General features: G+C 68.2%; 99 protein-coding genes, 2 tRNA genes and 1 other RNA gene (1 of these 102 running past the window's edge). 55 read left to right on the forward strand and 47 right to left on the reverse strand.

From position 1 onward, the window contains the following. Window positions 1-614: 614 nt before the first annotated feature. Both ACWESM_RS23680 and ACWESM_RS23685 read left to right on the forward strand, forming a co-directional pair. Window positions 615-1,610, forward strand: coding sequence for an ArsA-related P-loop ATPase (locus ACWESM_RS23680; protein WP_397280859.1), 996 nt, complete (start codon window positions 615-617; stop codon window positions 1,608-1,610). Next, a complete protein-coding gene (locus ACWESM_RS23685; RefSeq protein WP_355078679.1) occupies window positions 1,607-2,746 on the forward strand; it encodes an ArsA family ATPase in 1,140 nt (379 codons plus the stop codon). Before ACWESM_RS23680 ends, ACWESM_RS23685 begins: the two co-directional genes overlap by 4 nt. A gap of 95 nt (window positions 2,747-2,841) precedes the next feature. Here the strand turns inward: ACWESM_RS23685 and ACWESM_RS23690 are convergent, their stop codons facing one another. Then, window positions 2,842-3,165 (reverse strand): WhiB family transcriptional regulator, encoded by a 324-nt coding sequence (locus ACWESM_RS23690; RefSeq protein ID WP_014981178.1) that lies wholly within the window; start codon window positions 3,163-3,165, stop codon window positions 2,842-2,844. Between the two features lie 367 nt (window positions 3,166-3,532). On the opposite strand from ACWESM_RS23690, the gene ACWESM_RS23695 reads away from it, so the two are divergent. Next, complete coding sequence (locus tag ACWESM_RS23695; protein ID WP_452493707.1) at window positions 3,533-5,899, forward strand: penicillin-binding protein; 2,367 nt, start codon at window positions 3,533-3,535, stop codon at window positions 5,897-5,899. A gap of 55 nt (window positions 5,900-5,954) precedes the next feature. On the opposite strand, the gene ACWESM_RS23700 is transcribed toward ACWESM_RS23695, so the two are convergent. Further along, window positions 5,955-6,419 (reverse strand): GatB/YqeY domain-containing protein, encoded by a 465-nt coding sequence (locus ACWESM_RS23700; RefSeq protein ID WP_355078681.1) that lies wholly within the window; start codon window positions 6,417-6,419, stop codon window positions 5,955-5,957. A 133-nt stretch (window positions 6,420-6,552) separates the two neighbouring features. Between ACWESM_RS23700 and ACWESM_RS23705 the strand changes: the two genes are divergently transcribed. The 4 genes from ACWESM_RS23705 to ACWESM_RS23720 all read left to right on the forward strand — a co-directional run bounded on the left by ACWESM_RS23705 (window position 6,553) and on the right by ACWESM_RS23720 (window position 10,121). Continuing rightward, window positions 6,553-7,515: a metallophosphoesterase gene (locus tag ACWESM_RS23705; protein WP_452493710.1), complete on the forward strand. Its 963-nt coding sequence runs from the start codon at window positions 6,553-6,555 to the stop codon at window positions 7,513-7,515. Window positions 7,516-8,447: 932 nt separating this feature from the next. Further along, on the forward strand, window positions 8,448-9,119 hold the full coding sequence (locus ACWESM_RS23710) for a hypothetical protein (protein ID WP_452493711.1): 672 nt from the start codon (window positions 8,448-8,450) through the stop codon (window positions 9,117-9,119). 60 nt (window positions 9,120-9,179) lie between these two features. Next, window positions 9,180-9,253, forward strand: a tRNA-Pro gene (locus tag ACWESM_RS23715). 145 nt (window positions 9,254-9,398) lie between these two features. Further along, window positions 9,399-10,121 carry an SDR family NAD(P)-dependent oxidoreductase gene (locus ACWESM_RS23720; protein ID WP_397280854.1) on the forward strand — a complete coding sequence of 241 codons (723 nt, stop codon included), beginning with the start codon at window positions 9,399-9,401 and terminating at the stop codon, window positions 10,119-10,121. Between the two features lie 54 nt (window positions 10,122-10,175). On the opposite strand, the gene ACWESM_RS23725 is transcribed toward ACWESM_RS23720, so the two are convergent. Then, entirely contained in the window at window positions 10,176-10,634 is a 459-nt protein-coding gene (locus ACWESM_RS23725; protein WP_452493713.1) for a hypothetical protein, read from the reverse strand. 192 nt (window positions 10,635-10,826) lie between these two features. Here ACWESM_RS23725 and ACWESM_RS23730 point away from each other — a divergent pair, with 192 nt between their 5' ends. From ACWESM_RS23730 to ACWESM_RS23745, 4 genes are all read left to right on the forward strand, one after another. After that, window positions 10,827-11,534 (forward strand): GntR family transcriptional regulator, encoded by a 708-nt coding sequence (locus ACWESM_RS23730; RefSeq protein WP_355078686.1) that lies wholly within the window; start codon window positions 10,827-10,829, stop codon window positions 11,532-11,534. Window positions 11,535-11,606: 72 nt separating this feature from the next. Continuing rightward, the gene (gene uca / locus ACWESM_RS23735; protein WP_412807664.1) at window positions 11,607-15,158 is read left to right on the forward strand and encodes an urea carboxylase; all 3,552 of its coding nucleotides are present in this window, start codon (window positions 11,607-11,609) and stop codon (window positions 15,156-15,158) included. Next, window positions 15,159-16,880: an allophanate hydrolase gene (gene atzF / locus ACWESM_RS23740; RefSeq protein WP_397280848.1), complete on the forward strand. Its 1,722-nt coding sequence runs from the start codon at window positions 15,159-15,161 to the stop codon at window positions 16,878-16,880. Window positions 16,881-17,043: 163 nt separating this feature from the next. Continuing rightward, a complete protein-coding gene (locus ACWESM_RS23745; protein WP_397280846.1) occupies window positions 17,044-18,276 on the forward strand; it encodes an FAD-dependent monooxygenase in 1,233 nt (410 codons plus the stop codon). A 55-nt stretch (window positions 18,277-18,331) separates the two neighbouring features. On the opposite strand, the gene ACWESM_RS23750 is transcribed toward ACWESM_RS23745, so the two are convergent. The 5 genes from ACWESM_RS23750 to ACWESM_RS23770 all read right to left on the reverse strand — a co-directional run bounded on the left by ACWESM_RS23750 (window position 18,332) and on the right by ACWESM_RS23770 (window position 23,880). Continuing rightward, complete coding sequence (locus ACWESM_RS23750; protein ID WP_356963451.1) at window positions 18,332-18,922, reverse strand: helix-turn-helix domain-containing protein; 591 nt, start codon at window positions 18,920-18,922, stop codon at window positions 18,332-18,334. 37 nt (window positions 18,923-18,959) lie between these two features. Then, entirely contained in the window at window positions 18,960-20,186 is a 1,227-nt protein-coding gene (locus tag ACWESM_RS23755) for a cytochrome P450 (RefSeq protein WP_397280844.1), read from the reverse strand. 725 nt (window positions 20,187-20,911) lie between these two features. Beyond that, window positions 20,912-21,820, reverse strand: a complete 909-nt coding sequence (bla, locus tag ACWESM_RS23760) for a class A beta-lactamase (protein ID WP_356963449.1) — start codon at window positions 21,818-21,820, stop codon at window positions 20,912-20,914. A 101-nt stretch (window positions 21,821-21,921) separates the two neighbouring features. Further along, a complete protein-coding gene (locus ACWESM_RS23765; protein WP_364435861.1) occupies window positions 21,922-23,391 on the reverse strand; it encodes a catalase in 1,470 nt (489 codons plus the stop codon). 63 nt (window positions 23,392-23,454) lie between these two features. Beyond that, window positions 23,455-23,880, reverse strand: a complete 426-nt coding sequence (locus ACWESM_RS23770) for a Fur family transcriptional regulator (protein WP_452493717.1) — start codon at window positions 23,878-23,880, stop codon at window positions 23,455-23,457. Between the two features lie 533 nt (window positions 23,881-24,413). On the opposite strand from ACWESM_RS23770, the gene ACWESM_RS23775 reads away from it, so the two are divergent. Both ACWESM_RS23775 and ACWESM_RS23780 read left to right on the forward strand, forming a co-directional pair. After that, on the forward strand, window positions 24,414-25,652 hold the full coding sequence (locus ACWESM_RS23775; RefSeq protein WP_364435867.1) for an APC family permease: 1,239 nt from the start codon (window positions 24,414-24,416) through the stop codon (window positions 25,650-25,652). A gap of 376 nt (window positions 25,653-26,028) precedes the next feature. Continuing rightward, entirely contained in the window at window positions 26,029-27,378 is a 1,350-nt protein-coding gene (locus ACWESM_RS23780) for a serine hydrolase domain-containing protein (protein WP_452493719.1), read from the forward strand. An 8-nt stretch (window positions 27,379-27,386) separates the two neighbouring features. Here ACWESM_RS23780 and ACWESM_RS23785 read toward each other — a convergent pair whose 3' ends face one another. Further along, entirely contained in the window at window positions 27,387-28,310 is a 924-nt protein-coding gene (locus ACWESM_RS23785) for an aminotransferase class IV (RefSeq protein WP_355078697.1), read from the reverse strand. 44 nt (window positions 28,311-28,354) lie between these two features. Next, window positions 28,355-28,777, reverse strand: a complete 423-nt coding sequence (locus ACWESM_RS23790) for a nuclear transport factor 2 family protein (protein ID WP_356963443.1) — start codon at window positions 28,775-28,777, stop codon at window positions 28,355-28,357. Between the two features lie 84 nt (window positions 28,778-28,861). Between ACWESM_RS23790 and ACWESM_RS23795 the strand changes: the two genes are divergently transcribed. Further along, window positions 28,862-29,425, forward strand: coding sequence for a TetR/AcrR family transcriptional regulator (locus ACWESM_RS23795; protein ID WP_364435876.1), 564 nt, complete (start codon window positions 28,862-28,864; stop codon window positions 29,423-29,425). A 183-nt stretch (window positions 29,426-29,608) separates the two neighbouring features. Here ACWESM_RS23795 and ACWESM_RS23800 read toward each other — a convergent pair whose 3' ends face one another. Together ACWESM_RS23800 and ACWESM_RS23805 are read right to left on the reverse strand one after the other, a co-directional pair. Beyond that, the gene (locus ACWESM_RS23800; RefSeq protein WP_355078701.1) at window positions 29,609-30,643 is read right to left on the reverse strand and encodes an aspartate-semialdehyde dehydrogenase; all 1,035 of its coding nucleotides are present in this window, start codon (window positions 30,641-30,643) and stop codon (window positions 29,609-29,611) included. A 3-nt stretch (window positions 30,644-30,646) separates the two neighbouring features. Continuing rightward, window positions 30,647-31,912, reverse strand: coding sequence for an aspartate kinase (locus tag ACWESM_RS23805; RefSeq protein ID WP_356963440.1), 1,266 nt, complete (start codon window positions 31,910-31,912; stop codon window positions 30,647-30,649). A 163-nt stretch (window positions 31,913-32,075) separates the two neighbouring features. Here ACWESM_RS23805 and ACWESM_RS23810 point away from each other — a divergent pair, with 163 nt between their 5' ends. Beyond that, window positions 32,076-32,489: a secondary thiamine-phosphate synthase enzyme YjbQ gene (locus tag ACWESM_RS23810; RefSeq protein ID WP_452493722.1), complete on the forward strand. Its 414-nt coding sequence runs from the start codon at window positions 32,076-32,078 to the stop codon at window positions 32,487-32,489. A 430-nt stretch (window positions 32,490-32,919) separates the two neighbouring features. After that, the gene (locus tag ACWESM_RS23815; protein ID WP_039794508.1) at window positions 32,920-33,111 is read left to right on the forward strand and encodes a DUF1918 domain-containing protein; all 192 of its coding nucleotides are present in this window, start codon (window positions 32,920-32,922) and stop codon (window positions 33,109-33,111) included. Between the two features lie 81 nt (window positions 33,112-33,192). Here ACWESM_RS23815 and ACWESM_RS23820 read toward each other — a convergent pair whose 3' ends face one another. After that, the gene (locus ACWESM_RS23820; RefSeq protein WP_355078704.1) at window positions 33,193-33,540 is read right to left on the reverse strand and encodes a sporulation protein; all 348 of its coding nucleotides are present in this window, start codon (window positions 33,538-33,540) and stop codon (window positions 33,193-33,195) included. Between the two features lie 254 nt (window positions 33,541-33,794). Between ACWESM_RS23820 and ACWESM_RS23825 the strand changes: the two genes are divergently transcribed. Together ACWESM_RS23825 and ACWESM_RS23830 are read left to right on the forward strand one after the other, a co-directional pair. Beyond that, entirely contained in the window at window positions 33,795-34,253 is a 459-nt protein-coding gene (locus ACWESM_RS23825; protein WP_355078705.1) for an SRPBCC family protein, read from the forward strand. A gap of 86 nt (window positions 34,254-34,339) precedes the next feature. After that, on the forward strand, window positions 34,340-35,551 hold the full coding sequence (locus ACWESM_RS23830; RefSeq protein WP_356963438.1) for a low temperature requirement protein A: 1,212 nt from the start codon (window positions 34,340-34,342) through the stop codon (window positions 35,549-35,551). Here ACWESM_RS23830 and ACWESM_RS23835 read toward each other — a convergent pair. The 4 genes from ACWESM_RS23835 to ACWESM_RS23850 all read right to left on the reverse strand — a co-directional run bounded on the left by ACWESM_RS23835 (window position 35,529) and on the right by ACWESM_RS23850 (window position 40,641). Further along, on the reverse strand, window positions 35,529-36,398 hold the full coding sequence (locus tag ACWESM_RS23835) for an ion transporter (RefSeq protein ID WP_355078707.1): 870 nt from the start codon (window positions 36,396-36,398) through the stop codon (window positions 35,529-35,531). The genes ACWESM_RS23830 and ACWESM_RS23835 overlap by 23 nt on opposite strands. Window positions 36,399-36,520: 122 nt before the next feature. After that, window positions 36,521-38,140 carry a GMC oxidoreductase gene (locus ACWESM_RS23840; protein WP_355078708.1) on the reverse strand — a complete coding sequence of 540 codons (1,620 nt, stop codon included), beginning with the start codon at window positions 38,138-38,140 and terminating at the stop codon, window positions 36,521-36,523. Window positions 38,141-38,216: 76 nt separating this feature from the next. Then, complete coding sequence (locus ACWESM_RS23845) at window positions 38,217-39,821, reverse strand: alpha/beta hydrolase (protein ID WP_452493726.1); 1,605 nt, start codon at window positions 39,819-39,821, stop codon at window positions 38,217-38,219. Window positions 39,822-39,873: 52 nt separating this feature from the next. Then, complete coding sequence (locus ACWESM_RS23850) at window positions 39,874-40,641, reverse strand: sulfite exporter TauE/SafE family protein (RefSeq protein ID WP_364435893.1); 768 nt, start codon at window positions 40,639-40,641, stop codon at window positions 39,874-39,876. Between the two features lie 270 nt (window positions 40,642-40,911). On the opposite strand from ACWESM_RS23850, the gene leuA reads away from it, so the two are divergent. Both leuA and ACWESM_RS23860 read left to right on the forward strand, forming a co-directional pair. Further along, window positions 40,912-42,705 (forward strand): 2-isopropylmalate synthase, encoded by a 1,794-nt coding sequence (gene leuA / locus ACWESM_RS23855; protein WP_397280827.1) that lies wholly within the window; start codon window positions 40,912-40,914, stop codon window positions 42,703-42,705. A gap of 265 nt (window positions 42,706-42,970) precedes the next feature. Next, a complete protein-coding gene (locus ACWESM_RS23860) occupies window positions 42,971-44,602 on the forward strand; it encodes a MinD/ParA family ATP-binding protein (RefSeq protein ID WP_355078712.1) in 1,632 nt (543 codons plus the stop codon). A 13-nt stretch (window positions 44,603-44,615) separates the two neighbouring features. Here the strand turns inward: ACWESM_RS23860 and ACWESM_RS23865 are convergent, their stop codons facing one another. Beyond that, entirely contained in the window at window positions 44,616-45,545 is a 930-nt protein-coding gene (locus ACWESM_RS23865) for a LysR family transcriptional regulator (protein ID WP_355078738.1), read from the reverse strand. A 110-nt stretch (window positions 45,546-45,655) separates the two neighbouring features. On the opposite strand from ACWESM_RS23865, the gene ACWESM_RS23870 reads away from it, so the two are divergent. The 6 genes from ACWESM_RS23870 (at window position 45,656) to ACWESM_RS23895 (ending at window position 52,899) form a co-directional block, all read left to right on the forward strand. Further along, window positions 45,656-46,606: an EamA family transporter gene (locus tag ACWESM_RS23870; RefSeq protein ID WP_355078713.1), complete on the forward strand. Its 951-nt coding sequence runs from the start codon at window positions 45,656-45,658 to the stop codon at window positions 46,604-46,606. Between the two features lie 151 nt (window positions 46,607-46,757). Next, window positions 46,758-48,533 carry a hydroxysqualene dehydroxylase gene (locus tag ACWESM_RS23875; RefSeq protein WP_356963431.1) on the forward strand — a complete coding sequence of 592 codons (1,776 nt, stop codon included), beginning with the start codon at window positions 46,758-46,760 and terminating at the stop codon, window positions 48,531-48,533. A 1,031-nt stretch (window positions 48,534-49,564) separates the two neighbouring features. Then, window positions 49,565-50,206, forward strand: a complete 642-nt coding sequence (locus ACWESM_RS23880) for a pyridoxamine 5'-phosphate oxidase family protein (RefSeq protein ID WP_355078716.1) — start codon at window positions 49,565-49,567, stop codon at window positions 50,204-50,206. Window positions 50,207-50,271: 65 nt separating this feature from the next. Further along, complete coding sequence (locus ACWESM_RS23885; protein WP_355078717.1) at window positions 50,272-51,510, forward strand: Mur ligase family protein; 1,239 nt, start codon at window positions 50,272-50,274, stop codon at window positions 51,508-51,510. After that, window positions 51,507-52,217, forward strand: a complete 711-nt coding sequence (locus ACWESM_RS23890) for a type 1 glutamine amidotransferase (RefSeq protein ID WP_356963429.1) — start codon at window positions 51,507-51,509, stop codon at window positions 52,215-52,217. The genes ACWESM_RS23885 and ACWESM_RS23890 overlap by 4 nt, the downstream gene beginning before the upstream one ends. A gap of 124 nt (window positions 52,218-52,341) precedes the next feature. Next, window positions 52,342-52,899, forward strand: coding sequence for a dihydrofolate reductase family protein (locus tag ACWESM_RS23895; RefSeq protein ID WP_452493729.1), 558 nt, complete (start codon window positions 52,342-52,344; stop codon window positions 52,897-52,899). Window positions 52,900-53,062: 163 nt separating this feature from the next. Here the strand turns inward: ACWESM_RS23895 and ACWESM_RS23900 are convergent, their stop codons facing one another. Then, a complete protein-coding gene (locus ACWESM_RS23900; RefSeq protein WP_364435906.1) occupies window positions 53,063-54,007 on the reverse strand; it encodes a transglutaminase family protein in 945 nt (314 codons plus the stop codon). Continuing rightward, the gene (locus ACWESM_RS23905; protein WP_452493731.1) at window positions 54,004-57,093 is read right to left on the reverse strand and encodes a circularly permuted type 2 ATP-grasp protein; all 3,090 of its coding nucleotides are present in this window, start codon (window positions 57,091-57,093) and stop codon (window positions 54,004-54,006) included. The genes ACWESM_RS23900 and ACWESM_RS23905 overlap by 4 nt, the downstream gene beginning before the upstream one ends. A 250-nt stretch (window positions 57,094-57,343) precedes the next feature. On the opposite strand from ACWESM_RS23905, the gene ACWESM_RS23910 reads away from it, so the two are divergent. Together ACWESM_RS23910 and ACWESM_RS23915 are read left to right on the forward strand one after the other, a co-directional pair. Then, window positions 57,344-57,550 carry a hypothetical protein gene (locus ACWESM_RS23910; RefSeq protein ID WP_364435912.1) on the forward strand — a complete coding sequence of 69 codons (207 nt, stop codon included), beginning with the start codon at window positions 57,344-57,346 and terminating at the stop codon, window positions 57,548-57,550. A 21-nt stretch (window positions 57,551-57,571) separates the two neighbouring features. Next, the gene (locus ACWESM_RS23915) at window positions 57,572-58,216 is read left to right on the forward strand and encodes a hypothetical protein (RefSeq protein WP_452493733.1); all 645 of its coding nucleotides are present in this window, start codon (window positions 57,572-57,574) and stop codon (window positions 58,214-58,216) included. 6 nt (window positions 58,217-58,222) lie between these two features. Here the strand turns inward: ACWESM_RS23915 and ACWESM_RS23920 are convergent, their stop codons facing one another. From ACWESM_RS23920 to ACWESM_RS23930, 3 genes are all read right to left on the reverse strand, one after another. After that, window positions 58,223-58,840 (reverse strand): LysE family translocator, encoded by a 618-nt coding sequence (locus ACWESM_RS23920; RefSeq protein ID WP_356963424.1) that lies wholly within the window; start codon window positions 58,838-58,840, stop codon window positions 58,223-58,225. A gap of 63 nt (window positions 58,841-58,903) precedes the next feature. Beyond that, the gene (gene recR, locus ACWESM_RS23925) at window positions 58,904-59,512 is read right to left on the reverse strand and encodes a recombination mediator RecR (RefSeq protein ID WP_063018922.1); all 609 of its coding nucleotides are present in this window, start codon (window positions 59,510-59,512) and stop codon (window positions 58,904-58,906) included. Window positions 59,513-59,525: 13 nt separating this feature from the next. Beyond that, on the reverse strand, window positions 59,526-59,861 hold the full coding sequence (locus ACWESM_RS23930; protein WP_355078724.1) for a YbaB/EbfC family nucleoid-associated protein: 336 nt from the start codon (window positions 59,859-59,861) through the stop codon (window positions 59,526-59,528). Window positions 59,862-60,069: 208 nt separating this feature from the next. Between ACWESM_RS23930 and ACWESM_RS23935 the strand changes: the two genes are divergently transcribed. From ACWESM_RS23935 to ACWESM_RS23945, 3 genes are read left to right on the forward strand one after another with little or no spacing between them, the layout of a single operon-like run. Next, window positions 60,070-60,696: a hypothetical protein gene (locus tag ACWESM_RS23935; RefSeq protein WP_452493736.1), complete on the forward strand. Its 627-nt coding sequence runs from the start codon at window positions 60,070-60,072 to the stop codon at window positions 60,694-60,696. A 51-nt stretch (window positions 60,697-60,747) separates the two neighbouring features. Next, window positions 60,748-61,560, forward strand: coding sequence for a MerR family transcriptional regulator (locus tag ACWESM_RS23940; RefSeq protein WP_364435920.1), 813 nt, complete (start codon window positions 60,748-60,750; stop codon window positions 61,558-61,560). Between the two features lie 12 nt (window positions 61,561-61,572). After that, the gene (locus ACWESM_RS23945; protein ID WP_452493737.1) at window positions 61,573-61,920 is read left to right on the forward strand and encodes a VOC family protein; all 348 of its coding nucleotides are present in this window, start codon (window positions 61,573-61,575) and stop codon (window positions 61,918-61,920) included. Between the two features lie 48 nt (window positions 61,921-61,968). Here the strand turns inward: ACWESM_RS23945 and ACWESM_RS23950 are convergent, their stop codons facing one another. Beyond that, the gene (locus tag ACWESM_RS23950) at window positions 61,969-62,403 is read right to left on the reverse strand and encodes an SRPBCC family protein (protein ID WP_355078728.1); all 435 of its coding nucleotides are present in this window, start codon (window positions 62,401-62,403) and stop codon (window positions 61,969-61,971) included. Window positions 62,404-62,609: 206 nt separating this feature from the next. On the opposite strand from ACWESM_RS23950, the gene ACWESM_RS23955 reads away from it, so the two are divergent. After that, a complete protein-coding gene (locus ACWESM_RS23955; protein ID WP_452493795.1) occupies window positions 62,610-64,052 on the forward strand; it encodes an FAD-binding oxidoreductase in 1,443 nt (480 codons plus the stop codon). Beyond that, window positions 64,049-65,365 (forward strand): class I SAM-dependent methyltransferase, encoded by a 1,317-nt coding sequence (locus tag ACWESM_RS23960; protein ID WP_355078729.1) that lies wholly within the window; start codon window positions 64,049-64,051, stop codon window positions 65,363-65,365. Before ACWESM_RS23955 ends, ACWESM_RS23960 begins: the two co-directional genes overlap by 4 nt. A 10-nt stretch (window positions 65,366-65,375) precedes the next feature. Here the strand turns inward: ACWESM_RS23960 and ACWESM_RS23965 are convergent, their stop codons facing one another. After that, a complete protein-coding gene (locus ACWESM_RS23965; protein ID WP_355078730.1) occupies window positions 65,376-68,957 on the reverse strand; it encodes a protein kinase domain-containing protein in 3,582 nt (1,193 codons plus the stop codon). 390 nt (window positions 68,958-69,347) lie between these two features. Here ACWESM_RS23965 and ACWESM_RS23970 point away from each other — a divergent pair, with 390 nt between their 5' ends. After that, complete coding sequence (locus ACWESM_RS23970) at window positions 69,348-69,830, forward strand: MarR family winged helix-turn-helix transcriptional regulator (protein ID WP_356963420.1); 483 nt, start codon at window positions 69,348-69,350, stop codon at window positions 69,828-69,830. Here ACWESM_RS23970 and ACWESM_RS23975 read toward each other — a convergent pair. The 4 genes from ACWESM_RS23975 to ACWESM_RS23990 all read right to left on the reverse strand — a co-directional run bounded on the left by ACWESM_RS23975 (window position 69,827) and on the right by ACWESM_RS23990 (window position 77,865). Next, entirely contained in the window at window positions 69,827-70,924 is a 1,098-nt protein-coding gene (locus ACWESM_RS23975; RefSeq protein WP_412807401.1) for an esterase-like activity of phytase family protein, read from the reverse strand. The two genes, ACWESM_RS23970 and ACWESM_RS23975, sit on opposite strands and share 4 nt — an antisense overlap. A gap of 113 nt (window positions 70,925-71,037) precedes the next feature. Continuing rightward, a complete protein-coding gene (locus ACWESM_RS23980) occupies window positions 71,038-73,188 on the reverse strand; it encodes a 3-hydroxyacyl-CoA dehydrogenase NAD-binding domain-containing protein (RefSeq protein WP_364435931.1) in 2,151 nt (716 codons plus the stop codon). Window positions 73,189-73,303: 115 nt separating this feature from the next. Further along, window positions 73,304-74,518 (reverse strand): acetyl-CoA C-acetyltransferase, encoded by a 1,215-nt coding sequence (locus tag ACWESM_RS23985; RefSeq protein WP_355078734.1) that lies wholly within the window; start codon window positions 74,516-74,518, stop codon window positions 73,304-73,306. A 365-nt stretch (window positions 74,519-74,883) separates the two neighbouring features. Beyond that, window positions 74,884-77,865 carry a DNA polymerase III subunit gamma and tau gene (locus ACWESM_RS23990; protein WP_452493741.1) on the reverse strand — a complete coding sequence of 994 codons (2,982 nt, stop codon included), beginning with the start codon at window positions 77,863-77,865 and terminating at the stop codon, window positions 74,884-74,886. A 450-nt stretch (window positions 77,866-78,315) separates the two neighbouring features. On the opposite strand from ACWESM_RS23990, the gene ACWESM_RS23995 reads away from it, so the two are divergent. The 4 genes from ACWESM_RS23995 to ACWESM_RS24010 all read left to right on the forward strand — a co-directional run bounded on the left by ACWESM_RS23995 (window position 78,316) and on the right by ACWESM_RS24010 (window position 83,555). Then, window positions 78,316-79,134: a hypothetical protein gene (locus ACWESM_RS23995; RefSeq protein ID WP_356963416.1), complete on the forward strand. Its 819-nt coding sequence runs from the start codon at window positions 78,316-78,318 to the stop codon at window positions 79,132-79,134. A gap of 80 nt (window positions 79,135-79,214) precedes the next feature. Continuing rightward, window positions 79,215-81,461, forward strand: coding sequence for an MMPL family transporter (locus ACWESM_RS24000; RefSeq protein WP_452493743.1), 2,247 nt, complete (start codon window positions 79,215-79,217; stop codon window positions 81,459-81,461). A 44-nt stretch (window positions 81,462-81,505) separates the two neighbouring features. Next, window positions 81,506-82,147 carry a TetR/AcrR family transcriptional regulator gene (locus tag ACWESM_RS24005; protein ID WP_356963414.1) on the forward strand — a complete coding sequence of 214 codons (642 nt, stop codon included), beginning with the start codon at window positions 81,506-81,508 and terminating at the stop codon, window positions 82,145-82,147. A gap of 91 nt (window positions 82,148-82,238) precedes the next feature. After that, entirely contained in the window at window positions 82,239-83,555 is a 1,317-nt protein-coding gene (locus tag ACWESM_RS24010; protein WP_452493745.1) for an ammonium transporter, read from the forward strand. A gap of 136 nt (window positions 83,556-83,691) precedes the next feature. Here the strand turns inward: ACWESM_RS24010 and ACWESM_RS24015 are convergent, their stop codons facing one another. Next, the gene (locus tag ACWESM_RS24015; RefSeq protein WP_397280803.1) at window positions 83,692-84,546 is read right to left on the reverse strand and encodes a neutral zinc metallopeptidase; all 855 of its coding nucleotides are present in this window, start codon (window positions 84,544-84,546) and stop codon (window positions 83,692-83,694) included. Window positions 84,547-84,898: 352 nt separating this feature from the next. Between ACWESM_RS24015 and ACWESM_RS24020 the strand changes: the two genes are divergently transcribed. After that, window positions 84,899-86,530: a DUF2207 family protein gene (locus tag ACWESM_RS24020; RefSeq protein ID WP_397280801.1), complete on the forward strand. Its 1,632-nt coding sequence runs from the start codon at window positions 84,899-84,901 to the stop codon at window positions 86,528-86,530. A gap of 62 nt (window positions 86,531-86,592) precedes the next feature. On the opposite strand, the gene ACWESM_RS24025 is transcribed toward ACWESM_RS24020, so the two are convergent. From ACWESM_RS24025 to ACWESM_RS24035, 3 genes are all read right to left on the reverse strand, one after another. Further along, window positions 86,593-87,867, reverse strand: a complete 1,275-nt coding sequence (locus ACWESM_RS24025) for an ROK family transcriptional regulator (RefSeq protein WP_356963410.1) — start codon at window positions 87,865-87,867, stop codon at window positions 86,593-86,595. A 343-nt stretch (window positions 87,868-88,210) separates the two neighbouring features. Then, on the reverse strand, window positions 88,211-88,921 hold the full coding sequence (locus tag ACWESM_RS24030) for a hypothetical protein (protein WP_397280797.1): 711 nt from the start codon (window positions 88,919-88,921) through the stop codon (window positions 88,211-88,213). 125 nt (window positions 88,922-89,046) lie between these two features. Beyond that, window positions 89,047-89,622 (reverse strand): HhH-GPD-type base excision DNA repair protein, encoded by a 576-nt coding sequence (locus ACWESM_RS24035; RefSeq protein ID WP_356963408.1) that lies wholly within the window; start codon window positions 89,620-89,622, stop codon window positions 89,047-89,049. A 173-nt stretch (window positions 89,623-89,795) separates the two neighbouring features. On the opposite strand from ACWESM_RS24035, the gene ACWESM_RS24040 reads away from it, so the two are divergent. Together ACWESM_RS24040 and ACWESM_RS24045 are read left to right on the forward strand one after the other, a co-directional pair. Further along, on the forward strand, window positions 89,796-90,602 hold the full coding sequence (locus ACWESM_RS24040; protein ID WP_397280865.1) for a methyltransferase domain-containing protein: 807 nt from the start codon (window positions 89,796-89,798) through the stop codon (window positions 90,600-90,602). Between the two features lie 8 nt (window positions 90,603-90,610). After that, window positions 90,611-91,051 (forward strand): SRPBCC family protein, encoded by a 441-nt coding sequence (locus ACWESM_RS24045; protein ID WP_364435954.1) that lies wholly within the window; start codon window positions 90,611-90,613, stop codon window positions 91,049-91,051. A 228-nt stretch (window positions 91,052-91,279) separates the two neighbouring features. On the opposite strand, the gene ACWESM_RS24050 is transcribed toward ACWESM_RS24045, so the two are convergent. Then, on the reverse strand, window positions 91,280-92,569 hold the full coding sequence (locus ACWESM_RS24050) for an aminotransferase class I/II-fold pyridoxal phosphate-dependent enzyme (protein WP_397280795.1): 1,290 nt from the start codon (window positions 92,567-92,569) through the stop codon (window positions 91,280-91,282). A 214-nt stretch (window positions 92,570-92,783) separates the two neighbouring features. Beyond that, window positions 92,784-92,878, reverse strand: an RNA gene (gene ffs / locus ACWESM_RS24055) — signal recognition particle sRNA small type. Between the two features lie 128 nt (window positions 92,879-93,006). On the opposite strand from ffs, the gene ACWESM_RS24060 reads away from it, so the two are divergent. Continuing rightward, window positions 93,007-93,091 (forward strand) — tRNA-Ser (locus tag ACWESM_RS24060). 230 nt (window positions 93,092-93,321) lie between these two features. Here ACWESM_RS24060 and ACWESM_RS24065 read toward each other — a convergent pair. After that, window positions 93,322-93,606, reverse strand: a complete 285-nt coding sequence (locus tag ACWESM_RS24065) for a hypothetical protein (protein WP_452493747.1) — start codon at window positions 93,604-93,606, stop codon at window positions 93,322-93,324. A gap of 66 nt (window positions 93,607-93,672) precedes the next feature. Between ACWESM_RS24065 and ACWESM_RS24070 the strand changes: the two genes are divergently transcribed. Beyond that, a complete protein-coding gene (locus tag ACWESM_RS24070) occupies window positions 93,673-93,831 on the forward strand; it encodes a hypothetical protein (protein ID WP_364435963.1) in 159 nt (52 codons plus the stop codon). Window positions 93,832-93,861: 30 nt separating this feature from the next. Continuing rightward, window positions 93,862-94,569: a hypothetical protein gene (locus tag ACWESM_RS24075; RefSeq protein ID WP_397280790.1), complete on the forward strand. Its 708-nt coding sequence runs from the start codon at window positions 93,862-93,864 to the stop codon at window positions 94,567-94,569. Window positions 94,570-94,581: 12 nt separating this feature from the next. Here ACWESM_RS24075 and ACWESM_RS24080 read toward each other — a convergent pair whose 3' ends face one another. Next, a complete protein-coding gene (locus tag ACWESM_RS24080) occupies window positions 94,582-96,072 on the reverse strand; it encodes a wax ester/triacylglycerol synthase domain-containing protein (protein WP_452493797.1) in 1,491 nt (496 codons plus the stop codon). Window positions 96,073-96,246: 174 nt separating this feature from the next. On the opposite strand from ACWESM_RS24080, the gene qcrB reads away from it, so the two are divergent. Beyond that, entirely contained in the window at window positions 96,247-97,887 is a 1,641-nt protein-coding gene (qcrB, locus tag ACWESM_RS24085) for a cytochrome bc1 complex cytochrome b subunit (RefSeq protein ID WP_356963396.1), read from the forward strand. A gap of 96 nt (window positions 97,888-97,983) precedes the next feature. Here qcrB and ACWESM_RS24090 read toward each other — a convergent pair whose 3' ends face one another. Then, window positions 97,984-98,193, reverse strand: a complete 210-nt coding sequence (locus tag ACWESM_RS24090; protein ID WP_356963395.1) for a DUF397 domain-containing protein — start codon at window positions 98,191-98,193, stop codon at window positions 97,984-97,986. 423 nt (window positions 98,194-98,616) lie between these two features. Between ACWESM_RS24090 and ACWESM_RS24095 the strand changes: the two genes are divergently transcribed. Genes ACWESM_RS24095 through ACWESM_RS24105 form a run of 3 tightly spaced genes read left to right on the forward strand, consistent with a single transcriptional unit; the run spans window position 98,617 to window position 100,818 of the window. Then, window positions 98,617-99,099 carry a DUF309 domain-containing protein gene (locus ACWESM_RS24095; RefSeq protein WP_452493749.1) on the forward strand — a complete coding sequence of 161 codons (483 nt, stop codon included), beginning with the start codon at window positions 98,617-98,619 and terminating at the stop codon, window positions 99,097-99,099. Between the two features lie 56 nt (window positions 99,100-99,155). After that, window positions 99,156-100,073 (forward strand): tRNA glutamyl-Q(34) synthetase GluQRS, encoded by a 918-nt coding sequence (gene gluQRS, locus ACWESM_RS24100; RefSeq protein ID WP_452493751.1) that lies wholly within the window; start codon window positions 99,156-99,158, stop codon window positions 100,071-100,073. Between the two features lie 46 nt (window positions 100,074-100,119). Then, on the forward strand, window positions 100,120-100,818 hold the full coding sequence (locus ACWESM_RS24105) for an RDD family protein (protein WP_452493752.1): 699 nt from the start codon (window positions 100,120-100,122) through the stop codon (window positions 100,816-100,818). A 75-nt stretch (window positions 100,819-100,893) separates the two neighbouring features. Here ACWESM_RS24105 and ACWESM_RS24110 read toward each other — a convergent pair whose 3' ends face one another. After that, window positions 100,894-101,412, reverse strand: a complete 519-nt coding sequence (locus tag ACWESM_RS24110; protein ID WP_356963390.1) for a DUF4190 domain-containing protein — start codon at window positions 101,410-101,412, stop codon at window positions 100,894-100,896. Window positions 101,413-101,441: 29 nt separating this feature from the next. Here ACWESM_RS24110 and ACWESM_RS24115 point away from each other — a divergent pair, with 29 nt between their 5' ends. Then, complete coding sequence (locus ACWESM_RS24115; RefSeq protein ID WP_356963389.1) at window positions 101,442-102,221, forward strand: queuosine precursor transporter; 780 nt, start codon at window positions 101,442-101,444, stop codon at window positions 102,219-102,221. 62 nt (window positions 102,222-102,283) lie between these two features. On the opposite strand, the gene tgt is transcribed toward ACWESM_RS24115, so the two are convergent. Continuing rightward, a complete protein-coding gene (gene tgt, locus ACWESM_RS24120; RefSeq protein WP_452493754.1) occupies window positions 102,284-103,543 on the reverse strand; it encodes a tRNA guanosine(34) transglycosylase Tgt in 1,260 nt (419 codons plus the stop codon). A 70-nt stretch (window positions 103,544-103,613) separates the two neighbouring features. Continuing rightward, window positions 103,614-104,081 carry a MarR family winged helix-turn-helix transcriptional regulator gene (locus ACWESM_RS24125; protein ID WP_356963387.1) on the reverse strand — a complete coding sequence of 156 codons (468 nt, stop codon included), beginning with the start codon at window positions 104,079-104,081 and terminating at the stop codon, window positions 103,614-103,616. 62 nt (window positions 104,082-104,143) lie between these two features. On the opposite strand from ACWESM_RS24125, the gene ACWESM_RS24130 reads away from it, so the two are divergent. Further along, window positions 104,144-104,650, forward strand: coding sequence for an SgcJ/EcaC family oxidoreductase (locus ACWESM_RS24130; protein ID WP_452493756.1), 507 nt, complete (start codon window positions 104,144-104,146; stop codon window positions 104,648-104,650). A gap of 326 nt (window positions 104,651-104,976) precedes the next feature. Here ACWESM_RS24130 and ACWESM_RS24135 read toward each other — a convergent pair whose 3' ends face one another. From ACWESM_RS24135 to ACWESM_RS24150, 4 genes are all read right to left on the reverse strand, one after another. After that, window positions 104,977-106,881 (reverse strand): ABC transporter ATP-binding protein, encoded by a 1,905-nt coding sequence (locus ACWESM_RS24135; RefSeq protein WP_355073006.1) that lies wholly within the window; start codon window positions 106,879-106,881, stop codon window positions 104,977-104,979. After that, complete coding sequence (locus ACWESM_RS24140; RefSeq protein ID WP_356963385.1) at window positions 106,878-108,611, reverse strand: ABC transporter ATP-binding protein; 1,734 nt, start codon at window positions 108,609-108,611, stop codon at window positions 106,878-106,880. The genes ACWESM_RS24135 and ACWESM_RS24140 overlap by 4 nt, the downstream gene beginning before the upstream one ends. Window positions 108,612-108,698: 87 nt before the next feature. Then, entirely contained in the window at window positions 108,699-109,202 is a 504-nt protein-coding gene (locus ACWESM_RS24145) for an RrF2 family transcriptional regulator (protein WP_364437504.1), read from the reverse strand. 36 nt (window positions 109,203-109,238) lie between these two features. Further along, the gene (locus ACWESM_RS24150; protein ID WP_355073012.1) at window positions 109,239-109,832 is read right to left on the reverse strand and encodes a TetR/AcrR family transcriptional regulator; all 594 of its coding nucleotides are present in this window, start codon (window positions 109,830-109,832) and stop codon (window positions 109,239-109,241) included. Window positions 109,833-110,035: 203 nt separating this feature from the next. Between ACWESM_RS24150 and ACWESM_RS24155 the strand changes: the two genes are divergently transcribed. Then, a complete protein-coding gene (locus ACWESM_RS24155) occupies window positions 110,036-112,330 on the forward strand; it encodes an MMPL family transporter (RefSeq protein ID WP_355073014.1) in 2,295 nt (764 codons plus the stop codon). A 57-nt stretch (window positions 112,331-112,387) separates the two neighbouring features. Here the strand turns inward: ACWESM_RS24155 and ACWESM_RS24160 are convergent, their stop codons facing one another. Continuing rightward, window positions 112,388-112,585 carry a hypothetical protein gene (locus ACWESM_RS24160; RefSeq protein WP_452428788.1) on the reverse strand — a complete coding sequence of 66 codons (198 nt, stop codon included), beginning with the start codon at window positions 112,583-112,585 and terminating at the stop codon, window positions 112,388-112,390. Window positions 112,586-112,849: 264 nt separating this feature from the next. Then, a complete protein-coding gene (locus ACWESM_RS24165) occupies window positions 112,850-113,050 on the reverse strand; it encodes a hypothetical protein (protein WP_039794406.1) in 201 nt (66 codons plus the stop codon). Between the two features lie 171 nt (window positions 113,051-113,221). Between ACWESM_RS24165 and ACWESM_RS24170 the strand changes: the two genes are divergently transcribed. From ACWESM_RS24170 to ACWESM_RS24185, 4 genes are all read left to right on the forward strand, one after another. Continuing rightward, the gene (locus ACWESM_RS24170) at window positions 113,222-113,509 is read left to right on the forward strand and encodes a DUF6191 domain-containing protein (RefSeq protein ID WP_355073018.1); all 288 of its coding nucleotides are present in this window, start codon (window positions 113,222-113,224) and stop codon (window positions 113,507-113,509) included. A gap of 68 nt (window positions 113,510-113,577) precedes the next feature. After that, window positions 113,578-113,889 carry a hypothetical protein gene (locus ACWESM_RS24175; protein ID WP_364437497.1) on the forward strand — a complete coding sequence of 104 codons (312 nt, stop codon included), beginning with the start codon at window positions 113,578-113,580 and terminating at the stop codon, window positions 113,887-113,889. A 1-nt stretch (window position 113,890) separates the two neighbouring features. Next, window positions 113,891-114,508, forward strand: coding sequence for a carboxymuconolactone decarboxylase family protein (locus ACWESM_RS24180; protein ID WP_356963382.1), 618 nt, complete (start codon window positions 113,891-113,893; stop codon window positions 114,506-114,508). A gap of 52 nt (window positions 114,509-114,560) precedes the next feature. Continuing rightward, window positions 114,561-115,343, forward strand: the 5' portion of a protein-coding gene (locus ACWESM_RS24185; RefSeq protein WP_452493759.1) for an amidohydrolase family protein. 624 nt of this gene lie beyond the right edge of the window; the window shows 783 of its 1,407 coding nt (coding positions 1-783); the start codon lies at window positions 114,561-114,563; the stop codon falls past the right edge of the window.

The following is a 115,343-nucleotide window of genomic DNA, read 5'->3' on the forward strand; positions in this document are numbered from 1 at the left end:
ATCTCGGCGGCTTCGAACGGCTTCTCCTGCAGGAATTGGGTGGCATCCACGTTTGCGCGACCGCCGCTGGCGACTTCGTCGCGGACGCGGCGGCCGCGCAAACGCGAGCCGGGCCGCGAACGGAACAGGCTCGGTCTCGCTTCGCTCGAAAGACGTGGTTGCGGTGCGCTGGGCGCGTGGGGAGTGGAGCCGCACTACCTCGGTTCGCGGTTGCGATCACCCCGGATTCGGGGTTGCGGTCTCCCGGGGTTTCGCAGTGGTTTTATGGACTGGCGGGGCATTACTCGACCTCGCCATGGGCGCGGCGGCCGGGCGGTCCGAGGCGCACCGCGAATGAGTGGTCTGTCTCACCCGGCTCGGATGGGGTCGGCACGGTCGCCCGCAACCGGCGCCTGTGTCGGTTACGGGAGATCTGCTGGTTCGGCTACTGATTTCGTGTGGTTATCGGCGGCTCGCGGAGTGAGCCCGCAACTGGTTGCGGTGGCGGGGGCAGGGCTGGGAACCGCTTTTGGGTCAGCCCGTCTGGTACGGCCCGTGCCCCGCGGCGGCGAACCAGTTATAGGCTCGCGATCGTGGGAGTACCAACAGCAGTGCCGCTTTCGGAGGAGCCGGAAGTGGGCGCAAGGTGGCCGAAGCGCGCTGAACAGGCCCGCTTGCACTACGTCTCCGGCAAGGGAGGCACGGGCAAGTCGACGGTTGCCGGGGCGCTGGCCTTGGCGCTCGCCGCGGGCGGGCGCCGGGTGCTGTTGGTGGAGGTGGAGAGCAGACAATCGATCGCGCAGCTGTTCGATCTGCCGCCGCTGCCGCCGACCGAGACACGCATCGCCACCGCGGACGGCGGCGGCGAGGTGGTCGCGCTGGCGCTGGACATCGAGCACGCCTTCCTCGAATACCTGGACATGTTCTACAACCTCGGCTTCGCGGGCCGCGCGATGCGCAGGATGGGCGCCATCGAGTTCGTCACCACGATCGCGCCCGGTCTGCGGGACGTCATCCTGACCGGCAAGATCAAGGAGTGCGCGGTTCGCGTGGACAAGTCCGGCAAGCGGGTCTACGACGAGATCGTGGTCGACGCACCGCCCACCGGCCGGATCGCAGGCTTCCTCGACGTCACCAAGGCGATGGCCGAGGTGGCCAAGGGCGGGCCGATCGCCTCGCAGGCCGAGGGCGTCTCGCAGTTGCTGCATTCCGACCAGACCATGATCCATCTGGTCACGCTGCTGGAGGCGCTGCCGGTACAGGAAACCGCCGACGCCGTCGCCGAGCTCACCGCCGCGGACCTGCGCATCGGCACCGTCATCGTGAACCGGGCGACCGAGGGCCAGCTCCCGCCCGAGCTGCGCGCCCGCGCCGCGCAGGGCCACCTGGACGCCGACGCCGTCCGCGCGGGCCTCGACTCCGCGGGGATAAACCTCCCCGACAGCGACTTCCAGGGGCTGCTCACCGAAACGATCGAGCACTCCGCGACTCTGCAAGCACAGGACGACAGCGCCGAAGAACTGGCGAAGGTCGACATCTCCCGGCTCTACCTGCCCGCCCTGCCCGACGGAATGGACCTGGGCGGCCTGTACGAACTAGCCGAACACCTCACCGCACAGGGAGTCCGATGAGCATGCCGACCCATCCCCCGGCTGCCCCGCTGAATATTTCGCGGATCATCGCCGACCCGTCCGCGCGCGTGGTGGTCTGCTGCGGTTCCGGCGGCGTCGGCAAGACGACCACCGCCGCCGCTATCGCCCTGCGCGCCGCCGAAGAGGGGCGCAAGGTCGTGGTGCTCACCATCGACCCCGCGCGCAGGCTTGCGCAGTCACTGGGCGTCGCCGACCTCGGCAACAACCCGCAGCGGGTGGCCCTGGGGCCGGAGGCCAAGGGCGAGCTGCACGCGATGATGCTCAACATGCGTCGCACGTTCGACGACATGGTGCTCGAGCACACCAGCGGAGAGAAAGCGGAGCAGATCTTCGCCAACCCCTTCTATCAGACGGTCGCCTCCTCCTTCGGCGGCACGCAGGAATACATGGCGATGGAGAAGCTGGGTCAACTGGCCCATCGCGGCGAGTGGGACCTGATCGTGGTCGACACCCCACCGTCGCGCAACGCCCTCGACTTCCTGGACGCCCCCAAGCGACTGGGCAACTTCCTCAACGGCCGGATGATCCGGGTGATCATGGCTCCCGGCCGTGGCGTGACCCGGCTCGTGACCGGCGCGATGAGCCTGGCGGTGCGCGGCGTGTCGACCGTCGTCGGAGGACAGATGCTCAAGGACGCGTCGAACTTCCTGCAATCCTTGGAGTCGTTGTTCGGCGGCTTCCAGGAGCGGGCCGAGCGCACCTTCGCGATGCTGTCGAAGCCGGGCACGCATTTCCTCGTGGTGGCGGCGCCGGAACCGGACGCGCTGCGAGAGGCCTCGTTCTTCGTCGACCGCCTCTCCACCGAGCGCATGCCGCTGGCGGGTCTGGTGCTCAACCGCACCCATCCCGTGCTGAGCTCGCTGTCGGCCGATCACGCGCTCACCGCCGCCGACCAGGTGGCGGACTCCGATCCGCTCACCGCGGCGGTGTTGCGGGTGCACGCCCGCCGGGTCGCCACCGACAAACGGGAACAGCATTTGCTGCACCGCTTCACCGGCGCGCATCCGCGGGTGCCGATCGTGTCGGTCACCGCGCTTCCGTTCGAGGTGTCCGATCTCGACGCGCTGCGCGTCGTCGGCGATCAGCTCACCGGCACGGCCCGCGCGACCGCCTGATACTTAGGCGTATCCGCTATTGCTCCGAACGGAAATAACAGTCCTGAAACGAAACTGAGCCCGCTTCCGCGGGCTCTGTTTCGATTTCGCCGGGGCTACATCGCCACTTGATGCTGGCGCTGGGCCTGGAAGAAATCGGCCCACGAGGTCACTTCCGGATGCTGCTTCAACAGGGCGCGACGCTGCCGTTCCGTCATGCCGCCCCACACACCGAACTCGACGCGATTGTCCAGCGCGTCGGCACCACACTGCATGAGCACTGGACAGTGCCTGCAGATCGTCGCCGCTTTGCGCTGCGCCGCGCCGCGGACGAACAACTGATCGGGGTCCACTTCCTTGCATCGGGCCTGGGCTACCCAGGCGATCCTTGCTTCGGCCTGCTCCACGTCCAATCGAGCGATGGGGGTTGTCATGTGCATTTGGTGTGCCCCTTTGCAGTCCGAACACCGGGTCAACGGCGCTCCAGAATCGCGTTGTCACCGCGCAGCACCCAAACCCCGCTGCGAAGTGCACCACATTCCACTTTGAGTGTTAGCTCTATCACACTGGGTTCTCAATCTAGGTAAAGGTATGGCGCTTGCGCAAGACCACCTCGAGATTTTTTGGTACGTCCGTCCCTGCAAAGCCCTGCGCGCACTGGACGGGCAGGCAGATTGCGTTCGCGCCCTCCCGCGACACGCCGCGCACGATCACGCGACACGCCCATTCCGGTTCGTGAACAACCAGTTCCGCGCTCCGGACAAATGCCGCCAAGAACGCCGGAATGGCAACCCGTAGTCTTGATTCGTGCCGATCACACATACGCTCGCGCGGCTGGCCGGTAGCTGCGTGCTGGCCTCCGTGCTCGTCGCCGGGTTGTTGTTCCCGCTCGCCGGCGGCTTCGGGTTCGTCTCCAACCGTGCCGCCGACGCTGTCGACAACGTCTCCTCGGAGCTGGTCGAGGGAACGGTGCCCGCGGTCTCGACCATGGTCGACGCGGCGGGCAATCCGATCGCCTGGCTGTATGAGCAGCGCCGCTTCGAGGTGCCCAGCGACCGGATCTCCAACGACATGAAACTGGCGATCGTGTCCATCGAGGACCGCCGCTTCGCCGAGCACGAGGGCGTCGACTGGCAGGGCACGCTACGCGCGTTCCTCACCAACTCCGCCAGTGGCGAGGTCCAGCAGGGCGCCTCGACGCTGGACCAGCAGTATGTGAAGAACTTCCAGCTGCTGGTGGTCGCCAAGACCGACGCCGAGCGCCGCGCCGCCATCGAGACCACTCCGGCCCGCAAGATCCGGGAGATCCGGATGGCGCTGACGCTGGACCGTCAGCTGACCAAGGACGAGATCCTCACCAGGTACCTCAACCTCGTCCCGTTCGGGAACTCGTCCTACGGCATCCAGGACGCGGCGAAGACCTACTTCGGCGTGGACGCGGCCGAACTGAACGTATCCCAGGCCGCGATGCTCGCCGGCATGGTGCAGAGTTCGTCCAAACTGAACCCCTACACCAACCCGGACGGCGTGCTGGCCAGGCGCAACACGGTGCTGGACACCATGATCCAGAACATTCCCAGCCGCGCCGAGGAGTTCCGCGAGGCGAAGACCAAGCCGCTGGGCGTGCTGCCCGAACCCAAGGGCCTGCCGCGCGGCTGCATCGCGGCCAACGACCGCGGCTTCTTCTGCGACTACGCGCTGGAGTACCTGGCCAACGCCGGGATCAGCCGCGAACAGATCGAGAAGGGCGGCTACCTGATCAAGACCACCCTCGATCCGGCCGTGCAGGACTCGGTGAAACGAGCGGTGACCGACGCGGCGAACCCGAACCTGGACAACATCGCGGAAGTCATGTCGGTGGTCGGCCCCGGGCACGACACGCACCCCGTGATCGCGATGGCCAGCAGCCGCACCTACGGCCTGAACCGAGACGCGAACGAGACCGTGCAGCCGCAGCCGTACTCGATGGTCGGCGACGGCGCGGGCTCGATCTTCAAGATCTTCACCACCGCCGCGGCCATGGAGAAGGGTCTCGGCATCGACGCCCAGCTCGACGTGCCAGGGCGGTTCGAGGCCAAGGGGATGGGTAACGGCGGCGCGCGCGGGTGCCCGGCCGCCACCTACTGCGTCGAGAACGCGGGCAAGTACAAGTCGCCCATGTCGGTGACCGAAGCGCTGGCGACGTCGCCGAACACCGCGTTCGTCAAGCTGATCCAGGCCGTGGGCGTCACCCCGACCGTCGACATGGCGGTCCGGCTCGGCATGCGCTCGTTCACCGAAGCGGGCACCTCCGGCCACGGCAACCAGAGCCTGGCCGACATGATCAAGGAACAGAACCTCGGCTCGTTCACCCTGGGACCGGTCGCGATCAATCCGCTGGAGCTGTCCAACGTCGCCGCGACGCTGGGGTCCGGCGGCCGCTGGTGCCCGCCGAACCCGATCAAGGAGGTCGTCGACCGTCAGGGCAAGCAGGTACCGCTGACCCAGCAGGCCTGTGAGCAGGTCGTCGAGCCGGGCCTGGCCAACACCTTGGCCAACGCCATGAGCAAGGACGACATCTCCGGCACGGCGGCGGGCGCGGCCCAGTCGGTGGGCTGGAACTTCCCGATGGCGGGCAAGACCGGTACCACCGAAAGCCACCGTTCCTCGGCCTTCCTCGGCTTCACGAACGCTCTGGCCGCCGCGGTCTACGCCTACGGTGACAGCCCGACCCCGGGTGAGATCTGCTCGTTCCCGCTGCGCAACTGCGGCGACGGCAACCTGTTCGGCGGTAACGAACCCGCGCGCACCTGGTTCAACGCCATCAAGCCGGTGATACCGCTGTTCCCGCCGCCCGGGTTGCCCCCGTTGGACAACAAGTACGTGCGTGGCGCGAACAACGCGCAGGTACCCGATGTCGTCGGCATGACCCAGGGCGAGGCCACCTCGGCGCTGGTCGCCGCGGGCTTCCAGGTGTCGCCGGTGACCGGGGCGGGCGATCGGCCCAAGGGCACCGTCATGGGCACCGCGCCCAACGGGTCGGCGATCCCCGGCTCGGTGATCACGCTGTACATCAGCGACGGCACCGTCCGGGCGGCGCCGCCGCCGGGGCCGCCCGCACCGCCGCCGGGCATCCCCGGGCTGCCCGTGCCGCGGCTGCCACCGATCCCCATCCCGATCCCGATCCCGCGCTGAGCAAGCGAAAGGGGCCGCGAACCTCACGGTTCGCGGCCCCTTTCGCGTCGCCGTCCTACAGCCGCGCTTTCACCGCGGCCGAGATGCGCGAGCCGTCGGCCTTGCCCGCGGCGAGCCCGGTGGCGATCTTCATGACCTGCCCCATCTGCCGCATGCCGGGACGCTCCCCGATCTCCTCGGCGACCTGCGCGATGGCGGTGTCGGCGAGATCGGCGACCTCGGCCTCGGTCAACTGGGTCGGCAGGTACTCCTCGATGATCTGCGCCTCGGCGCGCTCGTTCGCCGCCAGTTCGCCGCGCCCGGCCTGCGTGTAGACCTCGGCGGATTCGTTGCGCTTCTTCGACTCCTTCTGCAGCACGGAGACGACCTCGGCGTCGGTGAGTTCACGGGCCGCCGAGCCGGCGACCTCGGCGTTCTGAATCGCCGACAGCAGCATCCGCAACGTGGAAAGGCGCAGCGTGTCCTTGGCTTTCATCGCGGCGGTGAGATCCGTCCGCAGCTGCGATTTGAGTTCCGACATGCCGCTCACGGTAGCCGCTGGGACGCGGCGGTCCCACTACATTTGCCGCGCGGCCCGATTTCCCGCCGGAAAAACGGGCGCCTGTGCGGAAACACACTCGGCGCTCCTGAGCGAGGTCACCTATGCTGGGCAAATGCCCGTGATCTCGACCTCTGCTGTACGCACGACCGCGCTGGGAGCCGCCGGGGCCGCGGTGGCCGGAATCGGCTACGCCTCGCTGGTCGAACGCAACGCCTTCGTCCTACGGGAGGCGACCATGCCCGTGCTGGCGCCGGGGTCGTCGTCGCTGCGGGTGCTCCACCTCAGTGACCTGCACATGATGCCGGGACAGAAGCTCAAGCAGCAGTGGCTACGGGAGCTGGATCGGCTGGAGCCCGACCTGGTGATCAACACCGGCGACAACCTCTCGCATCAGAAGTCGGTGCCCGCGGTAGTTCAGGCCCTCGGCGGATTGCTTTCCCGCCCGGGCCTTTTCGTTTTCGGCAGCAACGACTACTTCGCGCCGGTGGCGAAGAACCCGCTGAAGTACTTCAAGAAGGACCACCGCCGCACCTACGGCGCTCCGTTGCCGTGGAAAGACCTGCGTGCGGCTTTCACCGAGCGCGGTTGGCTCGATCTGACGCACGTGCGCCGCGATCTCGAAGTGGCAGGCATCCGCATCGCCACCGCCGGTGTGGACGACCCGCACTTGCAGCGCGACCGGTACGACACTGTCGCGGGGGCCCCGAATCCCTTGGCCGACCTGCGGCTCGGCCTCACCCACTCCCCTGAGCCCCGAGTGCTGGACCGTTTCGCCGAGGACGGGTACGACCTGGTGCTCGCCGGGCACACCCATGGCGGCCAGTTGTGCCTGCCCGGCTACGGCGCCCTGGTCACCAACTGCGGGATCGACCGGTCCCGGGTGAAGGGTCCGTCGAAGTGGGGGGAGCACACCCAGTTGCACGTCTCCGCGGGTGTCGGCACCTCACCGTGGGCGCCGTACCGGTTCTGCTGCCGCCCGGAGGCGACCCTGTTGTCGCTGGTGGCCGCGCCGCCGAAGCGGCCGGGCGCCGACACGGGCCAGGGAGTGTCGGCATCGGAGGCCGTCGCCCGCTAATGTCCCCTGCCGAGACGTGTGGCAGGTAGGGGACAACTGTGAGTGGATTCGACGACCGGCGCGACCCGACGACTCCGGGACGGCCCGCCGGGCCGCCGACTCCTCGGCAACAGCCCTACCCCCCATTACGTTCCGTTCCCGCCTCGGCGGACGGTAGCGACGCTCGACCGCCGCACAGCGGAGCACATCCCGGCGGAACCGACGACTCTGGACGCCCCGCCGGCACGCCTTGGCAGCGCGGCGCTCGGTCGTCCGGCCTGATCCCGGGGCAGCCGCATTCGGGCCCAGCCGAGAACGGCGCGACGCCTCAGTGGTGGCAGCCCGACCCGGCCGCGCAGTGGCAGCCGTACCAAGAGCCCGCACCCACACTCCAGTGGCAGCCGGGCGGGCAGAGCGATCCCGCACCGGCTCGGCCGCAGGGCACGCAGGACGACCCGACCTTGCTCGCTCCGTCGTCGGGTGGTCCCGCGCAACCCGGACCGTCGGGCCACAACGATCCCACCATGCAGGCCCCGTCCCTCGGGCAGACGCCCTCCGGGCAGTGGCCGCCACAGGGCGGTCCCGGCCCCGGTACAGGCGGGCGCAACGATCCGACCATGCTCGGCCAACCGCTCGGCGCGCTCGACCCCTTCGGCCGCGGGGGGCCGGGTCCCGCGCCGGGCTCCGGCGATTCGGCACCGACCTTGCTCGGCTATCCGAGCGCCGATCGATTCGGCCAACCGGCACCGGCCCCACAGTGGCAACCGGGCGGCGGGCCCGGGCAATACGGCACGGCACCGGATGGCCGATATCACCCGGGCTATGGTCCACAGGCCGGAGGGCCGCCACCGAACCGTCCGAGCGGGAGCGGCCGAGGGAAGGTCCTTCTGTCGGTTGGCCTGGCGGTGCTGCTGGTAGCCGGTCTCGTTGCCGGGGCAGTGGCCCTCACCCGCATGAAGACGAACGATCCCGCCGAGGGCGCCGCGCCATCGATGGTGAACGCGCTCAACACCACCACAGCGAGCGCGCCCGCCCGGACCACGACCAGATCGGCCCCGACGACGACCGCGCGAGGTTCCGGCGACAAGACTCCGCTCGTCCCCGGCTATCAGGTGGTCCGAGCACCCGACAGCGGCGCCGCCTACGACGTGCCCGCCGACTGGACGGTGGCGCCGCAGGGCACCATCGGCGGCTTCGGCGAGCCACCGAATGCCGTCGCGGGGAAGGGCTTGGCCAGCGAGGGCAAGGGCTACTGCCCGGGCTCGACCCGGACCGTAGCTTTCCTGACCGGCTCGAACACCTCAGACCCCGGGAAGGCGGCCACCGAACTCGGCACCAGGACCGCCACGCTCGCCTACACCGGGACCCAGGGCGGCACACCCGGCCTGCCCATGCCGCTGGCGTCGCTGGACGGATCACAGCACGGCATGTTCGTGGAGACCAAGGGCACCGTCTCCGACGCCAAGCCCGGCTGCGCGAAGGCGTACTCCGTCTACACCGCCGCGTTCCCCAACGATCAGGGCAACTTCGTCATGGTGATCGCCGCCGACACGGGCGTCCCGCACGCGCTCGACGCCGAGACCGCCAAGAAGATCTTCACCAGCATCCGCCCCCTCGCAGGGTGACTGACCTGCCGGTTTAACGTCTCGGGCACCCCTGTTGTAAGCTACTCCAGGTTCGCTTCACGGGGTGTGGCGCAGCTTGGTAGCGCGCTTCGTTCGGGACGAAGAGGTCGCAGGTTCAAATCCTGTCACCCCGACTCGTGGTTGAGACGACGGGAAGGCCCCTGACCGGTTCACGGTCGGGGGCCTTCTCCGTTGTGCGGCCCTTTGTAGGTTGGTCCGCTCGCATGCGGGAATATCATCGCTGAAACCGAATTCCCGCAATCGACGAAAGGTCGGCAGATGAGCAAGCCCGTCGACAGCGTGCCCGCGGACAGACCGCTGTCCGGGAAGACCGCCCTGGTCACGGCGGCCTACACCGGAATCGGCAGGTCGATCGCGAAAACTCTTGCCGCGCAAGGCGCTCAGGTCGTGGTGCAGCATCCGCACTTCCCCGAGCCCGCCGCGGACGTCGTCAAGGAGATCACCGAGGCGGGCGGCGCGGCGCTGGCACTCGCGGCGGATATCGCCGATCGCGACGAATACGAGGAGCTGGTGCAGGCGCTGCTCGAGGATTGCGGCGGGTGGCACGTGCTGGTCAACACCGCGGCGGTGCCGGAGTCCGAGCCGTTCCCGAAGCTCAGCTCGGAGGTGTTCGACAGCAATTTCGCGGCCACGGTGAAGGGCGTCTTCCACGGCCTGCAACTGGCGTTGCAGCACTTGGCCGACGAAGGCCGGGTCATCACCGTCTGCGATCCCGCCGACCCGGGCGGCGCGGTGCACGAAGCGGTGCGCGGCGCGGTCGAGCAGCTCGGCCAGGCGGTGGCCCCGGACTTCGGGTCCCGGCGGATCACCGTCAATACGGTCAGCTACGGCGCCGGGACGACCGACAACGCGGAACTCGAGACCGCCCTCGCCGCGATGCGGCCGACCGAGCCGGGCGCGGTGGTCGCCTATCTGGCCGGTAACGCGGCGAGCACGGTGAACGCACAGATCATCCGGCTCGACGGCACGGGCGGCCGGTAGCAGGCGCGGTTGCGGCCGACGCGCCTGCGGTCAGCGAGCGCGCCGGCCGGACGCTCAGGCGGTGACCGTACCGCCGTAGGAACTGAATCCCCGGCCCAGTGCCTGGCAGGTGAAGCTGCCGTGGAAGCCGACCTGGCACGACGCTCCGGCGTGCTCGATGATCGGACCCCACTGGCCCGAGCCGGTTTTCACGTCGTTGATGCTGGGGTTGCCACCCGGCAGCGTGTACGGCGCGGCCGGGTCGAAGGTGGGATGCGCGGGCAGCCAGGCCTGGTCGATCACGATCTCGTTCACCGTCACCGGTACCGGGATGTAGGTGCCGCCGACGTAGTAGCTCATGTGCTGGGGATAGCCGAAATCACATCCGACGGAGCCGTCCGCGAAGATCGCGCAGTTCGTGCTGCCCGCCGAGAAGTAGACCGTGCCCGGATCGGCTTGGGCGTTGCCGGCCGCCACAAGGGTCGCCATCGCCGCGGCGGCGAGGGCTCCGGCGATCTTCGTGCTGCGCTTCATACCTTCTCCTTGATGCTTCGCTGTTGGACAACCGACTCGATGAGACTGTCGGGGCTGCCCGGGATTTCGTTTCGCTCCGAGTACCCCGGACGGCGGCCGAACATTGCTCCGACCGGCGCGGTGAGCAGACGCTAACGCGGCGATAACTTACGGTCACTCCATCGAAACGCGAGGTCAATAGCGTATACAGCCATGTCGACACGGATAGCGACACTGGCCGACGCGGCGGGCAAACCCCTGCGCGACGTGGTGTACGAGAAGCTGCGCAGCGAACTCATGAACGGGGACATCAAGTTCGGCGAACGTCTCACCGAGCCGAAACTCTCCACCCGCTTCGGCATCTCGCGCACGCCGATCCGCGAAGCGCTGACCGTCCTGTGCTCGGACGGACTACTCCAACGCGAAGAATACGGATTCAGTCCGGTCCGGCCGAGCATCCCGCTGATCCGCGACCTGTACGAGCTGCGAATCACGCTGGAGCTGGGCGGTCTCCAGCGCGCGATGACCAATCCCGCGGTCACGCACGATCGGGCGCTGCTGGAGGCCGAGCGCGCCGCCTGGCTGGAACTGCGCGCCGACCCTCCGGCCCAGGAGCCCGGCTTCGTGGTGCGTGACGAGGAATTCCACGTCACGCTGCTGACCGCCGCGGGCAACACCGAGATGGTGCGCGCGCTCAAAGCGGTGAATTCCCGCATCCGGCACGTACGCATGTACGACTTCATGGTCAACAACCGGATCGAGACCACCATCGCCGAGCACCTCGGAATCCTGGATGCCGTTCTGGCGGAGGACCTTTCGCTCGCGTATCGGCTGCTGCACACGCACATCGGTGAATCGCTGGACGTCGTGCTCGAGCGGGTCACCCGCGCGATCGCGGCGATGTCGCTGGCTACGGAATAGCAGGGAGCGGTAGTGAGTCTGGAATTCGATACGGTACTCGTCGCCAATCGCGGCGAGATCGCATGCCGCATCATGCGCACAGCCCGGGAACTCGGGCTGAAGACGGTGGCCGTGTACTCCGATGCCGATGTCGGCGCCGCGCACGTCGAAATGGCCGATGTCGCCGTGCACCTGGGTCCGGGACCGGCCGCGCAGTCCTACCTGCGTGCCGATTCGGTGGTCGAGGCGGCACTGGCGACCGGAGCGGGGGCCATTCATCCCGGCTACGGATTTCTCTCGGAAAATGCCGATTTCGCCGCCGAGGTGGAGAAAGCGGGCATCGCGTTCGTCGGACCGACCCCACAGCAACTGCGCGTCTTCGGTGACAAGCACACCGCACGCACCGCCGCACGCGCGGTGGGCGTGCCGCTCATCCCGGGCAGCGACCTGCTCGAATCGGCCGAACACGCGGTGGCGGAAGCGGAGCGGATCGGTTTCCCCGTGATGCTGAAGGCGGTCGGCGGCGGTGGCGGCATCGGTATGCAGGCTTGCTTCGGCCCGGACAAGGTGCGCGCGGCCTACGAGCGGGTGCAGCGCATCGCCGCGGCGAACTTCGGTTCGGCGGGCGTCTTCCTGGAGCGTTTCGTCGCGCGCGCCAGGCACGTCGAGGTGCAGCTGTTCGGCGACGGCAGCGGCCGCGTTGTCAGCCTCGGCACCAGGGACTGCTCGCTACAACGCCGCAACCAGAAGGTGATCGAGGAGGCGCCCGCGCCGGGACTCACCGCGGAATTGTCCGAGCACCTGCTCGCCGCGTCGCGGGAACTGGCCCGCTCGGTCGGGTACCGCTCGGCCGGGACGGTGGAGTTCGTCTACGACACCGACAGCGGCGCCGCGTCGTTCCTGGAGATGAACACTCGCCTTCAGGTCGAACACCCGGTCACCGAGGCGGTCACCGGCGTCGACTTGGTCGAGTGGATGCTGCGCCTGGCCGGCGGCGACACCGCGATGGTGGACGAGCAGCCCGAGAGCGGACCGGCGATCACCGGCCATGCGGTGGAGGCGCGGGTCTACGCGGAAGATCCCGGCCACGATTACCGTCCGAGCGCGGGCCTGGTCACGGCCGCGCACTTCCCGGACGACGTCCGGGTCGACACGTGGGTCGGCACCGGTTCGGAGGTCAGTTCGTATTACGACCCGCTGCTGGCCAAGGTGATCAGCGCGGGCGAGAGCCGAGCCGACGCCTTCGCCGCGCTGCGCACCGCGCTCGGCGCGACCCGCGTCTACGGTGTGCAGACGAATCTGCCGCAACTGCGCCAGGCCGCGGCCGACGGCCGGGTCCTGCGCACCGAGCACACCACGACCACGCTGGCCGAGATCCGCCCGGTCGGCCGCCGCATCGACGTGCTGCGCGGCGGAACGATGACCACGGTGCAGGACCATCCGGGCCGGATCGGCTTGTGGGAGGTCGGCATTCCGCCGTCCGGTCCGATGGACGACCTCTCCTTCACCCTCGCCAACACAGCGGTCGGCAACCCGGTCGGCGTCCCCGCGCTCGAATGCACCTTGCAGGGACCGCAATTGCGCTTCTCCGACACCACGGTCGTGTGCGTGACCGGTGCGCAGGCTCCGGTGACGGTGGACGGCCGCCCGGTGGCCATGTGGGAGCCGGTCACCGTGGCCGCGGGCGCGGTGCTGGACATCGGCGCACCGGCCGACACCGGCCTGCGCACCTATCTGGCGGTACGCGGCGGCATCGACGCGCCGCTCTATCACGGCAGCGCGTCCACCTTCACCCTCGGCGGATTCGGAGGTGTGACCGGTAAGGCGGTGGCCACCGGCGACGTGCTCGGAATCGCCCCGGCGCCCGCCGACACGCTCGGCGCGCCGGCCGCGGTACCGCCGGGTGACCGGCCCGAGTTCACCCACGAGTGGCAGCTCGCGGTCGGTGTCGGTCCGCAGACATCGCCCGCGTACTTCACCGACGCCGACATGACCCAGTTCTGCACGCACCCATGGCGGGTCGGCAGCCACGCCAACCGCACCGGCATCCGGCTGGAGGGCCCGAAACCGGCCTGGTCGCGCACCGACGGCGGTGAGGCCGGGCTGCACCCGTCCAATCTGCACGACAACCCCTACAGCGTGGGCGCGTTGAACGTCTCCGGCGACACGCCCATCCTGCTCGGTCCCGACGGCCCGAGCCTCGGCGGCTTCGCCTGTCCGCTCACCGTGGTGTCCGCGCATCGCTGGCGGATGGGCCAGTTGCGTCCCGGCGACTCGGTGCGGTTCGTGCCGGTCGACGACGACAAGGCGGCCGCGTTGCGCGCGTCCAACGGCAGCCGCGTGCCGGATCTGGTCACCGATACCCGCGCCGCCCTGCGTGATCGCGGCGTACTCGGCAGTGTCGAGGCGTCGCAGGACCGCCCGCGCGTGCGCTATCTGCGCGGCGGGGACGACAACGTGTTGGTCGAATACGGGGAGATGGTCCTCGATCTGGGGCTGCGCATGCGGGTGCACGCACTGGCCGAAGCTCTCGCGGCCGTGCGGCTGCCCGGCATTCTCGACGTGACTCCGGGCGTCCGGTCGCTGCACGTCCACTTCGACCCGGAGGTGCTGCCGCAGCATCGGTTGCTCGGGACGTTGGCCGAACTCGAACTCGACCTGCCCGCCACGACCGACCTGGTGGTGCCGAGCCGCACCATCCGGCTGCCGCTGTCGTTCGACGATCCCTCCATCGCCGAAGCGATCGACCGCTACCGCAGCGGCGTGCGCGACGCCGCGCCCTGGCTGCCGTCGAACATCGAGTTCATCCGCCGCATCAACGGGCTCGACAGCGTGGACGATGTGCGCGCCACCGTCTTCGACGCCGAGTATCTGGTGCTCGGCCTCGGAGACGTGTATCTCGGTGCGCCGCTGGCGGTTCCGCTCGATCCGCGGCACCGCCTGGTCACCACCAAGTACAACCCGGCGCGCACCTGGACTCCCTCCGACGCGGTCGGCATCGGCGGCAAGTACCTGTGCGTCTACGGCATGGCATCACCGGGCGGTTACCAGCTGATCGGCCGCACCGTGCCGATCTGGTCCAGCTACCGGCAGTCCGCGCCGTTCGAACCGGGCACGCCCTGGCTGTTCCGGTTCTTCGATCGCATCGTCTGGGAACCCGTCGGCGCGGAGCAGTTGCTCGAACACCGTGCCGCGGCCGAGGCGGGCAGATTCGACGCCGAGGTCAGTGAGGGCAGTTTCGCGCTCGCCGACCATCTGCGGCTGCTGCGCACGGAGGCCGATTCGATCGCCGAGTTCGAGACCAGGCAGGCCGCCGCGTTCGAGGCGGAGAAGGAAGCCTGGCGGGCGGCGGGTGAGTTCGAACGCGGCACCGTCGCGCCCGTCGCCGCGCCGATCGAAGACCCGTTGGCCGGGCTGCCCGCCGACGCGACGGTGGTGTCCGCGCCGATGATCGGCAATGTGTGGCGCGTGGAAGTCCAGCCGGGGCAGCGCGTCACGGCCGATGCGCCGGTTGCCGTCCTGGAGGCGATGAAGCTCGAACTACCTGTGCACAGCCCGAGCGCGGGCACCGTGCTGAAGGTATTGACCGCGCCCGGCGCCAAGGTGGAGCCGGGCACGCCCCTAGTAGTGATCGGAGTCGACTGAATGCCCGTTCCAGGCAACACGGCAGCCGACCCCGTCGAACGCGTCGCGGCCGCCTATCGGCGGATCGTCGAGGTCGATCGGCCGGAGGTGTGGATCACCCTGCGACCGGAGCGCGAGGTCGCCGCCGAAGCGGCCGCCCTTGCGCGACGGCTCGCCGCCGGAGAGATCTTGCCGCTGGCGGGAGTCCTGGTGGCGGTGAAGGACAACATCGATGTGGCGGGGCTGCCGACCACCGCGGCCTGCCCCGAGTTCGCCTACCAGCCGGAGGTGACCGCGGCGGCGATCGAGCGGTTGCTCGCGGCCGGGGCGCTGGTGCTGGGCAAGACGAATCTGGACCAGTTCGCCACCGGGCTGGTCGGGACGCGCAGCCCGTACGGCGCGGTGCGCAACGCTTTCGATCCGGAGTTGGTGTCGGGCGGGTCGAGTTCCGGTTCCGCGGTGGCGGTCGCGCTCGGCATCGCGGATATCGGAATCGGCACCGACACCGCCGGATCCGGCCGCGTGCCCGCCGCACTGCACGGGATCGTCGGCATCAAAGCCACGCTGGGCGTGATCCCGGCGCACGGGACCGTGCCTGCCTGCGCGGACTACGACGCCGTGACGGTCTTCGCCGCCGATCTCGCCTCGGCGGTGGCCGCGGCGGCGGTGATGGCGGGCCCGGAGCCGCGTGACTCGCGCAGCCGAAGCTGGCCCGCCGACGTCCGGTTGGCCGCCCCGCTCGCGCCGCGCATCGCCGTGCCGCGCCCCGAGGACCTGGCCGCGCTCAGCGAGCCATATCGGGAAGCGTTCGCGCGCACCGTCGCCGCTGTCGGCGAAACCGGTGCGAAGACCGAGGAGATCGACATCTCCGCCCTGCTCGACGCCGCGCTGTTGCTCTACGACGGCGCGCTCGTCGCCGAACGCTATGCCGCGGTGGGCGCGTTCCTGGACACCGCCCCCGCGGGCGCCGATCCCACGGTCGCCGCCATCATCGGGGCGGCACGGCACAAGACCGGTTCCGCGTTCGCCGCCGACCTCGACACCCTCGCCCGCGCCAAGGCGGCGGCCGCCGAACTCCTGCACGGCTTCGACGCACTGCTGTTGCCGACGACCACCGAGCACCCGAGCATCGCGGCGGTGCGGGCCGATCCGATCGGCATCAATCGGCGAATGGGCACGTACACCAACTTCTGCAACCTGCTGGACATGGCCGCCGTCGCCGTCCCCGGCGCCCCTACCGCCGAGGGCGCGCCGTTCGGCGTCATGCTGGTCACTCCCGCCTTCGCCGATCAGGTGGCCGTCGATCTCGCCGCCCGTCTGGTCGGTCTCGACAGCGCGCCGCTGTTCGTCGATCGCGGTGTCGACCTGGCCGTCTTCGGCGCGCACCTGCGCGGGCAGCCGCTGCACTGGCAGCTCGAGCAACTGGGCGCCCGCTTCCTCGGCGACATCCGGACCACCGACGCCTACCGCCTGACCGCACTGGACACCACGCCGCCCAAGCCGGGCTTGGTGCGACACGGAACGGGCCGCGGCGCTCCGATCGAAGGGGAATTGTTCCGCGTCTCCCCGGCGGGGCTGGGTGGCTTCCTCGCCGATTTGCCGGCTCCCATGGCGCTGACCAGCATCGAACTCGCCGATGGCCGCGACGTCGTCGGGTTCGCCTGTACCTACGACGCCGCGAGCGCCGCAACCGACATCACCCACCACGCGAGCTGGCGCGAATACCTCCGACACCGCGCCTAGCTCCTGCGATCCACCAGTGGCCCATGGCCGCGAGAACTCCTCGCCGCCATGGGCCTTTCTCATTCGGGGCCGTTTAGACATTTGTACTAGACATTCGTGCAAGTGCTGTGTTAGACATATGTCTAAGACATTTGGACAAACCCCATGGGAGTCGAGGAAAGTCATGAGCGCCAAGTCCGTAAGCAGCCAGCTCCGCGTGCTCGTCGCCGGCGGCGGCATCGGCGGCAATGCCGTCGCGCTGCAACTGCTCCGGTCCGGCATCCGGGCCACCGTGGTGGAGCGCGCCGCGGCGCCGCGACCGGGCGGGCAGGCCGTCGACCTGCGCGGACCCAGCCGCGAGGTGGCCGAGCGGATGGGCATGATGCCCGGCATCCGCGATTATCAGCTCGACGAGCGCGGCATGAAGTACGTCGACGACGCGGGCCGCGAAATCCTCCGCATGCCCGCCGAACTCTTCGACGGCAAGGGCGCCGTCGCCGAAATCGAGATCACCCGCGGGGACCTCAACCAGGTGCTGCTCGACCTGCTCGACGCCGAAGGCGGCGTCGACTACCGCTACGGCGAGTGGATCACCGACATCCGGCAGGACGACGCGGGCGTCGACGTGACCTTCGCTTCCGGCGCGGCCGGGCGATTCGACATCGTGATCGGCGCGGATGGGCTGCACTCCGCTACCCGCGGAATGGTGTTCGGCCCCGAGGAGCAGTTCGCGACGTACCTGGGCGGATACATGTCGTTCTTCACGCTGCCGCGACCGGAAGACCTGGAACCGCACTGGTTCACGATGCATTCGATGGTCGGAGCCACCGGCTTGGGCATGCGCCCCGACGCCGACCCGGCCACCTGCAAAGCGCTCGTCGTGATCCGCGCGGCGGCGGATCCCGCGCTGCGCCGGGACGTCCCGGCACAGCAGCAGTTCATCCGCGAGCGCCTGGCCGGCGGCGGCTGGGAGTCCGCTCGCATCGCGGCGGCGATGACCGATGCGCCGGACTTCTACTTCGACGAGCTGGCCCGCATCGACATGCCGAGCTGGGTCCAGGGCCGGGTGGTCCTGCTCGGCGACGCCGGGTACTGCGGTTCCCCGCTCACCGGGCAGGGCACCGCGATGGCACTGGTGGGCGCGTACGTGCTCGCCGGTGAACTCGCCGCGCACGCCGACAACCCCGGACAGGGCCTGGCCCGCTACGAGGAGGTCCTGCGCCCCTTCGTGAAGACGGCCCAGCAGTTGCAGCCGGGCGGCTTGAACGCGATGACGCCCAAGTCGCGCTTCGGTATCCGCGCGGGCCACACCCTCAGCAAACTGATGCTGTCGAAGGCGATGCGACCGGTCATGATGCGGATGCTGAGCAAGACCGAGACCTACGACCTGCCCGACTACTCGGCAGCGACCGTCTGAACCCGTGTCCCGCGCTTCGACCGGAGTCCCGTAGGGCTCCGGTCGACGACCGGCGTCAGTCGATCACGGTCCGGTCGTCGAGCAGGAACGGCAGCACGAAGGTGCGCAACATCGCCCGTTCCTCGTCTTCTCCCGCGCCGGGCAGCGTCAGCAACGACACCATCGCGCGCACCACCCACCGGCCGACGCGCTCGGCCGCGAGCGGGGGCAACCCAGGACGGAATCCGGCGACGAAATCCGTGGCGAGCGCGTCGACCACACCCGGCGAATTGGCCAGCTGGGCCACGATTCCCGCGTTGGACGGTTCGAACCAGACCGCCAGATGCGGCGTCTTGCGCACCTCGGCCAACAGTGCGGTCAACGTGTCGAGCAGTTGCTCCCCCGGCTCCGCGCTCGCCGACTCCGCCCGGTCCCGCCAGACCCGCTCGACCAGCTGCCGCGCCTCCCGGCCCGCGAACGCCACGTAGAGCGCCTGCCGATTCTCGAAATAGCGATACAGCGTCGCCCGGGAACAGCCCGCGGCGTCGGCGACTTCGGCCATGCCGACCCCGCTGACGCCCTTGTCGATGAACAGCGCGCGCACCGCGTCGAGAATGCGCTCACCGGCCAGTTCGGCGCGACCGTCGGCCAGCCAATCGCCACTCATGCCGTGTCCCTTCCGGCGCGAACGAGGTCTTCCGTGGTCACCCCCCGCACCGGAACGGCACAGTAGTCGGCCTGCGGACGTACGGACCGCTCGCGTACTCGACCGCGTCGACGTCGACGGCGTACTCCGGGAAGCGATCGAGCAACTCTTCGAGCGCGACACGGGCTTGCATCCGCGCGGCCGCCGCGCCGAGACAGTGATGCGGCCCGTGCCCGAAGGTGAGGATGCGCTGCGGATTCCGGTCGATATCCAGCTCGGCGGCGTCGGCGCCGAACGCCCGCTCGTCCCGGTTGGCCGACCCGAACACCAGTAACACCTTCCGCCCCGCGGGCACCGTCTTCCCGGCCAGTTCCACATCGCGCGTCGCGGTCCGCGCCAACCCTTGCACCGGTGCGGTGAGCCGGGCGAACTCCTCCACCGCGACGCGAATGCGATCGGGTTCCGCGGCGAGCGCCGCGCGCTGGTTCGGGTGCTGTTGCAGTAGTTGCACGGCGCCGCCGAGCAGGCCCGTGGTGGTGTCGTTGCCGCCCGCGACCATGGTCCAGGTGTAGGCGAGGATCTGGATCAACCCGCGCACGTCCGTGTCGTCGGCCGCCATTCCCGCCTGGACCAGCAGGGACACGGTGTCGTCGCCGGGGTCGGTGCGCCTGCGTTCGATCAGCTCGGCGAAGTAGCCCATCATCTCCGCCGACGCCGCCTGCGCCTTGGTGTTCGTCCGGTCGATGCTGCCCGCGACGACGGCATCGGTCCAGCCGTCGAACCTCGCCCGGTCCTGTTCCGGCACCCCGAGGTAATACGCCACCACCATGCTCGGCAGCGGCTTGAACAATTGCTCGACGATGTCCCCGCCGCCCTGGGCCGCGATGGCGTCGAGCCGGTCGCGCACGAAGCGGCGGACCACCGGCTCCACCTCCTCGACCTGGCGTGGGGTGAATCCGCGAGCGACCAGTTTGCGGAAGTCGGTGTGCTGCGGCGGGTCCTGCATCACCAGCGGAGGGTTGTCGGTCAGGCCGAGTTCGTCGAGTTCGCCGTATTCCACCGTCAGCCCGTCGCGGGAGGAGAACGTGTCGCTGTCCCGCGCCGCCGCGTAGACGTGCTCGTGCCGGGTGAGCACCCAGTAGTCGTTCTCCGGTCGCGCGGCCGGTACGACGTGCTGCACCGGATCGTGCTCACGCAGTGCCGCGTACATCTCCCACGGCGAGGCCCAAGTAGGACCGGAACGAAGTTCGAAAACCGGAGCCGTCCGATACGCAACATCCGCCATGTATCGACCGTAAGACAAATTAAGCAACCTGTCTAGAACTGGTTTCAGGTCGGCCGGCCGGTCACCATTCACGACCAGCCCAGCCGCGTCTGCCTCGCGTCGGGCCCGGCGCCGCACACTCGTGGGTTACCTTCGGCAGCGGCAACACCGTCTCGTTGCCGGTCAGCTCCAGGAAGAGCCAGCGCGAGCGACCGCTCCGCGTCCCGCGTCCGCCGGGCCGGCCACCCCTCGTAGACCGGCCCGGCGGACACCACCCCCGAGTCCCGACCTGTCACCCCTCGAGACAGGTCGTTCCTCGGTTCGCACCTGCGGTGCTGGGTATGTCCCTCCCGCGAGACAAAGAATGCAGGGGCGGGCTTGGCGCGCACTTAAGAACACCTTGCAAGATCGAAATCGCAGATGAGCGGGTTGACCGAGCGGTGACCCCGCTAGCGCCTATCGCCCGGCCCCGGATCGCGGGATGATGGTCATAAGTGCGCCAAGAAGATTGGGAGCGACGATGGAAACCGTGGTGGTCTGGATTCTGGCGACCCTGCTCTACTGGTGGGGCCTGCTGTAGCTGACCGGAGCCTGGCCGCCCGATCCGGCCAGGTCTACTACAAGTCGTCGTAATCTTCGTCCTCCGGACGCCACCGAGTTCGTCCTCGACGAGCCGAGGTGCCGCCACGGTCCCCGTCCCCGGCCTCGCTATCGGCGTCCGCTTCGGCCGACACACCCGGCGAGTGTCACCGGAGCCGGTCTACGGCCACCTTCGTCACTTCCGCCAGCAGGTCGTTGTTCACCTCGGCGTCCTCGGCCGGTTTGCGGCTCATGATCGCGATCACGATCGGCGCCCGCCCGCCTTCGGGCCAGACGATCGCGACGTCGTTGGCGGAACCGTAGGAGCCGGTGCCCGTCTTGTCGCCGGTGACCCACTCGGCGGGCAACCCCGCCCGGATGCGCTTGCCACCCGTCGTGTTCGCCTTCAGCCAGACGGCCAACTGGTCGCGTTCCCGGGCGCCGAGCGCGTCGCCCAACGCCAAGACGCGGTAGTCCGCGGCCAGTGCGGCCGGAGTGGTGGTGTCGCGCTCGTCACCGGGGATCGCGGTGTTGAGTTCGGTCTCCCAGCGGTCGAGCCTGCTGGTCGGATCACCGAGCGTGCGAAGAAACGCCGTGAGCCCCGCCGGGCCGCCGATCTCACGCAGCAACAGGTTGCCCGCGGTGTTGTCGCTGCGGGTGATCGCGGCCTCGGCCACGCGCGCCAGCGTCATCCCGTCGGCCAGTTCGGCGCTGGTCACCGGCGAGTTGTCGACCAGATCAGCCTCGTGGAAGCGGATCACTTGATCGAAGTATCCCGTGTCGAGCGGATGCGCTCGCAGCACCGCGGCCGCCGCGAGCGTCTTGAAGGTGGACAGGAACGGGAAACGCTCGTCGGCGCGGTGGGTCACCGTCCTGCCGGTGCCGGTGTCTACCGCGAACAGCCCGATCTGCGCCCCGTACCGAGCCTCCAGATCCGCCACGCGCGCGTTCGCGGCGGGACCGGCCTCGACGCTCGTCGTGATCGGCTGCGTCGCATCGGTTTCGGCACCGCAACCGGCCAGCAGCGCCAATGCGGCGGCCAGCGCCACCCGGTAGTCGCGTGTCAGCCGAGACATGTCTTCACTCTGACATCCGAGCACCCACCGGGCAAACAGGATCGGCCGGACACGCGAAGGCAGGTGCGCGACGCCACACACCTGCCTTCGATGCGGATTTCTCAGCTCTGCGAGCCGTCGAGCCCCGCGCGCACGCCCTCTTCGACACGCTTGCCCAGATCGGCGTCCACGTTCTTCCAGTACTGGAAGACCCGGCTCAGCACCGGCTCCCGGACACCGCCGAGTACGTGGCCGACGATGTTGTCCACCAACCGCTTCCGCTGCGCGTCATCGAGTACCTCGCGCACGAGAATGCCCGCCTGGGTGAAATCGCCGTCCTCGGCATGCTGGAGGTAACCGGCTCGCACGATGGCCGGATCGAAGTCCCAGATGCCGTCGTCCTGAGACCTTTCCGGGTCGGCGTGCGGTCCACCGAACGAATTCGGTGCGTACACCGGCACATTCGGTTCGTTGTAGTAGTACCGCATGGCGCCCTCCTTGGAATAGGAGTTCACCTCCGCCGCCCTTGCCTGGTTCGGCGGCAGCTGCGCGTAGTTCGTGCCGATGCGGTAGCGGTGCGCGTCCGCGTAGGCGAAGACGCGGCCGAGCAGCATCTTGTCCGGCGAGAAGCCGATGCCGGGAACGACATTCGAGGGCTCGAACGCGGCCTGCTCGATGTCGACGAAGTAGTTGCGCGGGTTGCGGTTCAGCGTCCACTTGCCGACCTCGATCAGGGGGTAGTCCTTGTGCGACCACACCTTGGTCAGGTCGAACGGGTTGAACCGGTAGCCCGCGGCCTCCGCGACCGGCATGACCTGCACGTAGACCGTCCAGCTCGGGTAGTCGCCGCGCTCGATCGCCTCCCACAGGTCCTTGCGGTGGTAATCGGCGTCCTCCCCCGCGATCCGGTCGGCGTCGGCCTGGGTCAGGAACTCGATGCCTTGGTCGGTCTTGAAGTGGTATTTGACCCAGAAACGCTCGCCCGCGGCGTTGATCCACTGGTAGGTGTGCGAACCGTAGCCGTTCATGTGCCGATAGCTCTTCGGGATGCCGCGATCGCCCATCAACCAGGTCACCTGGTGCGCGGTCTCCGGACGCAGGGTCCAGAAATCCCACTGCATATTGTGGTCGCGAAGCCCGTTACCGGGCAGGCGCTTCTGCGAGCGGATGAAGTCGGGGAACTTGATCGGGTCCTTGATGAAGAAGATCGGCGTGTTATTGCCGACGAGGTCGTAGTTGCCGTCCTCGGTGTAGAACTTCACCGCGAATCCGCGCGGATCACGCCAGGTGTCCGGGCTGCCCTGCTCACCGGCCACAGTGGAGAACCGCGCGAGCGACTCGGTGCGCGCACCGGGCTGGAACAGCTTCGCCTTGGTGTATCGGCTGACGTCGTTGGTCACGACCAGCTCACCGTATGCGCCCGAGCCCTTCGCGTGCACGATGCGTTCCGGCACCCGTTCGCGGTTGAACTGGGCCAGCTTCTCGATGAGGTAGTGGTCGTGCAGCAGGATCGGGCCCTGCGCGCCCGCGGTGAGCGATTCGTCGTCGCTTTGGACCGGGATGCCGGTGTTCGTGGTTGTCGGTTCGGTCACAGGAGACTCCTCGGCTGGTGAACATCGTTTCCCGGGATGGGACCGACCCGGGTGTATGGACCGCTACTCGGAACGGCAGGACGGGCACCGTCCCCAGAAGACGACCTCGGCTTCATCGACCACGAATCCGTGCGCGTCCGAAGGGGCCAGGCATGGGGCTCGGCCCACGGCGCAGTCGACATCCACGACCGCACCGCAGCTGCGGCACACCAGATGGTGGTGGTTGTCGCCGATGCGGGTCTCGTACAGCGCGGACGAACCCGCGGGCTCGATCCGCCGCAGGATTCCGGCGCGCACGCAAGCGTGCAACACGTCGTAGACAGCCTGAGTGGATACCGAGCCGAGCTTTTGCCGGACGGTGGCGGCTACCGCCTCGGCATCCGAATGCGGGCGTGCCGCGACCGCGTCCAGTACCGCGAGCCGCGGGGCGGTGACCCGCAAACCCGCTGCTCGCAACCACTCGCGGGGAGCAGTGCCGTTGGTGTGCATACTTCGATTCTGGCCGCTTTCTGGAATCAATCAAGAAAATCGATTGGAATCACTCCAGGAAATTCCTCCACAACGGGTCGCACCGCGCGGCACACCACATCGACGCATCGAGTGGCGAGCGTCACAAAATTCTCCCGGAATAGCTTCCGCGAGTGCGTGGTTGAACCCCCTGTCGGCGTCCGGACAGCCCCGGGCCGCACCCTTTGTCGCTTCGAGCGACCACCCGCCGAGAGGCGCTTGTGGGGCGTCGACACCCACCGTCGGCGTCCGGACAGCCCCGGGCCGCACCCTTTGTCGCTACGAGCGACCACCCGCCGAGAGGCGCTTGTGGGGCGTCGACGGTTACAGACACCAGCACGGTGTCCCAGCCCACAGCGCCGCCAGGTCATTCCGCCCTGGCGGCGCTGTCGCTTCCAGCGGTCTCCACCCCACGAGTGGGACCTGGTTGTGCGGGCTTCTCGCGTTCTGCCGCGACCATGTGCCACTCGCGGCGTCGCGCTGCGAGGGCGGGGGTGGTGGGGGAGGATGCGGTGATGGCGTCGCGAGATGGGGTTTTGCGTCGACGGCTCGGGCTCGCCGATTCGGTGGTCATCGGGCTGGGGGCGATGGTGGGTGCGGGGATATTCGCGGCGCTCGCGCCTGCGGCCGCGTCGGCTGGGAGTTGGTTGCTGGTGGCGCTCGCGGTGGCGGCGGTGCTGGCGTATTGCAACGCGACGTCGTCCGCGCGGCTGGCGGCGCGATACCCCGTTTCCGGCGGCACCTATGTGTATGGGCGGGAGCGGCTCGGACCGTTCTGGGGATATCTCGCGGGGTGGGGGTTCGTCGTAGGGAAGACGGCCTCTTGTGCGGCGATGGCGCTGACGGTCGGTAGCTATGCCTGGCCCGAGCGGGCGCACGCCGTGGCGGTGGGCGCGGTGGTGGCGATCACCGCGATCAATTACACGGGCGTGCAGAAGTCGGCGTTCGCGACTCGGGTGCTCGTCGCGGTAGTGCTCGCGGTGCTCGCCGTGGTGGTCGTGATCGGGCTGTTCGGAACGCATTCGGCGGCAACCGCCTTGCCCGGCCGGGTCGGTCCGCGCGACGTGCTCACGGCGGCGGGACTGCTGTTCTTCGCGTTCGCTGGGTACGCACGCATCGCCACGCTCGGTGAGGAGGTGCGCGAACCGCAACGCACCATCCCCCGCGCCATCATGATCGCGCTCGCACTCGCGCTCGCGGTCTACACGCTGGTCGCGGTCGCGACGCTGAGCGTGCTCGGCTCCGCCGGACTAGCCGAGGCGGCCGACCCGCTGGCGCGAATGGTCAGCGCGGCGGGCGTTCCCGCTGCCGCGCCGGTGGTGCGAATCGGCGCGGTGCTCGCGGCGGCCGGATCGCTGCTCGCCCTGATCCTCGGCGTATCCCGCACGATGCTGGCCATGGCGCGGGACCGCTATCTGCCGGGGGCGCTCGCCGCCGTGCATCCGCGGTTCGGGGTGCCGCACCGCGCCGAACTGGTAGTCGGCGCGATCGTCGCCGTGGTCGCCGCGCTCTTCGATGTACGCGCGGCCATCGGGTTCTCCTCGTTCACGGTGCTCTTCTACTACTTGATCGCCAACCTCTCCGCCGCCACACTGACCGTCGAGGAGAATCGGCCGCCCCGGTGGATTCCCGTGGTCGGCGCGGTGGGGTGCGTCGTCGTCGGATTCGCGCTGCCCCTCGGCTCCGTTCTCTCCGGGCTCGGCGCGCTCCTCGTCGGCGCGGCGCTGTATGTGTCGGGCAAGCGCTACCGCTGAAGATCGGGCCGTCCACCGAGCCGCTCGACTGGCCCACCGACCTCCCTGGCCTTGCGCTGTAGACATCGGGTGAGCACCACCGCCGAAACGGCCGCACAGCGGGCCGTCGTCGCCCAACCATGGCGAATGGCGCGATATGCCAGTCCCCTACCGATAGCTTGCCGACCGGAGAGACGCGACGCAGTCGACCGAGCCATCCGACCGACAACGGCTCCTCGCGCCCGGCTCGGCAGGCTCCGCTTGTGCCGCGCCCCATCTGTCCGGCACCGACCCGGCAAACGCCCCTGTCCCGTCAGCGTCTCGTTGCGAAGATCAGATGTCCAGTTCCCCGCCTGTTTACCGCGTGAACAGGCCAAAGGGCGCTAGCCTTTTGCACATGGGGCGTTTCGGTGGATTCCTGGCGGGAATCGCGGCGGTTTCGCTGGTGGCGGGCAACGTCTTCGCCGGAGGCGCGGCCGCCGCGACCGGCGACGAGGTGCGGTGCGCGGTCACCTCGGGGCGCGATCTGGAGCGGGCGGCACCCGAACAAGTCGGTTTGGATTCCGCGAAACTGCGGGATGCGCTGACCTTCGCGAACGGCCGAAACCGCTTCAATGTGCAGGTGTTCCGGCACAACTGCCTCATCGGCGAGGGACCGACGAACGACCAGACCGGCAACGTGGCGTGGAATATCTGGAGTGCGACCAAGAGCGTCGTCTCGCTGCTCGCCGGAATCGGGTGGGACCAAGGAAAACTCGATCTCCACGCGCCCATCGACCGCTATCTGCCCGCCGGGCTCGGTGATGCGGAGCACCGGTCGATCACCGTCGAGAATCTGCTCACCGAGACCTCGGGCATGCGGGTCGGCGTGCTGACCGAGGGCGTCACCGGCGTGATCCCGGTCGACCCGGACAGCGCGGTGCAGGCGCTGGGCGTGCCGCTGGACAACCCGCCGGGCACCGTCTTCACCTACAGCCAGCGCAATGTCGATCTCTTGGCCTACGTGCTGGAGCTGGCCGTCGGCGAACCCCTGCAAGATTTCGCGCAGCGCGAACTGTTCGATCCGCTCGGAATTCCTCGCGGGGACTATTACTGGGCTCAGGACCGATCCGGGCACACCTACGGCTACGCGCACTTGATGATCCCGCCGAACGATTTCGCGAAGCTCGGACTCCTGGTGAGCAACGACGGGCACTGGGGAGCGCAGCAGATCGTCTCCCGCGACTACCTGCGCAAGGCGCGCACGCCCTCACCCACGAACGCGTGCTACGGCTACCTGTTCTGGCTCGGTGGCGGTTGCGCCGAAATCGCCGACTTCCTGCCCCACGACGTGTACGCGATGGCCGGCCTCGGCATGCAGAACGTCTTCGTCATACCCAGCCTCGACCTCACCGTGGTGTGGACCGGCGTCTTCGGGAACGTCAGCAGCCAGGGCGTGTCCGGAATCGTGCAGAACACCCAGGAATTGCCCTACGAGTTCTTCCGCAAAGTGTTCGACGCGTTCTACGACCGGCCGGTACCCGACCCGGGACCGTACGTCGAGCCGCCGCTGCGGCTGGACCCACGCCGTTTCGTCGACACGGACATCCTGATCGCGGTATTCGGCCTCGGTCCCGCCGCCTATCCGGGCTGCAACGTCTTCGCTTGCCTGAGCCACCCGCTGGATCCGCCGTTCGCGGACGTCCCGCCGGGCTGCGCCATCCTGGTCTGCCTGGGACCCGACCCGCGCACCCCGGCCATCCGCTGAACGAGCCGCTACCTGGTCGCGGACAGATCCGTGACCCAGCCGTGCACGTCGTCGGTGCGCAATGCCGCATGGTGGCGTTTGCGCAGCGCCTGGGAGATCGGGCCGGGGACGCCCTCGGCGACCAGGCGGCCGTCCACCTCGACGACCGGCGCGGCACCGGATGATGTGCCGGTGACGAACACTTCGTCGGCGATGTACAACTCGGTGAGATCCACGGTGCGTTCCACCACCGGGATGCCGTCCTCCGCCGCCAAGGTGAGAACGGTCCTGCGGTTGATGCCGTCGAGGATGTCGCAGGAGACGTCGGGCGTGATCAACGTGCCGTTGCGGACGAGGAAGATGTTCGCCGCGCTGAGTTCGCAGACGTGCCCGTTGCCGTCGAGGAAGACACAGTCGTCGTAGCCGCTGTCGATCGCGTCCTGCTTGGCCAGCACCGAGTTCACGTACGCGCCGTTGACTTTCGCGCGGGAGGGAATCGCGTTGTCCGGAATGCGCCGCCACGGACTGGATTTCAGGCGCATACCGTCCTGCGGCACGATGGGCACCGCGTCGTAGACGAAGATGCTGACCCGAATGGCGCAGCCCCGCACCCGCGTGCCCGGAATGGACTCGACCACGTGCACCGTCGCACGCACGAAAACGTCCTCACGCGGAGCATTCGCGGCGATCAACTCCACGACGGCCGCACGGAAACGCGCGTAATCCCACTCCTGCGCGAATCGATCGATCCCGATGATCTTGCAGGACTCCTCGAGCCGACGGAAATGGTCGTCCAAACGAAACGCCGTACGCGCTGCCCCATCGACGTGCACCGGGAACACGGTGTAGACGCTGAGTCCGTACAACACCGCCGACGATGCGACGCCCACCGTGGCCGCTTCGGCCGCGACGATCCGGTCGCCGAGATACACGTGAGGATGAGGATTCGCCATCGGCGCAGGCTAACAGCCCCGCCCCGGGCCGGGCGAGGCCATTTTCAGTCCGCGGCCAGGCGGGCGAAGCGGGCGGTGTCCATGTAGTCGCGGAAGAGCACCACTTGGCCGTCGCGGACCCGGACGACGTTGACGGAGGTGCGCCTTCGGGCGCGGCCGGATCCAGGGATGGTCATGTCGACCTCGTTCTCCACGAGCAGCACTTCGGGATCGGTGGTCTCGTAGACCTGCGGGTGGATCGCGTGCACTTCGATTCCGGACAGGCCCGACCATCGTTGCGCCAGGTGCTCGCGGATCGCTTCGCGGCCCTCCAAGTGGGTCGGGTGGCCGGGGATCGCGAACGGGATTTCGAACACCGCGTCGGGCGCGAGCAGCGCGACGAACGCATCGGGGTCACGGGCCGGTAGCTCACCGAACAACCGCTCGACCAATTCGCGCGGGCTTCGCACGGACGAATCAGCAGCCATCACAAACCTCCAGATAAGCGGAACGCAGGACCCGCTTATTTTTCGGAACGAGCGCCCCGTTTGTCAACAGTAGACTCGGTCCTCGTGACCGAACCCGAGCGCCGACCGCTGCGCGCCGACGCTCGCCGTAACCGCGAGCGGGTCCTGGCAGCCGCGCAGGAAGCGTTCGCGGCGGAAGGACTCTCGGTGCCGCTGGACGAGATCGCGCGGCGGGCCGGCGTAGGCGCGGGCACCGTCTACCGACACTTCCCCACCAAGGAAGCGCTGTTCGAGGCGGCGATCGTGGATCGGGTCGACCGGATCATCGCGCTGGCAAGGGAATCGGCCGACGCCGCGGAACCGGTGACCGCGTTCTTCGACTTCTTGGCCCAGCTCGTGGCGGAGGGCAGCGTCAAGCGTGATCTCGCCGATGCCGTAGGCGGGCAGGACGCCCCGGAATATCTCCGGCCGGTGCACGAACTGAATTCGGCCATCGGCACGCTGCTCACCCGCGCGCAGGAGGCGGGCGGCGTGCGCACCGACATCGAGGTCGAGGACCTGATGCGCCTCATCAAGGGCGCCTTCCTCGCCACCCACGGCACCGCCGCTACTCCAGCGCAGCGCGAACGCACCTTCGCCGTCGTCTTCGACGGACTGCGGGCCCGCTGATCCATCGCCGAAGCGCCTCCCGGCGGCAGGCCGCCCGATCGGCGACCAGGACAGCGCGGATACCAGCGACATGAAGCCGCCAACAGCACCGGCGGCATCATCCACGCTGGGCGCGCTCGCGCGAATGCGGGAAACGACGAACGGGCCGCGGAAAGTCCACGGCCCGTTCGATCGAGAAACGTCTCAGCGGTCGCTGAGGAGTACCTCGGCAATCTGAATGGTGTTGAGCGCAGCGCCCTTTCGCAGGTTGTCGCCGGAGATGAACAGCGCGAGCCCGCGACCGTCCGGCACGCCCGGGTCCTGGCGGATGCGGCCGACGAGCGAATCGTCGACGCCCGCCGCGGCGAGTGGGGTAGGCACGTCGACCAGCTTCACGCCGGGAGCCTTGGCAAGGATCTCCTTGGCGTGCTCGACCGAGAGCGGCTCGGCGAATTCGGCGTTCACCGAGAGCGAGTGGCCGGTGAAGACCGGCACGCGCACGCAGGTGCCGCTCACCGCGAGATCCGGGATGCCGAGGATCTTGCGGCTCTCGTTGCGCAGCTTCTGGTCCTCGTCGGTCTCGCCAGAGCCGTCGTCGACCAGCGAACCGGCCAGCGGAAGCACGTTGAACGCGATCGGCGCGACGTACTTGTTCGGCGCGGGAAAGTCGACGGCGCGGCCGTCGTGGGTCAGCTTCTCGGCGTCATCGATCACCGCGCGGGCCTGGCTCGCCAACTCTTCGACACCGGCCAGCCCGCTGCCGGAGACCGCCTGGTAGCTGGAGACGATCAAGCGGCGCAGACCGGCGATGTCGTGCAACGGCTTGAGCACCGGCATGGCGGCCATCGTGGTGCAGTTCGGGTTGGCGATGATGCCCTTGACCAGGTTGCGCGCCTGCTCCGGGTTGACCTCGCTGACCACCAGCGGGACCTCGGGATCCTTGCGCCACGCCGAGGAGTTGTCGATCACCGTGACTCCCGCGGCGGCGAAGCGCGGCGCCTGCACGCGGGACATGGTGGCGCCCGCGGAGAACAAGGCGATGTCCAAGCCGGACGGATCGGCGGTCTCGGTGTCCTCGACGACGATCTCGCGGCCGCGCCAGGGCAGCGTCTTGCCCGCCGAACGAGCCGAGGCGAAGAACCGCACCTCGTCGGCCGGGAAGTTGCGCTCCTCCAGCAGTTTCCGCATCACGGCGCCGACCTGCCCGGTCGCGCCGACGACTCCTACGCGAATACCCATGACCTATCGCCCCGTTCCCGCGTGGACCACCGCGACCTCGTCGCCGCCCAGGTCGAACGCCCTGTGCAGCACCTTGACCGCCTCGTCCAGCTCGGTGTCCTTGACCAGCACGGAGATCCGGATCTCGGAGGTGGAGATGAGATCGATGTTGACGCCCGCCTTGGCCAGCGCCTCACAGAACGTGGCGGTGACGCCGGGATGGCTCTTCATGCCCGCGCCGACCAGCGAGACCTTGCCGATGTGGTCGTCGTAGAGCACCTGGGAGAAACCGATCTCGGACTGGCGCTTGGTCAGCATCTCGACCGCGCGGGCGCCCTCGGTCTTCGGCAGCGTGAAAGTGATGTCGGTCTTGCCCGTCTCGACCTTCGAGATGTTCTGCAGGACCATGTCGATGTTGATCTCCGCGTCGGCCACGGCGCGGAACACCTTGGCGGCGTAGCCCGGTTCGTCCGGCAGGCCGACCACGGTCACCTTGGCCTCGCTGCGGTCGTGCGCGACGCCAGTGAGGATTGCTTGCTCCAAGGGGATGTCCTCCATCGATCCGTAAACGTAGGTGCCCTGCTTGTCGGTGTAGGACGAGCGCACATGCACGGGCACGTTGTAGCGGCGGGCGTATTCGACGCAGCGCAGCATCAGCACCTTGGCCCCGCAGGCCGCCAGTTCCAGCATCTCCTCGTAGGAGACCTGCTCGAGCCGCTGCGCGTCGGGCACGATCCGCGGGTCGGCGGTGAAGACGCCGTCCACGTCGGTGTAGATCTCGCAGACGTCCGCGTCCAGCGCGGCGGCCAGCGCGACCGCTGTGGTGTCAGAGCCACCGCGGCCCAGCGTGGTGACGTCCCTGCTGTCCTGGCTCACGCCCTGGAAGCCTGCGACCAGCACCACGAGGCCCTCGTCCAGTGCGTCGCGGACGCGGCCGGGGGTCACGTCGATGATCTTCGCGTTGCCGTGCGCGCCCGTCGTGATCACGCCCGCCTGCGAGCCGGTGAACGAGCGGGCCTCCGCGCCGAGGGAGTGGATGGCCATGGCCACCAGCGCGTTGGAGATGCGCTCACCCGAGGTGAGCAGCATGTCCATCTCGCGGGCAGGCGGCGACGGCGCCACCTGCTGAGCGAGATCGAGCAGCTCGTCGGTGGTGTCACCCATGGCGGAGCAGACCACCACCACGTCGTGGCCTTGCTTCTTGGTCTCCACGATCCGTTCAGCGACGCGCCGGATCCGCTCGGCGGTCGCTACCGAGGATCCTCCGTACTTCTGAACCACGAGAGCCACGACAGGGTCCTCCAAGATCGACAACAAACTGGTAACAGTCATCCAGGGTACCGGCCGGGGCCAGCGGTTTTGCCGCTACCTACCCGGCTTGTGGAAAAGCACACAGCCGCATCCGATCCCGATCGCGCCGCGCGGGCCGCCGCGGATGGGGGACGATGGGCGCATGAAGAGCACGCTGCTCGAGGTGAGAACGGGCCACAGTGAAGTGGTACAGGACATCACGCCGCAGTGCGCGACATTCGCGCGAGAAGCGGGCGGTGACGGGCTGCTGCACGTCTTCGTGCCGCATGCCACGGCCGGAATCGCGATCATGGAACTCGGCGCGCGCAGCGACGACGATCTGCTGGCCGCGCTGCGTGATCTCCTGCCCGCCGACGACCGGTGGCGGCACGCGCACGGCTCGCGCGGACACGGGCGTTCGCACGTGATGCCCGCCCTCATCCCGCCCTACGCGACCATTCCGGTACTCGGCGGAAAGCTCGCCCTGGGTACTTGGCAGTCGATCGCGCTGGTCGATCTCAATGTCGACAACCCGGACCGGCAGGTGCGGCTGTCGTTCCTCACCGACGCGAGCTGACCGGGCCCCTCCGGCCGAGGCGACGAATGTCCGGGGCAGACCGCGGCCCGGACAAGCCCAACCCCGGCGTGATGACCCGGCCCGACTCCGCCGGGCCGACGTGTGGCCGCGCGGGCGTGGGCAGCGTCCCGGGGGACTCGGATGGAAATTCGGGCCCGCGTGAGCCGGGCGACCTGCGCGCCGTTGCCGAACTCTTCGCGCCGCACCGGGAAAAAACAAGCGCTGTGCTCCCGCCGCAGCGCTTGACACGTAGTACTACAAGCGGAGTTCTTTCAACTGCCGAGCGGTCCGCCGTGGTCACCACGGAGCGGAGCCGGGCACTGATCGAAGCCGCGGTCGACCGTGTGATGAGCGCGGATGACCGTGATCGGATCCCGTGCGCCTTCGCTGAGTGGTTGTGACGCGCAGCACTCCGTTCGATAATGGGGCGATGATCGCACATGTAGGAGATCGACTCTGCGTGCACGGACACGTGGTGGGAGAAGTGGATCACCTGGCCGAGATCATCGAGGTCCGCGGGCCGGACGGGACGCCGCCCTACGTGGTGCGCTTCTCCGACGGTCACGAGTCACTGGTGTATCCAGGGCCCGACGCGATCGTCGAGCCCGCCACGTCGGAATGACCGCCGCGCCGGACCGAGCGCTGGGCGGCCTCGCCCGCGCCCGGCCCGGCGCTCACCGACGGGGAACTGCGCCCGCCTCGCTCAGGCGCTTCGTTTGGCGCGCCGGGCCAGCGCGAAAGCCAGGATGGCCGCGATCAGCACCTTGCCCGCCGTCTCGATGATCGCGTTGACGTCCACGGCCGGATGCCAGGTCAGCCGTCCATCGCGCAGCACGTAAGCGCCGACCGGCTTGGCGCCTACACCGAACGCCACGCCTTCGCCGGAGCCGTCCCCGTCGGCGCTGTTCCCGGTACCGCCGCCGCCACCACCGCCACCCCCGACCGAGGCGGCGGGAATGACTATCGCGCCGCCGGATTCGTAGGGGTCGCCGTAAACCCGGCGCACCGTGATCGCGTCGCGCGCCTGCGCCAGCAGTTCGGCGTATTTCATGACATCCTCCCGCCCGTACCGAAGGCGCCGGATACCGGCGCCCATTCGGATCCGATCGTAGGCGCGCGAACCTCGGCCGAGCCCGTCCTTCCGGACGGAAGTTGTTCCGGCGGTTGCCCGATCGCCGATCTCGAGCAGATAACGGCACGTTATCCCGGTAACCGAGATGTGGTCTGGCACAGTCAGGTTGACGAACCGGACAAATCACGGAGACAATCGGCCGGACTTGTCCATCCGGGTGTCGGAGGTATGCCATGCGCACCAAAACGGATATCCGATTCTTCGTCGACACCGATCCCGGACAGGTCATGGACGCCCTGACCGACGTCGAAGCGCTTCCGGAATGGTCGTCGTCCTACAGCGACGTCCGGGTCGCGACCCGCGACGCACGACGCAGACCCCGGCGGGTCTTCCTCAAGGCGGAGCTGCTCGGCAGCTCGGATTTGCAAGTGCTGGAATATGATTGGACCGACGACCGGTCCTCCTGGATCGTCGCCGACAGCACCAGGGGCGTGCGGGGCGGCGGTTTTTTCGAGGTGACCGACAGCGTCGACGGCACGCACGTCTGGTACCACGTCGAGCTCTATCTGCCCCTCCCGGTTCCCGGATTTCTGCTCAAACGCACTTTCCGCAAGGCCAACGAGGTGGTCGTGGAGTGCTTCATAGATTTCGCCGAGCGGTTCCCCGAAACGGAGACCTATCAACCCGTATAGCGCGGACGGCTGCGCTCTGCGCGAAATCGGCCGCCGGGCGAAGCAGCGGACCGGCGCGGAATCGGCCGGGGTGCGACGATGAGCGCATGATCGGTTCCAAACGGGTGCGGTTCCAGCCGATGGCCGAAGGCGCGTCGGTGACCCAGCTCGAGTTGTTCTTCGACCTGGTGCTCGTCTTCGCGTTCACCATGGTCACCGGCTTGGTCGCGGAGGAGACCAGCGCGAAGAACATGCTGCGCGGGCTGCTGGTGCTCGCGGTGATGTGGTGGCTGTGGATCGCCTATTCCTGGCTCGGCAACGTCGTCCGCGCCGACGAGGGCATCGCGCGGGTCGCGATGTTCGCCGCGATGGGCGGCGCCTTCCTCGCCGCGCTCACCATCCCGGAGGCGTTCCGAGATCTGGCCGGAGGATGGTTCGGTCCGCTGGTCTTCGCCGTCGCGTACCTGATCGTGCGGTTGGTGCATTTCGGGATGTTCTGGCTGGCCAGTTCCGAGGATGCGCAATTGCGCGGCCAGCTGCTGCGCTGGGCGCTCGGGTCGATCACCCTCGGCACCACATTGCTCGTCGTCGCCGCCATGACCACCGGTCGCGTGCAGATCGCGCTGTGGATAGCCGCGATCGCGGGCGACTACCTCTGGACACTGTTCGCGGGCACCGATTGGCGGTTGAATTCGGCCACCCATTTCGTCGAGCGATACGGGCTGATCATCATCGTCGCGCTCGGTGAATCGATCGTCTCGATCGGTATCGGGGTGGCCGGCCTGCCGATCTCCTGGCCGATCGCGCTCGGCTCGCTGCTCGGCCTCGCCATTTCCGGTCTGCTGTGGTGGGCGTATTTCGACGTCGCGGCCCTGGCGGTGGAGCACGAACTGGTCCACGCCGAGGGCAAGCGGCAGATCAAGATCGCGCAGGCGTCCTACACCTTCTGGCATTTCCCGATGATCGTCGGGATCATCGCGCTGTCGCTGGGGCTGAAGAAGGTCCTGTACTACGTCGGGGATTCCGCACACCACACTTTGAAGGACGCGCTGTACGGAATTCCGCTCTACGCCCTCTACGGCGGCGTCGTGCTGTATCTGATCGCGCTGGTGGGTTTCAAGCACTACGCCACGCGCACCGTCACGGCGCCGCGCGTGGTCGCCATCGTGGTGCTGCTGGCGCTCATCCCGTTGGCCTGCGCCTTGCCCGCGCTGGCTTCGCTGGCCCTGCTGTGCGGCGTCATGGTCGCGCTGATCGCTTGGGAGACTGTGCGTTTGGCACAGCCGCGGGACGCGATCAGGCACGCGGTACCTGATTGAGCCGATGCCGCACGCAGTCCTCGTCGGGCGTGGGCCCGTACGCGGACGGCGGCACCCGCACACCGTCGCGAACCGCGTCGCGGATCTGATCGATGTTCTCCCGCAGCACGTCCGCGACGAGTTCGTCGGTGCGCGGATCCTCCAGCACCTGGAACACGATGCGGAACGTGGTGTCGGCGATCAGCCGGATGATCTCGTCGTGGAACGGGATGTAGCGCACCCGTCCCGCCTGCGGGTCCTTCTTGATCAACTCCACGATCATCTCGTCCAGCTCGGCGCGGTTCTCCTCCAGGGCGGCCGCGATGTTGCGGGTGTAGTGGCCGGTGCGCAGCACCTCGGCCACCTCGTCCATCACCGCGATCGTCATCGGACGGCGGATGGTGTCGACGATGGTCGCCACGAACCGGTTCACCACCGCGGCGGTCACTCGGTCGCCGAACACCCGGTCGGCCACCCGGGCCAGCCGGACGCCGATCACCACGACCCGCAACAATCGGAAGCCGCGGAAGAACGGGCTGGTCACCGGGATCATGCCGACGACCTCGTACCAATAGATGAACGGGAAGGTCCACGGCCAGCCCGCGCGGCGCCAGCGCCACAGGAACTCGATCGCGAACACCCCGCACAACGTCCAGTCGACGACCACGACCACGTGGTAGGTGTGCCCGGAGACCGGGAAGAAGGTGATCCAGGCGACCAGCGCCACGGACACGATGGCCAGCGCCAGCATCAGGAAATCGGTCCAGAGCATGGGCGGCTTGCGCGGATAGTCCTGCGGCTCCGGCGCGTCCCGCAGACCGTATCGCTCGACGGAGGAGCTCTCGATACCCGAGCTGGGAGCGGACACTGCGGTTCCCTTCGACGCCGAACGGTGCCGCCGACATTAGTACGCGGAAAGCACGCTCGGCACGGTTGGCGATACCCCCGGGAAAGACGCCGGGCGAACGCTTCGCCCGGCGCAGGCGGATTTCAGCGACCGGTGCGAACGATCGCCTCGATATTGCGTTCGGCCAGCGCGGCGATGGTCAGCGACGGGTTGACCGTTCCGGTGCTGCCGGGTATCGCGGCGCCGTCCATCACGTAGAGGCCGGGGTGACCGTGCACCCGGCCGTAGCCGTCGGTGGCGCGCCCGAGCACCGCCCCACCGAGTGGATGCGCGGTGAACAGCGCGTTCGCGTCGTAGCCGAGGGCGCTGTACTCGACGAGGGCGTCCGCGCGTTCGGCGATCCGGTGGTCGACCGCGCGGGCCAGCGCGACCGTCTCGTCCCGGTTCTTGACCGACCAGCTCAGCCCGACTCGGTTCGTGGCCCGGTCGTAGCCGAACCGGGTGCGGGTCGAGTCGAGCACCATGCCGAGCGAGGCGAGCGCGCCGGTCTCGAACGGGATGCCGGGGATGTACCAGCTCTCCAGGGTCAGCGGCACGGCGGACTCGTCGAAGATCCGGCTCGCGCTCGGCACGCCTTGACCCTGACCGGCCAGCGCGCTGGCCCCGCGAGCCAGGACCACGTCACCGTTGGTGCCCCACCCGTCGCCGACGTGTTCGTTCAGGTTCGGTAGCGCGCCGGTGGCCTGCGCACGGACCAGCAGTTCGGAGGTACCGATCGACCCGGCGCCGAGGAAGAGCCGATCACAGGTGAGGGTGCGGGTGGACAACACGTCACCGGTCGGCGACAGCTTCGCCACGGTGACCGCGTAGCGGCCGCCGGATTCCTGCGCGATGGCGTCGACTCGGTGGCCGGGGAAGACTCCGCACCGGCCGGTGCCCTGTGCGTATGCCAGGTAGTTCTGATTCAGGTCGAACTTGGCGCCGTTGGAGTTGCCCAGATTGCTCCTGGCCGCCGTCGCGGAAGCCCTTGACGCTCCGGCCAATTCGGCGCGCAGGATGTCCCAGTTGAAAATCGAGTCGTTGGCCTGGGGTTGATAGCCTGCCTTGCGCACCTGGTCGTCCCAGGCGCGGGAGTGCGCGAACGGCGAGGAGTTGTAGATGTCCGCGGGCATCGGGCTCAGCCGCAACATCTGGCGCACGCGCGGGTAGTAGACGCGCTCCATCTCGCCGTAGTCGACGCCGCCACCGAAGACGTGGTCGAAGAAGCGGCGCTCCGGGGCGATCATGGCGCCGCTGAAGATCACCGAACCGCCGCCGACGGCAGCCGCGCGCCAGACGTCGATGCCCGGATACTCGGTGCAGTCCAGCACGCCGCCGAAACTGGCGAAATGCATCGGCACCTTGGTGACGCCGGTGAAGTTGGTGCGGTGCCAGAAGCCGCGACCGTCGGGGAGGTCGTCGCCGGTGAAGATCTCCCGCCACGGGTCGTTCGGCCAGCGCGAACCGCGCTCCAGCACGGTGGTGGCCACCCCGGCCTCGGCCAGGCGCAACGCGGACACCGCGGCGCCGAAGCCCGAGCCGACGACGATCGCGGGCGAGTGCTCCGGCGGGTCGGGAATCGGGGCGAAGATCTCCGGAACCCAAGCGTGGAACAGGGCCTCCCACATCGGATCCGCGGACGCCGCACCGGTCCCCGTCATCGATCCCACAGCACCGAGCAGGGCGGCCGTGCCAGCCGCCTTGAACAAGGCACGTCTACGCACCGGTCACCTTCCATCATCAGGCTTAGCGTGCGCAGATTACCGGTATTCCCGATTTGTGAACAGATATCCGTTTTCGCTATCGCTCGAACGGCAGCTCGTCCGCGCGACAGGTCGCTCCCGGGGCGGGCAGTTGCAAGTCGACGAGATAGCGCTCGCGCAGTTTGCGTGTGCATTCGCCGAGCACAGCGTGCCCGTAGCCGCCTTCGACGACGACCAACCGTGCGTTCACCAGTTCCCGCTGCGCGCGCCGCGCGGCGCTGAGCGGGGTGACCGGGTCGAATCGGTTGTTCACCAGCACGGCTGGGGTGTCCGATCGCAGGATCCACGGCCCGGCGTATCGCTGGGCATACCCCTCGGGCGGCGACGGCCAAGAGGCGCAGGCCTGGTGCAGCCACAGCCAGAGCGGGCCGTAAGTAGAGCTGACACGCGCCAGATCCTTTGCAAGCGAAGGCCATTGGGCCGAGTCACGGGGAAAGTTGTTGTCCGCACAGGAGATCGCCGTGAACGAGTCGAGGAAGTCATACGGTTGCGTTGTGGCCGAGAGGATCCGGCCGACCGTGTCGGGATCGCCCGAGGGGCCGCGCTCCAGTTCGGCGAGCAGTTGAGCCAGGGCGGGCCAACCCTCGTCCGGGTCGTACAGCAACAGCGCATGCGACGACAGCGCCTCGGCGTAGGTGACCGTGCGCGCTCGCTCCCCGGCCCCCACCACCAGCGGCGCGTCGCGAAGACGTTGCAGCACAGCGTCATTGCGAGCGCGAAGGTCAGTGGAGCGCCCGGTATCACCCGCGCGGCCGTCCGGCGCCGCGAAGGCACAGCGCTCCCGGCCCGCGTCCGCGCACAACCGCAGGAATTCATCGAGCACTTCCTCGGTCCCGGCCGCGGTGGTCTCGATGGCGCTGCGCGTGTCGTTGGTGTAGGCGTCCGGGTCGATCATCGACGCCAGGTGCAGGGCGCGCACCCGATCGCCGAACAGCGCGCCGTACATCTGGCCCAGGTAGCTCGCGTAGGAACCGCCTTCATAGGTCAGCTGGGGGTCGCCGACGGCCCGGCGCAGCAGGTCCAGGTCGCGCGCCGCGTCGACGGTGGTCAGGTGCCCGAGCAACGCGCCGCCGTGCGCCGCGCAACCGGCGGCCAGTTCGCGGCTCGCCGCGTCGGCCGCGCGCTCCTGCTCCGGACGCACGGGCGGCAGCGGGGCGCCGGACCAGAACCGCCGCTGCTGCTCGGCGTCCGCGAAACACCGCACCTGCCCGCTGCGGCCGACGCCGCGCTGGTCGAAGGTGACCACGTCGAAGCGGCGCGCGAGTTCGCCGCCTAACAGTTCTCCCTTCGCCGCCCAGCGCAGCCCCGAGCCTCCGGGACCGCCGACGGCGGAGAACAGCGTGCCGATCCGCCGCTGCGGGTCGGCGGCCTGCTGACGCACCACCGCCAGCCCGAGGGTCGGGCCGTCGGGGTGCGCGTAGTCCACCGGAACTTGCGCGGTCGCGCACTGGAACCGGCTCAGCTCCGGCTCCGCGCACCCCGCCCACTCCAGCCGGGGCGTCGGCGCGGCGTCGGCCTGGGCGACCAGGTCCGCGACCGCCGACTCGTGTCGGCTCGGCGGGCCGCCGCAGCCGCTCACCACGGGCAGCAGCGCGGCGAGCGCGGCGACGATGACGATTCTCCAGCTAGGCACGGCATTCATCCTGGGCTCCGTGCCCGGCGGCCGTCGTCACCCTGAGGATTGACATCCGGCTCTAGGACGTCACCAAACGGATCACCGCGATCAGTCCGACCACGACGATGACCGCCCGCAGCAAGGTCGGCGGCATCCGCCTGCCCAACCGCGCGCCGAGTTGCCCGCCGATGATCGAGCCGAGCGCGATCAGCACCACCGCGCGCCAGTCCACGTCCGCAACGACGATGAAGATCAGCGCGGAGACCGCGTTCACGATCAGGGCGAGCACGTTCTTCGCCCCGTTGAGGCGCTGGATGTCGTCGTGCACGAAAACGCCGAGCAACCCGATCAGCAGCACGCCTTGCGCGGCCCCGAAGTACCCGCCGTAGACACCGGCGGCGTAAACCGCCGCGAGCAGGATGGGCCCCCCGTGCTCCGGCACCGGGGCGCCGTCGTTCTCCCGGCGGCGCTTGACCCAGCTCGCCAGCCGTGGCTGCACGACGACCAGCACCAATGCCACCATGATGAGAATGGGCACGATCGCCTTGAACGCTTGGGCGGGCAGCACCAGCAGCAGCACCGCACCGGTGATGCCGCCGAGCAGCGAGGCGGTGCCCAAGCGCAGCAGCCGCTCGCGCTGCCCCGCCAGTTCGCGGCGGTATCCGTGCACGCCACTGATCGAGCCGGGGACCAGACCGATGGTGTTGGACACATTCGCGGTCACCGGCGGCAGGCCGAACGCGAGCAGAACGGGAAAGGTGATCAGCGTGCCGGAGCCGACGATCGTATTGATGCCGCCCGCCGCGATGCCCGCACCGAAGACGGCCAGTTGCTCCAGCCAGGTCATTGCCAATCCTTCGACGTCCCGTCGGACCCTGGGCCCGTACAAGCGTGGTTCACTGCCGGACCGAACGGTAGCGGGGTCGTCGGATCACCCGACGACGGGACCACCCTTCCCGGCAGTATCTCCGCACGGTAAACTCGCGGACATCATGCAGCGGGCACTTCTTCTCGACCGCCGCGACGGGGTCTGATCGGACCGGCTCCCGTCGCGGGGTTTTGCCGCGCCGGTCGACCAGCCCCATTGGGAAAAACGACATCCTCGGGAGAACCGCCCATGTCCCCTGCTGACGCATTTGTGTCCGGCGCGCGCACCATCACCGCGCCTAGCAGACCAGCCCCCGCCGACCAGCCCGGCTGGAACAAACAGAAGAACTCCTCGATGCCGACGTTCCGTTACCGGCCCTTCGCCGAGGAGGTCGAGCCGATCACGCTGCCCGACCGCACCTGGCCGGACAAGGTCATCGACCGGGCGCCCGGCTGGTGCGCGGTCGACCTGCGCGACGGCAACCAAGCGTTGATCGACCCGATGAGCCCGGCCCGCAAGCGCCGCATGTTCGACCTGCTGGTGCGGATGGGTTACAAGGAGATCGAGGTCGGCTTCCCCTCGGCCAGCCAGACCGATTTCGACTTCGTCCGCGAGATCATCGAGGACGGCGCGATCCCCGACGACGTCACCATTCAGGTGCTCACCCAGTGCCGCCCGGAGCTGATCGAGCGCACGTTCGAAGCCTGCGCGGGCGCGCAGAACGTCATCGTGCACTTCTACAACTCCACCTCGATCCTGCAGCGCAAGGTGGTCTTCCGCGCCGACCGCGACGCGGTCAAGAAGATCGCCACCGACGCCGCCGCGTTGTGCCTGGAGATCGAGCAGCGCTACCCGGACACCAATTGGCGTTACGAGTACAGCCCGGAGTCCTACACCGGCACGGAGCTGGAGTACGCCAAGGACGTCTGCGACGCGGTCTCGGCGATCATCGCCCCGACGCCGGAGAAGCCGCTGATCATCAACCTGCCCGCCACCGTGGAGATGGCGACTCCGAACGTCTACGCCGACTCGATCGAGTGGATGAGCCGCAACTTGGCCCGCCGCGAGGCGATCGTGCTGTCGCTGCACCCGCACAACGACCGCGGCACCGCCGTGGCCGCCGCCGAGCTGGGCTACCAGGCCGGCGCCGACCGGATCGAGGGCTGCCTGTTCGGCAACGGCGAGCGCACCGGCAACGTGTGCCTGGTCACGCTGGGGATGAACCTGTTCTCCCGCGGCGTCGATCCGCAGATCAACTTCTCCGACATCGATGAGGTCCGCCGCACCGTCGAGTACTGCAACCAGTTGCCGGTGCACGAGCGGCACCCGTACGGCGGCGACCTGGTCTACACCGCGTTCTCCGGCAGCCACCAGGACGCCATCAACAAGGGTCTGGACGCGATGAAGACCGCGGCCGACGCCGCCGAGGCGGACGTCGACGACATCGTCTGGGAGGTGCCCTACCTGCCGATCGACCCGAAGGACGTGGGTCGCACCTACGAGGCGGTCATCCGGGTCAACTCGCAGTCCGGCAAGGGCGGCGTCGCCTACATCATGAAGACCGACCACGGGCTGGCGTTGCCGAGGCGGCTGCAGATCGAGTTCTCCCAGGCGATCCAGAAGATCACCGACGGCGAGGGCGGCGAGGTGACGCCCAAGGAGATGTGGGACGTCTTCCACGAGGAGTACCTGAGCCCGATCCGGCCGCTGGAGCGGATACGCCAGAAGGTCACCGCGTCGGAGACCGACGGCGGGGTCGACTCGATCGTGGCCGTGGTGAAGGTCGACGGCGTCGAGCAGGAGATCACCGGCAAGGGCAACGGACCGCTCGCGGCGTTCGTCGACGCGATCGCCGCCGTCGGTTTCGACGTCGAGGTGCTGGACTACTCCGAGCACGCCATGTCCGCGGGTGACGACGCGCAGGCCGCCGCCTACGTGGAGTGCGCGATCGGCGACAAGGTGGTGTGGGGCGTCGGCATCGCCACCTCGATCACGACCGCGTCGCTGCGCGCGGTGGTGTCGGCGGTGAACCGGGCGCACTGACAGCGCATCTCGGCAAGTACGCGGACGGGCGCCGCGCGGGTTCCACCGCGCGGCGCCCGATCTCGCTGGGACAGACCATTTGTCGCGGGCATTCGGCTCCCCAAGCCCGGCATGCCTACCGCGACACGGGGTAGCGAACCCCGTGCTAGCGTTGGATTCGCACTCCAAGCGCCGAGCTCTCTGCTCGAACTCCCGAGCAGATGGGGGAACCGTGACAGCAAACGACCACAATCCGACCTCTCCACCCTGGCTGCAGAGTCATTCCGTGGATACGGCCGAAGTCAGCGACGTGGAGTCATCGGCCAAGGACCCGTCGGCCGAGCCGGCCGGCGGCACGGAAGCGAAGGAAACCGACGTGTCGGCCGGGTCGGCCCAGCCGGACGCCCAACCCGAACAGCCCGAGCCGCACGGCTCGACGGAGCAGACCACGGCCTACCCGCAAGCCGCCCCGGTGGCGCAGGCATGGGCTCCCCCGCAGGCCGGACCGGCCGAGCCCTACGGCTCGTACGCCCCGCCGAACGCGGGCGCGTATCCCCCTCCGTCGCCCTTTCCAGGAGAGCCGTTCACTACCGGCACCTTTCAGCCACCGTCGGGCCATAGCGGTAGCCACCCGATAGCCCCGCCTCCGGACGGACCTCATCCCGGTTACGGGGAGTACCGCCAGGAGATCGGCGGCGACGGCCTGACCCGGCATGTGCCCATGGATTCCGCGCAGCCCGAATCTCCTGCGCCGCAACTCGATCAGCCCAGCGGCCCGATCTACAGCTGGGCGCCGCCGCCTCCGCCGGTGACGCACCAGCCTCCGCCGCCCGCCTATCAACCGCCGCCTCCGCCGCCGCTCGGGCAACCGCAGGGGCCGGGCTGGCAAGGCGGGCCGGGTCCGCACCAGTCGGTACCGCCGTTCCAACCGCAGCATGTGCCGCAGCCCGGCCAGCCGGGACATTCGGTGAACGACCTGAATCTGCTCCGGCGCGCCCGCAGGGCGCCGCGCAGCGGCTGGCGTCGTGCGGTGCACAAGGTGTCCGGCGGCATGATCAATCCGGGCGAGTCGGCGGCCGACATCGTCTACCAGGACCTCGCCGACCGGGTGAACCAGCCGGTGCGCGGTGACTACCGGATCGCGATCCTTTCGCTCAAGGGCGGTGTCGGGAAGACCACCACCACGGTCGGTCTCGGCTCCACCTTCGCTTCGCAGCGTGGCGACCGGGTCATCGCGATCGACGCCAACCCCGACCTGGGCACGCTCGCGCACCGGGTGCCGCGCCAGACCCGCTCCACCGTGCGCAACCTGCTCGAGGATCAGCACATCACCAGGTACTCCGACGTGCGGGCGCACACCTCGCAGGCGCCGAGCCGCTTGGAAGTGCTCGCCAGTGAACAGGATCCGGCGGTCTCCGAGGCGTTCAGCGAAGCGGACTACCGCAAGGCGATCAGCATTCTGCAGTCGTTCTACAACATCATCCTGACCGACTGCGGCACCGGCTTGATGCACTCGGCGATGGCGGGCGTGCTGGACATGGCGAGCTCGCTGGTGCTGGTCACCTCGCCCGCCATCGACGGCGCGCGCAGCGCGTCGGCCACGCTGGACTGGCTCGACCACCACGGCTACGGCAAGCTGGTGGAACGAACCGTCGTGGTGGTGAACGCTTCCCGGCGCGGCGCGTCCACCGTCGACCTCGACCAGCTGCGCAAGCTGTTCCTCGATCGCACCCGCGCGGTGCAGGTCGTGCCGTTCGACGATCACCTCGCCGAGGGCGCGGAAATCGATCTGGAACTGGTGAGCAAGCCGACCCGGCGGGCGCTGCTGGAGCTGGCGGCGATGGTCGCCGACGACTTCGGCTACGTCAGCTCGCAGGCCCAGCATCCCTACCGGCACCAGCCACCGCACGGATTCTGATCGTCGCGCGGAATCATGCTCCTGCGGCGGAACCCTTTCCGTGCGCGGAGTCGGCCGTCGCGAGTGCGGCGGCCGACTCGAACGCCGCGAGCACGGCCGCGATCGCCGGACGGGCCTCGGCCCGGGGCCGGGTGGCCAGTTCGTATATCCGAGCGGCGCGCACGCCGGACAGCCGTAGCACCGCCAGATCAGGGTGGCCGACCGCGTAGCGAGGCATGAGCGCGACACCGTAGCCGGTGGCGACCAGCGTCTCGATGACGCGGAAATCGTTGAGGCGCTGCGCTATACGCGGCTGTACGCCGGTCACGGTGGCGATCGAGCGCAGTACGTCGTCGACGGGAAAACCGCCCCGCACGCTGAGCCAGGTCTCGTCGGCCAGTTCCTCCGGCGCGACGGCCGAACGGCCAGCGAGCCGATGCGTCGGCGCCGCGACCACATCGATCGGCTCGCGCATGAGCACCCGGGTCGCGACGCGTGGGTCGGCGATAGGTGCGGCGCGCTCGTCGCGATGGGTCAGCACCACGTCGTAATCGGCGAGCAGTCGCGCCACTTCCGAGGGCGGCACGTCTTCGTCGCGCGCGATCACCTCGACTCCGCTGTCCACCATGCCGGGCAGCACATGCGGCAGCAGCAACGCACCGCCCGAGGGAAACACCGCGACGCGGACCCGTCCGCGCGGCGAGCCGCGATAGTGCGCCATCTCGGCGACCGCGCGATCCATTGCGGCGAGCACTTCGTCGGCGCGCACCACCAGTGCACGACCCGCGTCGGTGAGCCGCACGCGTCTGCCGTCCGGTTCGAGCAGGGCCACGCCCGCCTCCCGCGCGAGCACCTTGAGCTGCTGGGAAACGGCGGAGGGCGTCATGGACAGTGCTGCCGCCACGGCGGCCACCGTGCCGCGATCGGCCAGCTCACGCAGCACACGCAACCTCTCCAGCGCCATGGGCGGGCCGGCCACGACCGGTGCGGAACCGAAATTCATTAAGTGAAGCTACATCATTGATCCATAATTATTCGATTGTTCTGATCTTTAGCAGACCGCACGATGAAGGCGTGACCAACCGCGACCGCCTGCTCGGCCTGACCGTCGTCCTGCTCTGGGGATTGAATTTCCTCGCCATCCGGGTCGGGCTCGACCACTTCCCCCCGTTCTTCTTCGCGGCGCTGCGCTTCGCCGTGCTCGCGGTGCCCGCGCTGCTTTTCATCCCGCGCCCTCCGGTGCGGATGCGGTGGATCCTTCTGTACGGCACCGGTTTCGGCATCCTGCAGTTCGCGTTCCTGTTCACCGCGATGCGGGTGGGCATGCCGACCGGCCTGGCCTCGCTGGTACTGCAATCCTCGGCGCCGTTCACCGTGCTGCTCGGCACGCTGCTGCTGGGCGAGCGGATCCGCCCGGTGCAGATCGCGGGCATCGCCGTCGCGGTGGCGGGCATGGCGGTGATCGGCTGGGACCGGCTCGCCCACGCCACCCTGCTTCCGGTTCTGCTGACCTTGGCGGGTGGGTTGGGCTGGGCGTTCGGCAATATCGGCGCACGACTGGCCGGTACCGAGACCCCCGGCGTCAACCCGCTGCACCTGATGCTGTGGACCACCGCCATCCCGCCGGTGCCGCTGTTCGCGCTGTCGGCGTTCGCCGAGGGGCCGACCACGGGAGCGCGGGCTTTGGCCGAAGCGTTCACACCGGCGGGCCTGCCCGCTCTGCTGGCGCTCGCCTATATCGCCGTCCTCGCCACTGTGGTCGGCACGGGGTTGTGGACCTATCTGCTCGGTCGCTATCCGGCCGGCCTGGTCGCGCCGTTCTCCCTGCTCGTTCCCATCGTCGGCATCGCCGCGGCGTGGACTTTCCTGGGCGAGACTCCGACCACGTTGTCGCTGATCGGCGGGGTGGTGGTGCTGGCGGGAGCGTTCGCCGCCACGTCGAGCAGGCCACGCGCGACTACGGTGAACGCCCGCATCGAGCCATCGGGAACACCCGCGATGGCAGGTACCGGTCGCCCGGCCTAGCGGGCCGTACCCACGTTCGGTGTGCATTCCGTCACGAAATTCGCATTCCGCACCGGCCGCTGTACGGGGTCGGTGCGAATCGATCGGCTTGCCGCTTTACAGTAGTGCCCGGCGTGGAAGTTGGTCCCTAGGCTAGGCAGCAGAGCGGCGCATGGCAGACAATCAGTGGACCGTATCGCGAAGAGCACTGCTTCGTAACACGGTCGCGGCGGGGGTGGCTACGGCGGGGGCACTGACGGCGGGTGCGCTGAAACCCACGCCTGCCGCAGCGAATCCCGGCGGCAAAAGGGTCGCGGTACTCGGCGGCGGTGTCGCGGGCCTGACCGCGGCACACGAGCTGGCGGAACGCGGTTTCCAGGTCACCATCTACGAGAAACGGGCGTGGGGCGGCAAAGCCCGCAGCGTCGGCGTGCCCGGCACCGGAACGGGTGGACGGCCGGATCTGCCCGGCGAACACGGCTTCCGTTTCTTCCCCGGCTTCTATCAGCACGTGCCGGACACGATGCGCCGAATCCCGTTCCCCGGCAACGCGAACGGCGTGTGGGACAACCTGGTCGCGGTGCCGGAAGCACGATTCGCCCGGCACGGCGGCGACGACTTCCGCGTCCCGCTCGGTCCGCGCGCCCGTGCCGAGTTCTCCCCGGACAGTTTCCGCGAAACGCTCGGCGCGGCGCTGTCGACCGCACTCAAGATGCCTTCCAACGAGGGCGTCTACTTCGCCGAACGCCTGCTGGTCTTCAACACCAGCTGCGACGCCCGCCGCCTCGGCCAATGGGAGCGCACCTCCTGGCACGATTTCGTCGGCGGCCACGCGCGCTCGCACGAGTTCCGCGCGCTGCTGTCGCGCACGCTGACCAGCATCATGGTCGCCGCGAAAGAGAACATCGCGAGCGTGCGCACCATCGGCACGATGGGCGAGCAGTTCCTCGGCAATCCCTTGGGGATCGGCAACGACGGCAGCCTGGACCGGGTACTGAACGGTCCGACCAACGCGGTCTGGATCGAGCCGTGGACTCGGCGGATCCGCGAACTCGGAGCGGATTTCGTGCTCGGCGCCGAGGTGCGCGAGCTGGAGGTGCGCGACCGCAGGATCGTCGCGGCCCGGGTCGTGGACGAGACCGGCGCGCAACGCACGGTCGAGGCCGACTACTTCGTCGTGGCGTTGCCCGCCGAACGCGCGCGAACGCTGTGGTCGCCGCAAGTACTCGAGGTCAGGCCCGATTTGGCCGGGATGGACAACCTGTTCACCGACTGGATGAACGGCATCCAGTTCTATCTGCGCCGACCGGCCGACATCTCGCGCGGTCACACCGCCTACATCGACGCGCCGTGGTCGCTCACCTCGATCAGCCAGAACCAGCTGTGGCGCCGCAAGCTGACCGAGTTCGGCGACGGCGGCGTGCAGGACTGCCTTTCGGTGGACATCTCCGACTGGAACACCCCAGGCATCGTGTTCGGCAAACCCGCCAAGGAGTGCACCCACGAGGAGATCGCTCGGGAGGCGTGGGCCCAGATCAAGGCCCATTTGGACGATCGCGGCGAGGTGCTGCGCGACGCCGACCTGCACTCCTGGTTCCTCGATCCCGGCATCACCTGGCAGGAGGGCGAGCGGCGCAACGCCAACGCCGACCCGCTGCTCATCAACACCGCCGGGTCGTGGGAGTACCGTCCGCAACCGCACGGCGCACTGGAAAACCTCTTCCTGGCAGGCGATTACGTGCGCACCAACGTCGACCTGGCCACCATGGAGGGCGCCAACGAGTCCGCGCGCGCCGCGGTGAACGCCCTGCTGGACGTGGCCGGTTCGAACGCGGAGCGCTGCCGGATGTACACCCTCTACCGCGCCACCGAACTGGAACCGCTGCGCCGCATCGACGCCGACCGCTACGCGGCCGGCCAGCCGAACATGTTCGACGTCCCCGCGTGAATCGCGATCGATCCGCGCGGCAGGGTGATAGGTCTGGCGTCAGGGGCGAATTCTGTTCTCCGAGTCATTGTGCTGACCGAATCGAAAGGATAGTCTCTGACCATGCACGGGGAAGAGGGGGAACTCAAAACGCGGGGAAAAATTTGGCGCTGGAACAGCAAGCGCGCGACTGGGATCGTTGAGTCGCTCACCGGAGATCACATCTGGTTCGGATTGGACTCGTTACGTGGGAGGAATTTCGATGACATCTCGATAGGAGACGTCGTCGAGGTCGAGTACGAATTCGCCCAACAAGACTCCCACACCCTGCGCGCAGTAAGAATTGACTGGTTGTAGATCACGCTTTCAACTGGGGGGATAATGAAGTTTTCTTTTGCGGCGGCCCTCGCCACTGCCACGGTTCTATGCATGCCGTGCTTCGCTGCCGCTGAACCGATCCGGCAGACCTCGAATTCACGGCGAATTCCGCATATCGAGAGTTTCAGAACAATATCGCAAAGTTCACCGGACAGGTGAACTACAGTTCGAACAATTTGCATGGTCGCTGAAGCTACTGCCCGCGACTCAAAGCGTCGTGTACGGCAGCATGAGTTGCCATACAACTATAGGTGGGATTTCCGGGTACTCCGACGATCATCAAGAAATTCCGCGCGACTACCTCCTCCATTCGAGCGTGAAAATTGATCGAGGAAGATGGTACAAGCTGCGTAGTCGATGCGATTTCAAGGTGCTGACCGACACTGGAATGCAGCCGGGAAATGTGGAAACGGCTGTCGACTTCATCGCCAGGTGATCGACTCCTGACCTCGTGAGGAATCTCCGAGCCGGACCGGCGCAAGAGTGCGTGCATACGAACGCACCCACAGCTGAAGGCCACGCTGTGGAATCCGCGCGCCGGATTCGACGCCGACCGCTACGCGGCCGGCCACCGAACATGTTCGACGTCCCCGTCTGAGCGGATGTGAGCGATCTCCCTTCGCCGGAGCCGAATTCGATCGCCATCCCCCAGGCCGCGGTGCTTGAATCGAACTATGCGTGAGAGCACCGCCTCCGACGAGATCACCGACCCGGCAGACCTGCGGGCATTGCTCGGCGAGGTGGCGCCGCGCGCGGCCACCAAGGAGCGCCCTGTCCTGCATGCCAGGGACCGGGAGTGGATCGCGCTCTCCCCGTTCCTGGTGATGAGTACGAGCGACGCGGACGGCAACTGCGACGCCTCGCCGAAAGGCGATCCGGCGGGGTTCGTGCGGGTGCTCGACGACACCACCCTCGCCATCCCGGAGCGCCCCGGTAACCGCCGCGCCGACGGCTACCTCAACATCCTGGCCAACCCGCACGTCGGCCTACTGTTCGTGATCCCGGGACGCCGCGAGACGCTGCGGATCAACGGCCGCGCCCGGCTGGTGCGCGACGCGCCGTATTTCGACGACATGGTGGTGCGCGGGCACCGCCCGATCCTCGCTGTCGAGGTGGAGATCGACCAGATCTTCTTCCACTGCGCCAAGGCATTCATGCGCAGCCATCTCTGGGAGCCGGAGCAGTGGCCGGAGGACACCCTGCCGAGTCCCGCCTGCCTGGTCAAAGAGGTGCAGACGAACGTCGCGGAGACGGTGGAGGAGCTGGAGCGCTACTACTCACCGGAGAACTACGCGGCCAAGCTCTACCGCGACTGACCCGCGTGGCCCACGCCACCCGACCGCGGCGCGCCCGGATCGCCCGTCGAACATAGACTCGCGACGTGGCAGAACTATCGGTGCGCGGACGGCTCGCGCTTGCGGCGGCGGCCGCGGCGTCCTGGGCCTCGCAGAAGGCGGGTCGTGGTAAAGGGTCGATGATCGGCGGACTGATCGCGTTGAAGATCGATCCGACCGTCATGGACCAGCTCGGGCAGCGGCGGCGCACCGTGCTGGTCACCGGCACGAACGGCAAGTCGACCACCACGCGGATGACCACCGCCGCGCTCAGCACCCTCGGCGCGGTCGCGACCCAGGCCGACGGCGCGAACATGGACGCGGGCATCGTCGCCGCGCTGAACGCGCACCGGCGCGCGCCGCTGGCCGCCATCGAGGTCGACGAACTGCACCTGCCGCACGTCACCGATTCGCTGAACCCCTCGGCGGTGGTGCTGCTGAACCTCAGCCGCGACCAGCTCGACCGGGTCGGCGAGATCAACATGATCGAGCGCAAGCTGCGCGCGGGCCTGGCGAAGCACCCGGCCACCGTGGTGGTCGCCAACTGCGACGACGTGCTGGTCACCTCCATCGCCTACGACCATCCCAACGTGGTGTGGGTCGCTGCGGGCAGCGGCTGGGCGATGGACGCGACCAGCTGCCCGCGCAGCGGCGAGCCGATCGTCTGGGAGGGCGCGCACTGGCGCAGTACCGGAGCGGATTTCCAGCGTCCCGAACCGGACTGGTGGCTCGACGGGGACGATCTGGTCGGGCGGGAGGGCAAGCGTTTCCCGCTGCGGCTCGCACTGCCGGGCCGGGCCAACCGCGGCAACGCCGCACAGGCGGTGGCCGCCGCGGTCGCGCTGGGCGCCGACCCGGAGCAGGCCGTCGCGGCCGCGGGCACGGTCCGCGAGATCGCGGGCCGCTACCGCACCGTGCAGGTCGGCGAGCACGACGCGCGTCTGCTGCTGGCCAAGAACCCGGCCGGCTGGCAGGAGGCGCTGTCGATGATCGAGCCGACCTCGGCGGGCCTGGTGATCGCGGTGAACGGACAGGTACCCGACGGCGAGGACCTGTCCTGGCTGTGGGACGTGCGCTTCGAGCACTTCGAAGGCGTGCAGGTGGTGGCGGCGGGCGAACGCGCCACCGACCTGGCGGTGCGACTGACCTACGCGGGCGTGGAGCACACCCTGGTGCCCGATCCGGTCCGCGCCATCGCGTCGTGCCCCGCGGGCCATGTGGAAGTGCTGGCCAACTACACCGCCTTCCGTGATCTCAACCGTGACCTCGAGGAGCGGGCTTCATGACCGAGTCGACCTTCCGCATCGGCCTGGTGCTGCCGGACGTGATGGGCACCTACGGCGACGGCGGCAACGCGCTCGTGCTGCGGCAACGACTGCGCATGCGCGGCTACGACGCCGAGATCGTCGAGATCACGCTGTCGGAGCCGGTGCCCGATTCCCTGGACGTCTACACCCTGGGCGGCGCGGAGGATTCCGCCCAGCGTCTGGCCACCCGGCACCTGCAGCGCTACCCCGGCTTGCAGCGCGCCGCCGGGCGAGGCGCTCCGGTGCTGTCGATCTGCGCGGCCATCCAAGTCCTCGGCCAGTGGTACGAGACCTCGGCGGGCGAGCGAGTCGACGGCGTCGGCCTGCTCGACGTCACCACCTCGCCGCAGCACAAACGCGCCATCGGCGAGGTGACCACCACTCCACTGCTCGACGGGCTCACCGCACCACTCACCGGCTTCGAGAATCACCGGGGCGGAACGAAACTCGGCGGCGACGCGCAGGGTCTGGCCCGTGTCACCCGCGGCGTCGGCAACGGCGTCGGCGACGGGCTGGAGGGCGTCGTCCAGGGTTCGGTGATCGGCACCTACATGCACGGCCCGGCGCTGGCCCGTAACCCCGAACTCGCCGACCTGCTGCTGATGCGCGCCCTCGGCGTCACCGAACTGGCGCCCCTCGACCTGCCCGAGGTCGACCAGCTCCGCCGGGAGCGCCTGCGCGCCTGAGCCTGTTCCCGCCGGTCAGGTCGCCGGAGTAGCTGAATTCGCGGCAATCCGGATCGAAGCGATGAGTTCGGGCGTGTTCGCCGGTACATACCGGTGCAGCCACACCATCGAAAGGAATCCGGTCATGAGCGTCATCGTCTGCGAGTTCGTCACCCTCGACGGCAGAGTGTCCGATCCCGACGGCCGCGGCGGCACCGCGACCGGCGGGTGGGCCTTCCGCTACGGTCCCGAGAGCGTCGGCGGTGACAAGTTCCGCCTGGCGCGTGCCCTCGATGAGGGCGTGCTGCTGCTGGGCCGCCGCACCTGGGAGTTGTTCGCCACCATCTGGCCCGGACGCGACGATCCCTTCGCCACGCGCATGAACAAGGCCGCGAAACTGGTTGTCTCGCACACGCTGGCGGACACGTCGAGCTGGACGAATTCCACGCTTGTCGAAGGCGACCTCCATACGGCGGTGGAGAACGCACCCGGCGACGTCATCGTCACCGGCAGCCTGACCATCGTTCGCGCATTGCGGGAAAAGGATCTTGTCGACGAGTACCGACTGCTGATCTTCCCCACGGTCCTCGGTAGCGGTGACCGTTTGTTCGCCGATGGCGAGCCGCCCGCGGACCTCGAGTTGCTGTCGGTCGACACGGTCGGCGCAGCCGTGCTGACCCGCTACGTCCGAGCCGGGCGCTGACGACCGACGTCCGGCCGGATCGCGGACGGCGTCAACCGGACGGTCCGACCATCCGTCACCCCGCGCCACGGGCCCGAGCCGATTTGCCTGGGTTGTTCGCCTCGCCGCCGTGCCAGTCGGCGCGGTGGGCGCTCGACCTCGTCGGCGATCCGGGACCATGCCTTCACCGGCCGTATTCGCGAGCCGCGGGTAGATGGCCTGGTACACCCACCTCGGTGACGTCGACGGAGACGGTGATCGTGCTGTCCTTCGCGTCGGTGTAGATGATGCCGCGCAGCGGAGGGACGTCGGCGTAGTCGCGGCCCCAGGCGGCGGTGATGTAGCGCTCGTCGCCGAGTTGGTCGTTGGTGGGGTCGAGGTCGATCCACCGGCCCGAGCGGTCGGGTCCGTCGGCGCCGGGCACCCATACCGCCGCCCAGGCGTGCGTGGCGTCGGCGCCGACCATGCGCTCCTTCCCTGGTGGTGGATCGGTGGCCAGGTAGCCGGACACGTACCGGGCGGCGAGGCCGTGCGACCGCAAGCAGGCGACCGCGAGGCGCGCGAAGTCCTGGCAGACGCCCGCGCGGGCCGCGAACACGTCGGCCACCCGGGTGGACACCGTCGTGGCGCCGGACCGGTAGGCGAAGTCGGTGTAGATCCTGGTGTTCAACTCGACCACCGCATCCAGCAGCGGCCTGCCCGGCCGGAGGGATTCGGCCGCGTACGCGACGATCTCCGACGTGATCTCCTGCGGGTGCAGGTCGAGAGCGAACTCCACGGCGAACGGCCCGTTGGCCCCCGTCGGGCGCGCGCGTTCCCACGGCTCGGCGGCCGAGCCCGCGTCGTCGCGGGCGGGCGCGTCGACTTCGACCAGCGATTCGCCGACGACCGTCAGAGCACGATGCTCGGTGGTGACGTGGAAGTAGGACGTGATGTTGCCCCACACATCCGCGCCGACCGACCGGTCCGAGGGGGCGGGGTCGATCCGGATCTCGTGTGCGAGCAGACGCTGACCGGGGAGATCGCGCGGCGTCAAGTACGCGCGCCCATAGGAGTTGATGACTTCGCCGGAGTACGAGTACTTGGTGCGATGCTCGATCCGGTAGCGCCGGACCGCACGGCCGGTCATCCGACGACCTGCGCGCTGCCCCACAGCGGCTGGATGTCGACCGGGAGCGACAGCGTCGTGGTCTCGAAGGACTCGGATACCTTGCGCAGGCGCACGTGCACTCCCTCCAGCAACTCCGCCAGTTCGGTGCGCCGTTCGTTCGCGTCGGTGACCTCGAGATCGTCGGGATCGAGGCGGCGTAGCATGCGCCGCGCGTCCGCGAGCAGCCGCTGCGGACGCGACGAGCCGGACGCACCGGGCAGCGCCTGGAAATCAGCGTGCAGGCGGCCCAGCTGATAGGCCAGCGATCGCGGATTGGCGGTGTCGAACAGCAGGAGCTCGGCGACGTTCGCGATCCGCACCGAATCCTGGTGGCGCCGACGGTAACTCACCGAAGACTCGGTGGCGCGCAGCACCCATTCGGTGACCTCGCGTTCGATCTCCTCCGGATACCGTTGGGTCAGCGCGGCCGACAGCAACGCGGTCAGGGCGAGACCGCGCTCGATCCGCTTACCGATGTCCCTGACGTGCCACCCGGTGTCGCGGATCAGCGACTCGCCGTCGATCCCGGACAGCGCGAGCAGCCCGGCCAGGGTTCGCGAATGCACATCCGACAACTCCGCCTCTTGGTCGTCCACCGCGGCGGGGTAGCACGCCAGCGCGCGCTCGACCGAGCCGAGGATCATCCACGTGTCCACCGACAACTGGTCGCGCACGGCGCGCGCGGCGCTGCCGTACCGGTCGATCGCGAAGGCCAGCGACCCGGGCAGCTCGCGGTCTATCGTCAGTGCGACGAGGTAGTCGTGGCCCGCGCGGGACGCGCCCGGCACCCGGTGTACCGCCGGAGCGCTGTCCTGCGCCGCACCGGTGGCCACGCCGTCGTCCGCCCCTTCGGCGACGGCCTCCACACCATCCGTAACCTGTTGTCGCGCTCCGGCTCCGGCCATCGCTTCGTTCCGGGCCACGGCATCGTGGTGCTCAATGTGCTTCGAACCAGTTTCTCCCCCAGCGTCTTCCGGCATTCCCGATCCGGATGGCGCGGCAGCCGAGAATTTTTCGTCTGTCTCGTGGCCGGAAGATCGTGACCGGACCGGCACCGAAGTCCCCTGCGCGCACTCGCCCGCACCGGGCGATGCCGGAGCATCACCAGAATCCGGAAACGATCCGGCCGCAGCGTGCGACCGCTCGTCGCCGTACTGCGCCACACCTTCGTCGACGCCGGCACCCGACGGAGCTAGCAGGCCGCGATCGACCGAACTCTGCTGCGGCGCAAAGGCTCGCACCTCGGGACCGAACAGCCCGTCGGTCGGAGCCGCGGTGGCGGTGGTCCGTCCGAGGGCGGCCAAGAGGATCGGTAACGCGCCCGCGCCTTCCAGCCAGGGGCGATACCGGAACTCTTGGTAACGCTCGTGGGTGGCGATCAAGAGACGGGCGGTGTCCTCCGCGCGCTCGCCGTAGCGGCCGATCCAGAACAGGTCGTTGAGCACGCGGGGGGAGCTGATCCCCGCCACGACCGGAGCGGTGCGCCGCGGCTCGCGCGACGGCTCGGTGCTGATCGCGGCGGCGGCCGTCGGCGCGGCCCGCACCCAGATGTCCTTGGCGGCGACTTTCCGCGCGGCGCGATCGGTCGTGCGCTGACGTAGCTGGCCGAGACCGCCGGACATCACGGTGTAGCCGCGCCGATGGGCGAGCGAGAACAATCGCATGCCGACCGGAGCCGCGGCGAGTCCGTCGTGCTCGCGGATGGCGGGCGCGACGGAGAACTGCGCCGGTTCCTGGCCAACCCATTGCCATCCGTGCGCATCGATCCGCGCCTTCATCTCGTCGCGCTGCCGCCGACTCAGTTCAGGGCCGAACAGCGTGGCGCCGTCGACCGCCGAGCGAACGATCAGCTTGTCCAGATTCGCGATCAGATGTCCGCGCTCCCGTTCATGACCACCCCAGTACGACGGCGCGTTCTCCAGCAACAGGTCCGCACCGAGCAGTGCGCGCGACAGGGCGGGCAGGAATCCGGCCAGCGCGGGATTCTCCAGCAGCCCGCTGCCGAGCGTGTTCACCACCGTCACCGCGCCGCGGCGCAGCACCTCGACCAGTCCCACCACGCCCAGCCGCGAATCCGGCCGCAGGTCCAGCGGATCGGAGAATTCGGCGCCCACCCGGCGCAGCACCACGTCCACCCGCTTCAGCGTGCCGAGCGACCGCATCCACAGCGCGCCGTCGCGCACCACCAGATCGGCGCTCTCAACCAGCGGAAAGCCGAGTGTGGAGGCGAGATAGGCCTGATCGAACGCGGTCTCGGAATGCACGCCTGGACTGAGCACGACGACCACCGGTTCGTCGTCGTCGGTCTGCGCGGATTCGATCAGCATCAATCGCATAGCCCTGGCGAAGGGTGTCAGCGGACGCGGATTCGCGTGCTCGAATGCCTCCGGGATCGCGGTCGACACGACCCTGCGGTCGGCCAGCGCGTATCCGGCGCCGGACGGCGCCTGCGCCCAGTCGGCGAGCACCCGGAACCGGCCGTCGCCCCAGCGACTGAGATCGCAGGCGTGCAGGAAGAGTTGGTGCCGCCCCGGCACGGTGATGCCGTGCGCGGCTCGTACGTAGCCGCGATTACCGAACACGACTTCCGGTGGGAGCAGTCCCGAGGCGAGCGTCCTGCGTGGACCGTAGATGTCGGTGAGCACCTCGTCGAACACGCGGGAGCGCTGTTCCAGCCCGGCCTCCAGCCGGGTCCAATCGTCCGCGGCGACCGGCAAGGGAATCGGATCGAGGCGCCACGGCGCAGGCGTGTTCTCGGCCGACGCGCCGGCCTCGAGGTAGGTGATGCCGTCGTCGTCGATCAGCCTGCGCACCCGGCTGTCCAGCTTGCCCAAACCGTCCCCGCCGAGTTCGGCGAAGTCGGCGGACAGTTGCGACCACACCCGGCGCACCTTGCCGTCGGCGTCGACCAATTCGTCGTAGTAGCCCGCGACCGGCGCGCCGCACTCGTCGTAGGCGGCGGTGGCAGAAGCATCTTCGCGGTAGCGCGCGACCTGTTCCCGCACGGTGGTCGCGGTATCTCGCCGCTCATCGCGCAACGTCACCGCCGACCTCACTTCCGCCATCCATGCCCAACGGTCGCCGAATGCTTCCGGTGCGGTCCGGAAACCTTGTGCCGGACACCCGCATTAGTGGTCTTTGCGGCCATTTTCGCATGTAGCAGGGGTCATAACGGGTAAAACGCTGTGCGGCGACAACTGTTTGCTAAATATTTGCTCAGCATCGGGCGTGGCGACACACGGTCCCGGGTCCCACCGTGGCGCCCGCACCGGTGGTATCACCGAACGACGACAACGATCTCGTCAGGAGGTCATTATGCGTAGATCAGACTGTTCGTCTTGCGAATCCGCGTTCGACCACTGCCACGGAACCCTGATCGTGCACGTGAGCCGGATCGCCGAATGCACCGACGAACACTGCCTGGAGCTCAGCCACGCCAGGCACGCCTTCGTCCTCGATTGCCGAAACCTCGCGGGCGGCTGCCGGTGTGGCGACGGCGAGACGGCCCGGCGCCGCGCCTGAGCGGTTCCGTACCCTGGCCCGGTGAGCTATGACCACGTGTTGCTGCCGTCCGGTGTCGCATCGTCGATCGCGGAGGTCGACGCCTACCTGAGCACCCAGCAGGGCGTCCCCGAGTCGGGGGCGGTCGCGCAGATCGCGGCCGAACTGAACAGACGCAACGCGGAACTGCCCGAGGAGGACAACTTCCTCAGCACCGTGCCGGTCGGCGGCGCGGCCACCGGTGCGGCACTGCATGTGCCGTGCCCCTACGACGCGGTCGGCTTCGTCCGCCACTTGCTGTTCGAACTCGCCACACCGCTGAACTATACCGTCTACGACCCGCAACTGGCCTGGCTGATCGATCCCGCCGAGCACGTCGAGGCCATCGTCACGCACGGCGGCGCGGGCGAGTTCCCGTACCTGACCGAAGCGCTGGTCCAGCAGTGGATTCCGGAGCTGGCCCCGCCCAACCCGTACCTCGTCGTCGAACGCGGCGAGCAGTTCTACATCCAGACCTACCGGGAGAACTCCGGCGCCTACACCGTGGAATACCGGGACGGCTCCCCCGACAAGCATTTCGGCACAACCATCTCCGATCCCGCCACCGTAGCCGCCCTCATCTGGGGCTGGGCCAACGACGACCGCAGCCGGTTCCCCGGCCTGCCCTGGTCGCGCGTCGACCTCTGAACCCGGTCACTGGTTCTGGGTGGCCAACCGGCCCGCCAGCGCGAGGAACGACGCGCCGAAGACCCGGCGCATCCAGGTGACCACGACGGGACGGGAAATGACCTGGTCGCGGACGGCGGCGGCACACGCGCCGTACACCGCGAACACCACCAGGGTGGCGAGCATGAAGATGCCGCTCAGTTCGAGCATGCGCGCCAGTGCGTTCGGCGCGCCGCCGGGCACGAACTGCGGCAGGAACGCGAAGAAGAAGATGGTCAGCTTGGGGTTGAGAAGGTTCAGCAGCACCGCCGAGGTGATCACCTTCCGCGCCGAGGGTGCGGTGCGCCCGGTCTGTTCCGGCACGGCGAGCGCGCCCTTGTCCCGGAACGTGGTCCAGGCCATGTACACCAGATAGCCGACGCCGAGGTACTTCAGCGTCTGGAACGCGACCGCGCTGGCGTTGAGCAGCGCGGCCAGACCCGTGATCGCCGCGATCATGTGCGGAACGATGCCGAGCGTGCAGCCGAAGGCCGCGATCACCGCGGCTCGCACACCGCGAGACAGCCCCGCCGCCAACGTGAACAGCACACCGGTGCCGGGGGTGGCGACGATGACGAGCGTCGTCAGCACGAATTCGATGCTCATCCCCGACACGGTAACGCACGCCCGGCGCGGCGCAATCCCCGTCGCGGGAGGCGTTTTCGCGAGCTATAGCGCGCGGCGGCCGGACAGCGCGCGCCCGAGGGTGAGCTCGTCGGCGAATTCGAGGTCGCCGCCCATCGGCAGGCCCGAGGCCAGCCTGGTCACGCTCAGACCCGGGAAGTCGCGCAGCATCCGGACCAGGTAGGTGGCGGTGGCCTCGCCCTCGGTGTTCGGGTCCGTCGCGATGATCACCTCGCTGACGTCGACGCCGTCCTCCTGGTTTCCGATACGCGCCAGGAGTTCCCGGATCCGCAGCTGGTCGGGGCCGACACCGCTGAGCGGATCGAGCGCGCCGCCGAGCACGTGGTAGCGACCGCGGAACTCCCTGGTGCGCTCGATCGCCTGCACGTCCTTGGGTTCCTCGACCACGCAGATCATGGTCCGGTCCCGGCGCGGGTCGGCGCAGATGCGGCACAGCTCGCCGTCGGACACCGTTCCGCATGTCACGCAGAACTGCACCCCGTCACGCACCTTCTGCAGCGCGGCCTGCAGCCGATCGATCTCCGGCGGCTCCACCTGGAGCAGATGAAAGGCGATGCGCTGCGCGCTCTTCGGACCGACGCCGGGCAGCTTGCCCAATTCGTCGATCAGATCCTGGACCGGACCCTCGTACAACTGCTGCCTCGGCTCAGAAACCGGGCAGCGAACCGCCGCCGCCGAAGCCACCGGACAGGGGTCCGAGCCGTTCGGCGGCGATGCGCTGCGCGTTGGCCATCGCGTCGTTGACCGCACCGATGACCAAATCCTGCAATGTCTCGACATCGTCGGGATCCACGGCCTTCGGGTCGATGGTCAGCGACACCACCTCACCGCTCGCCTTCAGCCTGACCTGCACCAAGCCACCGCCGGCAGCGCCGTCCACCTCGGTCGCCGCGATCTCGGCCTGGGCTTCCATCACCGCCTGCTGCATCTGCTGCGCCTGGGCGAGCAACTGTTGCATATCGAACTGGCCACCTGGCTGCACGGGAGCGTCCTCTCTGAAGAAGGTGTCACGGGCCAGCCTAGTCCTGCCGCGGCCGGTCCCCGGCGCGGCCCGACGGTCCCAGGTCCGCGGCGCAGGACGGATAACAGCGCGCATGGCGGATAACAGGTTGGGTAGTTCCGATCGGAACCGACCATGCGCGCCTTACCATCGACACCGAGTCGGAAAGCGGTGTGCAAATCTGGAGCCAATGATGATCGCAGTTCGTGCACGTTTCCTGAGCACCCTGGTGCTCACGCTCGGTGTTCCCAGCATCTTTCTCGGCGCAGCGGCGTCCGCGGATACGGAGATCACCGACACGCCCGGAGTGATCGACGCGCAAGGGGCAGACGAGCCCCAGACGACCCCGGCGGCCGCCGACTACGGGGGCGGCTGCGTCCTCTACCCGGACGACAAGGCCGCGACGCTCGATTCGCTGCGTTCCCGGTGCTCGCCGGAGCAGCAGGACGCGATCTTCCGCGCCGCACCGCTCGGCGCCGTTCCGGTCGGCGTGAAATCGGGCTGGGTCACTCGCCCGCCGGTCATGCAGGCCATCGCGCCCCCGCTGTGGATCGGCAAGACCTTCTACACCGGCCCGGACGGCGGCTTCCTGATGAACCGCCTCACCGGTGCGGGCTTCGAGGCCTGGGGCGCCGACGTCTACGTCGCGCCCGCCCTGACCGATGGGCAGCCGACCTGGGCACTGAACTACGCGCCCTCGCCGACGCCGCAGGTCTACGACGAGATCCGGGAAGTCACTCCCGGTGTGTGGTTCGGCTACTCGTGGTGGCGCGGCATGTTCCAGACCACCCTGCTGCTGACCTTCGCGCTCGCCTGAACAGCGGGTGTCGTTTGACCCTCCCGTCACTGGAGGGTGTTGGCTGGTGCCATGACGGCCACCGTCCCCATCGGGGAATTCTCCAGGCTGAGCAATCTCAGCGTGAAGACGTTGCGCTACTACCACGAGATCGGTCTGCTCGCTCCGGCCGGCATAGACGCGAGTTCGGGCTATCGGCGGTACGCGACGGCGCAGGTGACGCAGGCACAGTTGATCCGGCGGCTGCGCGAGCTGGACATGCCGGTTCCGGAGATCCGCGCCGTGCTGGCCGCGCCGGACGAGAACACCCGTGACGCCACGCTGCGGGCGCATCTGGAGCGCATGGAAGCCGAGCTGACCCGCACCCGCGCGGTCGTGGCCTCGTTGCGCGCGCTGCTGACGCCATCGGCTCCGATCGCCGTGGAGTATCGCGTGGTCGGGGCGTTCCCGGCGGCGGCGATCGGCGCGACGGTGGCGCGCGAACACATCGGCGAGTGGTGCGCTTCGACGTTCCAGGCGTTGTACGAGTCGCTGGCCGCCGCGAGCATCGCGCCTGCGGGCGTCGCCGGCGCCACCTACAGCACCGACTTCTTCGAGCAGGACGAAGGCGAGGTAGTCGCGTTCGTCCCAGTCGCCGACACGGATGTGGTGCTGCCGGCAATGCTTTCACTCATCGAGCTACCCGCGCGCCGTTTCGCCGTCGCCGTGCACGAGGGCCCGTTCGACGATTTCGACCGGACCTACGGCGCACTGGGCAGTCACGTCGCCGAACACGCTGTCGCGCTGCCCGAGCCGATCCGCGAGATGTACCTGCTCGGACCGGACACGTCCGATGAACCGGCCGGCTACCGGACCGAAGTGTGCTGGCCCGTCGCCCAACCATAAAAGGAGATATCCATGACGATCTCGATCGCCCACGTCACCATCGATTGTGCGAACGCGGGCGCGCTCGCCGAATTCTGGTCACGGTTGCTGGAGACGCCCGTCGATCCCGACCCCACCCCGGAGTTCGCCACCGTCGGCCGGACCGCGGACGCCGCGACCCCGCTGATGTTCATCCGCGTGCCCGACAAGAACCCCGGCAAGAACGTCATCCACCTCGACCTGCTCGCTTCCGGCCGGGACGAGGTCGCGCGCGCGATCGATCTCGGCGCGAAGCACGTCGCCGACTTCGACGAGTGGGGCATGAAGTGGACGACGCTGGCCGATCCCGAGGGGAACCTCTTCGACATCGCGGCCGAATAGACCGAGCAGACCGCGACGACGGCCATGGCCGTCGTCGCGGCCGTACGATCAGGCCAGTTCGCGCTGGAGGTTGCCGAGCACCTCGGCCTGGATCTTCTTCAGGCCGAGCGGCGCGAAGATGCCCTCGAAGATGCCCGCGACGCCGCCCGCGCCCTTCCACGTGGTGCGCAGCGTGACTCGCGCGCCCGCGCCCTCCGGGGTGACGGTCCAGGTGTTCACCAAGGTCGAATTCGAGTCGCGCTCGGTGACAATGGAATCGGACACCGAGACGACCGCGTGCACGTTGCGCGAGCGCTTCTCGGTGGCCTGCAACGTCCATTCCGCGACGGTGCCCGCGCCCTTGCCCCCTTCGACCACCTTGTAGTCGCGGTAGTGCGACGAGAGGATGCGCGGACGCACCGTGTCGTAGTCGGCGATGGCCTCCAGCGCGCGCTGCGGATCCGCCGCCACGTCGATCGAACTACTGGCGCTGACCTGTCCCACAATGAGCTCCTTGTCCGGATGCGGTGTCTCGACGGATCTCCATCCTGCCCTGTCGGCCCCGGATGATAACGGCGAGGGCGGAGCGTGTGGCGAACTTCTCCGGACGATTCGGCATTCCATTTCGCAACATATGCGTGACATTTCTCCACGACCGAGACCTCGCGGTGGCCCCGCCGTATGGTCCGTACTAGCGTCGAGGGGTGGCAGTGAGTCTGTTGGGGAAGGCCGGACACGCACCGGCCGCACGCGAATCAGGATTTGCCGCGCATCGAGCCGGCGTGGATCGCCTTCTGGCGAGTTACCGCGCCATACCCGAGCACGCCAACGTCCGTTTGGCCAAGAAGACCTCGAACCTTTTCCGCGCCAGGGCGAAGAACACCGCGCCCGGCCTCGATGTCTCGGGGCTGACCAGGGTGATCGCGGTCGACCCCGTGGCGAGGACCGCCGACGTCGCTGGCATGACCACCTATGAGGAGCTGGTCGCCGCCACCCTCCCGTACGGGCTCGCGCCGCTGGTCGTTCCCCAGCTCAAGACCATCACGCTGGGCGGAGCGGTCACCGGCCTCGGCATCGAGTCCACCTCCTTCCGCAGCGGTTTGCCGCACGAGTCGGTGCTGGAGATGGACGTGCTGACCGGCGCGGGCGAGATCCTCACCGCCACGCCGGACAACGAGCACGCCGATCTGTTCCGCGGCTTCCCGAATTCCTACGGGACGCTGGGTTACACGGTCCGGCTGAAGATCGAGCTGGAAGAAGTACAACCGTACGTCGCGCTGCGGCACGTTCGCTTCCGGGACCTGCGCGAACTGGAGGCCACCCTCGCGACGATCGTCACGGATCGGGTCTATGCGGACGAGCCCGTGGACTACCTCGACGGCGTCGTCTTCTCCGCCGAGGAGAGCTATCTGACGCTGGGCCGCCGCACCGACGAGCCGGGCCCGGTCAGCGACTACACCGGGATGGACATCTACTACCGGTCCATCCAGCACGAGGGCGAAACGCCCAAACGCGACCGCCTGACCATCCACGACTACCTGTGGCGCTGGGACACCGACTGGTTCTGGTGCTCCCGCGCCTTCGGCACGCAGAATCCGAGGATCCGCCGGTTCTGGCCGAAGCGCTATCGGCGCAGCAGCTTCTATTGGAAGCTGGTTGCGCTCGATCACAAGTACGACATCGGCGACAAGCTGGAGGTTCGCAAGGGCAACCCCCCGCGTGAGCGGGTCGTGCAGGACATCGAGGTGCCGGTGGACCGCACCGCCGACTTCGTGGAGTGGTTCCTGCGCGAGATTCCGATCGAGCCGATCTGGCTGTGCCCGCTGCGTTTGCGCGAGACCGGCCGCACGCAGCGGCCCGGCGAACGCGCTTGGCCGCTGTATCCCCTGGAGCCGGACCGGACCTACGTGAACGTCGGATTCTGGTCGGCCGTGCCCACCGCTCCCGGGCAGCAGGAGGGCGCGGCCAACCGCGCGATCGAGCACAAAGTGACCGAATTCGACGGTCATAAGTCGCTGTACTCGGATTCCTTCTACGACAAGGATGAGTTCGCGGCGCTCTACGGCGGAACCACCTACACCGAACTGAAAAAACGCTACGACCCGAACCAGCGCCTGCTGGATTTGTATTCGAAGGCGGTGCAACGCAAATGACGACATTCAAGGACCGTTCCGATGTCTTCGCCGATCTCGGAACCAAACTCAGCATTGCCGAGATCTTCGAGACCCTCGTCGAGGGCGAAGTCCCGATCCGGTTGACGGCCTACGACGGCAGCGCCACCGGACCGGAGGACTCGGAGTTCGCGCTGGACATCCGGACTCCGCGTGGCATCAACTACCTGGCCACGGCCCCCGGCGACCTGGGCATGGCGCGCGCCTACATCGCAGGCGACATGACCGCCAGCGGGGTGCACCCGGGTGATCCGTACGCGATCCTGAAGGCGATGGACAGCTTGAAGTTCCGTCGTCCGTCCGCGCTGGCCCTGGTGACCATCGCGCGCTCGCTGGGCTGGGAGCGGCTCAAGCCGGTCGCCCCGCCGCCGCAGGAGACGCTGCCGCGCTGGCGGCGGATCGCCTTCGAGGGACTGCGCCACTCCAAGACGCGCGATGCCGAAGCCATCCACCACCACTACGACGTCTCGAACGCCTTCTACGAGCATGTGCTCGGCCCGTCGATGACCTACACCTGTGCGACCTACGGCGACGAGAGCTGGACGCTCGAGCAAGCGCAGGAGAACAAGTACCGCCTGGTGTTCGAGAAGCTGCGCTTGAAGGAGGGTGACCGGCTGCTCGACATCGGCTGCGGCTGGGGCGGCATGGTGCGCTACGCCGCCAAGCGCGGCGTCAAGGTCATCGGCGCGACGCTCTCGGCCGAGCAGGCGGATTGGGCGCAGAAGAAGATCGCCGAGGAGGGCCTGGCCGAGCTGGCCGAAGTGCGGCACTCCGACTATCGCGACGTGCCGGAGGGCGAGTTCGACGCGGTGTCCTCGATCGGGCTCACCGAGCACATCGGGGTGCACAACTACCCGTACTACTTCGACTACATCAAGAACAAGCTGCGCGACGGCGGCCTGTTCCTGAACCACTGCATCACCCGCCCGGACAACACCCGCACCACAAAGGCGGGCGATTTCATCGACCGCTACGTGTTCCCGGACGGCGAGCTGATCGGCTCCGGCCGGATCATCTCCGAGATCCAGAACATCGGGCTCGAGGTGCTGCACGAGGAGAACCTGCGCGAGCACTACGCCCTGACGCTGCACGAATGGTGCAAGAACCTGGTCGCCAACTGGGACGCCTGCGTCGCGGAGGTCGGCGAGGGCACCGCGAAGGTGTGGGGCTTGTATATGGCGGGCTGTCGACTGGGCTTCCAGCGCAACGTGGTGCAGCTGCACCAGGTGCTCGGCGTCAAGTTGCCCGCCGACGGCGACTGGACCGTACCGCTGCGCCCGTGGTGGCAGCCGTAGACCGGGACGTTCAGAAGGCGTTGCTGCCCGCCTCGTTCAGGAGTTCATCCAGGAACGGGGCGGGCAGTTCGACGTCGCCGACCTGCGCGGAGGCGGGCAGGTCGGCGCGCAGCACGCGCAGGATGCCGACCACGCCGGGGCCCGCGTCCAGCAGCGGCCTGGTCCAGCCGAGGTCGGCGCAGGTCGCGACGGCGGGCAGCAGCAGGTTGGTGGCCTCACCGACCCAGCCCGCGGTGGCCAGACATTCCGCGAGGAGCAGCGCGGCGTCCAATTGAGCGCGCGGGCGGTGCTTCTGGCGGGTGTGGTCGGACAGCGCGCGGGCGCGGCGCACCGCCCGGTCGTCAGAGCCGAGCCGGCGTTCGGCGAGCAGTGCGCGGATGGCGGCGAGTTCCTCGGCTTCGGCGGTGAGCAGGGCGGCGCCGGTCAGCCGATGCGCCGCCTGGAGCGGCGTGGATTCACTGAGGTCGGTGTAGCGGCGATCCGCGGACTCCAGCGCCATGCCCAGACGCAGCCGTTCGGCCCGGATATGGGCGGCCAGCCGGGGCAGTCGGTTGTCGGCGGCGATGCGCGCGCCCTCGTCCAACCGCGTTGCCGCGGTGAACAGATCTCCCCCGACCGCCTTGACCCGGGCGCCGACGACGAAGGTGGAGATCAGGAAGTCCACCGGACCGACCCGGGTGACCAGCTCGTGACTTTCGTCGAGCAGCCGGTCGGCGGTCGCCAGATCGCCCCTGCGGTAGCTCATCTCGCCCAGCAGCGCCGCGGCGACCCGCACCGCGTGCGAGCGCGGTCCCGAGCGTTCCCGCGCGAAGTCCCAGGCCTGCTGGAAACAGCGCGTGGCGGTGTCCACGTCGAGTTGCTCGTAGGCGGCGGCGCCCTGGCCGCAGCGACCGAACACCAGGCCGAGCGAATCCTTCGAGCGTTCGTGGTACTCCTCGGCCCACTCCTGGATGTTCCTCGCGCCCTCGAAGTCGAACTCGCACAGGCGCACGAAGGATGTCAGGTTGGCCGCCGTCGAGACCGTCCACACGGGTAGATCGTCCGGCTCCCGCAGACAGTCGGCGACTCGATCCAGCACGCCATCGGTGTGGTCGCGCGCGATCTGGTCGGAGGCGGCGAGCACGGCCGCCTGGCAGCGCTGCACCCGCACATCGGCGTCGCCGGTGGACCCGCGGGCCAAGATGTTGGACAGCCTGCCCAGGGCGTTGCGCGCCGCGCCGGACTGCTGCAGGTTGACGTTCGCCCTGGCCACCGCCATCAGCAACTTCGAGCGCGACGCCACCTGCTGCATCGGCAGCTTCGACACGCTGCCCAGCAGCGTGGCGAGCCGGGAACCGTCGATCAGGTCCATCCCGCCACCCTCGAGCAGGTCCAGCGCCATCTTCAGATCGGTCGCGGCCAGCGCGTGGTCGACCGACTTGCGCAGCAGCTGGTGTTCGGCGTACCAGCGCGAAGCCTTGCGGTGCAGCGACTTCAGCTTCCCCGGGTGGACGCGGTCGAGCCGGGTCCGCAGGTGCTCTGCGAACAGCGGCTGCATCCGGAACCACTCGGGGTCGTGCTCGATGCGCCGCAGGAACAGCTCACGCTGCTCGGCCTGCTCGAGCAGCTGCTCGGCATCCGGCTCCCCGGACAACGCCGCGGCGAGCGAACCGCACACCCGCTCGGTCACCGCGATCGACATCAGGAACTCGAGCATCTTCGGTTCCAAAGTGTCCAAGACGTTTTCGGCGAGGTATTCGCGAATGCCGTGGTTGCCTTCGGAGAGGGTGGCGATCAGCTGAGCTGGGTCGGCGTTGCCGCGCAAGGACAGGCCCACCAATTGGATGGCCGCGGGCCAGCCGTCGGTGGCGGTGTGGATTTCGGTGACCTGTTCCGGCGTCAGGTCGAAGCCGTTGCGCTCCACCAGGATCTGCCTGGTCTCCGCCTCGTTGAGGCGCAGCGCGGCCGAACCGATCTCGACCAGTTCGTCGTGCACTCGCATGCGGCTGGTCGGCAGGCCGGACTGTTCCCGGCTGGTCACGACGAAACGCAGGTGGTGGCAGCAGTTGTCCAGCAGAGCTTCCATCGCGCGATGCGCGCCCGCGTCGGTGATCCGCTGCCAGTCCTCGACGATCACCACGACCGTCCTGCCCGCCGCGTGGATCTCGTCGATGAGCGTGGGAATCACGAAAGCGGCCGCGTCGGCGGGCCGTTCCTCCAGTACCTGGTCCAGACCGGCGCCGACGTCCGGATGCACCCGGCGGATGGCCTGGATCAGATGGGCGAGCAGCCAGATCTCGTTGTCGTCGTCCCGGTCGATGCCGATCCAGGCGACCGCGGTGTCACCTTCGCTGAGCTCGGCGCGCCACTGCGCAGCCAGCGTGCTCTTGCCGAAGCCCGCGGGCGCGTGGATCACTGCCAACCTGCGCCGCCCGCCCGCGCGCAGGATGTCCAGCAGACGCGGCCGTGGAATCGGCTCTCGCGTGGGCGTGGGCGGCCAGAACTTGGTCACGGCCGTCGGCGGCGTCGCCGGCACGACCGCCGGATGCTGGGAGACGGCGGGCCGTAGCGTCAACGGCCAGCTGCGCCGCGCGGTGACCGCGGGACGGGAGGCGGTCCACACCGCGGTCGGTTCGCCCACGGCGGCCGGGGTGGTCGTTTCGGGCTCCGGCGTGGTCTCCAGCAGCGCCATCTCGTCCGGCAACTGATCGTGGCCGCGCTGCACCGCGCGCAGCATTTCGCCGAACTCGTAGGCGCTGGCCGGGCGATCCCGCGGATTCGGGGACATGGCCTGTTCGATGACGCCGGCGACATCCGGCGGAATGTCCTGTTCACGCAGATCGGGCACCGGCTGGGTGGTGATCCGCAGGAACTGCGCGACCACCCGCTCGCCCGCCTGCCGCTCGAAGGCCGCGTGCCCGGTGAGCAAGGCGAACAATGTCGAGCCGAGGCCGTAGACGTCGGAGCGGATGGTCGGCTCGTCACCTTTGAGGACCTCCGGCGCGGTGAACGCGGGCGAGCCGGTGATCATGCTGCTGGACGTGCGGAACCCGCCCGGGATGCGGGCGATGCCGAAATCCGTCAGCTGCGGCTCGCCGTAACCACTGAGCAGCACATTCGCCGGTTTCACGTCGCGGTGCAGGATTCGGGCGCGGTGCGCGCTCTCGATGGCTCCTGCCAGCTTGACGCCTGCTCGTAGCGAGTCCGCCCAGGTCAATGGGCCTTGATCGCGAATCAGCTTTTCCAGTGACCCGTGGGTGCAGTAGGGCATGACGATGAGCGGCATTCCGGTTGCCGTCACGTCCACCTGGAGTATGTCGACGATGTTCGGGTGGCCGGAGAGCCTGCCCATGGCCTGTTCCTCGCGCAGGAACCGCTCTCTGCTCTCCTGGTCGATCTCCGAGGGGAGCACCTTCACCGCGACCACCCGGTCCAGCGCGGTCTGGATGCAGCGATACACCACCCCGAATCCGCCGCGGCCGATCTCCACCGCACCGGACAGGCCCATCGCCTCCAGTTCGTCGGCGATGTCGACGGGCGGCTGCCGCTGCGTCTTCGCCTCGGCCGCAGGGGATTCGGGGCGCACCCGGCCCGAACGCGTCTGTGGATTCATGTGATCACCTCGAACACTCACATCGAATCGGCGACATCGGCGACCAACTCCGCGCCGACCGCCGGACGCCGTGTCCGATATGCCTGCGCATACTCCAACGTAGCGCGGTGCGGTATCACGCGGGTGACGTTTCCGAACAGGTCGGGTGTGTTCCGAATCCGCGTGTTTCGCGCCGCTGAGCGGTTTCGGCGCCGATGCCGCCTCGGTTGTGACCACCGCCACTTCAGGTCCACATGAGCGGATACCCCGAGGCGATTCGACCAACCACCTCGGCTACGGGAACCCGGTCGGCGCGGTGGTGACCTGCCGTGATATTTTACTTCTTCAGAGATCTTTCTTCTTTGTAGAACTATCTTTATACGAGCAGACATTAGGTGCGGAGGAATACCCGTGTCGACACCTGAACCCGACCGCGAGGCCACGGCGCCCGGACTCCGCGCCGACGCCCGCGAAATCTACCGGCGCTACCTGAGCGCGGTCATGCTGCACGGACAAGCGGGGGCGCGGGCGGTCGATCTGGGCGCCACCGATCTGTACGCGCTCAACATCCTCGAACTGGCCGGGCCGATGACGCCGGGCGAACTCGGCGCGCGCAGCGGTCTGACCACCGGCCCGACCACCCGGCTGATCGACCGCCTGGAGGACGCGGGCTACGTGCGCCGCGCGCCGGTCCCCGGCGACCGCCGGAAGGTGATCGTCGAATTGATCGGCAAGCCAGCCGATCTCGACGAGGTGCTCGCTCCCGCACGGCAGCGCATCGGCGAGATCATCGGCGGCTACGCACCCGAACAGCGCGAGGTGCTGTTCGACTACTTCACCAGGGCGGCTGCCGCGTACCAGGCCGCCGCCGAGGAGCTGCGTGGCACGGACTAGGCCACGGCGAGGGCGATGATCTGGGTGATCTGGCGGCTGTCGAAATTGTCGTCGCTGACCAGAACCAAGGTGCGCTCACCGGAGGGCAGACGCGGCCCCCAGGTCATGCCCTCCACGTTGTCGACGGCGGCGAGCCCGACGTCGTCGAGATCCACCAGCAGCCGCTTGGCCACCGGGCGGGCAGCGCCGATCGAGCCGTCGAGTATGTTGGTCGCGGCGCTCAGATCGGCCTCGTAGACGCGGATCTTGTTGGGCGTGCCCGGCGAGAAGGACCGTTCCAGCACAAGAAGTTTCGTGGGGTCCAGCGGATCGGCGGCGAGGATCGAAGCGATCCCGTTCGCGCCGCGGCCGGGCTGCGGCCGCGACTCGGCGAAGACAGGATCCAGCGGATACGCGTACTGGGCGAGCAATGGCCCGGATCGCGCCTGGACGGTGATCCGCGTAAGTGCCCCGCTCGTCGTGGTCGCCGCCGGCCCGTCCTGCAGCAGCGGCCCTTCCGTGGCGGTGGCGAACAACGTGCCGCCCGCGAGGAAGGTCGCGGCCTCCAGTGCCTGGTTCTGTTGCGGCCCGGAGTCGGGGCGCATCCGCTCGTTCTCCGGGATCGGCAGGTCACCGACATAGGAGCCGTCCGGGTGCGCGATCCGCACCGACGGATCTTGCAGCAGGGCGCCGTCCCGCTCGCCTTCTTGCGTCCAGAAGTAATCGCCGGTCCACGGGTCCACCCGGATCTCCTCCGGGTCGACCGACATCGGCGCGTAGGGCGCGCCCGCCGCGGTCAGCAGGGGGTGCGTGCCGGTGAAGGTCACCGGTCCGACTCCGCGCTCGCCGACCTCGAAGCGCGCGGTGTAGTACCGCGCGGGGTTCTTGTTCGAACGATCGTCGCTGATCAGCACGAATTCACCGGTGCGCGCGGAGTAGTCGATCCCGGACAGGCCACCCACGGTGGTGCCCGCGAAGTCCAGGCTCGACGCGACGACTTGCTCGCCCAGCAAACGCACCGATGGCGTCGTCACCGGATCGGCGGCCGCCACCGGGGCCGATGCGAGCGCGAGGGCGCAACTGGCGATCAGAACATGGCGACTACGTCTCGGCACGGCTGCCAACCTATCGCGCCGAACGGACGCGCAGGCGAACGGGCCGGAAAACGGCCGAAGCCCGCCACCGCGAAAAGCGATGGCGGGCTTCGGCGTTGCGTCGCGGCGCGCGATTACTTACGCAGCGAGGCCGGAACCTCGAAGCGCTCGCCGTAGGTCTTGGCGAGGTAGTCGGCACGCTCCACGAAGGCCTCCTGGCCACCCGGGTAACCGACGATGAACTGGTGCACACCACCGGTCCAGGCCGGGAAGCCGATGCCGAAGATCGAACCGATGTTCGCGTCGGCGGTGGAGGTGAGCACGCCCTCGTCGAAGCACTTCTGGGTCTCGATCGCCTCCGCGAACAGCATGCGGTCGATCAGATCCTGCAGCGGGACGCCGAAGCCCGCAGTGGTCTTGAAGTGCTCACGCAGGCCCGGCCACAGACCGGTGCGCTTGCCGTTCTCGTCGTACTCGTAGAAGCCCGCCTTCTCCAGGCGGCCCGGACGACCCTCGGACACCATGTAGTCGATGACGTCCTGCGCCGGGTGCCGCTTGACGCCCAGGGTGGTGTCGCCCGACTGCGCGGCTTCCAAGGTCTCCTTGGCGATCTTCTGCATGAGCTTCATGTTCAGCTCGTCCGACAGCTGCAGCGGCGCGGCCGGGTAGCCCGCCTGCAGACCGGCCTGCTCGATGGTGGCGGGCTCGATGCCCTCCTCGAGCATGGCGATCGCCTCGTTGACGAAGGTGCCGATCACGCGGGAGGTGAAGAAGCCGCGGCTGTCGTTGACGACGATCGGAGTCTTCTTGATCGCGAGGGTGTAGTCGAACACCCGGGCCAGCGCCTCGTCCGAGGTCTTCTCACCCCGGATGATCTCCACCAGCGGCATCTTGTCGACCGGCGAGAAGAAGTGGATGCCGATGAAGTCCTCCTGGCGCTTCACGCCGGTCGCCAGACCGGTGATCGGCAGGGTGGAGGTGTTCGAGCCGAGCAGCGCGTCGGGGGTGACGACGTCCTCGATCTCCTGGAACACCTTGTGCTTCAGCTCGGTGTTCTCGAAGACGGCCTCGATGACGAAGTCGACGCCGGCGAAGTCGGCCGCGTCCGCGGTCGGCTTGATCCGGTCCAGCAGCGCCTTGGACTTCTCCTCGGTGGTCTTGCCCCGGGAGAGCGCCTTGGCCTCGATCTTCTCGGAGTAGTTCTTGCCGCGCTCGGCCGCCTCGATGGAGACGTCCTTCAGCACGACCTCGTAGCCCGCCTTCGCGGAGACGTACGCGATGCCCGCGCCCATCATGCCCGCGCCGAGCACGCCGACCTTCTTGATCTCCTTCTTCGGCACGTCCTTCGGACGCGAACCGCCGTTGTTGATCGTCTGCAGGTCGAAGAAGAACGCCTGGATCATGTTCTTCGCGACCGGGCCGGTGAGCAGGTGCACGAAGTAGCGGGACTCGATCAGCGACGCGTTGTCGATGTCGACCTGCGAGCCCTCGACCGCGGCGGACATGATCGCGCGCGGCGCGGGCATGTTCGCACCCTTGATCTGCTTGCGCAGGTTCGCCGGGAACGCGGGCAGGTTGGCCGCGAAGGCCGGGGACGACGGGGTGCCGCCGGGGATCTTGAAGCCCTTCTTGTCCCAAGGCTGCACGCCGGCCTCGGGGTTGGCCTTGATCCACGCCTTGGCGGCGGGGACCAGCTCCTCGACCGAACCGACCAGCTCATCGATCAGGCCGATCTCCTTGGCCTTGGCCGGCTTGTTGCGCTGACCCTGCAGCAGCACCTGCATCAGGGCGTTCTGCAGGCCGAGCATGCGCACGGTGCGGATGACGCCGCCGCCCGCGGGCAGCAGGCCGAGGGTGGCCTCGGGCAGACCGATCTGCGAACCCGGCACGTCCGCCGCGATGCGGTGATGGGTGGCCAGCGCGATCTCCAGGCCGCCGCCGAGCGCCGCGCCGTTGATGGCGGCCACGACCGGCTTGCCCAGCTGCTCCAGGCGACGCAGGGCGCTCTTGATCTCGGTGAGCTCCTCCATCAGCGTCTGGGCGTCGTCCGGGCCGACCTTCATCATGTTCTTCAGGTCGCCGCCGGCGAAGAAGGTCTTCTTCGCGGAGGTCAGGACGACACCGGTGATGTTGTCCTTCTCCGCCTCGAGCCGGTCGACGGTGGCCGTCATCGATTTCTTGTACAGCTCGTTCATCGTGTTGGCGCCCTGGTTCGGGTCGTCCATCGTCAGTACGACGATGCCGTCCGAATCCTGCTCCCAACCGATCATGTTGGTTTCGCTCACAGCTCTGTGTCTCCTTGGTGAATTAGCAGCGTTCGCGGCCCTACGTGGATACGCAGGCTGCCGCCTCCGGGCCTGACGCTCACGCCGCCGTGAATTCTCAGCTGTCGGTTGGGGTTCAGACCCGCTCGATGATGGTGGCCACGCCCATGCCGCCGCCGATGCACAGGGTGATCAGGGCGTAGCGGCCGTTGCGGCGCTCCAGCTCGTCGACCATGGTGCCGGTGATCATCGCGCCGGTGGCGCCCAGCGGGTGGCCCATCGCGATCGCGCCGCCGTTGACGTTCAGCTTCTCGTCCGGGATGTTCAGGTCCTTCTGGAACTTCAGCACCACGGAGGCGAACGCCTCGTTGATCTCGACCAGATCGATGTCATCGAGGGTAAGACCCGCCTTGGCCAGCACCTTCTTGGCGGCCGGAGTAGGACCGGTGAGCATGATGGTGGAGTCGGCGCCACTGGTGGCGGTCGCGACGACGCGCGCGCGGGGTGTCAGGCCGGAGGCCTTGCCCGCCTCTTCCGTACCGACGAGCACGAGCGCGGCGCCGTCGACGATGCCGGAGCTGTTGCCGCCGTGGTGCACGTGGTTGATCTTCTCGACGAAGTGGAACTTCTGCAGCGCCACCGCGTCGAAGCCGCCCATCTCACCGATCACGGCGAAGGACGGCTGCAGCTTGGCCAGGTCCTCGGCGGTGGTGCCGGGACGCATGTGCTCGTCCTTGTCCAGGACGACGATGCCGTTCTGGTCCTTGACCGGCACGATCGACTTGGCGAAGTAGCCGCCGGTGGTGGCCTTGGCGGCCAGCTCCTGCGAGCGCACCGCGTAGGCGTCGACATCGTCGCGGCTGAAGCCCTCGATGGTGGCGATCAGGTCGGCGGAGACGCCCTGCGGAACGAAGTAGGTGTCGTAGTTGGTGGCCGGGTCCAGGGCCCAGGCGCCGCCGTCGGAGCCCATCGGCACGCGCGACATGGACTCGACGCCACCGGCGAGAACCAGGTCGTCGAAGCCGGAGCGAACCTTCTGGGCGGCGAGGTTGACCGCCTCGAGGCCGGAGGCGCAGAAGCGGTTGAGCTGGAAGCCGCCGACGGTGTCGGGCAGGCCTGCCACGGTGACCGCGGTACGGGCGATGTCCGCGCCCTGATCGCCGACCGGCGCGACCACGCCGAGGATCAGGTCGGAGATCCGGTCCTCGTCGAGGTTCGGGAAGCGCCCGCGCAGCTCCTGGATCAGACCGACAGTCAGGTCGATCGGCTTGACCGAGTGCAGCGAGCCGTTCTTCTTGCCACGGCCGCGCGGAGTGCGGATGGCCTCGTAAATGTAGGCCTCTGTGGTCATGGAGTGTTCCTTCCTCAATGTGCGGCGGCCGGACGTTCGTCCGTCCGAGCGCTCCTTGCGGTCGGCCGGTACGTTCGTCCGTCCGAGCGCTCCTGGGCGGTCGGCCGGACTTTCGTCCGTCCGAGCGCTGGGGTGCGGCGACACCGCGGGTGCGGCATGGCTGCGGCTGACCTCGCCGACCGGCCTTGCGACCGACCGTTCCTAACGCTGTACAAAACCAGGCAAGACAGGACGAACGTACGGCCAGGTCGCCCGTACGCCTGGGCATACCATAGAACGTCGGCGTACCGAAGCTCCCGGCTACCCGTCCATACTACCGTGGAGTGCGAACTCCGGTTAACTTAACGTTGCGAGAACGGTGGTTGTCAACCATCCAATCGTGTGGCACCCAGCTCACTCTTCAGCAATTCGAGGGCGACCTCGTCCGGGTCGCGACGGTCGCCGGGAGCCACCGGATCGGCCGCGGCTGCCATCATCTCCTGCTCCTCTTCCGGGGTCGAGGCGGGAATGACCCGGGCCCCGTCCCAGTCCAGGTCGGTCGACGCGTCGCCCGCGCTCGGCCCGGCGTCGTACCGCGGATAGTCCGCGGGGCCGGGGTCGTCGGGTAGGTCGGGGTAGTCGGGCGGCGGGATATCGTCGTCCGCGGGATACGGGCGCTTGTCGGCGCCGCCTGCGCCGGAACGCCCCGCGCCGCCGGCCTTGTCGGCGTTCGCGTTCTTCGCCTGACTCGGGCGGGAGAAGCGCGGCGCGGGCGCGGCCGAACCACGGGTCGCCGCGTTGCCGGATTCACGTCCAGGCTGGTTGCCCGCCTGCCCGCGGGGTCGGTTCGCGGCACCGCCCGATCGCGGCGCGGCGGCGGGCCGTGGCGCGGCGCCGCCCGCTTCCCAGCGGACCTCGTGGTCGCGGCCGAGCACCGCCCGTACTGCCGACCGGACCGCCTCCAGGTTGCGCGGATCGGACAGGCGCTTGGCCAGCGGCGCGTGCTGGTGCGCGAAGACGATGACCTCGCCCTCCACCCGGGCGACCGACGCACCGGCGAGCATCGCCTGCACGGCCGCACCGAACTCACGCACTTTGGCGCGAATGTCCGCCCAGGCGGCTTCCACTTCCCGCAACAGATCAGCGCTCGGTGTGGCAACAGGACCGGCGGCGAACTCCTGCGCGGACGAACCGGTCGCATGAGACGCCGGCGCGGCGGACCGAGCCTGATCGCCGTGCCCGACGGTCCGCTCGGCAGCCGAATCAGCCCCGCGCTCGCCCCCGGCAGCAGAACCCCGCCCGGCAGCCTGGCCGGCCGCTTGCTCCCGCCCGGCAGCAGATCCCTGCTCGGCAGCCGCATCAGCCCCGCGCCCCCGCCCGGCGGTAGAACCCCGTCCGGCAGCCGCATCAGCCCCTTGCTCCCGCCCCACAGCAGAACCCCGTCCGGCAGCCGCATCAGCCCCTTGCTCCCGCCCCACAGCAGAACCCCGTCCGGCAGCCGGATCGGTCCCTTGCTGTCGCCCGGCGGCCGGATCGACGACCGACGAGGCCGCCCGCGCATTCGTTTCCTGCTCCGACGATCCGCGCTCAGACGTCGCCGAAAGGTCGGAAGGCATTCGTGCCTCTTCGGTTTCGGACGAGAGATCGCCCGGCATCGCGCTCGCACCACGCGCGGCGGCGGATGACGCAGACGCCGAGCCTGCCGTCCCGCGTTGCGGAGCACTCGATTCGATGGTCGCACTCGCCGCTCGCCGCGGCGTCATTCCTGCCGCACCACCGGATTCGGCGAAATCCGGTTCGTCCACCCGCACAGGGCGATCCGTACCCCCTTGCGCAGGCGAACCCGGTGCGACCGACTCGCCAACGACAGGCTCCGTCGGACGCCCGCCTCCGGCACCCGGGAATTCCGCACCGGCACCGGAGCCCGCCGTATCGGCAGACGGATTCTCGGCTCGCCCACCACCGACCGGCGTCGTGTCATCGACATTCCCCGCACCCGCGGATGCGCCTCCGGCACGCTCCCCTGCCCCGACATGCGCCGAACCACCGGTCTCCGCAGCGCTTCCCGAGCGGTCACCCCCGCGGTTCTCGCGACGAATCGCGGCCAGCGCCTCGGCACCTCGGCGACGAGGCGGGTCCGACGGCGAACCAGCCGCAGGCGACGGCGCGGGAGCCTGCGCCGACGGCGCGGCGGGCGCCGGGGCGATGGAACCACCGGCCAGACCGCGCTCGAGCCGTTCCAACCGTTGCAGGGTGGCGGATTCCGCGTCGGACACCGAGGGCAGCAACATGCGCGCGCAGACGACTTCGAGCAGCAGTCGCGGCGCTGTGGCGCCGCGCATCTCCCCGAGACCTTCGTGCAGCAGCTGGGCGTAGCGGGTCAAGGTGGCCGAACCCAATCGCTCGGCCTGATCGCGCATCCGGTCGAGCACGTCGCCGGGGCCGGTGACCAGGCCGCGTTCGGTGGCGTCGGGCACCGCCCGCAGGAGGATCAAGTCGCGGAAGCGGTCGAGCAGGTCGACGGCGAAACGGCGCGGATCGTGGCCCGCCTCCATCACCCGGTCGACGGTGCCGAACAAGGTTGCGCCGTCGTCGGCGGCCAGCGCTTCGACCGCGTCGTCGATCAGCGCCACGTCGGTGACACCGAGCAGCGAGACCGCGCGGGCATATGTGACGCCCTCGGGGCCTGCGCCGGCCAGCAGCTGGTCCAGCACGCTCAGGCTGTCGCGCGGTGAACCGCCGCCCGCGCGAATCACCAAGGGGTACACGGCTTCTTCGACGGGCACGTGTTCTTGCTCGCAGATCCGCCCGAGCAGTCCGCGCATGGTGGCGGGCGGCAGCAGCCGGAACGGATAGTGATGCGTGCGCGAACGGATGGTCGGCAGCACCTTGTCCGGCTCGGTGGTCGCGAAGATGAAGATCAGGTGCGCGGGTGGCTCCTCGACGATCTTGAGCAGCGCGTTGAACCCGGCGGTGGTCACCATGTGCGCCTCGTCGACGATGAACACGCGGTACCTGGACTCCGCGGGCGCGTAGAAGGCGCGGTCCCGCAATTCCCTGGTGTCGTCGACACCGCCGTGGCTCGCGGCGTCGAGTTCGATGACATCCAAGTTTCCCGGGCCGCCCGGCCCGAGCGCCACACACGACGGGCAGGTGCCGCATGGCGTCGAAGTGGGCCCTTGCGCACAGTTCAACGATCGGGCGAGGATGCGCGCGGAAGACGTCTTGCCGCAGCCGCGCGGACCGGAGAACAGATAGGCATGGCTGATCCGCCCCGTGTCGAGCGCGGTACTCAGCGGGTCGGTGACGTGCTCCTGACCCACCACCTCAGCGAATGTTGCCGGTCGGTACTTCCGGTACAGAGCCACGGCCAGAGGTTACCGGCGACCACCGACAACGCGCATGCCCGCCTACCGCCCGGATCAGCCGCACACGGTCGTCGATAAATGTGATCCAAGTCACAACATGCGCGTCGCCTTCTTCGACGGCCGACCGGGACATGCGCAACAGCAACCTCAGAGCTATCACTTATCCTGCACGTGCGAATACCGGACGCACCCGCCGCGGCATCCCGTCGCGGCCGGAAAAGATGGACTCCGACCCCGATTTACCTCCACTTTTTGGAAATAACGAAACCGTCACCATGGGTGACATCGATGCAATCGTCTGGCTAACGTGGCAGACGGCAACTTCGGTAGCCAAACCTTCATCAGGTTGGTGACCCCGGCCGGTCCCTCATCCCGACCGGGGCACAACCAACAAAGCTCCGCCAACGGGTGACCAGCGCCAATCCCCACTTCCACCGGAGGACCGTCCACGTGTCGTGTGACGACATCGCCGCCGCCTGGCTCTCCAGCACCGATTTCGCAGGCGACCGCTCCGCCGTCGCCCTCTTGAGCCGCGCCATCAGTCCCCAGGAGTTCGCGATCAAGCGCGACTCGCTGCCGGTGACCGCGGCCGCCGATCCGGCCACCGCCGCCGCCATCCTCGAACTTCTCGAACGCGGCCAGGTGCCAACCATGGCGGCGATCCGCACCCTGACCGCGCAGAACGAGATGCGCCGCGAGGCCGAGCGCATCGAACGCCTCGGCCGCCGCGCCCAGCGCAGCATCGACGACTTCGGCCGGGTGCTCGCCAAACTCGCGGACGCGCACTGGACCGCGCACGGCTACGGCCCCACCCGCCGTGACGTGCTGTGCACCGAGCAGATCATGACGCTGATCCGCACCCGCGTCGGCAATATCGCGCCGTCGGCGGTCAAACACCTCTGGCTCATCGAGCGCGCGCAGCGCGCGGGGTGGATCGCCTCCAACGCCAATCCCCGGTCCCTGTGCGCGGCGCGGCGTTTTTACGCGGCGCAGTACGGCAACCGGGTGTCGCTGCGTCCCGTGAACACCATCGGCACCGCGATCGCGACGTATCTGGCGGACTACCAGGCCGAGCACGGCCGCCCGCCGCGCTGGTCGGTGGTCGCGCAAGAACTGCGCGACGACCGGGGCCGCCGGATCTTCCACAACACCGCCGATGCCCGCGCCCAGCAGCTGTGGCTGACCACCGCGGAATGGGTGGAAATGTGCGACGACCTTCCCGTGCCCGGCCGAAGGGGCTTGCGGGCCATCCGTAAGTCCCGCGGTTGACCTCGGGCGCGTCGTGCGAGTTCGACAGCATAGGTTAACGACGTTACTCTAACGCCGTTAACCTAGCGAGCGGAGCCGCGATGCTGACCCGGATGGCCCGATTCATCACCCGATCTCCCCGTACCGTGCTGGCCGCGGCGCTCGCGGTCGCCGTGCTCTGCGGCGTCTTCGGCGCTACCGCGCCCGCGCACTTGAAATCGGGCGGTTTCACCTCCGCCAATGCCGAGTCCGCTCGCGTCGCCCAGTTGATCGCGGACAACTTCGCCGGGGCGGCGCCCAATTTCGTCCTGCTGGTCAGCTCGGACGGGGGCGCGGACGATCCGGCCACCAAGGCGGCGGGCACAGTGCTGGCCGACTCGCTCAAATCCCGCACGGACGTCCAGGGCGTCCAGTCCTACTGGACCACGCCGCAGCCGCTGGCGAACGCGTTACGCAGCACCGACGGCAAGAGCGCCTTGGTGGTTGCCTACATCGAAGGCGACGAGACCCAGGTGCAGCAGACCGCGAGCGACCTGGAACGGCAGTTCGCGGGCGTCTCCAACGGCATCACCGTGCGCCAAGGCGGCATCGCCGCGATCTATCACGACGTCACCGAGCAGACCACCCGCGACCTCGCGCTGGCCGAGGGCGTCGCGGTGCCGCTGTCGATGATCGTGCTGATCCTGGTGTTCGGCAGCCTCGTCGCCGCGTCCCTGCCGTTGGCCATCGGGGTGTTCGCCATTCTCGCGACGCTGGCGCTGCTGCGTATGTTCACGCTGTTCACCGATGTCTCCATCTACGCGCTTAACATGACGACGGCGATGGGGCTGGCGCTGGCCATCGACTCCAGCCTGTTCATCGTCAGCCGTTTCCGGGAAGAACTCGCCAACGGCTTGGATCCAGCCGCGGCCACCATCCGGTCCGTGCAGACCGCGGGGCGCACCGTGCTGTTCTCCGCGCTCACCGTCGCGCTCTCGATGGCCGTCCTGAGCGTGTTCGACCTGTACTTCCTGAAAAGCTTCGCGTACGCGGGCGTCGCGGTGGTCGCCGCCGCGGCGATCGCGTCGATCGTGGTGTTGCCCGCGGCGCTGGTGCTGCTCGGCCATCGGGTGAACTCCCTCGACCTGCGGGCTCCGCTGCGCCGCCTGTTCGGTCGCGGCGCGCCCGCACCCGGTCCGCAGGCGCCGGAAGACACCGCCTGGTACCGGCTGGCCGGCGTGGTGATGCGGCACGCCGCGCCGGTCGCGGTCGCGATCATCGCGCTGCTGCTCGCGCTGGGCGCGCCGTTCCTCTCGGTCAAGTTCGGTTATCCAGACGATCGGGTGCTGCCGGACTCCGCCGCCAGCCGTCAGGTCGGCGACGCCCTGCGGACCGAGTTCCCCCAGGCCGATCCGGTCGCCAGCACCACGATCGTGCTGGACGGCTATCGCGGCGACAGCGCGGCCCTCGGCGGATACGCCGGGCAACTGTCCAAGGTGGACGGCGTGCCCGCGGTGCTTTCGGCCGCGGGCGTCTACGTGACCGGCGCGCGAGTCGCGCCGCCGCCGCCCGGAATGATCAACGACACCGGGACCTACTTGAGCGTCGCGACCAAACTCGACCCCTTCTCGCCCGCCGGTGACCGTCAGCTGAAAGCGATCCGGGCGGTCCCCGCACCGGGTGACGCGCTCTACGGCGGCGCCGCGGCGGCCAACGCCGACTCGCTGCAGGCATTGGCCGCCCGGCTCCCGCTCGCCGCCGCCTTGATCGCGCTGACCACGTTCGTCGTGTTGTTCCTGTTCACCGGCAGCGTCGTGCTGCCGGTCAAAGCGCTCGTGCTGAACACCTTGTCGCTGGCCGCCGCGTTCGGCGCGATGGTGTGGGTGTTCCAGGAAGGCCACCTGTCGGGCCTGCTCGGTTTCACCGCGGTCGGATACTTGGTGCCGACCATGCCGATCCTGATGTTCTGCCTGGCCTTCGGCCTGTCCATGGATTACGAGGTGTTCCTGCTGTCGCGGGTGCGCGAGGAATGGCTGGCCACGCACGACAACACCCGCGCGGTCGCGATCGGCCTGGCGCGCACGGGCCGGATCTTCACCGCCGCCGCCGTGCTGATGGCCATCGTGCTCGGTGCCCTGGTGACCGCGAAGGTGTCGTTCATGCAGCTGCTCGGGCTCGGCCTCACGCTGACCGTGCTCGCCGACGCCACGCTCATCCGCGGCTTGCTCGCGCCCGCGCTCATGCGCCTGCTCGGTCCGGCCAACTGGTGGGCGCCCGCACCCCTGGCCCGCCTGCACGCCAAGATCGGGCTGACCGAGGGCGAGGAGGACACCGCAGCACGCCCGCTGGAAACCGCGGGACGCGCATGATCGGTGGGAGGCGTCCGCGGTCGCCGCGCGGTTCCGGAGCCCAGTTGCGCGACGAGATCCTGCGGGCCACGGCCGAGCTGCTCACCAGCACCGGGCACGCCGACGCCGTCTCGATCCGGGCGGTGAGCAAGCTGGTGGGGGTGAGCGCGCCGTCGATCTACCGGCACTTCGCCGATAAGGACGAGCTCCTCGAGGCGGTCGTGGCCAAGGTCTTCGAAGACCTCGCCGACGCGATCCGGGCCGCCACCGACCCCGCGACCTCTCCGTTGACCCAGCTGCACGACCAAGGCATGGCCTACGTCCGTTTCGCCCTCGAGCATCCCGAGCAGTACCGGCTGGCGACCGCGCCCACCGAGACCGGAGGAGCGGTGGATCAGGTCCTCACCAGCGGGGCCTTCCAGCATTTCGCGGCCACCGTGCGCAAGTGCATGGACGAGGGGACGATCGCGCCGCGCGACCCGCTGCCGATCGTGCTGGAGCTGTGGTCGGTGGGTCACGGCATCGCCTCCCTCCTGCTCGCCAAACCCTTCCTGCCCTGGGGTGACGCGGAAGCGACCGCCTCACGCGTGATGGGCGCGGCATGCATCGGCTACACCGTGCTCGACCTGGTCGGCGCGGACCCGCCCACGCCGGACGCGGTCGCCGCGTGGCTGCGCGGTGTCCGGAAGGATCAGCCCTCCGCCTGACCCGGGAGTCACACTTTCCCGATCTGTTGTCGGCCCGCGAGCGACCATTCGGTAACTTCCTCGCAGCGCATTCGCGCGGAAGGAGTAACCCGTGTCCCCGACCATCGACCCCGCGGCCACCGCTTGGCTGCTGATCAGCACGGCCCTCGTCTTGCTGATGACCCCCGGCCTGGCCATTTTCTACGGCGGGATGGTGCGCTCGACCGGCGTGCTCAACATGCTGATGATGAACTTCATCGCGATCCCGCTGGTGACCGTGGCCTGGCTACTTTTCGGCTACAGCCTGGCGTTCGGCGCGGACGCGGGCGGCGGCCTGATCGGCGGCCTCGATCACCTGGGCATGGCGGGCATCGATCCGGGTTCGGTGCACGGCTCGGTGCCGGAGTTGTTGTTCGTCACGTTCCAGCTCGCCTTCGCCGTCCTGACCGCAGCGCTGATCAGCGGCGCCATCGCCGACCGCGCCAAATTCTCCGCGTGGATGATCTTCGTGCCGGTGTGGGCGCTGGCGGTGTACGCGCCGATCGCCCACTGGGTGTGGGGCCCGGACGGCTGGCTCGCGCGGTTCGGCGCACTGGACTACGCGGGTGGACTGGTGGTGGAGATCGCCTCCGGCGCGTCGGCCCTGGCCCTCGCGCTCGTGCTCGGCCCCCGCATCGGATTCCGGACCGACGCGATGCGCCCGCACAATCTGCCCTTCGTGCTGCTCGGCGTCGGCCTGCTGTGGTTCGGCTGGTTCGGCTTCAACGCCGGTTCGGCGCTGGCGGCCAACGGCCTCGCCGCGGCCGTCTTCCTGAACACGCTGGTGGCGGGCTGCCTCGGCATGCTCGGCTGGCTGGCGGTCGAGCAGATCCGCGACGGCAGGCCGACCACCTTCGGCGCCGCCTCCGGCGTGGTGGCGGGCCTGGTCGCCATCACGCCCTCGTGCGGGTCGGTCAACACCCTGGGCGCGGTGCTGGTCGGGCTGGCCGCGGGCGTGGTGTGCTCGTTCGCGGTGGGCTGGAAGTTCAAGGCCGGTTACGACGATTCACTCGACGTGGTCGGCGTGCACTTCGCCGGTGGAGTCGTCGGCACCGTGCTGATCGGCTTGCTCGCCACCGCGGTGATGACCGGCGGCGCCGATGGGCTGTTCTTCGGCGGTGGACTCGCCCAGCTCGGCAAGCAGCTGGTGGCGGTGCTGGTCGTCGCGGCCTACGCCTTCGGCGTCTCCTTCGCGCTCGGCAAGGGCATCGACCGGCTCGTCGGCTTCCGCGTCAGCAAGGAGGACGAGACCGCCGGGATCGACTTCGCCCTGCACGCCGAGACGGCATATGCGGAAGGGGTGCTCGGACACGCGCCCCGCCGCCTCGGTGAGGGGCATTTCGGACGTCCACATCCCGATCGCACGCTCGACGACGATCCGAAGCTCTGATCGATGGGGCCACTCCCGGCAATCGGCACCGGCTCGGGGCGGTATCGCGGACTATCTCACCGGGGAGCGCTGCCGCCCTTCGCCCGGCCTGAGCCGGACCGGATGACCACCGCGGGGCGAGTGCCCGCTCGGCGCGTCAGCTGACCGAGCCCGCCGACGCGGTGAACGTATTGCACTGGGCCGCACGGTTCCTGTTCAGTCCGGTCTCGAACCACTGACCGCCGTTCTCGGCGGACCCGTGGTCGCGCATGTCCCCGGCTTGGTCGCCGCGCCCATAGGCGTCCTTGCGGGCCACGGTGATCTGCGGATCGGTCAGCGAGCCGCCTTTCGACGACGAGGAGAGGTACATGCCGTCGAAACAATTGGCCTGCAATTCGACTCGCCGGGACAGTTCCAATCCCTTGGCGGTGCGCGGCCCGGCGTCGGCCCGATCGCTGTTGGCCTTGCGCAGAATGCCGGACATCGCCTGCACATGGTGTCCGTACTCGTGCGCGAAGACCGAGAGGTAGACCACCCAGTTGTCCTTGAAGTAGTCCGTCTGCAACTGGCTGATCGGCATGTAGATGGTCTTGTTCGCCGGGCAGTAGAACGCCGCGAAATTGCTGGTCGAGCCGGTGCACGGCGTGGTTATGCCCGACGTGGTCGCGCTGACGTTCAGCGACGGCGGCTGGAACGGCAGATTCGCCTCGCGCAACACGGGTTTCCACGCGGACTCCAGGCACGACGCGGCGCTTTCGAAGAACTTGCGGGCGGCGTCGACCTGGGTGCCCCACGGCGAGTAGTCGCATCGCGCCGGAACGAGTGTCGTGCTCGGATCGGTCAGCAACGGGTTGGTTCCAGTTTCCGACGGTCCGGTCGAGCCGTCCGGCTGGGCGTCGAACGTGAAACTCGGTCGCGGGCCGGACGCGTCGTTGTCGCCGCGTCCCACCGAGATCGCGTTGCGCACCAGCCCCGCCGCGACCAGGAACACGATGACGATCAGCAGCACCACCCATCCACCGCCACCGCGTTTGCGCCGCGGCGGGTAAGGAGGCCGTCCGGGCGGACCATAGGGCATCGGCGGAGGGACCGGAGAGCCGTAACCCGCTGGCGGTCCGTAACCGGGCTGGGCATACCCCGGCGGCTGGCCGTAGCCGGGCGGCGGGCCGTATCCAGGTGGCGGACCGTAACCGGGGCGTGGTCCATAGGGCGCACCGTAGCCGGGCGGCGGAGGAACCGGACGCCCCCTGTGCGGGACCGGTCCGTGTCCGTACGGTGGTTGTGTCACGCCCCCGTACCCCCTCGTCTCAGTGATCGCCGACAGCCGCTGACGCAGAATAGCAAGCTGTCTAAAGTAGGCAGCCATGCTGACTTTTCGGGGGGCCGCCCTAGGCGCGCTGCTTCTCGCCATCGCGGCAATGTTCGCGGCGGCCCCGGTCGCCCAAGCCCAGCCCGCACCCGACGGCGTGACCATCACCGCCGATCTGAAGCTGAATCGCGAGGGTGTCCTCGAGGTCGTCGAACAGATTTCGGTGCCGACGGACGGATCGTTCCGGATGTCGCTTCCACTGCGGCTGAAGGTGAGCGACGACGCCGAGCGCGTCTTTCGGGTCACCGATGTGAACACCGAAGGCCCTGGCACCGCGACGGTCGCGAACGACCAGTTCACCATCGAGGCGCGGCCGGGCAAGTCCACCTTCCAGTACTCCGTGCAGAACACCGTCAGTGACGCGCCGGGCACCCAGGTGTTCCATTGGCTCGGCGTGCTGGGCGCCGACATCGCGTCCATCAGCGCCTCGCTGATCAGCCCGAGCTTCGAAATGGGCATCGTGGACTGCAAACTCGGCCCGCCCGGCAACACCCGCCCGTGCGCCGACGTCAAGATCGAGTCCGACGGCGTCCTCTTTCTCGAGCAAACCGACCTGCACAAGGGCGACGCGATCGACCTGACGCTGCAATTGCCGCCCGGCACCGTGCCGAGCAACGCCGACGTGCGCGGCGGCGGCGACGCGGGCCCCTTCGCGATCACCGCCCCGGTGCTCGTGGCGTTCGGTGTCCTGCTGCTCGCGCTGGCGATCCTGGTCGTCTTCGTGCTGCGCGCCCGCCGCCAGGACGCGACGGTGGGCGGCGGCACGGAGACGATCGACCCGCTGCTGCGCGAAGGCGATCGAGTGCAGTTCACCTCACCCGAGGGCGCGCTGCCCGGCGAGGCCGGCCTGCTGCTGGACGGGTATGTCGATCCGGTAGACATCGCCGCCACGGTGGTGGATCTCGCGGTGCGCCGGTACATCCGGATCACGCCGCTCAGCGACAGCGACTGGCGGATCACCCGGGTGAATACGCCCGACGATCAGCTGCGCGACTACGAGAAGGCCGTCTACCAGGCACTGCTGCCCGGTGGCGCCGACGCCGTGACACTGGGTGAGCTGCGCGCGCCGGGGCGGATGACCTCCGGTCCGGTTCGCGCCGCACTGATCGCCGACGCCGTCGCCCGCGGCAACTTCCTCGATCGCCGACGTCCCGGCATCGCGGTGTGGCTCGGTGGGGCACTGGTGGTCGCGGGTATCGCGGTGACCGTAGCGCTCGCGCTCACCTCGGGGCACGCCTTGGTCGGTGTCGCCATCGCGCTCGGCGGTGGCGCGACTCTGCTCTCCCCGAAGTACCTGCCGGTGCGGACGACCCGGGGGCTGGAACTCGCCCGGCAGATCCGCGCGCTCCAGCGCGGCCTGGAGACCACGCGGCGCGAACATATCCCGCCGATCGACCAGGAGACCGTGTTCTCTCGCGCCCTGCCGTTCACGGTGCTCGGTGCGCGGGCCGACAATTGGATCCGGGCCTTCCGCGACCTCGATCCGTCGGCCGACGCGCAACCGGGCCTCTACTGGTTCGGCGGCTTCGAACGCGACCGCAACTTGCAACGCTTCGCAAGCCACTTCCCGTTCTTCATCACGGCGTTGGAAGGCTTGTTCGCGACCGCGGGCGACCCGCATCGGTAAACGCCCCACACGCACGAAAAGGGCGACCGGACAGCACGTCCGGTCGCCCTTCGTCGTATTGCTCAGTCGGTCAACGCGGTTCGCCGGACTGCGGCCAGCGGATCGGCGTAGAGGACGCTCAGCGAGGTCACCACGGCGGCGTATTCCTGTACCTTGCCGCCGAATCCGCTGATGCGAATATCGGTGGGCGGCAGCGTCGAACCCTGGTTGAACGCACGCGCCACATGCGCTACCGCCGGGCGATAGCCGGTGAAGGCCTGGCCACCGAGGATCACCCGATCAGGGTTGAGCATGTCGCGCACCATCGCCACGGTGTGGCCGAGGATGGTGGCCCGCTCGGCGAGCAGCTCGCGCGCGGATTCCGAACCTGCCTCCGCCGCGCGATACAGATCCGCGATGGTCGAGCCCGCGGTTCCGTTGTGCGCCGGGATGATGCCGCGACCGACGGCCCTGGAGTGCAGCGACCGATCACCGACGGTCACCTCCAAGCAGCCACGCCGTCCGCAGGTGCATTCGACGTCCGAACCGGTGGGCAGGTGCGCGATTGATCCTGGACCGTTGCTCGGCGTGTGCACGCGACCGTCCAAAGTCACCGCGATACCGGCGGTTTCACGCACGTAGAAATACAGGCTGCTGCCCCGCTCGACGCGGGCCTGGTCTTTGGGCTCACCGGTGGGCAGCAACAGCTCCGAGCCTGCCATCGCCTCGACGTGCGGCGCGACCGAGACGGGCAACTCCAGCACCTCGCCGAGCACCGAACCTACCTGCGCGCCACGCCATTCCAGCTTCGGGTGGTCGACGACGCCGGTCAGCGGGTCGACTCGGCCACCGATCGCGACACCGGCCCACAGCGCTTTGCGCCGGTGCCAGCGCTGCAGGAACGCTTTGGCGCTGCGGGCGACGGTGGTGGTGGCGAATTCCTGGCCGGTCTGCGGCGTCGCGATGGCCAAGCCGCCGAGGATGCGGCCGCGCAGATCGGCGGCGACGATCTTGGTGACCGCGGCGCCGATGTGGATGCCGATGGTCAGGTAGGCGTCGTGATCGATTTCGAAGGGGACGCGGGGGCGTCCGACCGCACCCGAGGCCGTCAGGTCGGGACGTTCCCGCAGCAGGCCGGCCGCGAGTAGTGCGGAGACCTGGCGGTTGACCGTGGCGATGCTCAAACCCGTTGTGCGCGCGGCATTGTCGCGGGAGACGGGGCCACCGGTCGCGGAGCGCAGCACCGCGGCCGCCGGATTGTCGCCGATGCGGAGTTCAGGGGCGACAACCGGGCGCTGGACGCGGGCACGGCTGCCCGCAACCCTGGAGACGGATCGTTCAAGGGTGGGAAGGGACATTGTGCAGATCCTTGCTGAAGTCCCGTAATCGAACGGGACATGCCTACATGGGCGGCGAGGCAGCAAACGAGCAGGAAAAACAGCTCAGCTGCAGCAAGAGAGGCGACACAGTTCGCGTGTCAACGGCAGCCGCAGACCCAACGCGGCGGTCACGTAAGTGACGCGCAGGAGGTTCCATCGGCCGGCAGACATGTCATTAAAATTAACACCGATTTGCCCGACGCACCAACCCTCGACGCGCCGCTGTGTGCACACGCACATTGTTTCCCCAGGTCGCGAGCACGCGAAAAAGACCCCGCTCACCCGGAAGACGGGCAGAGCGGAGTCTTTTCACGCGGAAGGATTACTTCGGTGCGACGAACGGCTGATTGATCGTCGTGAAGTACTGGATCGCGGCGCCGATGGCGACCGGGGCGGTGATCAGGATCTGACCCGCGAGGGTGCCGAGCGCGCCGACGGCGATGATGCCGCCGAGGCAGCCGATGGCCGCCGCCGGGATGAACGCGCCGAACAGGCCGACGATCGCGGCGGAGGCGACGGTCGCGCCCGCGATGCCGCCGAGCACGCAACCGATGGCGCCGCCCGCCAGGCCGCCGACGAGCGTGCCGATGGTCGCACCGGCGGCGATCGTGCTGGTCAGACGGGTCCAAGCGGCGACCTCACGGTCGTACTCGGTCTTCCACGGCGCCTTGTCCTCGTACGGCAGAGCGACCGGCTTGTAGACCGCGTGTTCCCGGTCGAACACCGGCGTCAGCGTCGCGGTGCGACCGGAAATGGCTGCGGCGATCGGGAATTCGAAGTCGTCGAGCTGAAACCGCAGCGGCTGCGCGGCGAGCACGGTACCGTTGGAGGCCTTCACCTCGAGCACCTCGTTCTCGACCACCAGCGAGCCCGCGTCGATTTCGATGATCGACTGGGTATCGGTCGCGTGCGCGGTGAAATTGATTGCGCTTTCCGCGTTTTCTTCTGCCGGGGCGGCACCGGACGTACCAGCGGCCACTCCGGTCGCAATGGTCACCAGCGCCGCCACCACGGCGAGCTTCCTCATCCTCATGTCCTGCAATCCCTCATCTCAGGTGGAGCCGTACCAGCCAAAAGCATCGGGCACCGACTCTGCGATAACGAGGAAAAAACGCAGGGCGATTTCAAATAGGCAACCGGGGAGTTACGGTCACCGGACTACTTCGCTTTGGCTGCCGCTTTCGCCTGCTTCTTGAATTCCCTTACCTGCGCGAGGGATTCGGCGTCGGTAACGTCGGCAACCGAACGGCGCGAGCCCTCGTCGCCGTACGCGCCCGCCGCCGCGCGCCAGCCTTCCGGCCGCACGCCACGTTGCTTGCCCAGCAGGGCCAGGAAGATTTTCGCCTTCTGCTCGCCGTAGCCGGGGAGGTCCCGCAGGCGGCGCAGCACCTCCTTGCCGTCCGGGTCTCCCGCGGTCCAGATGTTCTCGGCCTTGCCGTCGTAGTGCTCGATGACGTAGCGAGCCAGCTCCTGGGCGCGCCGGGCCATGGACCGCCCGTAGCGGTGGATCGCGGGCGGGGTCGCGGCGAGATCCTCGAACTCCTGCGGATCGGCCTCGGCGATGCGCTGGATGTCGAAGCCGCCCATCCGGTCGGCGATCTTCTTCGGGCCGCGGAAGGCGTGCTCCATCGGATATTGCTGGTCCAGCAGCATGCCGAGCAGCGTGGCGAAATGGTCCTCGGTCAGTAGCCGATCCGCCTCGGCGTCCTGCGCCAGGCACAGCGTGCGCGTCACTGTCCCGCCTCTCCGTCTATTCGGGCAGTACCAGACTAGTCATCGACCATAGTGACCCACCTCACATCCCCTACGCGCGGGTAGATGACCTGCCGCGTAGGCTCCAGGCCATGCCTCAGACGACGGCGACACCGACCAAGACGACGGCAACGGCCAGGGATGGACACGGGCCCATGAACACCTACGCATTGCGCCCCGATCGGTTCGACCGAGCGGGTCAGGATCAGCTCGTCGACGTGCGCGACCTACAGGCCGCGCTGCCCGGTATCCGCCGCTTGCGCACCTGGGCGCACGAAGCGCTCGCGCTGCGGCCGGGCGAACACGCCGTGGACATCGGCTCCGGCACCGGGTCGGAGGTCATCACCTTCGCCGAAGCGGTCGGCCCGAACGGCAGCGCGGTCGGCGTCGAGCCGGACCCGCAGCTGCTCGCCTCCGCCGAGCGCCGTGCCGCTCAGGCCGGCTCGACGGCCAAATTCCACTCGGGGGATGCCTACGGCGTGCCGTTCGGCGCGGACTGCTTCGACGCCGTTCTGTGCGAGCGCGTCTTCCAGCACCTCACCGCCCCCGCCCGCGCGGCCAACGAGATCGCCCGCGTGCTGCGTCCCGGCGGACGCGTGGTCGTGGTGGACAGCGATTGGGGCACGGCGATCGTGCACCCCGGTGACCGGCGGGTTGTCCGCGAGGTGATCGACACACTCGTGTCGGCGACCACCAATCCGCTGTCGGGCCGTCGCCTGCCCGGCCTGCTCACCAAGGCGGGCCTGGTGGTCGACGACATCGGCTCGGAGGCCCTGGTGCAGGACCGCAGCGTGGGCGCGGGCTCGCTGATCACCAGGATCTCGGCGATGGCGGTCGCGCGCGGCGCGATCACCGAAACGGAACGCGATCAACTGCTCGCCGACCTCGACGCGGGCGCCGCCAACGGCGACATCCATCTCTCGGTGACGATGTTCGCCGTCCTCGCGCACAAACCGCGCTGACCCGGCCGATGGCCGTCGACGTGCTGACCGACGTCGTGATCAACCGATCGCGCGAACTGGTCGCCGCGTATTCGGCCGATCCGGGGCACGCTCCGGCCTGGTACTCGCGCATCCACAGCGTCACGTGGGAAACGGAGCCGCCGCTGCGCGTGGGCTCGCGGATGACGTTCGTCGCCCACTTTCTCGGCGGCAGGCTCACCTATACCTACGAGGTGGCCGACTACGCGCCCGGCCTGCGGCTGGTGATGCGTGCCGTGACAGGTCCGTTTCCGATGGAGACCACCTACACCTGGGCCGATACGTCCGAAGGCGGTACCCGCATGACGCTGCGCAACCAGGGCGAGCCGAGGGGCCTGCGAAGGCTGGCCGCGCCCGTGCTGGAAGCAGCGATCCGGCGGGCGAATCGCGCGGACCTGGCGAGGCTGAAGGAACTGCTGGAGACCGGGTAAGCGTCGGGCCTCGGTCAGGGTCCCGTTCGCGGCGCGGTTTCCGTCAGTGCTGCCAGCTGTGCGCGCGTCGCAGCACGGCTCGAAGCGGGCTCTTCGGCAGCGCAGCCAGCCGTCCCGCCTCGATCGGAACACTGTCTCCTTCGTTTCGGCCGCGCCTCCGGCGTTCGATACAGACGGGAACGCCCGGCACGAAATCCATGCCGGGCGATCAACCGTCGGGGTCTGCTCCTACTTGCCGAGCAGCCTCTCGGTGGCCGCCAGCAGCACGCACGTGGCCAGCCCGTCCATCGCCTTCTCCAGCTCGGGCAGCTTCGGGAAGCTCGGCGCGATCCGGATGTTCTTGTCCTCCGGATCGTTCCGGTACGGGAAGGCCGAACCGGCCGCGGTGAGCGCGATGCCCGCCTCCTTGGCGAGGGCGATCACCCGCGCCGCGGTGCCCTCGAGCACGTCGAGGCTGATGAAGTAGCCGCCCTTGGGCTCGGTCCAGGAGGCCACCTTGGAGGCGCCGAGGCGGTCCTCGAGGATCTTCAGCACCAGGGCGAACTTCGGCTCCAGGATGGCGCGGTGCTTCTGCATGTGCGCGCGCACGCCGTCGGCATCGCGGAAGAAGCGCAGGTGGCGCAGCTGGTTGATCTTGTCCGGGCCGATGCTCTTCTTCGAGGCGTGGCTCAGATACCAGTCCAGGTTCGCGGTGGAACCGCCGATGAAGCTCACGCCCGCGCCCGCGAAGGTGATCTTCGAGGTGGAAGCGAACACCAACGGGCGGTTCGGATTTCCGGCGGCGGCGGCCAGCCCGAGCACGTCGATCACCGGGGCCGCGGTGTCGGTGAGCGGGTGCACCGCATACGCGTTGTCCCAGAACAACCGGAAGTCGGGCGCTGCGGCGGGCATCGAAACGAGTTCGCGGACAACCTCTTCGGAGAAGACGACGCCGGTCGGGTTGGAGTAGTTCGGCACCGCCCACAGACCCTTGATCCGCGGATCGCTCGCCAGCAGCTCGGCGATGGCGTGGGTGTCCGGGCCGTCGTGGCGCATCGGGATCGGGATCATCTCGAAGCCGAGCGCCTCGGTGATCGCGAAGTGCCGGTCATAACCGGGGGCGGGGCACAGGAACTTCAGCGTGTCCTCGGCGGCCCAGCGGCGCTCGGAATCATTCGTGCCGTACAGCATCGCGTAAGTGATCACGTCGTGCATCAGCTCGAGGCTGGCGTTGTTGCCCGCGAGCAGGTTGTCCACCGGGATGCCGAGCAGCTCGCCGAAGATCGCGCGCAGTTCCGGGAGACCGTGCAGGCCACCGTAGTTGCGGCAGTCGGTGCCGGTGCCGTCACGGAAATCGCCGTCGCCGGGCAGGCGCAGCAGTTCGGCGGACAGGTCGAGTTGCTCCGGCGAAGGTTTCCCCCGGGTCAGGTCCAGCGTGAGCTTCTCGGTCTTGAGCGTCGCGTAGTTCGCGGTCTGGGTGTCGTGCTCGAGCACGAGCTCCTCATGGCTCATCAAACCGATCTGCGTTTGCCGGGGCATCCTGGGCAGCCTTTCAAGCAGCGAGGGGACGATGGGTTTGGCCGGACCGATGTGCGGCGGCGACCGAACAGTTGTCCGCGCAGACGCACGTGCACCCGCGGACGGTGTTCACGTTACCCGTGCAGCGGCCGGAATTGGAGGCGTTATCCGAGGGCGGGATGCAGAGGCGAAACCGAACCGCGCCCGCACCGGCCGGGCACCGCACGAGGCCAATGAAAGGGGACCCCGCGCACCCGGCAGAGCCCGTTGACCCTTGCTGCCTTCCGGCCCTGGGGGGATTCACAGGATGCGCGCCGCGCGGGATCCGTCGGCCAGTGTAGCGCCTCCGGCCCGCAAACCCATCTTCCGGGTCCACCACCCCCGATCCACCAGGCACTTCCCCCACGTCACCCCACCTATTTGGCGACCGGCCGGGGGCTACCGGTATGCTGCTCCACGGAGGATTCGCCTAGTGGCCTATGGCGCTCGCCTGGAACGCGGGTTGGGTTAACGCCCTCAGGGGTTCAAATCCCCTATCCTCCGCTGAAGAAAGGCCTGGTCAGGACGGTTTTACTCCGTTCTGACCAGGTCTTTTCTCATCGGTGGCCGAACGCATCGAAGAGATGTCGGCTCGGTCGTAGCGCCGCTGGAGGGTGACCCGGCGGGCAGATGCCGACTCCGTGACCTGCGTCGGTCAGCCTGTCCGACGAATAACGCGCCCCCACCTCCATTGATTCGGGCGCGGGCCGAATCGCTGTATCCGGTGTGCCGGCCTACTTCTCCAGATTCTCCAACATCCACGTGCCGAGGGCGTACATGTCGTCGGCGGGGATGGTGCGCGTGTGGTGCAGGGGCGGGGTTATCCAGCGGAACCGATGCCACCCAGTGGCCGGACGGATAACCCAACCGCCGTACTCGCGGTGAGGATGCCACTGGCCCTCACCGGTATAGCCGGGCTCGCGGGATTCACGCCGGAACCAGGCGTGCATGTGGCGGCGCAACAGAAACCAGCGAGTGGACCATGTCGGAGGGCCGCTAGTGATAACGAGCAGCTTCATCGGAGTGAACCTAGCACTGGAGGATGGCGGGCACGGTTTCTTCGCGCCGGCCATACTGCGTTGCAAGTGGTCGAGCAAACCGCGTCCGACCGTGTCGCGAAGAAGCTGGCGGGGGTGTACAACCGCACCGGGCAGTTCGTGACGGTGGGCGCGGTGGTCGAGCTCGCGCGTGAACGTGGTGTGCCGGTCGATGTCGTGTGGCCGAACGGCGCCGCACGGGACTGACACCGGTCGAGCTTTCAGATTCCCCTCGGGTTGCCGGACGAGCCCAGTTCGTCCGATCTGGGCTGTGCGACTGCCCATTCCGGTGGAATGATCTTCTCCGTGACTCAGTGGCTCCCGCTCTTCGGTTCTCTCATCGTTGCCATTGCGGCATTGGTCGGCGTGCTGGTCAACAACCGCACGAACCGTGCGGCGCTCACCGCCGCGGACGAGCGGAACCGGGTCACCTTGGACGCGGCGCAGCGCAATGTGGAGTCGACCAACGCGGCGGCCGAGCGGCGCGAGCACGACAAGTGGCGGCGGGAATCGGTGCTGACCGCGGTCTCGTCCGTGCTGTCCATCTCGAGCGACGTCCGCCAGCAGTTGCTGCATTGCGAACTCTGGGAGGCCGACGAGCTCGATGAGATCGATACGGAGATCCGGCAGATCATCACCGGCTCGCGAGGCTACATCAGCAACCTGCGCGTCGTGTCGCATCGCAAGATCCCCAATCGCTGCGAGGACCTGATGCGCACGCTCACCGCGGCGCTCAACATCAGTTTGCAGCGCCGCCGGATCGAATTCGACGGCGAGGCCACCGCCGAAGAGATCACCGAGATCCAGGCGCTGTGGTCGCGGGCGATCGAGAACACCGTCGAGGAGGAGCGCTCGGTCATCAACGCAACCCGGCTCGAACTGGATATCAAGATCTCCGCCGAAGTGCACCAGGCCGCGCCGCAGCCGGCCCTCGCCCGTTCTTGACCGGCGGGCTCGTCACACCGATGGCGACGCCGGAGCGGAGTCGACCCGCGTGAGGTGCGCTTCGAGCAGCGCGGCACGCAGGTGGGCGGCGTAGGCGTCGAGGTCGGGCAGCACCGCCGGGTCGGCGTGCAGCGAGATGGTGACGGTGTCGCCGAGTCCGTGCACGCCGTGGGTGAGATGCATGACGGAACCGAGGGCCGGGAACCCGGCCGTGAACCGTACCGCGCCGCCACCGAACGAAAGATCGGCTGGACCACGGTCGACACTCGAGACGACGGTGTGGCCCGCGATCGAGTCGGGCACGGCGTCGAGGGGGTAGCGATCCACGTCGCGGCGCAGCAGCGGGGCCGGCATGGCCGCGGTGACCCGGCCCTGCGCGGACAGCAGCGGGTGCTGTGCGCGGACGCGCCGGTCGGCGAGCGCCGCGGCGATCTTGTCGGCGCGCAGGCGCAGATCGGGCTCGTCGATGAACAGGTCGACGCCGAGACCGCGATAGTTGTTGCGTGCGCGGCCGGCTTCGGGAAGCGCCATCGGCACCTGCGCACCGAGCCGCTCCACCGGCTCGCCCACCTCGGCCAGGTAGCGGGCGAGCGCCAGCGACACCGCGGTCAAGACGACCACCGTGACGGTGCGGCCGGGCACCCGCAGGTCGGCGGAGGGGAACACCAGCATTCGAGCTTCGTGCCGCGAGATGCCTTGCGGTGAAGACCGATTCAGCACACTCGGCGGGAAACCGGCTGCGGGTGGCGGCACTTCACCCGATTCGGTCAGTTCCGCGAGCCGCCGCTGCGCCCGAAATGCCTGGTAGCCGCGCACCGCCGTCGCCGCCACCCGGACCGGCGTGCGCAGCACACCTACCGCCGAGTCGACCAGCACCCCGGCCGCCGACACCGCGTCACCGATCGTCCGCGCCCGTGCCGTGACCTCCGGCCACCGCGCGAGGGTCTCCAGCCGCGATCCGGGCGCGGTCCTGGCGTCCGCCGCCGAACCCGCCGCTCCGGGCGCCGCCGACGTCATCCGGCTTCCGTCTTCGACCGCGGGAGTCTCCGAGAACAGCGCACGCGCGATCGCTGAGGACCGCCGCCCATCGGCCAGGGCATGGGACATCTGGAGCACCGCCACCAGCGCGGGCTCGCCGCCCAGCCCCGGCGCGTCGGCGATGGCACGGAACACGTGCAGCCGCCACGGGTGCACGGCGGCATCGACTCCGGTGCCGAGCAGATCGCCGAGGACCTCCAGCAAGCACGACCAACTGCGCTCCGGCAGTTCGTGTTCCACGAATTGCTCGGCGCCGAATTCGCATCGGGTCCACATCGGGTAATCGATGTCCGCGGGCAGTTCGCGCAGCCGGACCCCAAGGTCGTCGATCCGCGCGCTCCGTTCGGCGACGGCGGCGCGCAGTTCAACCGTGGGCAGTCCACGATCGGCGAAGCAATACAACAGAAAAAGGTCGTTGCGCGTACGTTCGGACAACCAATACATCGTCGCGTCCTGCGGTGCCATCGCGCTCACAGGTAAAACGATATCGACTCGGGCCGGATCGCCTCCGGCGGGCGGGAGCAATGTGAATGATCTTGTTCCACAATTCCGTCCGGAAAATCCCATCGATTCCGCCACGCAGCTCTGCTACCGTCTGTAGTAGGAACGGATACCACTCACCCAGGCGGGGTGTCGGCCATGGCTATAGATCTAGCTCGCAGAATCGCCAACCAAGCCGATGAGGCGGACGAGCGATATAAGGCCGCCGCGTTCGTCAAGCGGTCGATCAACAAGGTGTTCCCCACGCATTGGTCGTTCCTGCTCGGCGAGATCGCGCTCTACAGCTTCATCATCCTGCTGCTGTCGGGCGTCTACCTGACACTGTTCTTCGACCCGTCCATGACGGAGGTCGTCTACAACGGCTCCTACCAGCCGATGCGCGGCGTGACCATGTCCCGGGCGTACGAGACGGCGCTGAATCTGTCCTTCGAGGTTCGTGGCGGCCTGTTCGTGCGGCAGGTGCATCACTGGGCGGCGCTGCTGTTCGCGACCTCGATCATCGTGCACCTGTTCCGTATCTTCTTCACCGGCGCGTTCCGCAAGCCGCGTGAGGCGAACTGGGTGCTCGGTTCACTGCTGCTGATCCTGGCGATGTTCGAGGGCTTCTTCGGTTACTCGCTGCCCGACGACCTGCTCTCGGGCACCGGCCTGCGGGCCGCGTTCTCCGGTATCACGATCTCGATCCCGATCATCGGCACCTGGCTGCACTGGCTGATGTTCGGCGGCGACTTCCCCGGCGACATCATCATTCCGCGGCTCTACGTCGCGCACGTGCTGCTGTTCCCCGGCATCATCCTGGCGTTGATCGCCGCGCACGTGGCGCTGGTGTGGTACCAGAAGCACACCCAGTTCCCCGGCCCAGGTCGCACGGAGAACAACGTGGTCGGCGCCCGGATCGTGCCGGTGTTCGCCGCCGACCAAGGCGCGTACTTCGCCTTCACCCTCGGCATCGTGGGCCTGCTCGGCGGCATCTTCCAGATCAATCCGATCTGGAACCTGGGTCCGTACAACCCGTCGCAGGTGTCGGCGGGTTCGCAGCCGGACTTCTACATGATGTGGACCGACGGCATGGCGCGATTGATGCCGCCGTGGGAGCTGTACCTGGGCCGTTACACCGTGCCCGCCGTCTTCTGGGTCGCCGTGATCATGGGGCTGGTCTTCGTCGTCCTCATCGCCTATCCCTGGATCGAGAAGCGGCTCACCGGCGACATCGGCGCGCACCACAACCTGCTGCAACGTCCCCGCGACGTGCCCGTTCGCACGGCCATCGGCGCGATGGCCATCGCGTTCTACACGGTGCTCACGCTGTCGTGCGTCAACGACATCATCGCGTACAAGTTCCACATCTCGCTCAACGCGACGACCTGGGCCGGACGCATCGGCCTGCTGCTCGCGCCCCCGATCGCCTATTTCCTGGCCTACCGCATCTGCATCGGCCTGCAGCGCAGCGACCGGGCCGTGCTCGACCACGGGGTGGAGACCGGCGTGCTCGTGCGCCTGCCGCACGGCGAGTACATAGAGGTCCACCAGCCGCTCGGCCCGGTGGACAAGCATGGCCACCCGGTTCCGCTGGAGTACCAGGGCGCGCCCGTGCCGAAGAAGATGAGCAAGCTGGGCGCGGCGGGCAAGCCGGGCACCGGCAGCTTCCTGCGCGCGGATCCGCGGGACGAGAGCGCGAAGCACTTCGAGATCGAGCACGAAGAGGAACGCAAGCAACTCGCGGTGCTGCGCAAGGTTCAGGAACGGGCGAACGGCGACGGAAACGGTTCCGCCCACTGAACATTCGGCACCCGACCCGCCCGGAAAACCGCGAAGGCCCCGAGTCCGATACGACCCGGGGCCCGCTTTGCCTTGTTCAGGCGATTCCGGAGCAGTTCAGCCGCACCGGAATGCTCCCGTCGAGACCCCCACTAGGAATGCATCCCACTCACCCGGCGCAAACGCCAAGACCGGACCACGTCCACTGGCTTTGGTGTCACGAACCGCGACACGGCCGTCGACGAGAAAAGCTACTTCCACACACGCTCCATCCGGACCGCTGTATGTGCTCTTGCGCCATACAGCGCCCGTCCAACCAACCTCCACGGTACTAGCTCCTTTGCTGCGTCGAGAGCGAGATTTCTCCTGACATCGTTCCAGCTAGCAGCGGTATCCGACTGGAAAGCCGAATCCCGTGGTGCACCTTTTGCCGGAGCCCACTTTCCCGGTGCGTCGATATCGCACATCGAGTTCGAGAGGAAATTAACCTCGCGCGGGGCCCGTCCCCGCGCGGTAACACTAGCAGGTCCTTCGAAAGTTTGCCCGGCTCTTGCCTATTCAATCATCGCAACCACACACGTTTGCGAAGCAGCAGGGTTGCGGGAACATTGCCGACCCTAGGTATTCATTCCAAACACTGGCGTACCACAATGTTTTTAACGGATGTGATTGCTCTGTTATCGGCCGACAATTCCCCTCCGGCCGAGGGCAGCGTCGACGGCGGCACAGCGGCCGTGCATGATGGAACCTATGGCCGAACGCGATCGAGACGACGCAGGTCGCGCCCGTAATGCCCGTCCGCGCGACCGCCTCGGGCGTCCGCTGCCTCCCGGCAGTACCGGAGTTGCCCGAATTCCGGATGATCTCGATCTTCCGCCCCAGCAAACCTTGACCTTCGCCCAGCAACTGCTGGACGAGGGACTCGCATTCAATGCACACGAGGTTTTAGAGGCCGCATGGAAGAACGGATCGTTCGCCGAGCGGATGCTGTGGCAGGCGCTCGCGCAGTTCGCTGTCGGTCTGACGCACATACAGCGCGGAAATCCCAAAGGGGCGCGTACACTGCTCGCCCGCGCAGTGTCGCGGATGACGGCATACCGACCGGAGAGCGGGCAGGCGCCCTACGATATCGACCTACCCGGATTGATCGCCCACGCCGAAGCTCTGCTCGCGACGCTGGAAGCGGGCGGCGAACCGGCGGACGCCGACCTGCGGCCGCGTCTGCGCGGCTGATCGCCTCGCTTCTACCATGGCCGGGGTGCGCTTCTCATCGTCCATTAGACGAGCCCGTGCCTGAGCCGGGTGCGGGCCGGTATGCGCCGAGCCCGTCCGGGGACCTGCATCTCGGCAATCTCCGCACCGCACTGCTTGCCTGGGCATTCGCTCGTTCCACCGGCCGCCGCTTCCTGCTCCGGATCGATGACCTGGATCGAGTGCGGCCCGGTGCGGAGCAGCGGCAGCTCGACGATCTCGCCGCGATCGGCGTGGATTGGGACGGGCCCGTGGTACGACAGTCCGATCGGTTGCCGCAGTACGAGGCGGCCATCGAACGCCTCACCGCCGCCGGGCTCACCTACGAATGCTTCTGCACGCGAAGGGAGATACAGAAAGCAGCGACGGCGCCGCACGGACCGATGGGCGCCTATCCCGGAACCTGCCGCACCCTGATTCCCTTGGAGCGCGAGCGGTTGCGCGCGCAGGGCCGCACGGCCGCACTCCGGCTGCGCGCCACGGCCACCGAGTTCGAGGTGTACGACGAGTTGCACGGTCGCTACCGGGGCCCGGTCGACGACGTGGTGCTACGGCGCGGTGACGGCATCCCCGCCTACAACCTCGCCGTCGTGGTGGACGACGCGGCGCAGGGCGTCGACCAAGTGGTTCGCGGCGACGACCTGCTGCCATCGACCCCGCGACAGGCATACCTCGCGACGCTGCTCGATCTGCCTGTACCGCACTATGCCCACGTGCCGCTGGTGCTCAATTCGGAGGGGCGGCGGCTGGCGAAACGGGATGGGGCGGTGACACTCCGCGAACGATTGGCGCTCGGCAACACGCCGGAGGAAGTAGTCTCGGCACTGGCCGCTTCGCTCGGCTTCACCGCGACATCGTCGTCCGAGCTACTCGAGCGTTTCGACACCCGGCGGCTACCCCGTGAACCGTCGGTATTCGACGTGGACGGGTTGTTGCGAAGCAGCCCATGTCCGTAACGTACGCATCGTCCAACTACTGATCAATCGACGAGGACAAACAACTATGACAAGCGGTGGGTACGACCCCAACCAGTATCCGCAGGGCGGGCAGCCGTACGGCCAGCCGTACCCCCAGGGGGGCGACCAGTACGGCCAGCAGCAGCCGCAATACGGGCAACAGCCCCAGTACGGCCAACAGCAGCCGCAATACGGGCAACAGCCCCAGTACGGCCAACAGCAGCCGCAATACGGACAGCAGCCGCAGTACGGACAGCAGCCCCAGTACGGGCAGGAGCCGCTCGGCCAGTACCCGCAGCAGCCCGGTTTCAACAGCTACGGCGGTCAGCCGGGTGACCTCGGCACTCGTATCGGCGCGCGTGTCATCGACGCGCTCATCCTCTACATCCCTTACATCATCCTGTACACCCTGGTCAACAACTCGCTGGGCCTGACCATCGGTCTCAGCGTGGTGTGGACTTTGGTCCAGCTCGGCTACTTCGTCGGCATGGAGACCTCGCAGGGCACCACGCTCGGTAAGAAGATCCTCGGTCTGAAGGTGCTCGCTCCAGGCGGCGCCGCGAAGATCGACCCGGCTACGTCGTTGAAGCGCAACATCTTCGTCGCGGCCAACATCATCCCGTGCCTCGGCGGCCTCATCTCGCTGATTATGGCGATCTACATCATGGTCACCATCTCGCAGGACCCGAACAAGCAGGGCTGGCACGACAAGTTCGCCGGCGGCACCCAGGTCGTGAAGGCCTGATCCGCCGCGGCGGCACGAACAAACAGGGGCGCACCCAATCGGGTGCGCCCCTGTTGCTTTCGAAGAACCGCGCCGCTACGCGCTGGTCGTCCCCGCGATGATCACGACGACGAACCACAGGATGGCGAGCACGATGGCGCCGACGCCGATCCAGATGCCCGCGAGCGCCATACCGCGGCCCTCCTGGCCGTTCTGCTTGATCTGGTTCAACGCGATCACGCCGAGGATGATGCCGACGATCGAGCCGAGCCCGCAGGTGACGAACCCGACCAGCGACGAGATCAGCGCACCGATCGCCATGCCGTTGGTGCCCTGCGCCGGGACTCCGTAGGGCTGGTACGGAGTCTGGTAGCCGTATTGCGGCTGCGGATACGGCTGCGCGGGCTGCTGGTAGGAGGGGTACTGCGGCTGCGGAGGCGGCGTCATCGGCTGCGAAGGCGGCTGCACCGGGTACTGCGGCGCCGACGGGTAGCCCGACGGCTGCTGCTCCGGGCTCGGGTATTGCGGGACCGAATTCTGTCCACCGGACTCCGGCGACACGCCTTGGCCACCGTACTGCTTCCACCACTCGTCGGAGTCCCCGGGATTCGTCATTGCTACAGCGTATTCCACAACCTGGTTGGATGATGCGGGTGAGTGAGTCGAAAACCACACAAGAGCACGGCGGGCCTGGACGCCCCGCGGACCACGCGGCATTTGCCCAGGTAGCGCGGGGGTACTACGCACCGATCGTGGCCCTTTTCACGGCAACCCTGATCATTTCCAACATCTGCGCCACCAAGGGGGTGGAGTTCTTCGGCGACCGATCGGTGTCGCTGGGGCCGCTGCAAATCCTTCCGATCGCCACCGACGGCGCATTCTTCCTGTTCCCGCTGGCCTACATCCTCGGCGACGTGCTGAGCGAGGTGTACGGCTTCCGCGCCACCCGGAGGGCCATCTACTACGGCTTCGCTGCCCTGCTGCTGACGGTCGTGTGCTTCGCCATCGCGATCCGGCTGCCCGCCGCGAGCTTCTACGACAACCAAGAGGCGTTCCGCACCGTCCTCGGGACGACGCCTCGGCTCGTCATCGCGGGCCTGGCCGGGTACTTCGTCGGCCAGCTGCTGAATTCCGCGACGTTGGTGCTGATCAAGGAGCGGACGAAGGAAAAGTACCTGTGGGCCAGGCTGATCGGATCGACCATCGTCGGCGAGTTCGCCGACACGCTGATCTTCTGCTCGATCGCCGCGGGCGCCATCGGCATCGATACCTGGCAGCAGTTCATCAACTATGTGATCGTCGGCTTCATCTGGAAGACCCTCTGCGAGGTGTTCGTGCTCCCGATCACCTACCGAGTGATCGCGTTGCTCAAGAAGCACGAACCGAGCTACTCGCCGACCGAAGTGGATCCGCTGCACACCTGACGAAATTCCCGGCAGACCCGAGAGGGCGCGGGCCACGAGAGACGATCGAAGACTTCGCGGAGTTACCGATCCACTTCGTGCCCCGCGCCCTTCTTACTTCTCCAGCGGCCCAGTGTCTGCGCCTTGTGTTCATCGAAGTAACCGCCCTCGATGCTCTCGCGGATCCGGTCGACCAGGCGAATCGTGAACCGCTCGTTGTGAATCGTGCACAGCGTGGCGGCGAGCATCTCCTTGGCCTTGAACAGGTGATGGAGGTAGGCGCGCGTGTAGTTGGCGCAGGTGTAGCAGTCGCAGTTCTCATCGATCGGGGTGAAGTCGCGACGAAAGCGGCTGGTGTTGATGTTGAACCGGCCGGTGTCGACGTAGATCGCGGCGTTGCGGGCGACCCGGGACGGATTCACGCAGTCGAAGGTGTCCGCGCCGTTCTCGATGGCGGTGAAGATGTCCTCCGGCTCGCTGATGCCCAGCATGTGGCGCGGTTTGTCCTCGGGCAACTCGTCACAGCACCACCCGACGATGGCGCCCAGATTGTGCTTCTCCAGCGCGCCGCCGATGCCGTAACCGTCGAATCCCGTTCCCGCGTTTCCGCGAATCGACTCGAGTCCGCGGCATGCCTTTCGGCGCAGGTCCTCGTACTGCGCGCCTTGGATGACGGCGAACAGCGCTTGATACGGCCGGTGTGTGCGCGCGGCGGTCAGCCGCTCGTGCTCATCGATGCAGCGCTGCGCCCACTCGTGGGTGCGCTGCACCGATTGTTCCTGATAGGCGCGGGTGTTCAGCAGCGTGGTGAGTTCGTCGAACGCGAACATGATGTCGGCGCCGAGCTCGTGCTGGATGTTCATCGACACCTCGGGCGTGAAGCGGTGCACCGAACCGTCGAGGTGGGAGCGGAACGTGACACCGTCGTCGTCCACGGTGGCCAGCCGCTCTTTGCCGGGTGCGATCACGTCGTCGCTGCGTACGTCGACCGCTTCCATCGCGAGCACCTTCTTGAACCCGACGCCCAGTGACATCACCTGGAACCCGCCGCTGTCGGTGAAGGTCGGCCCCGGCCAGTTCATGAACGCGCCGAGCCCGCCCGCCTCGTCCACGATGTCGGCGCCCGGCTGCAAGTAGAGGTGGTAGGCGTTCGCCAGCAGCGCTTGGGCGCCGAGTTCCCGCATGGTCTCCGGCAGGACCGCCTTGACTGTCGCCTTGGTTCCCACCGGGATGAAGGCGGGCGTGGCGATCGGCCCGTGCGGCGTGGCGATCACACCGGACCGGCCGTGCCGCCCGTCCAGGCGCGTACCGACGGTGAAGGAGAAGGATTCGGGACCGGACACCCCGCTATCCTCGCAGTTCGGCAGACGCCGCCCGAACCAGGCCACCGCTCGCCCCGGCCCTCGGCCCCGGTCAGTCGGATTCACCGAGACGCGACACTCGCTCGGTCTGCTCCTGGTGCACGCGCAGTGCGGTGCGCAGGAAGTCGAGCGCGATGTGCAGCTCGTCGGTGTCGAACCGAGTGAGAGCGTCGGCCCCCGCCATGCCGACGGGTTCGAAGATCTCTCGCGCCACCTCCTCGGCCCGCGCGGTGCCTTCCACCAGTATCCGCCGCCGATTGCCGGGATCTTGTGCGCGCGAGACGAATCCGGCCCGCGCCAATCGGTCGACGACGGTGGTGGTGGCAGCGGGACTCAGTCGCAGCGCGACGCTGAGCTCCCCCGCCGCCAGCGGCCCACGGCCGAGCACGATGTCCAGGCAGCGCAGGTCGGTGCGATTCAATCCCAGACGCACCGCCGCGGCCTCGTCGAAGGCGTCGAAACTCTGCTGCAGCAGCCGCAACTCCTGCGCGATCGCACCGATCAATTCATCTTTCGACATTCGAAACTTTCGCCTATCGTACATTTCGATGTCCGAATCTTAGCATCGAAAGGCACGCTCCCATGAACACGACACTCGACCAGCGCCGCGCCGACGACCTGGCCCTGCGCGACCTGTTCGACAACCTCATGCAGACCTGGACCGATAACGACGCCGCCGCCTACGCTGCGCTGTTCACCGAGGACTCCGACTACGTCTCCTACGACGGCACCCGAGCCATGGGCCGCAGCGAGCATCAGGCCAACCACGCCAAGCTCTTCCGCGGCGTCCTGGCCGGTTCGGCACTGGTAGGCGATCTCGAGTCGATCCGCTTCGTCACCCCCGACGCGGCGATCCTGCACGGCACGGCATCGGTCCTGATGCCCTGGCGTTCCCGGCTGCCCGAACGCCGCCTGTCCCGCCAGACACTGGTGACCGTCCGCACCGACCAGGGCTGGAAGATCACCGCGCTGCACAACGGCCGCGTCCGCCCGGTACGCATCCCCGAACCGGATTCCTTCCCGTCGCGAATGTCCCAGCTCATGGCCCGCCTGGCGCGACGCCTCGGTTTCGGCAACAAGCGATCGTAAGAGCCGGTTCACGAACCAGGCCGCTCAGCGCCGCGCTGGAAATCACCAACCGCACCGCGCGGGCGCGACCCCCACAACAATCCTCGGACGCCCAACCGACAGCCGGCCACTGCGAATCGCATGCACCGAAGTAGCGGACTCGAACGCCGACGCGCCCAGCGCACCGCAACCATGTCTTTCGAGCGCAGCGAGACCGAGCATCCGCCGTTCGCGGCCCGGCTCGCGTCCGAGTGACCGCCGCGTAGGCGACGAAGGAGCAAGCGGCGGTCGCTCGGACGCGAGCCATAAAGGGGCCGCGAACACGCCGCGCCGAAGGCGCGGCCAAACTACACAGCGCCTGCGAACTGGGCGTTGTACAGGCGGTAGTACGCCCCGCGCTCGTCGAGCAAGCGTTCGTGCGAGCCGTGTTCCACGATTCGGCCCGCTTCCATGACGACGATCAGGTCGGCGTCGCGGATGGTGGACAGGCGGTGGGCGATGACGAAACTGGTCCGGTCGCGGCGCAGGGCGGCGGTGGCGTGCTGCACGAGCAGTTCGGTGCGGGTGTCCACCGAGCTGGTCGCCTCGTCCAGGATGAGGATGGACGGTTTGGCGAGGAACGCGCGCGCGATGGTGATCAGCTGTTTCTCGCCGGCGCTGACGCCGGAGCCCTCCTCGTCGATGATCGTGTCGTAGCCGTCGGGCAGCGCGTGCACGAAGCGGTCGACATAGGCGGCGCGCGCCGCGGCGAGGATCTCCTCTTCGCTCGCGTTCGGGTTGCCGTAGGCGATGTTCTCCCGGATGGTGCCCTTGAACAGCCAGGTGTCCTGCAACACCATGCCGATGCGCGAGCGCAGGTTGTCGCGGGTGATCTCGGTGATGTCGACGTCGTCGATGGTGATGGTGCCGGCGTCCAGTTCGTAGAACCGCATGAGCAAGTTCACCAGCGTGGTCTTGCCCGCGCCGGTGGGGCCGACGATCGCGACCACGTGCCCGGGCTCCGCCACCAGCGACAGCCGCTCGATCACCGGCTTGTCGGGTTCGTACCGGAACGAGACGGCCTCGAACTCCACCCGGCCGCGGTCGACCGGGCGCGCGTCGGCCATCACCGGGTCCGGGCTCTGCTCCTCGGCGTCCAGGATCTCGAAGATCCGCTCGGCCGAGGCGACGCCGGACTGCAGCAGGTTGGCCATCGCACCGAGCTGGGTCAGCGGCTGGCTGAACTGGCGGGAGTACTGGATGAACGCCTGCACCTCGCCGAGCGAGAGGCTACCCGTGGCCACCTTCAACCCGCCGACGAGCGCGACCAGCACGAAGTTCACGTTCCCCAGGAACATGATCGAGGGCATGATCAGGCCAGAGATGAATTGCGCTTTGAAGCTCGCCTGATACAGCTGTTCGTTGCGCTCATCGAATGCCTTGCCGACCTCGCGGTTGCGGCCGAACGCGGTGACCACCTCGTGCCCGGTGTACGCCTCCTCGACCTGGGCGTTGACCAGGCCGGTGTACTTCCACTGGTCGACGAAGTGCGGCTTGGACCGTTTCGCGATCTGCGCGGTGACCACGATGGCGGCGGGCACGGTGAGCAAGGCGATCACCGCGAGCTGCCAGGAGATCCAGAACATCATGACCAGGATGCCGAGCACCGAGAACACCGAGATGAGCAGCTGGCTCATGGTCTGTTGCAGGCTCTGCGAGACGTTGTCGACGTCGTTGGTCACCCGGCTGAGCACGTCACCGCGCGGCGCGGAGTCGAAGTAGCGCAACGGAAGTCGGTGGATCTTGTCCTCGACCTCGCTGCGCAGCCGCTTCACGGTCCGGTTGATCACGATGTTGAGCAGGTACCCCTGCAACCACCCGAAGACGGCCGCACCGATGTACAGCGCCAGCACCAAGGCGAGGACCCGCCCGACCGCGCCGAAGTCGACCCCCACCCCTGGCACCACGTCCATGGCGCTGAGCATGTCGGCGAAAGTGTTGTCGCCCTTGGCTCGCAGGGCTTCGATCGCCTGGTCCTTGGAAACGCCGGGCGGCAGCTGTTTGCCGACCACGCCGTCGAAGACCAGGTTGGTCGCCTTGCCGAGAATGTACGGGCCGACGGTGTTCAGCACCACCGAGACGATGACGAGCGCGATGATCAGCGCGACCTGTAACCGCTCCGGCGCGAGCCTGCGCAACAGTCGTTTCAGCGAGGGCACGAACGATTTCGCCTTGGTGCCCGGCGCACCGGGCGTTGGCATTCCGGGTCTCATCGCGCCTCCTCGGCACTCAGTTGCGACTCGACGATCTCCCGGTACTCCGAGCACTCCCGCAGGAGCTGCTCGTGCGTGCCGATGCCCGCTATCGCGCCGTCTTCGAGCACCACGATCTGATCCGCGTCCCGGATGGTCGCGATGCGCTGCGCGACGATGACAACCGAGGCGTCCGCTGTCTCCGGCTTCAGCGCCTCCCGCAGCCTGGCGTCGGTCGCCACGTCCAGCGCGGAGAACGAGTCGTCGAACAGATACACCCTGGGCTTCTTCACCAGCGCTCGGGCGATGGCCAAGCGTTGACGCTGGCCTCCGGAAACGGTGGTGCCGCCCTGCGCGACGGGGGTCTGCAGACCCTCCGGCATCTCGCGGACGAAGTCGGCGGCCTGCGCGATCTCCAGCGCGCGCCACAGCTCCTCGTCGGTGGCGTGCGGATTGCCGTAGCGCAGGTTGCTCGCGACCGTGCCGGAGAAGAGGTACGCCTTCTGCGGCACCAGGCCGATCTGCGAGCGCAACACCTCCAGGTCGATGTGGCGCACGTCGGTGCCGCCGATATAGACCGCGCCGTCGGTGACATCCATCAGCCGGGGTATGAGGTTGATCAGCGTGGTTTTGCCCGCGCCGGTGGACCCGACGATCGCGGTGGTGGTGCCGGGGCGCACCTCGAATCGGATGGCTTTCAGCACCGGCTTCTCCGCGCCGGGGAAGGCGAACTCGGCGAACCGGAAATCCACGACAGCCGGGTCGTCGGTGAACGGCTGCGGCAGGCGCGGCGGGTGCACCGAGGACTCGGTGTCGAGCACTTCACCGATCCGGTCGGCCGACACCGCGGCGCGCGGCGCCATCATGGCCAGGAACGAGGCCATCATCACGGCCATCAGGATCTGCATGATGTAGGACAGCATCGCGGTGAGCGAACCGATCTGCATGTGCCCGGCGTCGATCGCGTGGCCGCCGAACCAGATCACCGCGACCGCGGTGACGTTGCTGATCAGCATGACCGTGGGGAACATCAGCGCCATCAACCGGCCGACCCGCAGCGCGGTGTCGGTGAGTTCGGTGTTGGCCAGGCCGAACCGCCAGGTCTCCTGCCGCTCCCGGACGAAGGCCCGCACCACGCGAATGCCGGTGATCTGCTCGCGCAGTACCCGGTTCACCTCATCGATCCTGGCCTGCATGTCGCGGAAGCCGGGCACCATCTTGGAGATCAGCACGGCCATGGACAGGCCGAGCGCGGGCACCGCGATCAGCAGCAGCCAGGACAGGCCGAGATCCTCGCGCAACGCCATGATGATGCCGCCGACGCACATGATCGGCGCCATCACCAGGATGGTCGCCGACATCACGATGAGCAGCTGAACCTGCTGAATGTCGTTGGTATTGCGGGTGATCAGCGAGGGCGCGCCGAACATGCCCACTTCGCGCGCGGAGAAGGTGCCGACGCGGTGCAGCAGCGCGCCACGCAGATCGCGGCCCGCGCCCATGGCCGCCTGCGCGCCGAGATAGACCGAAGCGGCCGACGCGACGATCTGCACGCCCGTGACCGCGAGCATCCACAAACCGGTGCTCCAGATGTAGCCGAGATCACCTTTGGTGACGCCGTTGTCGATCAGGTCCGCGTTGAGGCTGGGCAGATACAGCATCGCGATCACGGAAATCAGCTGAAGCACAACGACCCCCGCGAGCTGGGTGCGGTAGGGGTACAGATGCGTGCGGAGCAGTTGGGTCAGCATGATGAATCGCAGGCTACCGGCTGTCGGCGCGATACGCCGTGAAGATTTCTGACCTGCATGAATGCTCTCCCGTCGGGGTCTGCGGAGCTAACGGCGCGCCCAGGCGCCTTGGTCTTCGGTGAGCGTTTCGACGAATCCGGGCAGCCGGTTGCTCGCGATGTCGGCGATGGTGACGTTCTCCAGCACCGCGCGAATATTGACCCGCAGCGCGATCCACACCCGCTGCAACGGCTCGGCCGCACCGGCATAGCGGACGTCCTCCGGCCGCGCGCCGCGCACCGACGCGAGCGGGCCCTCGATCGCGCGGATCACGTCGGCGATGGAGATGTCGGCGGCCGGCCTGGCCAGCCAGTAGCCGCCGTCCGGGCCGCGCCTGCTGATCACGAGTTCCGCGCGGCGCAGTTCGCCGAGCACGGACTCGAGCACCTTGGGCGGAATCCGCTGGGCGGTGGCGATCGCTTCGGCCTTGACCACCGGCGCGGCCTGCACAAGGGGTGCGCCGAGTCCGACCGCCGACTGGTCCAGCCGCGGCGCACTGGCGATCTCGAGCAGCGTTCGCACCGCGTAATCGACCTTCGCGGTGATGTGCACAGCAGCGACTCCTGGCGTCGAGGGGATGGCTCGAATCTACGCGGCGCCGCCGCCCGCGAGCACACAGGTCGCGGCGTCCAGCAGTGACGATTCCACCAGCGAGTCGTCCGCACCAGGCACGAGTTCCTTGGACACCAGCGCAACACCGATCACCTCGAGCGCGGCGCAGGCGCGCAGGTGCGCCTCCTCGGTGGCGTCCGGTCCGGCCAGCCACTCGCGCAGCGCCTTGCTGGTGTTCATCAGATCGGGGTAGCGGTCGGCCATGGCGTTGATGATCGCGACCGTGTCGCGCACGACCAGCGCCCCGGCGTCTCGGTGATGGATCAGACCGCGCAGATACGTCCGCAGCACCTGGCGGATGCCTTCGGCATCGTGCGGCACCCGGTCGAGATCGTCCACCACCGAACGCATGAGATCGACGATCGGATCGATGATCGCCAATAGCAGATCGAGCTTCGACGCGTAGTGATAGTAGAGCGACGCCTTTGTGATTCCTACCGCATCCGCGACCTCGCGCAGGCTCGTCTGCTCGAATCCTTTGGCTCCGAACAGCTTTACCGCGGCGTCCCGAATCGCGATTTTAGTGCTTCCACCTGCGGCGACAGCGCCGGGTGCGTCACGCACGGCCATTCGACGATCCTCTCATCACCTTCGCATCGAGCGAAGATCACCCGTAAAATTGAGGTTGTACCTCCGCTTAGCTCCTGGGTAGTCTACCTACCGCACGGTAGGCAGAAAGCGTCAGTGGAGGCGGAGGCAGGCAGGGCACCTCCGCGAGTGCTGTCTACACGCAGAACCAGCACGATCCCAGTCATCGCTAGGAGTAACCAGTCGTGTCCGTTTACCTGTACAGATGGGGGAAGTTCGCCTTCCGCCGGAAATGGATAGTGCTTCCCGTCTGGCTCGTCTTGTTCGTGCTCCTCGGTGGCTTGGGCGCGCAGCTCAGCAAGCCGATGAGCAACGACTTCAGCATGCCCAACCTGCCCTCGGAGCGTGCCAACGAAATCCTCGACAAACACTTCCCCGGCGCCTCCGCCGCGTACAAGTTCGACGCGGTCACCGGCACCTACGTCGCCGCCGCGCCGGAGGGTCAGACGCTGACCGATCCGGCGAACCGTGCGGCGCTGGACGCGTTCATCGCCAAACTCGGCCGGCTCGACATCGTCGACCACGGCAAACCCATCACCAACCCGGTCGAGGCGACCGAGAAGATGGGCTGCCTGAGCAATCCCGATCCCGCGCAGTGCAGCGCCGCCCCGCTGAACGTGCTGAGCAAGACCGCGCCCGCGACCGTGGCTGTGATCAATGTCCCGTTCACGATCGCGAAGGTCACCGACGTGACCGACGCCCAGCGGGAAACGGCCTACGACGTGGCCGCCGACGCGCGCAACGCCGGGCTGACGGTCGAGATGAGCGGCTCGATCGCGCAGAAGCAGGAAGCGCCCAGCGGCAAGTCCGAGATGATCGGCATGGCCGTCGCGCTGGTCGTGATGGTCGTGGCGTTCGGCGCCATCGTCGCGGCGTTCGTGCCGATCGTCACCGCGATCATCGGCCTCGGCGCGGCCACCTCGCTGATCATGCTCGGTACCTCGGTGATCGAGATCCCCAGCTTCACCACCTTCCTCGCCTCGATGATCGGCATCGCGCTGTCCATCGACTACGCGCTGTTCATCGTGTCCAGGTACAAGCATGAACTCGCGGTGCAGGATTCGCCGGAAGAGGCCGCCGGCACCGCGCTCGGTACGGCCGGTTCCGCCGTCGTGTTCGCCGGTCTGACCGTCATCATCGCGCTGGCGGGCCTGAGCATCGTCGGTGTCGAGTTCATGACGTTCATGGGTCTGGGCGGGGCCATCGCCGCCGGTTTCGCGGTGCTCACGGCGATCACGCTGATGCCTGCGCTGCTCGGCGCGTTCGGCCGGTTCCTGTTCAAGCCGAAGCTGCCGGTGGTCGCACAGCACGATCCCGAGGACGAGAACTCGGTCACCAACGGCATGCGTTTCGGCCGCCTGATCGGCCGCGCGCCGTGGGTCGCGCTGATCCTGAGCGTCGTGGTGCTCGGCGCGCTCGCCGCCCCCGCGGCTGGCTTGAACCTGGGCCTGCCCGGCGAGGACAGCATGCCGAAGACCTCCACCATCCGGAAGGCCTACGAGCTGCGGACCGAAGGCTTCGGCGAGGGCAGCAACGGCGTGCTGAACGTGGCCGCCGACCTGAGCGCCGTCCCCGCCGAGAACCGGGACGCCGCGGTGAAGGCGCTGCGCGACAAGCTCGCGTCCTACCCCGACATGGACTACGTGACCGAGCCGCAGTGGAGCCAGGACCAGCAGGGCGCGCTGCTGAACGGCGTGCCCAAGTCCGGGCCCAACAACCAGGCCACCAAGGATCTGGTGCGCGACGCCAGGGAGGCCGAGGGCCAGCTGAAGGCCGAGTACGGCATCGAGTACGGCATCACCGGCACCACGGCGATCTTCGCCGACGTGGACCACGTGCTGCTCAGCAAGATCGTGCCCTACCTGGCGATCGTGGCGGGCGCGGCGTTCGTCCTGCTGATCCTGGTGTTCCGGTCGATCCTGGTGCCGCTCACGGCGGCGCTCGGGTTCCTGCTGTCGATGGCCGCGACCTTCGGCGCGACCGTGCTGATCTTCCAGGAGGGCAAGCTCGGCCTGATCGAGGACCCGCATCCGCTGGTCAGCTTCATGCCGATCATGCTGATCGGCTTGGTGTTCGGCCTCGCGATGGACTACCAGGTCTTCCTGGTGACCCGGATGCGCGAGGAGTTCGTGCACGGCAGGTCGGCCAGGGACGCGGTGGTCGCCGGCTACCACCACGGCGCGCGCGTGGTGACCTCGGCGGCGATCATCATGATCTCGGTGTTCGGCTCGTTCCTGCTGGAGACCGACGTGACCGCGAAGTCGTTCGGTTTCGCCCTGGCGGTTGGCGTGCTGCTGGACGCGTTCATCGTCCGCATGGTGCTGATTCCGTCGCTGCTGGTGCTGATGGGCAAGTGGTCGTGGTGGATGCCGAAGTGGCTCGACCGCATCCTGCCCGATATCGACGTCGAGGGTACGAAGCTGCGTGAGCTGCAGCGGCGTTCCGCCGAGACGGCGAAGGTGCCGGTCGGCGTCAGCTGATCCGAAGGCCATGGCTCGGCCCCGCATCCGGACTCCGGATGCGGGGCCGAGTGCGTTTCACCGGCTCGGTTGCGGCAGTTCGCAGTCGCCGACCTTCGGATCGACGCCGACATAGTTGAGCGGGCCCGCGAGGGCGGTGAGACCGATCGTGCCCCAACCGGCGCAGTTCAACGGCGGCCCGCTGTCGAAATAGTGCCGCTGCCCGGCCGCGAGCAGGCCGATCGCCAGCCAGGCCAGCAGCAGGAACCCGAGCACCCGGGAGCCTATGCCCGGGCCGCGGCCGGCACGCGCACGACGTTCGTAATCACGCTCACGACGCCCGTAATCACGCATCTCCTCGGTTCCTTCCGTGCTCCCCGTCGAGGGGGGATACCCGGCCACACCGACAGTTACCCAATCAGCCCGAGGTAGTGTGGATCGAATCGCGTCTCAGCAAATGTTTGGTTCACGGCCCGCGCAGACGAAAAGCGGACAGCCGGGCGGCATACCCACCCGGCTGTCCGCGGTTACTCGATCGAACTACGGGCTCGGTTGCGGGACATTGCAATCCGCGACCTTCGGGTTGACGCCCATGTAGTTGAGCGGTCCCGCGATCACCGTGACGGCGATGGTGCCGAAACCGGCGCAGTTGACCGGCCCGCTGTCGAAATAGTGCCGTTGTGCTGCGGCGACCACGCCGATCAGCAACCAGATCAAGACGATTACACTTCCGATTCTCATGTTTCTCTCGCGCATCGTTCCCGCGCGGATTGTCCGACGGCGCATCTGGCATCGCGTCCTTCCCCGCACTTGCGTATCGGGCGTATACCCGCGATCACGTCGGTTACCCCTCATGAAAAGGACAATTTTCACTCCGGTTCTACGGGACTGCCGGCTGGTACCTTCGGTGGCATGGCGGCGCTGTTCCAGTGGACGATTCCAGGCTGGGTGATCCTGCTCGTGCTGGTGGCCGTCTACGAGTTGACCGTGAACAAGCGCCGCAGGCGCCGCCGCACACCGATCTCCGGCACGTTCACCGACGAATTCACCGCGCTGTTCTACTCGACCAAACGCATGGAGCTCGACCATCGCGAATCGGTGTCGATGTTGCGCGACGAGCAGGACCAGGGGGCACCGCCGCTGATCGGTGTCGACCTGGCCGGTCGCAAGGTCGTATTGCGCAGGGTCGGTAACGAGTAGCGCTGCGCGCCCGTGATTCTCAGCGAAGGTGACCGTCGTCGGACAGAATGAGGCCCATGCGCGGCTCGATGAATGAGAAATGGCAGCTGTTCGGCGAGCATCTCGAGTCCGCCCCGGGGCGGCTGTCGAGCCGGGTCCGCCGGGCGCTGCGAGCCAGAGCCGCCGGGACAGCCGACTCCGGCCAGGACGTTCCCGCTGAACTCGCCACGTTCGCGGACCTGGTGGCCGACCGCTCCTATCGGGTCACCGAGCAGGAGATCACGGCGCTCAAAACGGCCGGGCACACCGACGACGAGATCTTCGAGGCGACCGCGGTCGCCGCCTACGGCGCGGCCGACCGGCGCCTGCGCGCCGCGCGCCTGGCTTGGGAGGGGTACTGAGATGTGGCTGGAGGCAGTGCGTTCCGGTCACGACCGGCCGACCAAACTCGTGTTGTGGACCATGCGGCGGTTCAGCGGCGTGGAGGTTCCCGCCGTGCTCAAAGTGTTGTTCTACCGGCACAGGTTCTTCGGGTCGCCGCTGTCGGAGCTGATCCAGGACATCATGCGCGGACCGTCGTACTGGACCGTCGCCGAACGGGAGATCTTCGCGACGCATACCTCGCAGGCCAACGAGTGCCCGTTCTGCGCCACCTCGCACGAGGCGATCGCGGGCGCCTACGTCGACGCCGACGTGGTGACCCGCGCCTTGGCCGGCGGCGCGGACTCCCCGCTGCGTCCCGAGGCGCGCGCGATGCTGGCCTTCCTCGCGAAGATGGCTCGTGACCCGGGCGGGTTGACCGCCGAGGACGCCGCGCTGGTCCGGCTGGCGGGCGTCTCCCGGGAAGCGTTCGACGAGGCCGTCTGGGTCGGCACCTGCTTCAATGTGATCAACCGGATGATGAACACGGTCGGAGCGGGCCCGCTGGAGGACGCGCAGCGCAGCGTGAGCGCCCGATTCATCAAACTCGCCGGCTACCGTATGCCGCCTCCGGTGACATTCTTCTCGCGCGGCGTCTGACCGCATTTCACCCGATCCGCTCGCATGCCGGATCCATGTGTGTTTTCCTCGAATGGTGAGCCAAGTCCACTTGGGGCACATTTTCCACATCGCCGGAAGTCCCGCAGCCGGCGATGCGGCCGACGCGTTGGCCGATCTGCCGGACGGTGCGCTGATAATCGGGGAAAGCGGCCGGATAGTATTCTGCGGACCGCGCTCCGATATCCCGGCCGAGCACCGCGCCGGAGAAGTGTTCGATCATCGTCCAGGATTCCTGCTTCCCGGATTCGTCGACACGCATATCCACTTCCCACAGACCTTCGCGGGCGATGCCTACGGCGGCGGCCAACTGCTGGAGTGGCTCGAATTATGTATGTACCCCGCGGAATCCCGTTATGCCGATCCAGAATTCGCGCTATCGGCGGCCACCGAGTTCTGCGCACGGCGCATCGCAGCGGGGACCACGGCGGCGATGGTCTTCGGCTCGGCGTTCCCGCATGCGCAGGACGCCCTGTTCACCGAGACCCGGCGGCGTGGTCTGCGGATTGTCGCAGGCCGGGGAATCCAAACGACCGGAGCGGATGCGGCGGCGCCGCTGATCACCACCGAAGACGACGCCATCCGATTGACGAGCGAAGAGATCGACAAATGGCATGCCGCCGACACCGGTGACGTGGACACGGCGCTGCTGCACGTGGCGGTCGTGCCGCGATTCTCGCTGGCGGTTACTCGCACGACGCTGAAAAACCTGGGCGATCTCTATGATTCGGTACGCGAACGCGGCGTCTATTTCCACAGTCACCTCAACGAGAACAACCGCCCCGGCACCGGCGAAGTCGATGCCACCAAGCAGGCG

Source organism: Nocardia sp. NPDC003999, assembly GCF_053604885.1.

Excerpts from the sequence above, each read along its gene's own strand:
- ACWESM_RS23685 (WP_355078679.1), top strand. The coding sequence starts at position 1,607 with ATGAGCATGCCGACCCATCCCCCGGCTGCCCCGCTGAATATTTCGCGG.
- ACWESM_RS23690 (WP_014981178.1), bottom strand. The coding sequence starts at position 3,165 with ATGCACATGACAACCCCCATCGCTCGATTGGACGTGGAGCAGGCCGAA.
- ACWESM_RS23700 (WP_355078681.1), bottom strand. The coding sequence starts at position 6,419 with ATGTCGGAACTCAAATCGCAGCTGCGGACGGATCTCACCGCCGCGATG.
- ACWESM_RS23705 (WP_452493710.1), top strand. The coding sequence starts at position 6,553 with ATGCCCGTGATCTCGACCTCTGCTGTACGCACGACCGCGCTGGGAGCC.
- ACWESM_RS23710 (WP_452493711.1), top strand. The coding sequence starts at position 8,448 with ATGAAGACGAACGATCCCGCCGAGGGCGCCGCGCCATCGATGGTGAAC.
- ACWESM_RS23720 (WP_397280854.1), top strand. The coding sequence starts at position 9,399 with ATGAGCAAGCCCGTCGACAGCGTGCCCGCGGACAGACCGCTGTCCGGG.
- ACWESM_RS23725 (WP_452493713.1), bottom strand. The coding sequence starts at position 10,634 with ATGAAGCGCAGCACGAAGATCGCCGGAGCCCTCGCCGCCGCGGCGATG.
- ACWESM_RS23730 (WP_355078686.1), top strand. The coding sequence starts at position 10,827 with ATGTCGACACGGATAGCGACACTGGCCGACGCGGCGGGCAAACCCCTG.
- uca (WP_412807664.1), top strand. The coding sequence starts at position 11,607 with ATGCGCACAGCCCGGGAACTCGGGCTGAAGACGGTGGCCGTGTACTCC.
- atzF (WP_397280848.1), top strand. The coding sequence starts at position 15,159 with ATGCCCGTTCCAGGCAACACGGCAGCCGACCCCGTCGAACGCGTCGCG.
- ACWESM_RS23745 (WP_397280846.1), top strand. The coding sequence starts at position 17,044 with ATGAGCGCCAAGTCCGTAAGCAGCCAGCTCCGCGTGCTCGTCGCCGGC.
- ACWESM_RS23750 (WP_356963451.1), bottom strand. The coding sequence starts at position 18,922 with ATGAGTGGCGATTGGCTGGCCGACGGTCGCGCCGAACTGGCCGGTGAG.
- ACWESM_RS23755 (WP_397280844.1), bottom strand. The coding sequence starts at position 20,186 with ATGGCGGATGTTGCGTATCGGACGGCTCCGGTTTTCGAACTTCGTTCC.
- bla (WP_356963449.1), bottom strand. The coding sequence starts at position 21,820 with ATGTCTCGGCTGACACGCGACTACCGGGTGGCGCTGGCCGCCGCATTG.
- ACWESM_RS23770 (WP_452493717.1), bottom strand. The coding sequence starts at position 23,880 with ATGCACACCAACGGCACTGCTCCCCGCGAGTGGTTGCGAGCAGCGGGT.
- ACWESM_RS23775 (WP_364435867.1), top strand. The coding sequence starts at position 24,414 with ATGGCGTCGCGAGATGGGGTTTTGCGTCGACGGCTCGGGCTCGCCGAT.
- ACWESM_RS23780 (WP_452493719.1), top strand. The coding sequence starts at position 26,029 with ATGGGGCGTTTCGGTGGATTCCTGGCGGGAATCGCGGCGGTTTCGCTG.
- ACWESM_RS23785 (WP_355078697.1), bottom strand. The coding sequence starts at position 28,310 with ATGGCGAATCCTCATCCTCACGTGTATCTCGGCGACCGGATCGTCGCG.
- ACWESM_RS23790 (WP_356963443.1), bottom strand. The coding sequence starts at position 28,777 with ATGGCTGCTGATTCGTCCGTGCGAAGCCCGCGCGAATTGGTCGAGCGG.
- ACWESM_RS23800 (WP_355078701.1), bottom strand. The coding sequence starts at position 30,643 with ATGGGTATTCGCGTAGGAGTCGTCGGCGCGACCGGGCAGGTCGGCGCC.
- ACWESM_RS23810 (WP_452493722.1), top strand. The coding sequence starts at position 32,076 with ATGAAGAGCACGCTGCTCGAGGTGAGAACGGGCCACAGTGAAGTGGTA.
- ACWESM_RS23815 (WP_039794508.1), top strand. The coding sequence starts at position 32,920 with ATGATCGCACATGTAGGAGATCGACTCTGCGTGCACGGACACGTGGTG.
- ACWESM_RS23820 (WP_355078704.1), bottom strand. The coding sequence starts at position 33,540 with ATGAAATACGCCGAACTGCTGGCGCAGGCGCGCGACGCGATCACGGTG.
- ACWESM_RS23825 (WP_355078705.1), top strand. The coding sequence starts at position 33,795 with ATGCGCACCAAAACGGATATCCGATTCTTCGTCGACACCGATCCCGGA.
- ACWESM_RS23830 (WP_356963438.1), top strand. The coding sequence starts at position 34,340 with ATGATCGGTTCCAAACGGGTGCGGTTCCAGCCGATGGCCGAAGGCGCG.
- ACWESM_RS23845 (WP_452493726.1), bottom strand. The coding sequence starts at position 39,821 with ATGAATGCCGTGCCTAGCTGGAGAATCGTCATCGTCGCCGCGCTCGCC.
- ACWESM_RS23850 (WP_364435893.1), bottom strand. The coding sequence starts at position 40,641 with ATGACCTGGCTGGAGCAACTGGCCGTCTTCGGTGCGGGCATCGCGGCG.
- leuA (WP_397280827.1), top strand. The coding sequence starts at position 40,912 with ATGTCCCCTGCTGACGCATTTGTGTCCGGCGCGCGCACCATCACCGCG.
- ACWESM_RS23865 (WP_355078738.1), bottom strand. The coding sequence starts at position 45,545 with ATGGCGCTGGAGAGGTTGCGTGTGCTGCGTGAGCTGGCCGATCGCGGC.
- ACWESM_RS23875 (WP_356963431.1), top strand. The coding sequence starts at position 46,758 with ATGGCAGACAATCAGTGGACCGTATCGCGAAGAGCACTGCTTCGTAAC.
- ACWESM_RS23880 (WP_355078716.1), top strand. The coding sequence starts at position 49,565 with ATGCGTGAGAGCACCGCCTCCGACGAGATCACCGACCCGGCAGACCTG.
- ACWESM_RS23890 (WP_356963429.1), top strand. The coding sequence starts at position 51,507 with ATGACCGAGTCGACCTTCCGCATCGGCCTGGTGCTGCCGGACGTGATG.
- ACWESM_RS23895 (WP_452493729.1), top strand. The coding sequence starts at position 52,342 with ATGAGCGTCATCGTCTGCGAGTTCGTCACCCTCGACGGCAGAGTGTCC.
- ACWESM_RS23900 (WP_364435906.1), bottom strand. The coding sequence starts at position 54,007 with ATGACCGGCCGTGCGGTCCGGCGCTACCGGATCGAGCATCGCACCAAG.
- ACWESM_RS23905 (WP_452493731.1), bottom strand. The coding sequence starts at position 57,093 with ATGGCGGAAGTGAGGTCGGCGGTGACGTTGCGCGATGAGCGGCGAGAT.
- ACWESM_RS23910 (WP_364435912.1), top strand. The coding sequence starts at position 57,344 with ATGCGTAGATCAGACTGTTCGTCTTGCGAATCCGCGTTCGACCACTGC.
- ACWESM_RS23920 (WP_356963424.1), bottom strand. The coding sequence starts at position 58,840 with ATGAGCATCGAATTCGTGCTGACGACGCTCGTCATCGTCGCCACCCCC.
- ACWESM_RS23935 (WP_452493736.1), top strand. The coding sequence starts at position 60,070 with ATGATGATCGCAGTTCGTGCACGTTTCCTGAGCACCCTGGTGCTCACG.
- ACWESM_RS23940 (WP_364435920.1), top strand. The coding sequence starts at position 60,748 with ATGACGGCCACCGTCCCCATCGGGGAATTCTCCAGGCTGAGCAATCTC.
- ACWESM_RS23945 (WP_452493737.1), top strand. The coding sequence starts at position 61,573 with ATGACGATCTCGATCGCCCACGTCACCATCGATTGTGCGAACGCGGGC.
- ACWESM_RS23960 (WP_355078729.1), top strand. The coding sequence starts at position 64,049 with ATGACGACATTCAAGGACCGTTCCGATGTCTTCGCCGATCTCGGAACC.
- ACWESM_RS23965 (WP_355078730.1), bottom strand. The coding sequence starts at position 68,957 with ATGAATCCACAGACGCGTTCGGGCCGGGTGCGCCCCGAATCCCCTGCG.
- ACWESM_RS23985 (WP_355078734.1), bottom strand. The coding sequence starts at position 74,518 with ATGACCACAGAGGCCTACATTTACGAGGCCATCCGCACTCCGCGCGGC.
- ACWESM_RS24000 (WP_452493743.1), top strand. The coding sequence starts at position 79,215 with ATGCTGACCCGGATGGCCCGATTCATCACCCGATCTCCCCGTACCGTG.
- ACWESM_RS24020 (WP_397280801.1), top strand. The coding sequence starts at position 84,899 with ATGCTGACTTTTCGGGGGGCCGCCCTAGGCGCGCTGCTTCTCGCCATC.
- ACWESM_RS24025 (WP_356963410.1), bottom strand. The coding sequence starts at position 87,867 with ATGTCCCTTCCCACCCTTGAACGATCCGTCTCCAGGGTTGCGGGCAGC.
- ACWESM_RS24030 (WP_397280797.1), bottom strand. The coding sequence starts at position 88,921 with ATGAGGATGAGGAAGCTCGCCGTGGTGGCGGCGCTGGTGACCATTGCG.
- ACWESM_RS24040 (WP_397280865.1), top strand. The coding sequence starts at position 89,796 with ATGAACACCTACGCATTGCGCCCCGATCGGTTCGACCGAGCGGGTCAG.
- ACWESM_RS24045 (WP_364435954.1), top strand. The coding sequence starts at position 90,611 with ATGGCCGTCGACGTGCTGACCGACGTCGTGATCAACCGATCGCGCGAA.
- ACWESM_RS24050 (WP_397280795.1), bottom strand. The coding sequence starts at position 92,569 with ATGCCCCGGCAAACGCAGATCGGTTTGATGAGCCATGAGGAGCTCGTG.
- ACWESM_RS24065 (WP_452493747.1), bottom strand. The coding sequence starts at position 93,606 with ATGAAGCTGCTCGTTATCACTAGCGGCCCTCCGACATGGTCCACTCGC.
- ACWESM_RS24080 (WP_452493797.1), bottom strand. The coding sequence starts at position 96,072 with ATGGCACCGCAGGACGCGACGATGTATTGGTTGTCCGAACGTACGCGC.
- qcrB (WP_356963396.1), top strand. The coding sequence starts at position 96,247 with ATGGCTATAGATCTAGCTCGCAGAATCGCCAACCAAGCCGATGAGGCG.
- ACWESM_RS24095 (WP_452493749.1), top strand. The coding sequence starts at position 98,617 with ATGGCCGAACGCGATCGAGACGACGCAGGTCGCGCCCGTAATGCCCGT.
- ACWESM_RS24105 (WP_452493752.1), top strand. The coding sequence starts at position 100,120 with ATGACAAGCGGTGGGTACGACCCCAACCAGTATCCGCAGGGCGGGCAG.
- ACWESM_RS24110 (WP_356963390.1), bottom strand. The coding sequence starts at position 101,412 with ATGACGAATCCCGGGGACTCCGACGAGTGGTGGAAGCAGTACGGTGGC.
- ACWESM_RS24115 (WP_356963389.1), top strand. The coding sequence starts at position 101,442 with ATGATGCGGGTGAGTGAGTCGAAAACCACACAAGAGCACGGCGGGCCT.
- ACWESM_RS24125 (WP_356963387.1), bottom strand. The coding sequence starts at position 104,081 with ATGTCGAAAGATGAATTGATCGGTGCGATCGCGCAGGAGTTGCGGCTG.
- ACWESM_RS24130 (WP_452493756.1), top strand. The coding sequence starts at position 104,144 with ATGAACACGACACTCGACCAGCGCCGCGCCGACGACCTGGCCCTGCGC.
- ACWESM_RS24135 (WP_355073006.1), bottom strand. The coding sequence starts at position 106,881 with ATGAGACCCGGAATGCCAACGCCCGGTGCGCCGGGCACCAAGGCGAAA.
- ACWESM_RS24140 (WP_356963385.1), bottom strand. The coding sequence starts at position 108,611 with ATGCTGACCCAACTGCTCCGCACGCATCTGTACCCCTACCGCACCCAG.
- ACWESM_RS24150 (WP_355073012.1), bottom strand. The coding sequence starts at position 109,832 with ATGGCCGTGCGTGACGCACCCGGCGCTGTCGCCGCAGGTGGAAGCACT.
- ACWESM_RS24165 (WP_039794406.1), bottom strand. The coding sequence starts at position 113,050 with ATGAGAATCGGAAGTGTAATCGTCTTGATCTGGTTGCTGATCGGCGTG.
- ACWESM_RS24170 (WP_355073018.1), top strand. The coding sequence starts at position 113,222 with ATGGCGGCGCTGTTCCAGTGGACGATTCCAGGCTGGGTGATCCTGCTC.
- ACWESM_RS24175 (WP_364437497.1), top strand. The coding sequence starts at position 113,578 with ATGAATGAGAAATGGCAGCTGTTCGGCGAGCATCTCGAGTCCGCCCCG.
- ACWESM_RS24180 (WP_356963382.1), top strand. The coding sequence starts at position 113,891 with ATGTGGCTGGAGGCAGTGCGTTCCGGTCACGACCGGCCGACCAAACTC.